Here is a 115,343-nt window from a genome sequence, read left to right as displayed (position 1 = left end):
ATATAATCATCTATTGCTTTGACTAATTGTTCGTATGTATCAAATTTCCTTAAATAGTACATTTCCACTTTTAAAATTCCCCAAAATCCTTCCATAGGAGCATTGTCAATACAATGACCAACTCTCGACATACTTTGTATCATGCCTTGTGTTAAAAGTTTTGATTTAAACACCCTGCTAGTATACTGATAGCCTCTATCACTATGAAAGATAGGTTTTGCATTTGGATATACTTCTATTGCTTTATTAAAAGTTTCGAATACTAAGTTATTGTTATTTGATTTTCCAATAACATATGAAACTATGCTTCTATCACCTAAATCCAGAATTGCACTTAAATAAGCCTTTGTCCCATTAGTTAATTTAAATTCAGTTACATCTGTTAACCATTTTTGAGAAGTTTTATCTGCACTAAATTTTCTATTTAATACATTTTCAGCAATTACTTCTGGTGTACATTTAACATAACTAAATTTCTTTTTTCTACAAATAGACCTTAAGCCTACGGCTCTCATTAGCCTGTACACTCTCTTGTGATTGACATTAAGTTTATACTCTCTGTTTAACTGCAAGGTCATCCTTAAAGAGCCAAAAACTCCATTCTTTTCTTCATATATCTTGGTTATCAAAGTTGCTAATTTAATGTTTTCAAGTTCTAAATTACTTTTATCTCGATTGAGCCATTTATAGTATCCAGAACGATTTACTTTAGCGATTTCACATAATTGCATAAGCGAAGCTTTTTTTTCATTGAATAAGGATTGAATAGCTTTATATTTATTTTCATTCTTGGATAGTGTAATTACCACCCTTTTTCTATGTTTTTTAACTTTTTTAAGAATGCATTCTCCAGTTGTAATTTGTGTTTTTCTGCTTTTACAATTTTCAATTCCAACTTTATTTCATCTAATTGAGTTAACTCATCTTCTTTTTTTGCTTTACCTCTTCGGTCTTCTAAACCAACTATACCATTTTCTTTATATTTAAGAGTCCATCTTCTAACTTGGCTGTATGAAACAAAGTATTTTTTTGCTATTAAATTGTAATTAAAATCATGCTCAATACAATCTTTAACAATTTCAGCCCTTTCATCTAATGTTGTTTTTCTAGTCTCCATAAAGAGTCCTCCCTTCGGGGTTTCTTTTATCTCCTTATGAAGATTATACTCCTTAACCCAAGCTTTTAGTGGATTAACAGACCTCATTTTATATTTTTTTGCTATTGTGTCATAAGAACCTTCGTCATTTAGATAATCTTCTATAGCACTTAACTTAAGCTCTTTAGAATAGTATGATTTATGATTTTGTTTAATTAAGCCATCATTTCCGAAAGTTTCATAACTTCGCATCCACTCTCTGAAAGTACGCTTCCCAATATTTAATTCTTCCATTATTTTTATTACTGACTTTTCACCTTTTAAATATGATTCAATCGCTTTAATTTTTTGTTCTGATGATACTTTAGTTTTGGACATAACAAAACCCTCCTAGTTTTAGACAGTTTTACATATTTCAACTGTCTCCTAAGAGGGGTATAGTTCACAAGAGAGTGACTTAGAGCTTGATGCAAAAATCAAGTTCAATAAAAAACGACATTAATATTTAGTTAATGAAACTTCACTCTAGGCTAATAGATTGTAGTTTCTTTTTTTGTTTTTGATACGATTTTACATCTTTATTATATATTAAATTGACAATATTGACAACACTGACAATAGAATATAGTTATAAATTATATGGAATAAATTGGAAAAATATAATTTAGATATTCTAATTTATTATAAAAAATATTTGTTATAATATTACATATGATTTAATATGCAAAAATTGATAAAAAAGGGGGTGCATATTATGTTAATTAAAAAACTTCCTGAATCAGAGTTGAAAGTCATGAAATTTATTTGGGGATTAGAAGAAGAAAAGATAGCTTCTGGAGAAGTTGTAGAAGCTATGAAACAAATATATGATTGGAATAAAAATACAACACTAACAGTTTTATCAAAACTAGTTAAAAAAAATTTTTTATATGCACAAAAAACAAATAAATGTACTTATTATATGATAGCTGTTAAAGAAAAAGATTATTTAAAATTTGAAACAAAAAAATTCTTTAGCTTTTTACATAATAATTCTTTAAAAAGTTTATTAACAGCATTACATGAAGAAGAAGATTTGCCAGAAGATAAAATAAAAGATTTAGACGATTGGATTAAATCTTGGGAAGATGATAAATAAAATTAATTTATGATACTAAAATGATACTATTTTTGTTGAAAAAATTAAAAATAAAATTGAGAATATAGAGAATATAAATAATACAAATAATATGAAACACTTGGAAACACTAGAGACAAAACTCACCCAATAGAATGGGAATAATTAATAATGAGCTAGAAAGCCTTTAAATAGGGTATTTCTAGCTCTTTTTCGGTCTATTTTTTACTTGTTTTAATACATATCGTGCTGTGTAACTATTCTTTTGGACTATATTTATGTTTTCAATGGAATGCATAAAATTCAAAGTCATAATACATATTAGTTGAGTTAAATTTTGTGCTATAAATAATTATTTTACTCATAGTATTTTTCTTCTCTTTCAACTCCTGTATATAGTTTTGTAATCATTTGATAAAACAGGCTGATTTCTTCATTTGAATAATCCTGAAATATATTGTTTAATTTCTCAGTATGGAGTTCCTGTACTTTTTGTGAATATTCATCTGCTTTTTTTGTTAGTACAATAGAAGTATTTCTTTTATTATTGGGTTCATGTTCAATAGTTATAAAACCTTTGTTTTCAAGAGAAACAGCTAGTTTTTTTATATTTTGACGTGAAGACCCTAAGAGTTTCCCAAGATAAGTAAAAGTAGTTTTTTCATCAGCATGCTTTACCATTGTAAGAAGCATAAATTGTTTTAAAGTAAGATGTTCATCTGCTTTATCAAAAATAGTTTGTAATCGGTTTTGTAAAATAAATATGCTTGCAAAAATACCACGAACTTCATTATTTCTTTCACCACTAAAATTTCTAATCATGTTTTTAATTTGCATAAGATACTCCTTTCATGTGAAATCTATTATTTATATTATAGTAATAAGTTGCTATAGTGTAAATAGTAACTTATTACTATGGATTTATACAAAAGATTTTTTAGTTATACTAACTGATAACATTTAGAGTCTTTAAACACTTTACCTTAGGGAGGAAATTAAATGATAAAGAAAAAACAAATGACCTGGCTAAATATTTCAGCAACCATTATATTTATATTATTGCTAATCATTACAGTTTGTGGAATATTTTCATTTTCTATAGATAATAAATATGAAGCAATAAACCTATATGGGCAGGTTATTGAGATGTATGGTACAGGTATTTATCAATATGACTCATATTTCAAGGCACCTATATTGATAGGTTCAGACTTAACAATGATTTTAATTATCGTTCCAGTCATTAGTTCATACATATTTCGTGATATAGATACAGTAGAACAAAAAACAAATTTTCTAACAATTCTAGGTATCATTTTGTATTATGCTTTTAGTATTTCATTTGGAGTTGCACATAATCAATTACAACTAGTATATATTTTGTTAACTTCAATTTCATTTTTCACCCTATTTACTTTACTGCTAGAGCTTTATGGAATATCATTTTGCTATAACTGTTCTTTCTATTTAAGAAAGATAGAATTAGTATTTTTGATATTAGCAGGTGCTTCAAATATTATTGCATGGTTACCAGATGTATTACATTCATTATTTAGGTAGTACACTTGCTATAATCTCTATTTATTTTGATAAGTTAAATAAAAAAAGAGTTACAGCGATTCTATCAAATAATGATTTTTAAATTCATATGATACAAATTCATATCAATTATTTAAAAATGACTAAATAAATAATATAATTATGAATTGTCATACAAATATGGTTTGTGTTATGCTTGGTGTATTGAAGATATAGTAACTACATACTTGTTAAAAAAAATCATTATAAAAAGAGACTGCATATGCTAACTGAAAGATGTAAAATCAGAAGATTTCAAGAAAGCTATATTGATTCTTTTATGTCTTACCGAAATAATGAACAAAAGTTTATACAAGTATTAGCAAGTGCTTTATCAGATAATCTGGCTTCAAATAATTTATTGAAAAAAGTAGATTTTAAATTTAGCATTTTTGATTCAATGAATAATGAAAATATCTATAGTCTAGGTTTAATTTAAGTAGAACCTATAATTATATACTAACTTTGTATTTGCAAGATGTAAGTAAATTAAATATTCAATAAGATAGTTTCATTGAGTATTTAATTTTTTATATTACAATATAAATATGGAACAATATTAATAACAAATATTATTTTTAGTTAATATACTAATATATTTTAGGAGGTTGGGATGACAGAACGTGAAAAGATGTTGGCAGGAGAATTGTATGACTGTGGAGATAAGGAATTATTATGTCAATGGCACAAAGCCAAGGATTTAACAAAAGAGTATAATAGTTTGAAATCAGATGATAGTATTAACAAGGAACGTATCTTAACAGAACTCTTAGGTGGAAAGGGAAAAAATATATGGATTACTGCACCTTTTTATGTTGATTATGGAAATAATATTTATTTTGGTAATAATTGCGAAGTAAATATGAATTGTACATTTTTAGATGATAATGAAATCATAATAGGTGACAATGCATTGATTGCTCCTAATGTACAAATATATACAGCATTTCATCCAACTAATGCTAAAGATAGATTTGAGGAAAGAACTGATGATGGATTTAGTTTTTGCAAAACTATAACTGCACCAGTGAAAATTGGTAATGATGTTTGGATTGGTGGAGGGAGTATTATTTTACCAGGAGTAACAATAGGAGACAATGTAACTATTGGTGCAGGTAGTGTTGTAACAAAGTCAATTCCATCTAATACTATAGCTTATGGGAATCCTTGTTGTGTTATTAAAGAAAATAAGTGAAGGTTTAATAATATATTTAGTTATGAGATATTAGAGATATTAAGTGTCTCATTAAAATAAAGAGCTATCTTAAAATATGGGATAGCTTTTTTGATATAAGTATATAGAATTTGTTAGTCTTGAATAAATAGAAACATAAACTTAGATTATGGAATTTGTTTTTAAACAATATTCTACAGCAGTTTAAGGAAAAATATTACATAAATAAAATCAATAAAATGCTTATTAATGAATTATTATTGAAATATAAAGGAGTTTTGTTGAATATTGATAAGTAGAATATTATAATATAGTGTGAATAGTTTTTTGGTAATGAAATTTGTAGAGTTAGTATTTATGCTAAAAATGGACTTATAGTTTGGAGGACAAAAAATGAAATTATCAAGGTACGAAAAAAACAATATGGTTTTGTCTGTGGTTTTATGTGCACTTATTATTTCAATTCTTGTAATTACTGTTTTTACTACTGTAAAACTGTACAACATATCTAATAAGCAAACTAAAAACTATCTAAATGATGTATCTACACAAGTTGTAACAAATGTTGATAATCAAATTAAGTTTATTTTATCTGATTTAAGGCTAATGGCAGATTTTATTAAACAATATGAAGGTGATAGTCGATATGATTACTTAGCAAAAAGAAAAACTAGTTATAAATATTCTGATATTGGAATAATAGATTTAAAAGGTAAAACAAAGTTTTTAAGTGGAAAAGAAGCGGATTTAAAGAATACTATTTCATATAAAAAGGGGATAGAAGGAAAGGAATACACAGAACTTATAGAGTCAATAGATGTTGTACTCTACAGTGTACCTATATTTGATTATAAACATGAGGTATCTAGTATTTTAGTAGGTGTTTCTCAAAAAGAAAGTGTGAATAATATTCTTAGTATTGACAGTTTTAATGGAGAAGGAACTATTGAAATTGTTAATACTAAGGGGAAACCTCTCTTTATAGGTAAAAATAGTGAGTTGATAAAGGATCTTAGTCATAAATATAAAGGTGCTACAAATGAGCATTGGGTTCCCAAAATAATGGATGACTTTAAGAATGAAGAATCAGGAGAAATTACAATAACTTCGTCAAAAAATGTAAAGTGTCTGCTAACGTATCATCCAGTAACAAAAGATTTAAATGATTGGTATTTCATTCTTATAGTGCCTGAAGAAGCTGTTTTAGGTGAATTGAATAAATTAAACATTTTTACAATAATAATGACCTTTATAATTATTTTTATTATTGGAATTATAACATGGATTTTATATACTATTAGAAGAAAATACATAAAACAAATTGAAGATATTGCTTATTTAGATAATATAACAAATGGTATTAATTCAACAAAATTTAGTATGTTAATAAAACCTTTAATTTCAAAATCTCCTGATAATACTTATATGATGATAGCAATAAATATAAAGGATTTTAAGCTAATAAATGACTGTTTTGGTAGTGAAAAAGGAAATAATACACTTAAATATATTTATAATGTTTTAGAAAAAAATATTGCTAATGATGAGGAGTTTGTATGTCGGCATGATGCAGACCTGTTCTATCTATTTATGAAGAATAGACCAGTATTAGAAGTTTTAGAATTACTGTATAAAATAGAAGATGAGATTAATTATTTTAACAAAGGAAAAGAAAACCCATACTTTTTAAGAATATCAGTAGGTATCTACGCAATTGAAAATCATGACGAAGATTTAATTACAATACAAGACCATGTGAATACAGCAAGAAAAAGTTTTAATAAAGCACATAAAAGTGATTTTAATTTTTATAGTGATATAGAAAAAAAACGATTGATATTTGAAAAGGAATTGTCAAATTTAATGGAAAAAGCTCTTGATGATAAAGAATTTTTTATATGCTTACAACCAAAGATTGATATAAAAACTGGAAAGGTTAGTGGTGCAGAATCTCTTGTTCGTTGGAATAGCCCAGAGAAGGGGATGATTTATCCTAGTGATTTTGTTCCCATTTTTGAAAAAAGTGGATTTATATGTGAGTTAGACCTATATGTTCTTGAAGAAACATGTAAATTGATTTCTAAATGGATAAAAGAATGTAAGGAGTTATTAATAATTTCTGTTAATGTATCAAGACAACATTTAAAGGATAAATCATTCTTAGAAAAATATGAGATGATATGTATTAAATATAATGTACCTACATCTTTAATAGACTTAGAACTTACAGAATCTATTTTTTTAGAAAATCCAGAAGCAATTTGTGTAATAGATGATATCCACAGTAAAGGCTTTAAATGTTCTATAGATGATTTTGGATTTGGATATTCATCATTAGGGATATTAAAGGAGTTTAAAGTCGATATAATTAAATTAGATCGTTCATTTTTTGTTAGTAAAAATAATATAGAACGTGGTAAAGTTGTTGTGGAATCTATTATTGAACTTAGCAGGAGACTTGGTATGAAAGTAATTGCTGAAGGTATTGAAGAAGTTGAACAAGTATATTTCTTAAAAAGTATTGGATGTGATTATATTCAAGGTTATGTTTTTTCTAAACCATTATCAATACATGAATTTGAAGAATTCGCATATAATGGTGATAAAGTAAAAAATTTAACAATACCTAATGATTAGGTTTATAAAATTAAATATTTAGGCAAGTTATATAATTTAAATATATAGCTTGCTTTTTTTATTTGTATTTTTAAATCTACAGATATAGTTTTACTTTTAAGTAAAACTTTTAACTATTTTGCTGTTACCCATATAGTTACAGATATGTAGCAGTTATTAGTAAAGCGTTGAAAATACTATGTAATGTTAAAATATATTGTAATTAGTAGGTGATATAAAGTTTTAAATATAAATATTATATTTTTTAATAAAAATATGTCTACAGATTTTGTAAAAACAATTTTCAAATATTGTAAGTTGTAGTTAAAGCTTTATTGTATTATTCTGAATATAGAAAGATAGTTACTATTTTTAGACATAAAAAAACTTAAATATACAGAATAACATAAAATTTGCAGTATTAATAACTCTAATTATTTTGAAAGGAGGGAAAATATGATAAGTGGAAGAATGTTACTCATTATGAATTTTCTAAAAGGAAAAGAGAAGACAAGTTATAAGGAAATTAGCCAACAATTAAGTATAGAAGAAAGAAAAGTTAGATATGACATAAATAATTTAAATATAGTTTTACAGTCATTAAATAAACCATTAATACAAAAAATAAATAAAGGTGTACTAATTATTCCTAAGAATTTCCAAGTAGTATATATAGATAATAATGAATATGTATTTTCTTTAACTGAGAGAGTATCTATTATGAAGATTATATCAATGTTTAAAATAGATAGGCTAAATTTAGAAAAGTTGAGCAAAGAATTCCAGGTTTCTAGAAGTTCAATTAAAAACGACCTTAATGTTCTATCAAGTGAATTAGAAAGAAACCAAATAACTATTACATATGATAAGACTTTCAAAATAAGTGGAGATGAAAACACTATATATAAACAAAGACTAAGTATATTAAAATTATATTCTTACCTATTTGGTAAAGAAAAGTCTGATTTAAGTGTGTTTGAGCAGTACTTAGTGAAAATTATTGAACAAATATTCAAGGGAATTTCCTTGAATAATATATATAATTGGTCAATAGATTTACTTTCCAAAATGGATTGGATTTTAAATGATGAATCTTTCACATGGTATGTTTCAAATATTTTTCTTTTTACATGGTACATACATTCAGATGAAAAACATCCTTTGGAATCTTCCTCATTAAGTGAACCATATTTTGAAAATAAATTTGACCAAGAATTTGAACAAATCATTCAAAAGAAATTGACTAAAGAACAAATTTTATTGTTAAAAAGTTTTGTGTTTTTTACAAATAAATATGCAAGTTTAAATGAAGATATGGATTTGATTAGTACAGAAATAATAGTTCAAGATTTAATTTACAATATGTCAGAAATATTGAGCGTTGATTTTAAAGAAGATATGATTCTTTATAAAGGATTGCTTAATCATATTGCCCCATTAATAGAAAGAATCAAGCAAAACATACAGATTTATGAAGAACTATTTCATGTAATACCAGATAAGTATCAATATGTACTTGAAGCTACTAAGGTTTCTGTACAAAAAAATAGGATGTTAAATCAAATAAAAAATGAAAATGAAATAATACTTTTAGCAATACACTTTTTAGGAAGTGTACAAAGAAATGAGAGAAACAATTATAAAAACATATTATTAGTTTGTGGATTTGGATATGGTGTAATTGCTATGTTAAAAGACACTATAATAAATGATTATCAAATAAATATAGTGGATAGTATTCCAGCATATAAATTACAAGATTATAAGGAATGGGAAAATATCGATTTTATTATAACAACATCAAAGATAGTTGTAACTTTGCCTAAAGTAGTTATTGAGATTAATCCATTTTTGCAGGAAAACGATTATTTAAAACTCGAAGAAAAAGGAATAAAAAGAAAGAATGTCTTGACTAACTATATATCAATCAAAAAAAGGCTGGATTTCTTAGAAGAAGATGCTCAAAAAAGAGTATTGAGTATCATATGGCAGGAGCTTGGATATAGTGATGAGAGAATATTATCTAGACAGCTTAAATTAAGTGATTTAATAGGTGCTGATACTATCAGTATAATTGATAGAGAAGTTAAGTGGGAAGATGCTGTTAAAATTAGTTCAAATATACTTGCTAATTGTGATTTTGTATCAACACAATATGCTGAGAATATTATAGATATTTTAAATGATGTAGGTTTCTATGCTGTAAAAGATGAAGAGTTTGCTTTATTGCATGGAAATGACAGTTCATTAGTTAAAGTAAGTTCAATAAGTTTACTAATATGTAAAGAGCCAATTAGTTTTGGTGATAAAAAGGTTAAAGTTATATTTTGTTTAGCAAGTAGAGATAAGAAAGAGCAAATTCCAGCAATAATTAATTTAACTAAAATGGTTTATAAGACTAATTTTATTAGTATGTTAGAAAGTGCAAGGACAAAAGAAGAAGCAGAAGGTTTAATTCATAAATATGAGGAGGAGGTCACTGTATGAGTAAATTAGTCAATGTAAAATGCTCATTCAAAATGAAAGCAGATTCAAAAGAAGAAGCTATTACATCATTAGTGGATGTAGTATCAAAAGAGGGGTATTTAAGAGATAAAAATCAATTTTTAGAAGATGTTTTAAAGAGAGAGGAAACATTATCAACATATATTGGGCATGGTATAGGTCTACCTCATAGTCAAAGTATAGGTGTCAAAGATTCTTGTATTACAATTGGAAAGTTTGATGTTCCTATTGAATGGACAGAAGAAGGTGAAAAAGTAGACTTGATATTTTTAATATCAGTAACAAAAGATAATGAAAATAATCTTCATTTAAAGATTTTATCAAAACTGGCACGTTTATTGATGCATGAGAGTTTTAGAAATCAAATTAGAGGGGCAGATGAACAAACAGTTTATAATCTTATAAAAGAAAAGATAGGGGAGGAAGATTAAAATGAGGATTTTAAAGTTTTTACAAAAACATCTTATGACAGCAACATCATATATGATTCCATTTGTAGTTGCTGGGGGAATATTATTTGCTTTATCAGTAACATTAAGTGGACAAGCTGCTGTTCCTGAAACTGGATGGTTAGCTAAACTAAATCAAATTGGTGCTGCAGGTCTAGCTTTATTCATTCCAATATTAGGCGGATATATAGCATTTAGTATGGCAGATAAGCCAGGGCTAGCACCAGGTATGATAGGTGCATATTTAGCAAAAGAAGTAAATGCTGGTTTTATAGGTGGTATTATAGCAGGGTTCATAGCAGGATTTGTTGTATTACAACTGAAGAAAATAAAATTAGCTCCTACAATGAGAACTCTAGGTTCCATATTTATTTATCCTTTGCTTGGTACATTGATTACAGGTGGTATAATTGTATTTTTAATTGGAGAACCTATAGCTTCTTTTATGGCATGGATGACGAACTGGTTAAATGGAATGTCTGGTGTTTCAAAGATTCCTTTAGGGGGTATTTTGGGAGGAATGATAGCTTCTGATATGGGTGGTCCTATAAATAAAGTTGCTGCGACTTTTGCTCAAACACAAGTTGATACACTTCCATACTTAATGGGAGGAGTTGGAGTTGCGATTTGTATACCTCCAATTGGATTAGGGTTAGCAACATTATTATTCCCAAAAAAATTTAGTAAAGAAGAAAGAGATTCAGGAAAAGCATCACTTCTAATGGGATGTGTTGGAATCACGGAAGGAGCTATTCCATTTGCAACAGCGGACCCTGTTAGAGTAATTCCTTGTATTATGGCTGGTTCAATTATTGGAAATATTATGGCTTTTTTACTGGGATGTTTAAATCATGCTCCTTGGGGAGGATTGATAGTACTTCCAGTTGTTGATAACAGGTTGGGGTATATAGCATCTGTACTAACTGGAGCAGTTGTTGTCGCAATATTGATGAAATTAGTAAAGAAAGATGTAAAAGAAGATGAAGAAATTGAAGAAGATATAGATGATTCTATTGAACTAATATTTGAAGAATTATAGATATATAAAATAATAAATTAATTTATATAAAATTGTAAGAAAATTATATAGAACTATAAATTTAAAGGAGATAAAGATATGAAAATTGTAGCAGTAACATCTTGTCCTAGTGGAGTAGCCCATACTTATATGTCAGCTGAATCACTTGAATTATCAGCAAAAAAATTTGGTATAGAAATAAAGGTTGAAACTCAAGGAAGCTCTGGAATAGATAATGAGTTGTCAATTAAAGAAATTGAAGAAGCAACTTGTGTAATATTAACTAATGATGTTGAGATTAGAAATATGGAGCGTTTTAAAGGCAAGAAAGTAGTAAGAATGAGTGTGTCTGATATTATTAAAAAATCTGATGCATTAATTAAGAAAATAAAAGATACTTTTCAATAAAGTTTGATTTATTTTACATATAACATAAAGATGTTTTTATTGAAGATTTTATTAAAAGCATCTTTGAAAACATCTTAAAAAATAGAATAAAAGGAGATATAGTAATGAAAAAATTACCAATAAAAACTGTCGTACAACGATTACTAGACTTACAAAAAGAGGGGAAAAGTGCAACACTTTTAGGGATTGGTCCTATGTCACCTAATTTGTTACAAGCGAGTTTTGAATTAGCAAAGGATGATGATTTTCCTTTAATGTTTATTGCAAGTAGAAATCAAGTAGATGCAGATGAGCTAGGAGGAGGTTATGTAAATGGTTGGAATCAAGAAACATTTACAAGAGATATTAAGAAAATAGCTGATGAAGTGGGATTTGATGGTTTATATTACTTATGCAGAGACCATGGAGGACCATGGCAAAGAGATAAAGAGAGAAATGACCATTTACCTGTTGACAAAGCTATGGAATTAGGAAAAAAATCTTATTTAGCTGATATTGAGGCAGGTTTTGATTTATTAATGATTGACCCTACAAAAGACCCATTTGAAATGGGAAAAGTGATTCCATTGGATATAGTGTTAGAACGAACTGTAGAATTAATTGAATATTGCGAAAAAGAAAGAAAAAGACTTAATTTGCCAGAGATAGGATATGAAGTTGGGACAGAGGAAACAAATGGAGGCTTAACTTCAACTGAGACATATGAAACATTTATAACTAGATTAAAAGTTGAACTTGAAAAGAGAGATTTGCCAATGCCGACATTTATAGTTGGTCAGACAGGTACTCTAACTAGAAAAACAGAACAGGTAGGCACTTTTAACTTTAAGAATGCTTATGATTTAGCTCAAATGGCTAAAAAGTATGGAGTTGGGTTAAAGGAACATAATGGAGATTATTTGGATGATGTGACTTTATTAGAACATATACCATCTAAAATTATTGCGACAAATGTTGCTCCTCAATATGGTACTGAAGAGACTAGAGCATACTTAAAGCTAGCAGAAGTTGAAAGAAAACTAAAGGAAGAAGGATTAATTGAAAAGACTTCAAATATTAGACATGTTCTTCTTGTAGATGCTATTGAATGTGGACGTTGGAGAAAATGGGTGATAGGAGAACAGAAAAATATAACTACTGAAGAAATCTTTAAGGATGAAGTTTTATCTAATGAAATATTAGATATTGCAGGTCACTATACATTCAATAATGATGATGTTAAAAGAGAGATAGAAATGCTTTATAGTAATTTAAGAAAAAATAACATCAATGGTCAAAGATTTGTTGTAGACCATATTAAGCGTCCTTTACGTGATTATGCAGAATGTTATAATCTAAAAGGTGTAACTACTAGAATTTTAAATAAATAATAGGACTTATAGTGGTAGGTATTGTTATACTAGGTATTTATAGTTATAATTATATTTACCACTATTAAATTTTGGAGGACTAATATTTTGATTAATTTAATTTTTGATGTAGATGATACTTTATACAATCAGTTAACACCTTTTTATATCGCATATGATAAAGTATTTTCTTCAATAAAGAATATTTCTGTTAAAGATTTATATATCAGTAGCAGAAAGTATAGTGATGAGGTATTTCATTTGACTGAGAGTGGAGAGATGCCAATTGAAAAAATGCATGTGTATAGAATAATGAAAGCTTTTGAAGAGTTAGGAAACCCCATTACAGAAAAAGATGCTCAAAATTTTCAAGATGAGTATATATATCAACAATCACAAATAACTCTAATACCAGAGATGGAGCAAGTTTTGAATTTTGCTAAAGAAAAAAATATTAATATTGGAATTATAACTAATGGACCATCTTCTCATCAAAGAATGAAATTAAAGCAATTAAATATTGAAAAGTGGGTTGATGAAGAGAATATTTTTATTTCTAGTGAAGTTGGCTTTTCTAAGCCAGACATTAATATTTTTAGATTAGCTGAGAAATTTATGGGTTTAGATAGGGCAAATACATATTATATAGGTGACTCTTATAAAAATGATGTAGTAGGTGCTAAAAAAGCTGGATGGAAGAGTATCTGGATGAATCATAGGGGGAATAGTTTAGAAGATTTGATTTATGAGCCTGATTTTGTAATTTTAGATTATCAAGAAATGAAATTGTTATATAAAAGATTATTTAAGGATGATTAACTATTGGCAAGATATGAATTTATTGATAAAATACAGAATTAAAAATGGCACTTTATATTTTTAAATTAACAACTATAAAATTATACACTAATGAAAAGGAAGATGATTTATGATAATTAACTTCCTTTTTTAGTATAGACTCTGATACAAGTATGTATAGAAATGAGTATTTTACTGAATTATAAATCTTATAATTTAAAAAATACTATGTAAGTTTACTTTAAAATTATATGAAATATATTTATTTATCAAAAAATAATAAATAAATGGAAAGTAATTTTATTAGGTATCAAAAAAAGCGAATAAAGTTCGGTATAGGGCGAATAAAAAAAATACAAGTAATATTTTTTTTAAAAAATTTCAAAAAAGAGTTGATAATATGTGTATATTAATATAAAATTTAAGGTGTATCATTCGTATAATGATACGAATGATTTAAAATGTAAAATAACTTATAAACGGAGAGGGGAAGTCTAATGAAAGTAGCAGTAGTTATGGGTTCAAAATCAGATTATCCAAAATTAGAAGAAGGGATAAAACTGCTTGAAAAATATGGAATAGAAGTTGTAGCAAGAGCATTATCTGCTCATAGAACACCAGAACAACTTTCAACATTCCTAAAAGAAATAGAAGATGATACAGATGTAATAATAGCAGCAGCAGGAAAAGCAGCACATCTACCAGGTGTAATAGCTTCACAAACTCTAATTCCAGTAATAGGATTGCCTATTAAATCATCAACTATGGATGGATTAGACTCACTTTTATCAATAGTTCAAATGCCAAAAGGAATACCAGTTGCAACAGTTACAATAGATTTAGGTTTAAATGCAGCTTTATTGGCATTACAAATAATGACTCTAAAATACCCAAAATTAAAAGAAGATTTGAAATCATATAGAGAAGAAATGGCACAAAAGGTGTTAGAAGACGACAAGAACTTAAGGGGGTAACAGAAATGTTATTATATGAAGGAAAAGCAAAACAAGTATATTCTACAGATAATGAAAACGAATATGTTGTTTATTATAAAGATGATGCAACAGCATTTAATGGAGAAAAAAAAGCAGAAATATCTTCAAAAGGTATACTAAATAATAAAATATCAACAATAATCTTTGAAATGTTAAAAGAAAATAATATAAATACACACTTTATAAAAAGTTTATCAGACAGAGAAATGCTAGTTAAGAAAGTAGAAATTTTACCATTAGAAGTGATAGTAAGAAATATTGCTGCTGGTTCTATCTGCAAAAGAGTTGGTCTTGAAGAAGGTGTAGTTTTCGATGAGCCAATCTTTGAAATAAGCTATAAAAACGATGATTATGGTGACCCAATGCTAAATGACGATTATGCAGTGGCAATGAAATTAGCAACTAGAGAAGAATTGAAATTCTTAAGAGAAGAAACTCTAAAAATAAATGAATTGCTAAAAACATTCTTCTTAAAATTAAACCTAAAGTTAGTTGACTTTAAAATAGAATTTGGTAAAGATTCAGAAGGAAACATAATATTGGCAGATGAAGTATCACCAGACACTTGTAGACTTTGGGATGTAAACACAAATGAAAAATTAGACAAAGACAGATTTAGAAGAGACCTTGGAGACCTTGTAGAAGGTTATATGGAAGTACTTTCGAGAATGAATAATAAATAGGAGGCAAATGTATGTGTGGAGTTTTAGGGATTTACTCTAATAAAGATGTAACTAAAGAACTATATTATTCTTTATATTCTATGCAACACAGAGGGCAGGAAAGCTGTGGTTTAGCTCTTTTAGATGATGGAGAAATTAAGTACAAAAAAGATATGGGATTAGTTGGAGATGTTTTTAAGGAAAGTGAATTATCTAAGTTAAAAGGAAATATAGGTATTGGACATGTTAGATATTCAACAGCTGGAGGAAGTCATGTTTCTAACTGTCAGCCTTTAGTTGGAAGTTGCAGAAAAAGACAATTAGCTATAGCTCATAATGGAAATCTAGTAAATGCAAATTATTTAAAAGATATGCTAGAAGAAGATGGATATATGTTCCAAACTAATTCAGATACAGAAGTAATTTTATATATACTTGCAAGATATTACAAAGGTGATATAGTAGAAAGTTTAAAAGTAACAATGGACTATATCAAAGGTGCATATGCCCTTGTAATAATGAGTCAAGATGAATTGGTTGCAGTTAGAGATCCACATGGATTCAGACCTCTTGTACTTGGTAAAAAGGGCGATGAATATATATTTGCATCAGAAAATTGTGCAATAGACATACTTGGCGGAGAAGTTATAAGAGATGTAGAGCCAGGAGAAATAATAGTAGTTAAAGATGGTGAATTAAAATCATATTTTTATTCAGAAAATTATAAACCAGTTAAGAAAAGTTGTATATTTGAACACATATACTTTGCAAGAAATGATGCAACTATAGATAATGTAAATGCATATGAGTTCAGAATTAAATGTGGGGAAAGATTAGCTCAAGATGAAAATGTAAAAGCAGATGTAGTAGTTCCAGTTCCTGATTCAGGTTGGCCAGGAGCTATTGGTTATGCAAATGCTAGTGGATTAAAAATAAGTGAAGGTCTAGTTAAAAATAGATATGTAGGAAGAACATTTATAAAACCTACACAAGAGGAAAGAGAAATAGCTGTAAAAATAAAATTAAATCCTCTTTCAACAGTAATAAAAGGAAAATCTATAATTTTAGTAGATGATTCAATAGTAAGAGGAACTACATCTAAACAGTTAGTAAAATCTTTAAGAGAAGCAGGAGCAAAAGAAATTCATCTTAGAATAACATCTCCTCCAGTAGCTTACTCTTGTTATTATGGAATAGATACTCCAAATCGCTCTAAGTTAATTGCATCAAGTAACAACGTAGAAGAAATGAGAGAATATATTGGATGTGATAGTTTAAAATTCCTAGATATAGAAGGAATGTTAGATGCAGCAGAACATAAGTCTACTTTCTGTAAAGCTTGTTTTGATGGAGAATACCCAGTTAAAAAAATTGATAAGGAGGAACTACTTTCATGTTAACATATAAAGAATCAGGTGTAGATATAGATGAAGGAAATAGAGCAGTAGACCTTATAAAAGGTAAAATTAAAGGAACTTATGATGGAAATGTAGTTGGAGATTTAGGAAACTTTAGTGGATTATACAGTTTAAAAGATTTTGTGGGAATGAAAGAACCAGTTTTGCTTGCATCTACAGATGGTGTTGGGACTAAGTTAAAAATAGCTCAAATGATGGACAAGCATGATACTGTTGGAATAGATTTAGTTGCAATGTGTGTAAATGATTTAATATGTCAAGGTGCTAAGCCATTATTCTTCCTTGATTATATAGCTCTTGGAAAATTAGTTCCTGAGCATATAGAAAAAGTAGTTGGTGGAATAGCAGATGGCTGTAAGATGTCTGGTTGTGCACTAATTGGTGGAGAAACTGCTGAAATGCCTGGAATGTATGGAGATGATGATTATGATTTAGCAGGATTCTCTGTAGGTATAGCTGACAAAGAAAAGATTGTTTCTGGAAATGATGTTAAATCAGGAGATGTATTAGTTGGTATATCTTCAAGTGGAGTACACAGTAATGGATTTTCTTTTATAAGAAAGATATTCTTAGAAACTTATGATTATAAGATGGAACAATATGTAGAAGAACTAGGAATGACAGTTGGGGAAGCACTTTTAACACCAACTAAAATATATGTTAAGTTAGCTTTAGATGTATTAGCTAAACATGATATAAAAGCTATAGCTCACATAACTGGTGGAGGGCTTATAGAAAATATAACAAGAGTTATACCTAAAGGATTAGGATTAGACATCAATAAAAAATCTTGGGAGAAGCCTCCTATATTTAAAATGATAGAAGGTTTTAATGCTGTAGATGAGAGAGAACTTCATAAGAGTTTTAACATGGGTATTGGACTAGTTTTAATAGTAGATAAAGAAAATGCCAACGATGTTGTAAACTTTATAAATAATAGAGAAAATGACAATGCTGCTTATGTAGATAAAAAGTATAGTGAATTATTAGAAGATAAAGCATATATAATTGGTGAAGTAGTAGATAGTCATGAAGGTGTAGAATTATGCTAAATATAGGAGTTTTGATATCTGGTGGAGGAACAAATTTACAAGCAGTTATAGATGGTACTGAGTCTGGAAAAATAAAAGGTCAGGTTAAAGTAGTTATCTCAAGTAAGCAAGATGCTTATGGTTTAGAGAGAGCTAAAAATCATAACATAAAGGCAATTTGTGAAACTAATGAAGACAAGATAATAGAAATTCTTAAAGAAAATAAAATAGATTTAGTAGTTTTGGCTGGTTATTTAAAAATAATCAGCCCAAAGCTGGTTAATGAGTTTAGAAACAAAATGATAAACATACATCCATCATTAATTCCTTCATTTTGTGGGGCTGGATTCTATGGAGAAAGAGTCCATCAGGGAGTAATAGATTATGGGGCTAAAGTAACTGGTGCTACAGTTCATTTTGTGGATGAAGGTGCTGATACTGGACCAATAATAATGCAAGATGTAGTTAAGGTAAATCAAGATGATGATGCAAAAACACTTGCAAAAAGAGTGTTAGAAGTTGAACATAGGATTTTGGAAGAGAGTTTAAGTCTTTTTTGTGAAAATAAATTAAAACTTCAAGGTAGGAGAGTGTTTATAAATGAGTAAGAGAGCTTTAATAAGTGTAACTGACAAAACAGGTGTAGTTGAATTTGCTAAAGAATTAAATAAGTTAGACTATGAAATTATATCTACAGGAAATACTTTTAAGACATTAAAAGAAAATGGAGTTAATGTAATGCAAGTTGAAGATGTTACAAACTTCCCAGAAATATTGGATGGAAGAGTAAAAACATTAAATCCATATATACATGGTGGAATACTTTATAAAAGAGACAAAGAATCTCATGTAGAAACTGTGAATGAACATAAAATACATTCAATAGATTTAGTAGCTGTAAATCTATACGATTTTGAAGGAACTTTAAAAGCTGGGAAAAGCCACGATGAAATGATAGAAAATATAGATATCGGTGGACCATCTATGATACGTTCTGCTGCTAAAAACTATAAAGATGTAATAGTAGTAGTAGATATAAAAGATTATGATTCTATAATAGAAAAATTAAAAACAGAGACAATGACATTAGAAGATAGAAAAAAATTATCATATAAAGCTTTCTCAACTACAGGAAGATATGATGCTTTAATATCTAGCTATTTTGCTGGAGAAGTAGGAGATACATATCCTGACATATTAAATTTAACTTTCCAAAAAGAACAAACTTTAAGATATGGAGAAAATCCACATCAAAATGGTTTCTTATATTCACAATCAAATGCAAAAAATCCAATCTTAAATTATGAACAACTAGGTGGTAAAGAACTTTCTTTCAACAACTTAAATGATTTACATGGTTGCTTAGAAGTTATGAGAGAATTTAAAGACAGTGAAGAAGTAGTTTCAGTAGCTATAAAACATGCTAATTCATGTGGTGTAGGATTAGGAAAAGATGCTTTTGAAGCATATACAAAATGTTATGAAGCAGATAAAGTATCAATCTTTGGTGGAATAGTAGGAATAACTTCCACTATAGACAAAGCTACAGCAGAGAAATTAAATGAAATATTCTTAGAAATAGTAGTAGCATACGATTTTGAACCAGAAGCATTAGAGATACTTAAACAAAAGAAAAATCTAAGAATCTTAAAATTAGCTAAGATAGAAAATAGTTTACAACCATATGAAATGAAATACTTAGATGGAAAATTATTGATACAAGATAGAAACAATACATTAGCAGAAAAAAGTGAAAATGTAACAAAAGCAAAACCAACAGATGAGCAACTTAAAGACATGGAATTTGGTATGAGAGTGGTAAAAAATATGAAGTCAAATGCAATTGCAATAGTAAAAAATGGTCAAACTCTAGCTCTAGGTTGTGGACAAACATCAAGAATTTGGGCATTAAAAAATGCTCTTGAAAATAATAAAGATAAAGATTTTACAGGAGCTGTTTTAGCATCAGATGCATTTTTCCCATTTGATGATTGTGTAACATTAGCTCATGAATATGGAATATCAGCAGTAGTTCAGCCAGGTGGTTCTATAAAAGATAAAGATTCAATAGAAGCTTGTGATAAGTATGATATGGTTATGGTATTTACAGGAATAAGACACTTCAAACACTAAGGAGGATATTATGAAGATATTGGTTGTAGGCGGTGGCGGAAGAGAACATGCTATATGCTGGAAATTAAGCAATGAAAAAAATGTAGAAAAAGTTTATTGTGCGCCAGGTAATGCAGGAATCGCAAATGTAGCAGAATGTGTAAATATAGGTGATACTGATGTAGAAGGGCTTTTAAAATTTGCCAAGGATAACAAAATAGGTCTAACAATAGTAGGTCCAGAAGTACCACTAGTTATGGGAATAGTAGATGAATTTGAAAAAGAAGGTTTAAGAGTATTTGGACCTAATAAAAAATGTGCTCAACTTGAAGGAAGTAAAGCTTTTTCAAAAGATTTTATGATAAAGCATAACATACCTACTGCAAAATATAAAGAATATACAAACTTAGAAGAAGCTATATCAGAAATAGATAGCTTTGGGTATCCAGTAGTAATAAAAGCGGACGGATTAGCTGCTGGAAAAGGTGTTGTAATACCTGAAAATAGAGAAGATGCTATAGCAACTTTAAAAGAAATGATGTCAGATAAGAAATTTGGAACTGCTGGAGATAAAATAGTAATTGAAGAATTTTTAAAAGGTATAGAAACTTCTATCTTGGCATTTGTAGACAATAATACAATAGTTCCTATGGCAAGTGCAAAAGACCATAAAAAGGTAAATAATTATGAACAAGGACCGAATACAGGTGGAATGGGAACTTTTTCACCTAGTGAAATCTATACAGAAGAATTAGCAAATAAAGTAAAAGAAACAGTACTAGAAAAAACATTAGAGGGATTCAAAAAAGATGGACTTAACTTTAAAGGTATTTTATTTGTTGGTCTTATGATAACTGATGATGGAGAGAAAGTACTTGAATATAATGTAAGATTTGGAGACCCTGAAACACAATCTGTTTTATTTAGATTAGAAACAGATTTACATGAAATAATGGAAGCTATACTTGACAATAAGTTAAAAGACATAGAAATAAATTATAGTGATGATGAAGCTGTATGTGTTATGCTTACATCAGGAGGGTATCCAGACAGTTATGAAAAAGGAAAAGTTATAACTGGTCTTGAAAATTTAGATGATGATATAGTAGTATTCCACAGTGGTACTAAGATGCTTGACGGCAATTTAGTTACTAATGGGGGAAGAGTAATTGGTATAACTACAAAATCAGCTACAGTTAAAGATGCAGCAGAAAAAGTTTATGAAAATATAAAAAAAATAAACTTTGAAGGAATGCATTATAGAACAGACATAGGTAGATAATTTTTCTAAAATGGAGGATAAGGTATGTTGAATACTGGAAATAAAGACTCAATGGTTAGAAGAGTACTAGTTGAAAAAAGAGAAGGTTTTGACCTTGAGGCTAAAGCTTTAAAAAAGGATTTAGTGGAAAGCTTGCACATAAGTAGTATAGAAGATTTAAGAATATTAAATAGATATGATGTAGAAGGAATATCAGAAGATGTTTATGAAAATGCAGCAAAGACAATCTTTTCTGAGCCAAATCTAGATGTAGTATACTATGAGGAAATACCAGAATTAAATGGAGAAAGAGTATTTGCAATAGAGTTCCTACCTGGTCAATATGACCAAAGGGGTGACTGGGCAGCTCAATGTGTCCAAATAGTAAATCAAGGTATAAGACCTGCCATTAATACAGCAAAGGTTTATATATTATCAGGTAAAATAACTGATGAAGAATTTAGCAAAATAAAGGATTACTGCATAAATCCAGTGGATAGTAGAGAAGCATCTTTAGAAAAACCAGAAACATTAAAAATGGAAACTGAGATACCAACAGCAGTTGAAATATTAGATGGATTTATAGATTTAAATGAAGACGGATTAAAATCATTTGTAAGTGACAAAGGATTAGCAATGACTTTAGGAGACTTACAACATGTTCAAAAATATTTCAAAGATACAGAAAAGAGAAACCCAACTATAACAGAAATAAAAGTTCTAGATACTTATTGGTCTGATCATTGTAGGCATACTACTTTTATGACTGAAATAGAAAATGTGAAAATAGAAGATGGTAAATTTAATGATATAGTAAAAGAAGCATATCAAATGTATCTTAACTCAAGAGACAATGTATATGTAAATAGACATAAAGATATATGCTTAATGGATATAGCTACAGTTGCAGTAAAAGAATTAAAGAAAAATGGTAAGTTAAATGATCTAGATGAAAGTGAAGAAATAAATGCATGTAGTATAAATGTGGATGTTGAAGTTGATGGAAAGATGGAAAAATATTTAGTAATGTTTAAAAATGAAACTCATAACCATCCAACTGAAATAGAGCCGTTTGGTGGAGCAGCTACTTGCCTAGGTGGAGCTATAAGAGACCCATTATCAGGAAGAAGTTATGTTTACCAAGCAATGCGTGTTACAGGAAGTGCTGACCCAAGAACAACTTTAGAGGACACTTTACCTGGAAAGCTTATGCAAAGAAAAATAACTACAGAAGCAGCTCATGGATATAGTTCATATGGGAACCAAATAGGTCTTACAACTGGACAAGTTGCAGAAGTATATGACGAAAACTTTGTTGCAAAAAGAATGGAAATAGGTGCAGTTATAGCAGCAGCACCAAAAGAAAATGTAGTAAGAGAAAGACCAGAAGCAGGAGATGTAATAGTTCTTCTTGGAGGAAAAACAGGAAGAGATGGTTGTGGAGGAGCAACTGGTTCATCTAAAGAGCATAGTGAAGAATCAATATTGACTTGTAGTGCAGAAGTTCAAAAAGGAGATGCTCCTAATGAAAGAAAAATACAAAGATTCTTTAGAAATAAAGAAGTTGCTCAAATGATAAAAAGATGTAATGACTTTGGAGCAGGTGGGGTTTGTGTTGCTATAGGTGAGATTGCTGATAGTTTGGACATAAACTTAGATTTAGTGCCTAAAAAATACGATGGGCTTGATGGAACTGAACTTTCAATTTCAGAATCACAAGAGCGTATGGCAGTAGCTATAAAAAAAGAAAATAAAGATAAATTTATACAATTAGCAGTAGAAGAAAACTTAGAAGCTACACATGTAGCTACAGTAACTGATACAGGATATTTAAGAATGTTCTGGAATGGAAAAGCAATTGTTGATATAAATAGAGAGTTTTTAGATACAAATGGAGTGAAACAAACTACTGATGTCCATGTTACTAAAGTAGATGAAGAAAACACATTCTTTAGCTCTAATGAAATAGTAAAAGATGTTAAGTGTGCAAGTATGAAAGATAAATTTACAAAAGTATTATCTGACCTTAATGTTTGTTCTCAAAAAGGATTAGTAGAGATGTTTGATAATACAATTGGTGGAAATACAGTACTTATGCCATTTGGTGGAAAGTATCAAGCTACTCCAACTCAAGGTATGGTTGCTAAGATACCAGTTCTTGGTGGAGAAACTAATACTTCTACAATAATGACTTATGGATATAATCCAAAAGTAGGGAAATGGAGTCCATTCCATGGAGCTTTATATGCAGTAGTAGAATCTGTATGTAAATTAGTTGCTATTGGAGGAAATTACAGTACAACAAGACTTACATTCCAAGAGTACTTTGAAAAACTTGGTAACAATCCAGAAAAATGGGGCAAACCATTCTCAGCACTTTTAGGAGCATTTTATGCACAAAGTAAGTTTGAAATACCTGCTATAGGTGGAAAAGACAGTATGTCTGGTACATTTAAAGATATTGAAGTTCCACCAACATTAGTTTCATTTGCTGTTGATACAGTAGATGCTAGAAAAGTAGTATCTCCAGAATTTAAAAAAGCAGATTCAAAAGTAGTAATGTTATGTGTAAATAAAGCAGAAAATAATGTTATAGACTTTGAAGAACTAAAGAAAAACTTAGATAAAGTAAGAGAACTTATACATGAAAATAAAGTTTTATCAACATATGCATTGGGATTTGCAGGTGTAGGTGAAGCAATAAGTAAAATGGCTTTTGGTAACAAAATAGGATTTAAGTTTAATGAAGAAGCTGAAAAAGTATATACAGATGATAAATTATTTGAAGCTAGTTATGGAGATATAGTACTTGAATTAGCAAATGATGATTTAAGCATGTTAGATGGATATAATTACATAGTGCTTGGAAGTACAGTTAAAGATGCTAGTATATTCATTAAAGGTGAAGAACTTTCATTAGATGAATTATATAAAGCACATTGTAGTACTTTAGAGCCTATATTCCCAACTAAAACAGAAGAAGTAAAATCAAAAATAGAGACTATAAGCTATATATCACAAGGAGAGGCTAAAAAATCATCATTAAGTATAGCTACTCCAAGAGTATTTATACCAGCATTCCCTGGAACAAACTGTGAATATGACTCTGCAAGAGCATTTGAAAGAGCAGGGGCTAATGCAAATATAAGAGTATTTAAGAATTTAACTTATAAAGACATAGAAGATTCTATAGATACAATAGTGAATGAAATAAAATCTTCTCAAATAATAATGTTACCAGGAGGATTTAGTGCTGGTGATGAGCCAGATGGTTCTGGTAAATTTATAGCTACTGTATTTAGAAACCCTAGAGTTCAAGAAGCTATAAATGAGTTTTTAACTCAAAAAGATGGTTTGATGTTAGGTATCTGTAATGGATTCCAAGTATTAATTAAGTTAGGTTTAGTTCCATATGGAGAAATAAGAGTTCCAAGTGAAAGTGCACCAACACTTACTTACAATAATATTGGACGTCATCAAGCTAAGATTGCTAGAACTAGAATTTCATCTAATAAATCTCCTTGGCTAGCTCAAACTAATGTTGGAGATATTCACAATATAGCTATTTCTCATGGAGAAGGTAAATTTGTTGCTAGTGAAGATGTTATGAGAGAATTAATTGCTAATGGACAAGTAGCAACTCAATATGTTAATTTTAATAATGAAGCTACTTATGATATTGAATTTAATCCAAATGGTTCATTCTATGCTGTTGAAGGTATAACTAGTGCTGATGGTAGAGTGTTTGGTAAAATGGGACATTCTGAGAGAATTGGTGAGGAAGTATTTAAGAATATCATAGGTGAGAAAGACCAAAAGATATTTGAATCTGGAGTTAAGTATTTTAGATAGGATTCTGGTAATTAATTGGTAATTAAAACATATGTTTTAAATATTTAGATTTAGAGAGATGTAATAATGTGATGATAATCATTTAATGTTACATCTCTTTTTCTATTTATATAAAAATAATATATATTCTACCTAAGTCAAAATATAAGCTATGTTATAATTAAGTATTAGGTAGATTTGAATATTTATTGAGGGGGTAAAAACAGTCAATGAAAATATTAATAACAGGGTCTAATGGTCAATTAGGGAGAGAATTGGTCAATCAATTAGAATCAATTAATCAAAGTATAAAACAAGTAAAATATGATATATTACCTACAACAAGAGATGATTTAGATATATCTAATCAAACTAATGTAGATAGTTTTATAACATATAATAAACCTGATGTAATTATAAACTGTGCAGCATATACAAAGGTCGATGCATGTGAAGACAATATAGAAACTTCATATAAAATAAATTCTTTAGGAGCTAGGAATTTAGCAATAGCATCAAAAAAAGTGAATGCTAAACTTGTCCACATATCAACTGATTATGTATTTAATGGTATTTCTAAATATCCATATAAAGAAGATAATAAAACTGAACCTAATTCTGTTTATGGAAAAAGTAAACTTATGGGAGAAAAATTTGTGGAACAATTCTCACATAAGTACTTTATACTGAGAACAGCATGGCTATATGGTGATGGAAATAATTTTGTAAAGACTATGATAAAATTTTCTAAAGAAAATAAAGAAGTTAATGTCGTTGATGACCAGTTTGGGAGTCCAACAAGTACAGTAGACTTAGCAAAGGTTATAATAAATATTATGGAAACAGAGAATTATGGAGTTTATCATGCCACATGTGAAGGTGAGTGTAGTTGGTATGATTTTGCTAAAAAGATATTTGAGTTAAAAAATATAGATATAAAAGTAAATCCAATTAAAAGTAAAGATTTTAAGAGTAAAACTCAAAGACCACAATATTCTGTACTTGATAATTTTATGCTGAAATTAATTGGATTAAATTCATTTAGAAAATGGGAAGAGTCTATAGAAGAGTATTTAAAAGAATATGATATCATTAGAAGGTAAATATTCTATTTATAAAAAATAAAATAAGATATTACGTAAAATATAAATATTTCTTTTATTTATCCGATAATCATTATATGACAAAGTAAATTTAAGGATGGAATAAATATGAAAGGAATTATTTTAGCAGGAGGGTCTGGAACAAGACTATATCCTATAACAAAATGTATATCAAAACAAACACTTCCAATATATGATAAGCCAATGATATATTATCCAATGTCAGTTCTTATGTTGGCAGGGATACAAGAAATACTTATAATATCTACACCAAGAGATATAATAGCTTTTGAGGAACTATTTGGAGATGGAAGTTCATTGGGACTTAAAATAGCATATGCAATTCAGGAAAAACCAAATGGGATTGCAGAAGCATTTATAATAGGAGAAGAATTTATAGGAAGTGATAGTGTTTCTCTTGTATTAGGTGATAACATATTTTATGGGTATGGATTTAGCGAAAGATTAGAGAATGCAGTTAAAAGAACTGGAGCAACCATATTCGGATATCATGTTAGTAATCCAAATGCGTTTGGTGTTGTGGAATTTGATGAAGAGTTTAATGTTTTATCAATAGAAGAAAAACCTAAAATACCTAAATCTAATTATGCTATACCAGGGTTATACTTTTATGACAATGATGTTGTAGAAATAGCAAAGATTGTTGAACCATCAGATAGAGGGGAACTAGAAATAACTTCAATAAATAATGAATATCTAAAACGAGGAAAACTAAAAGTAGAACTTTTAGGAAGAGGTATGGCTTGGTTGGATACTGGTACACATAAGGGGCTATTAGATGCTTCTAATTATGTTGAAGTAGTTCAGACAAGACAGGGATTGTATATAGCATGTTTAGAAGAGATTGCATATACAAAGGGATATATAAGTAGAGAGAAGTTAATTGAACTAGCTAGACCACTGATAAAAACTGAGTATGGCCAGTATCTATTAAAACTAGCCAATGAAGATATGTAATATGAAATAAAATTTATCATAAATTTTATTTCAATAAAGGAGTTTATTGTAATGGTAAAATTCAATTTTATAAAGACAAAAATAGAAGGGCTATATATAGTCGAACCAAATGTGTTTTATGATAATAGAGGATATTTTTTTGAGAGTTATAATAAAAAAGATTTTATGGAGTTTGGACTTGATATGTGTTTTGTTCAAGATAATGAATCTAGCTCAAGGAAAGGCGTATTAAGGGGAATGCATTTTCAAAATAGATATCCTCAAGGAAAATTAGTTAGAGTTACAGAGGGAGAAGTTTTCGATGTTGCAGTTGACTTAAGGAAAGATTCACAAACATTTGGAGAGTGGGAAGGAGTAATACTGTCTGATAAAAATAAAAAGCAATTTTATATTCCAGAAGGATTTGCACATGGATTTTTAGTTTTATCAGAAAAAGCTGTATTTAGTTATAAGTGTACAAATTATTATTATCCAGAATTTGATAGTGGTTTTATGTGGAATGATAAGCAAGTATCGATTGATTGGCCTTTAGAAGGAATTGAAGAAATATTCTTATCAGTAAAGGACAAAAAACAAAAAAGTTTTAAAGATATCTGTATAGAACGTTAATAAAATTTATTAGAATTAATATTTAGGAGAAAAATATGAAAAAAATACTGATAACAGGAGGAGCAGGATTTATTGGGAGTAATTTTGTACATTATATGCTTAATAAGTATCTAAATTATTCTATTGTTAATCTAGATTTATTGACTTATGCTGGTAATTTGGAAACATTAAAAGAAGTACAAGATAAGCCCAATTATAAATTTGTTAGAGGAGATATTTCAGATAGAGAGCATGTCTATAAATTATTTGAAGAGGAAAAGTTTGATATAGTTGTTAACTTTGCGGCAGAATCTCATGTAGATAGGTCAGTTGAAAATCCACAATTATTTATACAAACAAATATTATAGGAACACAAGTACTTTTAGATGCATGTAGAACATATGGGATAAAAAGATATCATCAGGTTTCTACAGATGAAGTCTATGGTGATTTACCAATTGATAGAAGGGATTTATTCTTTACAGAGAAATCAGCTATTAATCCAAGTTCCCCTTATTCAGCGTCTAAAACAGCAGCAGATTTATTGGTTAACTCTTACTATAGGACATATGGACTTCCAACAACTATATCTAGATGTTCAAATAATTATGGGCCATATCATTTTCCTGAAAAATTGATACCGCTTATGATTTTAAATGCTTTTGAAGACAAACAATTGCCAGTGTATGGAAATGGAGAAAATATAAGAGACTGGTTACATGTATACGACCATTGTACTGCTGTAGATTTAATAATACATAAAGGAAAAATTGGTGAGGTTTATAATATAGGTGGTCATAATGAAAGAAGTAATATAGAAGTAGTAAAAATTATATTAAATATTTTAGGTAAATCTGAGGATTTAATATCCTATGTAAATGATAGACCTGGTCATGACTTAAGATATGCTATCGACCCATCTAAAATAGAGAATGAGTTAGGTTGGAAGGCAAAATATGATTTTGATTCAGGTATAAAAGAAACAGTTAAATGGTATATAGAGCATGAATATTGGTGGAAATCTGTTCTATCAGTTTAATTTTGAAGTTTATAAAATTTAGAAAGGGGAGTTTTATATTGAATGAGATAAGTTCATTAATTAATATATTGGCATTAACTCAATTATCTGGTAGCAACACTACAAATCAGTGTAACTGTACATATAATAATTCATCTGGATTTGACATGGTTATGATGACATTGTTAAAAGCATTGTCACAAAATAATCAACAGACTTCTAATGGATATAATTTATTGTCTAATTCTGAAAATTTATTTAACGAGCTTGATAATGCAGTAAATAATACATCTAGTAGGTTTATAGATGTTGATACAAAAGATAAAAATTTAAAGTCAAGAATTGAAAGTGCTGTAGAGCAAGCATCAAAAAAATATAATGTGGATGCGAACCTTATAAAAGCAATAATTAAAGTTGAATCAGATTTTAATCCAAATACTGTATCTTCTGCTGGTGCGAAGGGTCTTATGCAACTTATGCCGGAAAATTGCAAAGATTTGGGTGTTACAGACCCTTTTAATATAGAACAGAATATAGATGCTGGAACTAGACACATTAAGGAATACATTGATATGTTTGGAGGGAGCATAGAAATGGGATTGATGGCATATAATGGTGGTCCTGGAAGGATGAAAAGCAGAGGGGTAGAATCAATTTCTGACCTGTATAAAATGCCAAAAGAAACACAAAATTATATTCCTAAGGTTATGAAATATTATAGAGGGTAGGCTTTATTATGGGTATAAATATAGATAAGCTAAACATAAGTCCAAGTAGAAATATAGAGGTTAAAAAACTAAAAGAGAATAATAAATTTTCTGATAACTTAAACTCTGTAAAACAATCTTCTTCAATGGAAGATATAAAACGAAATCTGGAAAGTGTAAAAAAGGCGGGGGAAAGGCTTGTACTTACTCAAAACTATGGTGATATTAGTATATACAAAAATGCAGTAAAAGAATACCTAAAATCTGTTGTAGATAATATGTATTCACTTGATAAAAATAGCAGTTTTTGGGAGCATCAATACTATAAGAATGTAAAGATTGTTGATGATAAACTTGAGGATATGACTAGTAAATTACTTAGTGAAGAAAAAGAAAACATAGATATTGTTTCTACTGTTGATATGATACAAGGCTTGTTGATAGATATGTATAGATAAGGTTATACAAGGAGAAAAGTTTTATGAATAGCAAAAAAGAGGATATATATGAATTGAATTTTGGGCAACTAATAGAAGAAAAGACTGGCGTTATAGAAGAAAATCAAAATGTTTTTAATGCAAAAGTAAATGTAGCTGTTTCTATAGGAAATACAACAGAAACAATAAAAAACATATTAGAATTAAAAGAAGGTTCTATAATAAAACTAAATAAGAATGTGGATGAAAAATTAGATATATATGCAAATGATAGATTGTTTGCTTATGGAGAAAGCATTATTACAAATGAGAAATTATCTGTAAGATTATCTAAAATAGAAGATTCAGATATAAATTAGCATTTTAAATAGTATCCCTTTAAGCTGTTCTGTATGAATTTAGCTAAGGGGATATTTTTATAAAAAATTTAAAATATGTTTGAATCATATAAATGTTTTTATTTTTTGAGCGATAACTAAATTATAAGTATGTAATTTTGGAGGTGAAAATATGGATATTAAAAATGTAAGTTCAAATATTGTAATAAATAATTATTTAAAGAATACATCAGGTGTAAAAAAAGTGGAAGAAGTTCAAAAAACTAGTAAAACAGACAAGATAGAGCTATCTAAAGTTGCAAAGGAAATGGCAAGTGTATCAAATATGAGTGATGAGACTATTAGAAATAAAAAAATCGATGAAATAAAAAATGCATTGGAAAATGGAACTTACAAAATAAAACCAGAAGAAATTGCGAAAAAAATGATAGAGGATATGCGAGGATAAAGTCATGATTACAGACTTAAAAGTTATAATATATGAAGAAAAAAAGATACTTAGTAATATGATGGAATTATTAAAAGAGCAATTTGACTATATAGTTGCAAAAGATATAGAAAATTTAAATAGGTTAAATCCTAAATTAGAAGATATTAGTAGGGAACTTGCATCTATAGAGATAAAGAGAAGACAACTTTTTAATGAAGATATTTCAATGAGTGAAGTTGTTGAAAATAGTAATGATGAATATCTAAAAGAAATATATACAGATTTAAAGCATATTATTGTTTTAGCTAAAAATCAACAAGAATCAAATGATTCTCTCATAAAGAAAGAACTGATTTTTACGAAAAAAATGATTAATTTTATAAAACCAGTTGATAAACAAACTACAACTTATAATTCTTATGGAGATATTAGAAAATAAATGTTGGGAGGAGAAATATGGCAGGATTATTTTCCATTTTAAATACAGCTAATTCAGGAATGAATGCGCATCAAAAAGCAATACAGACAATTTCTCATAATATAAGTAATCTAGATACAGAAGGTTATTCTAGGCAAAGGACAGAATTTGCAACAAATAGTCCAATGTATATGCCTAGCTTGAACAATGCAATTGGAAGAGGTCAATTAGGTACAGGTGTACATGTAACAAATGTAACAAGGGCTAGAAATAGTTTTTATGATTATCAATTTAGAGCAGAAGCACATAAATATGGTAATACAGTTTCAAAGTATGACTATTATAATACTATAGAAACTATAATAAATGAACCATCAGACTATGGAATATCTGCAGGTATAGACGACCTTTTTAAAGGATGGGAATCATTAGCAAAGGATATAAATAGTGATAGTAAAAAAAGTCTAGTGGTAGAAAATGCATCAAATCTGGCAACTTTAATAAGTGAAAGTTATAAGAAGCTTAATAAGTTAAAGGGAGATATAGATGATAATATAAACTCTGAAATAAAACAAATAAATGACATGTTAAAAAGTCTTGAAGATTTGAATAAATCTATTGATGTTATATCTGGTTCTGGCTCTACTCCAAATGATTTGCTTGATGAAAGAGATAGAATATTAGATTCCTTAAGTTTTAAACTAGACCTTGAAAATGGTGATGTTAAAAATATGCTTGCAGATGGTAAATTAGAACTTAATGAATTAAAAAATGTAGATGGAACTTGGAAAACAGGTGTATCAGGAACTTTACAAGGCTTGTTTGAAATACATGGTAAAATTGATACATATAAAAGCGATTTAAAAGATGTATCTGATGGATTAGCTAAACAGATAAATGATGTTTATAATACATCTGCTGGAATAACAGTAACAGATTTTTTTATAACTTCAAATGTAGATGGTGAAGATATCATAAAGGTAAATCCAGCTATAAAGAGTAATCCAAATGAATTAAAGCTTACTGCTGATGAGGCTTCAAAGATTGCTAAGCTAAAGGATGAAAAAATAGATATTGGGGTAGTTGGTGGAAAAGTAAGTACGATAAGTGACCACTATAAAGCTTTTGCAGAATCAATAGGTTTAGATTCTAAAAAAGTGAATCAAGATGAAGTGAATCAACGTAAAATTATAAATAATATTGATAGTTCACGAATGAGTGTTTCAGGTGTATCTTTAGATGAAGAAATGACAGAGCTTATAAAAGTACAACGTTCCTATCAAGCTAGTGCAAAAGTTATGTCAACAGCTGTGCAACTGTTGGATGTTGTAATAAATGGAATAATTTAATAGAAGGGGGAACTTATAATGAGAGTTAGTACAGGTATGATGTCTAGCAGTTATCTAAACTCGCTACAAGATAATCTACAAAGATTAGATAAGGTTAATAGACAAGTTAATACAACAAAAGAAATAAACAAACTATCCGATAATCCATATAAAGCAATAAAAATATTGAACTCAAAAAGTGAAATAAAAACTATGGAGACTTATGTTGAGAATTGTAAAGATACAGGAGATTGGTTAGAAACTACTGATACTGCATTAGATCAGCTTGGAAAATTATTATCAGATATAAAGAAAACTTTGGTGGCAAGTGGTGATGGTGCATATTCAGATGATGAACTAAAGACTCTTAGTAATGAAACTAATGAAAAAATGAAAGAAATTGCAAATGCTTTAAATGCAACACATGAAGGAAAGTACATATTTTCAGGTTCAAATACAGGTGTACCACCTGTTGAATGTATAGATAATGCTGACGGTTCAGTGAGTTTAAAGTTTAATTCTAGTCTAAATCTTAATAAATTAAATGACTCTTTGAGTATGGATATAGCTCAAGGGATAAGTGTAGATTATAACGTTAAATTGAGTAGTCTTGGATTTGACCCAACACAGGCTGACCCCTTTAAAGAGTTAAATAATATATCAAAAAAATTAGCAAATCCAGATGCGGATGCTATAAAAGAGCTGACAACAACTTGTTTAGGTGACATGGAACAACTAATAGAAAATACAGTGAATGTTAGGTCTATATATGGTACAAAAGCAAATACAGTAGAGGCTATGAAGGAAAAAAATAATGATAGTTTGATACAGTTAAAGGATATTCTGTCACAAAATGAAGAAATAGATTATGGAGAAAAACTTGTTCAATTAAAGGCAGCAGAATTAACTTATCAAGCTTCACTACAAACAGGAGGAAAGTTATTTAATGTATCTATATTAGATTACATATAGTAAAATAACGCAGATATGATGAAGGTTACATTAAAAAAAGGGATACTAGGATTTGAAAATTTAAGAGAATACAAGCTTTTAGATATAGAAGATAATGATATTTTAAAAGAGTTTAATTCTACTGAGGAAGATTGTATCGGATTTATTGTTGTATCCCCATTTGAAATTATTAAAGAATATGAGATAGTCCTAAATCAGGATACAATTGAAAAACTAGAAGTGAAATCTCCAAATGATATTATGTTATTGAACATAATCACTCTTGGACAGACGCTTGAAGAATCAACTGTGAACATGAAAGCTCCTATAGTAATAAATGTAAGAAATAATTTTGGAATGCAAATAATTTTACAGGATGAGAAATATTCAATAAGGCATCCATTACTGAGAGGTGATGGTGGATGCTAGTCATTTCAAGGAAAAAAGATGAAGCAGTACTTATAGGAGAGAACATAGAGGTCAAAGTTGTAGGAGTAGATGGAAATAATGTCAAACTAGCCATATCAGCTCCTAACAATATAAATATACTAAGAAAAGAAATATATGAGAAAGTAAAGAGTGAAAATATAAAGGCTACAAATAAAAATATAAAAATTTTAAAATCATTAAAATAAAATTCTTGGAGGAAGTAATATATGTATGGAGAAAACCCTTATAGTTCTTATAAGCAAAATGCTGTTTTTATGGCATCAAAGGAACAATTGTTGCTTATGCTTGTTGATGGGGCAGTAAAATATACAAAAATAGCCAGAGGAGCTATTGTAGATAAAAATACACAAAGAGCACATAGAGAGCTTATAAGAGTACAGGATATATTTACAGAATTAATGGTTACATTGGACCAAAATGCAGGACAATGGGCAAAAGATATGTACAAAGTTTATGATTTTGTAAGATATGAACTTTCAAGAGCCAATATTAGAAAAGACATTCAGATAATAGATAATGTGTTACCTGTAATAGAGCAAATTAAAGATACATGGCATGAAGCTGATAAAAAAAGCAAAGAAGAAAGAAGTAGGTATAAATAATGAATTTAAATTTAGATAAACTAAATGAGTTATCAAAAGAAGAACTACTATTAATGCTTGTAGATGCTACAGTAGAATATACTAATATATCAAGAGTAGCACTTTTAAATAAGGATTATTTGAAAGCACATAGTGAACTTGTGAGAGTTCAAAATATATTTACAGAATTAATGACTACATTAGACCAAAATGCAGGACAATGGGCAGAAGATATGTATAAGGTTTATGAGTTTATAAAAGCTGAATTAATAAGAGCTGATGTAAATAAGGAGATTAAAATAATTGATGAGATATTGCCAATAGTAGAACAGATTAGAGATACATGGCATGAAGTTTATAGTAAATTAGAAGTATAATTATGGATGGGGGGATAAATATATGTCAAGTATAAGTCCTATAAGAGTTACAGGCCTTTCAGGAAATTTTGATATGGAAGGTATAATAGAAGCTAGTATGACAAGAGATAAGGAAAAAGTTGATAAAGCGAAACAGGATCAACAAATAGTTAAATGGAAACAAGAAATATATAGAAATATTATACAGGAATCAAAGGATCTTTATGATAAGTATTTAAGTATAGAATCTCCTAACAGTATAGTAAGTAAAAATGCATACTCTGCTACAAGAATAACTAGCTCTGATGAAAGTATTATAGTAGCAAAAGGGTCAGCTGGTGCAGAGAAAATAAATTATCAATTTGCAGTTTCTCAAATGGCTGAACCAGCAAAAGTGACTATTAAATTAAACTCAAGTGACCCTATTGTTCAACAATTCCCACCAAATGCTAGTGGAGCTAGTTCTTTAACTATAGGTGGTGTAAATGTACCAATATCTGAACAAGATACTACAAGTACTATTGTAAGTAAGATAAATTCACTTTGTGCAGATAGCGATATAAAGGCTTCTTATAGCGAGATGACAGGTGAATTGATTATTTCGAGAAAACAGACTGGTTCGTCATCAGAGCTTGATTTAAAAGTAACTGGAAATGATAATTTAGCTCAGCAAATTGCTACTGATAATGGTATTACATTTGGAACTGATACTAGTGGAAGTAAATTTGCAGTGGTACATGGAAAAAATCTAGAAGCTGATGTAACTGATGAACAAGGAAGAGTAACACATATAAGTAAAGAACAGAACTCATTTAAAATAGATAATATTGATTACAATGTAAATTCAAAAGGAAATGCTAAACTAGTTTCTGTTACTGATACTGAAGAAGCTACTAAAAATATGAAGGCATTTGTAGATGACTATAATAAGTTGATGGATAAGGTTTATGGACTAGTTACTACTAAAAAGCCAAAAGATTATCCACCTCTTACAGATGACCAAAAAGAAGATATGACAACTGAAGAAATAGAAAAATGGGAAAAAAAGGCTAAAGAAGGTATACTTAGAAACGATGATGAATTAAGAGCTTTTGTTGAAGAGATTCAATCTGCATTTTTTGGAGATGGGAAAAATATTTCTGTATTAAGTAAATTAGGTATCAATGAACATGAGAATTATAATAAAAAAGGTCAAATATCATTTAATGCAGATGCTTTTTCAAAAGCGCTTATAGATGATAGTGACAAGGTGTACAAAACTTTAGCTGGATATTCTTCAAATTATGATGATAAGGGAATGTTTGAAAAACTGAAAGATATCGTATATGATTATTCAGGAAGTTCATTTTCTAAATTTGTTAAAAAATCAGGTATAGAAAAGACTTCTTCTGCCAGTGAAAATGTGTATTCAAAACAAATTGCAGAGCAAGAAAAAAATATAAACAGACTAGTTGAAAAAATGAATGATAAAGAGAAAAGACTTTATGCTAAATATTCAGCTTTGGAGTCTTTATTAAATCAATATTCTTCCCAAATGAACTATTTCTCACAAGCACAAGGTAATTAGTTATGGATAAATTAGAAGAAAAAATAAACTTATATAAAGATATATCTTTACAAATTATAACCTTGATTGAAAAAGAGGAGTATAAAAATATAAGTAATAGATTAAATGAGAGACAAAATATTATAAATAGTATAAGTGAAGTGGATAAAAATGACTTTATACAGTTTTATAATGATATGGAATTAATTGAAATTGATGATAGAATAAGAAATTCTTTACAAGAACAATTGTCAGAAGTAAAAAAAGAGTTACATGAGTACAAGCTTACTAAACAAGTAAACACAATGTATTATAGCTTAAATAGAGAAAAAGTAAATATTTTTAATAAAAAAGTATAAAGTTATAGGTTAACTTGTCCGATGATATAATTGAAGAATTAATATAAAGGTTAAAAGTAGAAATGACAAGGATGTCAACTATACTAAGGAGGGTAAAATAATGAGAGTTAATACAAATGTAAGTGCTTTGGTAGCAAATAATCAAATGGGAAGAAACGTAAATGCGCAAAGTAAGTCTATGGAGAAGTTATCTTCTGGGGTTAGAATAAAGAGAGCTGCTGATGATGCTGCTGGACTTGCAATATCTGAGAAAATGAGAGCTCAAATAAAAGGTTTAGACCAAGCAGGAAGAAACGTTCAAGATGGTATATCTGTTGTACAAACAGCAGAGGGTGCATTAGAAGAGACTGGAAACATACTACAAAGAATGAGAACTTTATCAGTACAATCTTCAAATGAAACTAATAATGCTGAAGAAAGAGAAAAAATAGCTAATGAGTTATCACAACTAAAAGATGAAGTTGAAAGAATATCAAGTTCAACAGAGTTTAATGGTAAGAAACTACTTGATGGAAGTTCTACAGAGGTAAGATTACAAGTTGGAGCTAACTATGGAACAAATGTTGCAGGTACATCTTATAATAACAATGAAATAAAAGTTGCACTAGTAAACACTGCAAGTATAATGAGTTCAGCTGGAATAACTAGTTCTACAATAGCAAGTATGAATGTAGATGGAACTTCAGGAACTGAGGCAGCTAAACAAATGGTATCTAGCTTAGATGCAGCTCTTAAAGAATTAAATACATCAAGAGCAAAATTAGGGGCACAACAAAATAGACTAGAGTCAACTCAAACTAACTTGAGTAATACTTTAGAAAATGTTACAGCTGCTGAATCAAGAATAAGAGATACAGATGTAGCTTCAGAAATGGTTAACTTATCTAAAATGAATATATTAGTTCAAGCATCACAATCAATGCTTGCTCAAGCTAATCAACAGCCACAAGGAGTTTTACAATTATTAGGATAAAATAATTTTGTATATTGGATAGAGAAGAAGAGTAGGGCTTTGCTTTACTCTTTTCTTTTTTAGAAAATATAGCTTTGAAAGGAAAATATATATGTTACTTAGTATAGTCATGATTGTCAAAAATGAAGAGAAGATACTTGAAAAAACTTTAAAATCATTAACCACATTAAGAAAATCTATAGACAGTGAACTTATAATAGTCGATACAGGTTCTACAGATGACACTATAAAAATATCTAGAAAATACACAGAGAAGGTATATGTTCATAATTGGAATAATGATTTTTCTAGTATGAGAAACATATCAATATCATATGCCAAGGGTGAATGGCTACTTATATTAGATGCAGATGAAATACTAATTGATTCTTCAACTATTGTAAGATTTTTTAAAGATGGACTTGATAAAAAATTTAATTCTGCATCTATACAATTAAAAAATCTTTATTCATATGATAAAAAATCATATGGATATTGTTCAGTACTTAGACTTTTCAAGAATGTTGATTTTAAATACCATGGGAAAGTTCATGAACAACCAATGTACAAAAATCCTATATTTAATAATATTGCTGACTTTGAACATTATGGATATTTGTTTGAAGATGAAGAAATAAGGTTAAATAAAGTAAAAAGAAATGAAAAATTATTGTTTGAAGAGTTAAAAGAGGATGAGAGATCTCCATATATAAATTACCAATTAGGGAAAAATTTTATTATATTAGGAAAATATCAAGAGGCTTTAGATTATCTTGAGAAGTCTTATGAATTATACTCTAAACTAGAATCGGCACCTGGTTACTTGATAACAAGCCTTGTAAAAACATATTTATACTTAGGAAAACATAAGAAGTGTGAAAAATTATGTTTAAAGTATATCAAGAAAGATATGAATAATATTGATATATATTATTATGTTGCACGAGCACAAGTTGATTTAGGTAAATACGAGAATAGTATAGATTCGTATAAAAGATATCTTTATTTATTGGATAATTATGAAATAAGTACACAAGCAAATAGCTTATTTTCAGATACTGATACTGTAGGGCTTAGAGATGAGGCTATTATTACATTGATAAAGGTCTATTATAAGCTTGAAAAATATGATTTAGTGATTTCAGAATATGATAATATTGAAGATATAGAAAAAAAGAAAAATGTGTATTTTAGCTTATTTATGTCCTTATATAAATTGAATAGATTTGAAGATATAAAAAACTATTATAAGGAAATTCCAAATTCTAAAGTTGAAAGAAATAGTTTTTATAGAAATATAGAAGAATTTATAAATAATATAAAAGATGATGAAAAAGAGGCTGTATATAAAAGCTTTTGTGATATTGAAGGTAATTATGGACTTTTAAATCAGATAAGAACAAATAAACATGTATCTGTAGATACATGCAAAGAAATACTAAATGAAGAGAAAGAAATAATTTATGCATGTATTATAAAAATAGCTTTTGAAGAAAAAATTGATTTACTAGATATTTTTTATGATATGGAATATGTTTGGATAGAGAAATATCTAAAATATCTTTTAGCATTGGAAAGAAGTTTTAATTTAGAATTATATAAGTACATAATTAGTCGTCCAAACACATCAGAAATAGAAAAGATAAGAGTATATAAAGTTATATCGAAAGTAGTTTTAGAAAATATTAGTTTAAGTGATGAAAAGTATAAGGATATTTTTTATCTTTATATAATGTACTCTTATAAATACATAAAATACATATATAGTAATCTAAGTGATTTTGAATTAATAAAGTTTGTGTGTAATGATTTAGATAAATTTACTATAGAATTTAAGAATCTACTTGATACTAAGAACAAAATAAATGATGCTAATGAAAAATTAGAATATATAAATACTATGAGGAAATTATTAAATGAATATCCTTTTTATAACAAAATAATAAAAATACTTATAAATGAATTAGAAGAAAATACAAAAGAAAGTCAAGAATTTAAAGAATTAAAAGATAGATTTATTATTAGTATAGAAAATATGATTGAAAATGGCAAAATAAATGATGCAAAATTATTGGTAGAAGACTATTCAAAAACATTTGTAGATGATGTCAAAATTTTAAATATAAAAGGGATTTTATATATGTTTGAAAATAAACTTGAGAAAGCTGATTTTATGTTAAAAAAGGCGTTATCATTAGATGTAGAAAATGAGGATACTATATATAATATAGAATACCTAAAAAGTTTAAAATAAATTTAAAAATAGGAGACTTAGAGAATGAGCATACCAATAACCGTTAATGAAGAATCTAAAAATATAATAAAAGATTGGCAATATACGTTTGCAAATGAAGATATAAAATTTACCAGTATAATAATATTGACATATAATCAAATAGAATATACCAAATTATGCATTGAAAGTATTAGAAAATTTACGCCAAAAAATAAATATGAAATAATAATAATTGATAATAACTCTTCAGATGAAACAGTGGATTGGCTAAAGGAACAATCAGATATAAAATTTGTATATAATAATAAAAACTTAGGGTTTCCAAAAGGGTGCAACCAAGGTATTGAGTTAGCTAAGGGTGAAAACATATTATTATTAAATAATGATGTAATAGTTACTCCTAATTGGCTTTATAATTTGAATAAAGCTTTATGGTCACAAGATAATATAGGAGCTGTGGGTCCAATAACAAATGCATGCTCATATTATCAACAAATTGATGTGGATTACAAATCAATTGAGGATATGTTTATATTTGCACAAAAAATAAATAAATCTAACATCAATTCATGGAAATATAGAGTTAAATTAGTTGGTTTCTGTATGTTAATAAAGAAATCTGTAGTAGATAATGTAGGTGTTTTAGATGAGCTATTTACACCTGGAAATTTTGAAGATGATGATTTATCTTTTAGAATGTTAGAAGAAGGATACAAATTATTATTATGCCAGGATACTTTTATACACCATTTTGGAAGTGTATCTTTTAAAGAAAATCGTAATAAATACACAGATATAATGGATATTAATAGAAGAAAATTTGAGACTAAATGGGGCTTTAATCCAGAATACAGTGGAATGATACGAACTGACTTAATTTCTGAAATAGATTGTAATGTAGAGAAAAATATCAATGTTTTAGAAATAGGTTGTGGTGTAGGAGCTACTCTTTTAGAAATAAAAAATATATATAAAAATTCATCCATATATGGAATAGAAATAAGTGAATCAGCAGGTAAATTAGCAAAAAACACTGGAGAGGTACTGATAGCAGACATAGAAAAAGTACAATTAGATTATAATAAAAATTTCTTCGATTATATAATATTGGGAGATGTACTTGAACATTTAGTTAATCCATGGAAGATAGTCAATGACCTAAAGAGATATCTAAAGAAGGATGGTCATTTGATATCAAGTATACCAAATATTATGCATGTGTCCGTTTTAAGAAACCTTGTGCAAGGTAATTTTACATATACTGATTCAGGAATTTTGGATAGGACTCACTTAAGATTTTTTACATTAAATGAGATAATAAGAATGTTTAATGATAGTAATTACATAATAGATAGTATTAGTGCTACTAGAATGAGGCTTTCAGAGGATGACAATAGATTCATCGATACAATGTGTAAAGAAAGCCATAAAGATATGAGAGAACAATATGAGTGTTATCAATATATAGTAAAAGCTTCTAACTGTGTAGATACTAGAAGATATTCTAGCGTTAGTATGGTTAATTTAAAATATGCTTTAATGAGAATTGATAATGAGTTAGATGTGGATGATAATTTAAGTTATATATTTGATAATTATAATATAACTGAACAATGTTTTATTGATGATATTGAATATTTAGTTGATATGTTTTCAATAAATAAGACAACTATACTAAATAGATTGGGTGCTGAGGCATTTAATAGAGGTCTGGGTGATTTTAGCATAAGTATGTTTATGATGGCTTTAAATATAGATAGAGATAACATTGACACAATATACAATATAACTACTGTATTGTGTGATTTAAAAGAATTTGAAATTGCTTATGACTTAATTAAGAATAGTAGTGAGAAAGTACAGAGTGAAAGTGATATACAAGATATACTTTATTTTATTGAAGGAAGAAAGAAATATGAATAATGAAAAGATATGTTTTATAACCTGTGTAAATGATGAAAGACTTTATGAGGAATGTCTTGTATATATAAATAGTCTAGATATTCCAAAAGATTTTAGTATAGAAACAATTGCTTTGAGAGGAGCTAATTCAATTTCATCTGCTTATAATAAAGCTATGAGAGAAGTAGATGCTAAATATAAGGTATATTTACATCAAGATACATTTATAATTAATAAAAACTTTATATATGATATTTTAGATATATTTAATAAAAATATTGATGTAGGAATGATTGGTGTAGCTGGAGTGAAAGACATACCTGTAAGTGGAGTTTGGTGGGATTCTAATAATAAAGTGGGGAAAGTATATGATAGTCATACAGGTAGAATAGATATTTATGAATTTAATAGCTTTGAAGGAGATTTTGATACAGTCATGGCTATAGATGGATTAATTATGATTACTCAGTATGATATATTATGGAGAGAAGATAAATTTGATGGATGGCATTTTTATGATTTGTCACAAAGTATGGAATTCAATCAAAATAACTACAAGGTTATTATACCAAAACAAGATAAACCTTGGTGCATGCATGACTCTGGGATAGCAAATATAAGTAATGGCTATGATGAATATAGGATAGAATTTGTAAAAGAGTACATAGAAATTGATTTGCATAGAGAAAATTTTTATGAATTTGATAAGAATAAAGCAAGTACCATACTTAAGAATAATAAGTATGTAGTGGATTGTATGAAAGATGAACTTGAGAGAGAATTAAAATTAAAGAATTATAGAACTGTTTTAGACATTGTTTCTAAAGTTGCTCGTTTTTCTGTTTTTAATCATACTGGTTTGTATTCTTGTGAAAAATGTGAAAAGGCATTATTAGAATGTGCCAATAATTTACCAAAAGTAAATAATATAAAATTATTTAAGAAAAAAGATTTCAAAAGAAAGAGAGTATTACATGTTTTAAGTGAAGTATACTCAACAGGTGGTCATACAAAAGTAGTTAAAAATTGGATCAATAGTGATAAAGATTCTGTTCATTCAATTGTAACTACATGGCAATCAAAGACATTGCCAGATTGGTTATTAAAATCAGTAAATGATAGTGGTGGTGAAATTATATCTTTGGATTCAATTTCAGATGACTATTTAGAAAGGGCTGTGGCTTTAAGAACAATAGCTTACGATTGGGCTGATATAGTTATTTTATATATTCATATGTGGGACACAATACCTGTTCTAGCTTTTGGAATTGATGGGAAAATACCTATTTTATATGTTAACCATTATGATAGTGCTTTTTGGCTAGGTGCAAGTATTGCGGATGTTGTTATTGATTTTAGTGAAGTTAGTCAATTAGTTACATTGAATAAAAGAGGCATAGAGAAGTCTGAAATATTACCAATTCCACTAAAAGAAAAAGAATTGTTTTCAAAATCTGAAATTAGAAAGCAGTATGATTTGGATGATGATGTAACAATAATTTTAACTATTGCTAGTGAAAGAAAGTATAATAGTGTAAATGATATTAATTATTTTAAAATTGCTAAAATGATAATCGAAAATACGGATGACACGATTATTATTGTTGTAGGAGTTGATACAAACAATATCTATTGGAAAACATTAAATAGTGTTACAAATCATAGAGTTTTATGCTTTGGAACTATGAAAGAGATAGATGATTTTTATAAAATCTCAGATATATATCTAGAATCTTTTATGGTGGGAAGTCATATTTCAAAATTAGATGCAATTTTATATGATTTAATTCCTGTTAAATTCAAAAACGAAGTTTCACCAATTTTTACAAATATGTGGGATTTTATAGATAAGTTTGATTATAATAATATCAAAGAGGTTATAGATATGATAAAAAGATATAACACTAATGAATTTGATAGGAATGAGCTAAAAGAAAAACAATCAGAAATAAAACATTTTGTTGTAGATAAACACTGTGTTGAAATAAAAAGTTATATAGACAAAATATATAATGAAGCTAATTATCATAAGGTTAAGTATAATTTACATAAAAATTATGAAATTGAAAACTATCAATTATTTGTAGCCTTATATGGTCATATAGTAGAAAATAAAACGAGTTATAGGTGATAAAATGTACAATATCTGTATCAAACAATTTGAAAATTTTTTTCAGGAGGATTGGGATTATTTTGTAGAAAATAAATCTATAAATGGGACATTCCTTCAAACTCGAAATTTCATTAATTATCATAAAGAAGACAAATTTTCTGACCATTCACTAATGATATATAAAGGTAAAGAGATAATAGCAGTTGTACCTGCATGTGAAGTTTATGAAAATGATGAAAAAATATTTTTTTCTCATTTAGGTAGCACCTTTGGTGGTATTTTAATAGGTCATGATTTCAATGATATAAAGCATGTAAAAGCTATTACAAGTACAGTAGAATTATATTTAGAAGAAGAAAATTTTAATAAAGTATTTCTAAAAAATGCATCGAGAATATTTTGGAAAGAGGATGCTTCATTGTTAGAGTATTTTCTATTTAAGAATGGTTATATGTTTTATGATGAATTAAGTATGTTTTTAGAAGTAAATAAGTATAAAGAAGATATATTAAGTAACTTTAGTTATAGTAAAAGAAGAGATTTTAAATATTCTTTAAAGAACAATCTTATTTTTAAGAGAGTGTATGATGATAAAGATGTAATCTCTTTTTTTGAATTATTATCTAACTGTTTAGATAGAAAAGGGGCTAAATTGATACATTCAATAGAAGAACTATTGGACTTTAAAAATAATAGATTAAAAGACATTGTAGAATTTTATGCAGTATATATTGGTGATATTATGATTTGTGGGAGTATGGTATTTAACTTTCAAGGAAGAGTTTACCATACTCAATACTTAGCATCAAATTCAGCATATAATAAATATTATCCAATGATATTTTTAAACTATAATCTGATTAAAAATGCCTCAGATAGAAACTTTAAATATTTTTCATTTGGAATTAGTACTCTAAATAGAGGAAAATATTTAGATGAAGGTTTGGCTATATTTAAAGAAGGTTTTGGTTCAAGTGCTGTTTGCAATAGGACATATTATAAAAATATAAATAAGTAATACTTATACTTTATAGAATTTCTTGATTGTAGTAAATCTATAGTATTTTAACTTTTACAGAAAAATAATTAACTTATAAAGAAGGTTTGTATATGAAAAGATTAATGATTTTAGGCTCAATTAAGTATTTTGAGAATATTGTTATGTCAGCTAAAAAAGAAGGAATATACACAATTGTTTGTGATAATAGAATTGATACTCCTGCAAAAAAAGTTTGTGATGAAGCAATAGATGTTGATGTATTTGATTTTGATAAAATAAAAAATATAGCCATAGATAAAAAGATAGATGGAATTTTGACTGGATTTACAGATTCTTTAATGAAGCCATATGTTTATATTGCAAATGAATTAAATTTACCATGTGTGATTTCTTGCAATCAACTTGAGTCTGTAACTAATAAGGCTGTTATGAAAAAATATTTTAAAAACAATGGAATACCTACAACTGATTATTGTATTCTTGAAAGTTTAAAAGATTTAGAAAAAATACAAGGGTTAAATTTTCCGCTTGTAATAAAACCTGTTGATGGTTATGGTTCAAGAGGTGTATATTTTGTATCAAATATAGAGGAATTAATAGAAAAATTTAAATATTCTAGGAAAATTTCACAATATGGAAAAGTAATAATTGAGGAATTTTATGAAAGTGAGGAAATACAAGGACTAGCTTGGATCCATAATGGAGAGTCACATGTATTTTATATCGGAGATAGAGAACTTGTAAATATACATGTAGGGAGAGCTGGAAAGCCAGACAGATTACTATATCCATCAAAGTATTGTTTTCAGTATGAAGAAGAAATAAAATCGATATATCAAAAGATAACAGAGGCTTTTAATATAAAGAATGGACCTCTTTATGTTCAGATGTTAGTGGGGGAAGATGGAATAAAGGTATCTGAAGTTATGCCAAGATTACCTGGAGGATGTGATTATTTAGCAATTTCACAGATAACAGATTTAGATATAGGAAGGCTATTTGCAAATTTTAGTGTGAATAATGACATCGATTTTAATGAAATAAAAAAATATAATATGCATTTATCAAAGTGTGCATACGCATTACCAATATACATAAGGCCTGGAACAATAAAGACGATAAATAATATAGATAAAATAGAAAAATTAGATTATGTAACTCAATTTCTATTACTAGTAAAAGACGGAGATACAATAGGATTATATGAGGATGAGAGACAGGATTGTGGAAGGATTTATGGAATAGCAAATAATATATTTGATGCAAATATAAAGAAGAAATATATTCATGAAATGATAGAAATACTTGATGAGAATAATGAGAATATGATAGAAAATTTTTAAATAAGGGAGCATGGTAGATATGAAGTTAATAACTCATGAACAAATTATGTCATTGAATATATCTCAGAAGCAAGGATATGAGTGGATAAAAGAATCATTTTTAACAAAAAAAGATTGTCAGTTACCACCAAAAATAAGTATGGTAGAACAAGGGCATGTATTTTACAATGTAATGCCATCTTTAAATCATAATCATATGATTGGTGGAATAAAAATGGTTACAAGATTGCCAGGAAGAAATCCAAGTTTAAATTCAGATATATTTCTATATGATATGAAGAATGCGAAACTAAAGGCTATTTTAGATGGTAATTATATTACAGCATTTAGAACTGCTGCCGTGGCTGCTCTAGCGATTGATACTTTTGCTAAAAAAGACTTTAATACTATTGCTATTATGGGGTTAGGAGTAACTGCTTCTTCTATAATGAATATGCTTTTGTATACCCTTAAAAATAGAAATATAAATATAAAGTTGCTTAGATATAAAGACCAAGCACAGTCGTTTGTACAAAAATATAAGGATAATGACCAGTTTAGTTTTAAGATATGTGATACACATAAAGAACTCATTATGGATTCAGATGTGGTAATTTCAACTGTTACGTATACAGATGAATACCTTTCAGAATTTGAATGGTTTAAAAAAGGTGCTTTACTATTACCTGTACATGTTATGGGCTTTGGAAATGTAGATTATTTATTTGATAAAGTATATTTAGACGATTATAATCATTTGAAACATCTGGAAAATATAGATAAATACAAGTATTCATGTGAATTTCATGATGTTCTAAGTAAACAAGCACAAGGAAGAGAACTTGATGACGAGAGAATAGTGTCTTACAATATAGGCCTATCAATACATGATATATTATTTGCAAGTAAAATCTATGAATTATGTGAAACTCTAAATTGTGAGGAGATAGACTTAAAAGAGCCAAAGGACAAATATTGGATGTAGTATATTTTTTATTAACGAGAATTTATTGTAAATTAAAATATGAAGTAATATCTTATTAAAAAGTTATTATAAACAGGGTAGGGACATTTATGGAAAAGTACAATTTAATTAAGTTTGAATCTATTGGAAGTGAGGACGTAGGAAGTTTAATTGCATTAGAATCAAATAAGGCTATACCTTTTGATATAAAGAGAGTGTATTACATATATGATGTACCACATCGTGTAAGGAGAGGTTTTCATGCTCATAAAACCTTAGAGCAAGTGTTAGTTTGCCTAAATGGAAGTGTTAAGATAAGATGTTTTGATGGTGTGAGAGATACAACCATTGTTCTAAATAGAAATGATGTGGGACTGTATATAGGACCAGGGGTATGGCGTGAAATGTTTGATTTTGATGAGAAAACTGTTTTAATTTCAATAGCTTCTGAATACTATAATGAAGATGATTATATCAGAGATTATGAAGAGTTTTTAAAATACATAGATATTATCTAGTTACTATGCATACAGATATCTTATTAATTAAATGAATTTAGCATAGCCACATAGATAATAGATAGATAAGGGTGTAACTTTATGTTAGTTAAGTTTAATAATTTATTAGAACAATTTAAAATCCATAAAGAAGAATATGAAAAGAAGGTTATGGATGTAATGGAAAGTGGATATTATATCCTTGGAAAAGAAGTAAAGTACTTTGAAGAAGAATTTGCTAGATATGTAGGTAGCAAATATTGTGTAGGTTTAGCTAGTGGTTTAGATTCACTGATAATTGCATTTAGAGCATTAGGGATAGGTAAAGGCGATGAAGTAATAGTGCAATCAAATACATATATTGCTAGTGTCATGGGAATAAGTATAAATGGAGCTAAACCAGTATTTGTAGAACCTAACGAGTATTATAATATAGACTCATCTAAGATAGAAAAAAAGATAAATAGTAAGACAAAAGCTATATTAGTAGTACATTTATATGGTCAGGCAAGTAAAATGAAAGAGATACAAGAATTATGTGAAAAATATAATTTGTATTTAATTGAAGATTGTGCTCAATCTCATGGAGCTAAATATGATGGAAAAATGACAGGGACATTTGGAGATGTAGGATGTTTTAGCTTTTATCCAAGTAAAAATTTAGGTGCATTTGGAGATGCAGGTGCTATTGTAACGAGCAATAAAGAAATAGCTGATAAAGTGAAAGTGTTTAGAAATTATGGTTCAGAAAAGAGATATCATAATAAATTTGTTGGATATAATTCAAGATTGGATGAAATTCAGGCAGGTTTGTTAAGAGTAAAACTTAAATATCTTAATGAAATTGAAAATGAAAAGTCAAAAATCGTACATAGATATCTTAATGAAATTAACAATTCAAAAGTTATACTTCCAAAAATAGAAAAGAACTGTACACATGTATGGCATTTATTTGTTTTACAAGTTGAAAAACGAGAGACATTTATGAAATACTTAAAGAAAAATGGTATAGAGTCTATAATACATTATCCTATACCACCTCATTTATCTGAAGCATATTCTTATTTGGGATATAAAAAGGGAAGTTTTAATATAGCTGAGAATTATTCGAATAAAGTTGTTAGTATACCTTTATTTGTTGGTATGAAAGATGAAGAAGTTAGCTATGTAATTAAAATTATAAATGAATATTAAATGAATTGTAATAATACCATAAATAAATTTTTTGTGTATAGTTTATTTAAGATTCGTTAATTAATATTTTTAGATATTGATATATTATATAAATAAAATTGAAATATATGGAAAAATATACAATAAAGATGAGATTTGTCTTATATTTTTCTAAAATAAAAATATTTTCAGATAATTTATTATAAAATTGTAGAATATAGTATTTATAATCTGTATAATTAATAATAACTAAGTTTTTAAAATAAAATGTTTAAGTATACATAAAAAAAATATTTAAAAAAATTGTTATTTATTGTATACTTAAATTAAAACTAAATAGGCAAAACTAGATAAATCTAGTGACGCAAAGCTATAGGGGCTAAGGTTTGTATATACGAACTATGTCAGCCAGTTGCCAAAAAGAATCCTAAGTATACTGTATATGTAGAATTAGTCGAAAATGACTGCCTTTTTGGCAGTCATTTTGTTGCTAAAGTTCACTTTATTACAGTAGAAAATATAAATTCTAACATATTTTACCAAGTATAAGTAAAAATAAAAATGCACTATCTAGAAAAGTTGCTATTTTACAAAAAAGAGCAACTTTACGTAGAAATATTTAAATACATATTAAAATTTTTTTTTATTTTCATTGAGGTTAATTAAAAAAAGATTTGTTTTATTACTAAAAAATAAATCGTTATATTGAATATAATAGAAATGTAATAAATTTAGATGGGTAAAGAAGTCATTTTTTGTAATATAGCAACTTCAACTTTAATCACTAAATATAGTAGATAAATATATTTTGAGGAGGAGTGAGTATGAATACATATGACATTATAAAAATGGGATTAGATGCAACTAATCTAAGAAGTCAGGCAATAGCGAATAATATAGCAAATATAAATACTGAAGGCTACAAAAAACATTACGTAACTTTTGAAGAAACATTAAATGATGCCATACCTAAAATAGAAGAAAAAACAGACAATTCCAAGGGATTAAGAGTGGATGGAAATAATGTGGATATAGAAGAAGAAAAAGTAAATCAAGCAATGACAACGTTACAATACAATGCTTTGATAGGTTTTGCAAATGGTAAAATAGCAATGACCAAATCAATAATAAGTGGGAGGTAATTAGAAGATGAGTGTGTTCAGTGGAATGGAGATCTCTGCTAGTGGTTTAACAGCAGAAAGCTTGAAAATGGATATCATATCATCTAATGTAGCTAACATAAACGCTACAAGAGGTCCAAATGGAGAAGCATACAGAAGAAAAATTGTTTCCTTTGAAGAAAACTATGATAACAAATTAGGTATGCTAGGAGTAAAAGTCACATCTGTTGAAGATGATAAATCACCTCTTAAAGAAGTATATGACCCATCTCATCCAGATGCAAAGCTAAATGGGTACGTAGAATATCCAAATGTAAATATATTGGTTGAAATGACAGATTTAATAACAGCTTCACGAGCATATGAGTCTAATATAGATACATTAAATGCTCAGAAGTCTATGATAGCAAAAGCACTGGAAATAGGAAAGTAGGGATAAATTATGCCAATTACACAAATTAACAATTTAATGCAAGGTGCAAAGTTAGATAATTTAATTGGAGAAACAAAACCATTAAATTTTAATAATAAAGAAGAAAAAAAGAATTTCGAAGATGTAATAATGGATACTATAGATAAAGTCAATTTTCAGCAAGTTACAGCAGATAATATGAAAGAAAAATTTATAAAAGGCGAAGATGTTTCTATGCATGAAGTTATGTTAAAAGGTCAAGAAGCACAACTATCTATGCAATATTTAATAGAAGTTAGAAATAAGATTCATGATGCATATCAAGAAATGAATAAAGTACAAATTTAGCCTTTTGAACAGGAGTAATAATCAATGATAGCCAGTTTTAAAAATAAGATTAAGGAGCAAGTTGCTAAATCTAGGACAAAAATAAGTTCTCTAAAAAAGGGAACTAAGATAGCATTAGGTATAGGGATTGTTGCTATATGTTTAGCGCTAGTATTTACAGCAATATCTGCAAGCAAAAATAAGTATGCAGTCTTATTTTCAGAACTAGATGTTCAAGATGCTGCAGATATATCAGCAGAATTAGAGTCTAGAAAGATAGATACCAAGGTAAAAGGAAGTACAATTTATGTTCCTAGAACAGAAGTTGATAAGTTGAGATTAGAGTTAGCTCCAAGTTTGACAAGTGGTTCTAAAGGATTTGCACTTATGGATGATAGTTCATCAATAGGTCTTACTGATGAAGAGTTTCAAATTAAGAAGCAACGAATGATACAAGGAGAAATAGAAAAAACAATTAAGAGTTTTCCTCAGGTGGAAGATACTAGAGTACATATAACATTTGGTGAGTCTTCTGTATTTGAGAAGGAAGCTGTTCCAGGAAGTGCAGCAGTTTATTTGATGCTAAAGCCAGGAACTACTTTAGAGAAAAATCAAATAAAATCTGTTATGGCACTTGTATCAGGAAGTGTTACAAATATACCAGAGAAAAATGTTCAAGTTATTGATAATAAAATGAACTTATTATCTGAAGGCATCTTAGATGATGAAGAAGTTGATGAAAACAATCAATCGATAAATGGTGCTATTAGTATTGATAAAAATAAGGCATCTGAGCAGGCACTAAATAAACAATTAGAAAAATCTATTTTAGACATGTTAGAACCAATATTTGGTACCGGAAAAGTAAAAGCTACAGTAAATGCTGATTTGAGTTTTGATACAGCTGAAAAAACTGAAATAAAAATTGACCCTGATAAAGTTGCTATAAAGGAAACCAGGTCAAAAAATTCATCTAAATCTGCGACAAATAATGTCCAAGGTGTAGATGCTAATATGAATAACCAAGGAAATAAAAATGGTACTAATACAGAAGATAGTTTGGATGAGAGTTTTGAATATGAAACAGGTAAGATTGAAACTCATACTATAGTTGCGCCTGGAGAACTTAAAAGATTGACAGCTTCTGTTGCTATAGATGGAAAAATAGCTAAAGGTGTTCAAGCTGATGTGGAAGATATTGTTAATAATGCTATAGGCATGGATGGAGTTAGGGGAGATACTCTTAGCGTTGTTTCAATGGTATTTGACCCTAAAGGTAAGGCAGAAGCTAAACAAGAAATGGAAGATATTAAAAAAGAAGGATTCAAAAACAATATAATAAAAGCAGTTGTTGGAGTAATAGCAGTTGTTGCAGTAGGTGTTATTGGATACTTGATATATAAAAAGAGAAGCGAACAAGAAGATATGGATTATGAAGATGAAGTTTATAGTACTAATTCTAATTCTATTGATAAGAAAGATAATCCTCTATTAGGGGATGACCCAGAATTGACATTAGAGGAAGCTGTTAAAATGTATGCAGAAGAAAAACCAGACCAAGTCACAGAGATAATAAAAACTTGGTTAAATGAGTAAGGGGGATAGAAAGTGTCCGCGGAAATTACAAATGTTAGTGCGTTTGATTTAAGTGATATAAGTGAAAATGATAAGAAAGAGAAGGTAGAAGGTGAAGGTTTAAAAAAAGCCGCTGTACTGTTAATGACATTAGGTCCAACTGTGGCTAGTGATATAATAAAAAGTCTACCAGATAAACAAGTTCAAAAAATAGGTTTGGAAATTGCAAATATTTCTTCAATAGCTTCAAAAGAAAGAAGAGAAATATTAAAAGAGTTTGTAGAAATAAATAAAGCGAAAGATTATGTTATAGAAGGCGGGCTTGAATATGCCAAAGAATTGTTAAGTAATGCTCTGGGAAATGCCAAAGCAAGTAAATTACTTGAAGGTATATCAATAGATACAAGTACAAAACCTTTTAAACATATTATAAAACTAGATGTAAGGAAGATATTAGAAATACTTAGAAATGAAAGTGCACAGACTATAGCTATTTTACTTGCACATATGGAATCTGAAAATGGTGCAGAAGTTTTAGCTTATTTAGATTTTGATTTACAAAATGAAGTAGCTATGAGAATAAGTTCAATGGGTTCAATATCTCCAGATGTTATAAGTGTAATTGAAAGCTCATTAGAGGATAAATTACATTCAATAAGTGGTGAAGATTTTAAAGACTATGGAGGAATATCTACATTAGTTCAAATATTACTTAATTCTGATAGAAAAACAGAAAAGAATATTTTAAATACTATTGAAGAAAAAGACCCAGCCTTAGCAGCTCAAATTAAATCTAATATATTTGTATTTGAAGATATTGTCAAGTTAGATGATATAAGCATACAGAAAGTACTGAAAGAAGTAACTATGAAGGATTTAGTATATGCTTTAAAAGGTGTGGATGATGAAATATCAGATGCTATATATAGAAACCAATCTTCTAGAGCAGCAGAAGCACTTAAAGAAGAAATGGAAATGGTTGGTGTCATAAAGGTTACTCAGGTTGAAGGTGCTCAACAAAAAATAGTAAGTATTGTAAGGAAACTTGAAAGAGAAGGTGCCATAACTATTGTAAGGAATTTTGGTGATGACTTTGTCGAATAATAAAATTATTAAAAGTAAAAAAGCATCATATAAAGGAGTGCTGGACTTATCTATAATAGATAAAGCTAGATTGGGAGAATCAAATATAAACGAGGATAATGATTGTAGATTTAGAGATGAAGTAATAAAAGAAGCTATAGAATCTGCTGAGATAAAAAAGAATGAGATATTGGAAGAAGCAAAAATAAACGCACAAAATATAGAAAAGCAAGCATATGAAAAAGGATATAGTCAAGGTCAGAAAAATGGATATGAGGATGGATATAAAGAGTCGTATAATGAGTATACCCAAAAAGCTAAAGATGAAGCAGATTCTATAAGAAATCAGGCAAATTTAATCTTATTACAAGCTAATGAGAAAATGACTGAGTACATAAAAGAAAAAAATAAAGAGATTATAAGACTTGCTATCAATATGGCTAGTTCTGTTCTAAAAAAGCACTTTGAAGATGAAAAATCTATGAGTGATTTGTTAAAGCAAATTATTCAAGATTATGAAGGAAGTAGTTCATTCATAGTAAGATGTAATTCTTTCTATAAAGATAATATAGAGAAAGAGTTTGAATTATTCAAAGAAGAAACATCATTAAAGTCGAGTGTATTTGTTATTGCAGATGATAGTATAGATAAAGGAAATGCTATTATACAAAAGGAAAATGGAAGAATAATAGTTGGTATTGATTGTGCTATGGAAAAACTAAAAGAAGAATTGCTTGGTGAATAAATTATGTATAAAACTGATATATCTATAGATTTTGACAAAATAAATAAGAAAATAGAAAATTTAGAACTCACTATATCAGAAGGTAGAGTTAAGAAGATAATAGGACTTACTGTAGAAGTTGAAGGAATAAAAGCTTTTGTTGGAGAGTTATGTGTTATATATAATCAAGTCAATAAGCCAGTGAATTGTGAGGTAGTAGGATTTAAAGATAAAGAAGTAATATTAATGGCATTAGGAGAGTTAACATTAATATCACCTGGTTGTAAAGTTATTTCTAAGGGGATACCTCTAAGTGTTATGTGTAGTGATAATTTACTAGGTAAAGTACTTGATGGTCTTGGAAATCCTATAGATAACTCAGAAGTTGTTTTAGGAGATAGATACAACTTGAATAATGAACCTCCTGACCCAATGAAGAGAAAAAAGATACGAAATATAATGGAAACAGGTGTAAGAGCAATAGACGCATTTACTACTTGTGGTGAAGGACAGAGAATAGGAATATTTGCAGGAAGTGGAGTAGGTAAGAGTACAACGCTAGGTATGATTGCTAGAAATGCAAAAGCTGATGTGAATGTAATTGCCCTTGTTGGAGAAAGAGGAAGAGAAGTATTAGACTTTATTGATAAAGACTTAGGTGAAGAGGGAATGAAAAAATCTGTTGTTGTATGCGCAACATCAGATAAAGCACCATTAGTTAGACTTAAAGGTGCCCTTACAGCCACTGCAATAGCCGAATACTTTAGAGACCAAGGGAAAAAGGTAATACTTATGATGGATTCTGTGACTAGATTTGCTATGGCGCAAAGAGAAGTAGGAATAGCCATAGGAGAGCCACCAGCACAAAAAGGATATACACCATCTGTATTTGCAATTTTACCAAAACTCATGGAGAGAACAGGGACATCAGATAAAGGCTCTATAACCGCTTTTTATACAGTATTAGTTGATGGAGATGATTTTAATGAGCCAATAGCAGATACTACAAGAGGAATACTTGATGGTCATATAGTTCTATCTAGAGATTTAGCTAACAAGAATCATTATCCTTCTATAGATGTTTTAAATAGTTTAAGTAGACTTATGAATGAAATTGCTTCAAAAGAAGATATAAAAGTAGCATCATTTGCAAGAGATATGCTCTCTGAATATAGAGAAGCAGAAGATTTGATAAATATAGGTGCATATGCTTCAGGTACCAATAAAAAAATAGATGAAGCAATCTATTATCATGAGCATATTATCAATTTTTTAAAACAAGGGATAAATGAAAAGAGTTCTTTTAACGAAACTATAAGTAGTTTGAAAAGAATATTTGAATAAATAACTTAAAAAAATATTTGAATAGGTTGTGATAGAGTTGGATAAGAACTTTAAGTTTAGATTACAGAAGGTTTTAGACTTAAAAATGAAAGATGAAGAGAAGATAAAAATGGAATTTGCTAAGATTCAACAAAAAAAAATAGATATAGAAAATAATTTAGAAAACCTGGAAAGTAATTATATCAAGTATTCAATAAGTAAAAATAATGATAGTATTCAAAATCAAAAAATAACTATTAACTATTTGTTAGCATTAAATAACTCTATAAAAGATTTATCAGAGGAATTGGACAAGTCAACAAATGAACTTGAAAAGGCTAGAAAACAACTTATAGATAAGCAGATAGAAAGAAAATCATTAGAAAAACTAAAAGAAAAAAAATATGGTCAATATTATAAAGAAGAAAATTTAAAAGAACAAAAAACTAATGATGAGTTTGCAAGCATGAGTTATTTGAGAAAGAGACAAGTTCTATAAGAAGAGTAGGAAGTGAGGATATTATTGTATGAAGATACAAGCAGATTCTTATAATGTTATCAAAGATATTGGGAGTAAAAAGAGTTCATCCAAGAATAAAGATGTGAAAAATGATAAATTTGAAGATAATCTATATAAGGCAACAGACAATAGGAAAGTTGAAGACAAAAAAGAAACAAGTAATCAAAATATCAGCTCAAATAAATCAGAAGATAGTGATAATGAGTGTCATTCAGATGTAGATAAAAGTAATCACTTAGAGGATGAAAGTACATATGAAAAAGATTGTAGTAAGAATAATGAGATTTTACAACAATTATTGACTCTTTTAAAAAATAATAATGAAAAAGATAAAGATATAAATTCTATATTGAATGGTATGGAAAAACTAAACATATTGGATGAATTGAAACAAGGGCTTAAACTTAATAAAAATATATTGAATAATATTGTAAAGCAAAATGCAGAGTTAAATAAGGCTGACATGAATAACTATAATGATATGCAAAATTTAGACATGATGAAGTTAAGAGAGTTTTTAGATAATAATGTTAATGAAAACTTTGAAGTAATTAGTAAAACTACAGAGGATGATAATAAAAGCATAGATTTATACAACTTTGATAGTAATAGAATGGATAACCTTAATTCAAATAAGAAAAGAGATGATAACTCTGATATTTTGGAAAAACTAGCAGGTATTAATGGAAATAAAAGTGGAAACTTTGGTCAAGTAATAAATAAAAGCATGGATATAAACAAAGTTAAAAATGATAATGTTGACTTAAAACATATAGAATCAAATGTTATGGATGATTCTATCAAAGCTATTAAACATATGAAAACAAATGACATCCAAGAATTAACAATTAGATTAAGGCCAAAAGAATTGGGAGATATGAACATACAATTATTGAAAGATAACGAAAGTATGAAAGCTGTTGTGACTGTTTTTAATAAAGATGTTTTTGACTCTATAAATAAAAATATAACAGATTTAAAGCAACATCTTGAACTTACGAATGTAAATATAAAAGATGTATCTGTGCAAATGCATAGTGATAATAGAAGTACATCAGATACTTTTGATAAAGCATTTGAACAACAGAATAGACAAAATAACCAAGAAAATATGAATAAGCAAAATACAAATAATAAGCGTAACAATATGGTCATAGAAGATGAAATTAAAGAAAATATTGATGATGATAGAGTAGATTTATTAGCTTAATAAGGGGGAAATACTGTATGTATGGAGTGGCAACAGCTTTAGCAGGGGTTCAAGGAAACTATAGGTCAAATAACTTGAGCCAACTTGAAAGAAATATTAATGATATTGCTAATAAACAAGTTCGAAGTAAAGGAAATCAGACAGTAACAGATAATGGAACTCCAATTATAGGACAGGGTGATGATGCTGATAAAGACTTGTTTATGAAAATACTTGTAGCACAAATGGGTAATCAAGACCCAATGAATCCACAAGACCCAACAGAGTATGTATCACAATTAGCTCAGTTTGCAACTTTAGAAAAGATGTCAGCTATGAACGACAAGCTAGATATACTCTTAGCTTTAAGTAACTCTACTCTAATAAACTCTGCTTTGAGTATGGCAACGTCATTAATTGGTAAAGAAGTAGAAGTATCCGGAGAAGAGAAGGAAGATGAAAACATTGTAGGTGTAGTAAAGTCTACATATATAAAAGATGGAGAGGTACACTTAGAACTGAAAGTAGATGGTAGTGATAAAACTGTAGATGTTAAATATGAAAAATTACTTAAAATAGGAGAAGTAGATACAACTTCAGGAGAAGAAAATAACCCACCAGAGCAAGAATCTCCTGAACAAGAATAATATTAAATTAGAAAAGAGGTAAATTCATGATAAAAGCGATGTATTCAGGTGTAAGTGGAATGAAAGCAAATCAAACTAAACTAGATGTAATAGGTAACAATGTAGCAAATGCTGGGACTACTGCTTTTAAGAAAAGTTCAGCTAGAATAACAGATTCATTTTATCAAACTGTACTATATGCAAGTGCTCCAACAGCTGCATTAGGGGGAACAAACTTAGGACAAGTAGGTGTAGGTAGTAAGATATCAAGTATAAATAAAGATATGACACAAGGAAATGTACAGCCAACTAATAGACCATCAGATTTAATGATAGATGGAGATGGGTATCTTCCAGTAGTAAGGCAAGGTACAGTTATGTATACAAGAGATGGTTCTTTTAACTTAGATACAGGATTTAAAGCAACAGCTGGACCTCTGAACGGTGTCAAAGGTGGAAGACTTGTAAATGGAGATGGGTATATGTTACAAGGTGAGGTTTATAAGGGTACATATAATGCTACTACTGGTGAATTTACTAAAAATGCTACTGCAGAAGGAAAAGAACCCATTGTAATTCCTCTTCAAAGTATAAGTCCTAAAGATGGTACAGTACAAAATGTACTGGAGTACAATATATCAAAAGATGGAACAGTAGAATTTTTATTGAGTGATGGTCAAAGAACTCAGTTTGTGTATGATATTCCTGACAATTCTGAAGTAGGAAAAGTACCAAATCCTGCAATAGCAACTAATGATGGAAAACTTCAAAAAGTACAAACATATGTATTCCAAAATCCAGCAGGATTAGATGCAGAAGGAGGAAACTTATACAAGCCATCAGCAAACTCAGGAGACCCACAAATAGCAGGAGCTACAGGAACAATAATACAAGGAGCAATAGAAGCTTCCAATGTAGACATAGCAGAAGAATTTACAGAAATGATAATAGCAAGTAGGTCTTTCCAAGCAAACAGTAAAATAATATCTACATCAGATGAGATACTTCAAGAAATAATAAGTCTTAAGAGATAGTAGGTACATAGTATGATAAGAGTAACAGACTTAAACGGAAGAAGCTACATATTAAACTCAGACCTTATAGTAAGAATTGACTCCGTTCCAGAAAGTAGAATATTACTTACAACAGGAGAAAAAAATCTTGTAAAAGAGTCTGTAGATGAGATAGTAGATAAAGTGATAAAGTATAAAAGGAAAATAAATGTAGGTTATATTAGGAGCGAAAAGTAATGAAAAAAACAGATTCACTGACATTCATTGGACTAATATTATCTACAGTATTAGTTTTATTTGGAGCAGTAAAAGGAAGTAGTTCAGGATTAAAAAGTTTCTTTGATTTTTCATCAATATTAATAACAGTATTTGGGTCATTTGGAGCGTTGATGATTACATTTACTATTGATGACATGAAACTTATAAAAAATGCATTACAATACTCATTTAAAACAACGAGTATATCAAGATTAGACTTATTGAATCAATTTAAAGCACTTTCAAAAAAAGCAAGAAGAGAAGGTCTTTTGTCAATAGAAAGTGATGTAATGAAAATACAAGACCCATTTATGAAAAAAGGATTAGAGTTATGTATTGATGGTCTGGAAGTCAATGAAATAAGGTCTATATTAGAATTAGAGATAGATTCTGTTGAAGATACAAATAACAGATATTCAAAGATATTTAAAACTTGGGGAACATTTGCACCTGCATTTGGAATGTTAGGGACTCTAATCGGTCTTATACAAATGCTATCTGACCTTACGTCACCAGATTTGATTGCTTCTGGTATGGGAAAGGCGTTAATTACAACATTTTATGGTTCTCTACTTGCAAATATTGCTTTAAATCCAATTGCATATAACATAGATGAAAAAACGGAAAAAGAAGTTTACATAAAAGAGATGATGCTGGAAGGTATAATAAGCATACAATCTGGTGAAAGCAGTATAGTAGTTGAGGAACGTTTAGCGACATACCTTTCAAAAACTGAAAAATTACAGTTTATGAAATCCAATAAAAATACAGAAAGAGCAATGAGTAATGGCGCGTAGAAAAAATAAAAAAAAAGATGAGATAAATCCAGATGCATGGTTGGCCACTTATGCAGACACAATAACTCTAATTCTTACATTTTTTGTACTTCTATATGCAACATCAGTTGTAGATATGGAAAAATTTAAAAATATATCAGATGCATTAAAAGGTCAGTTTTCTGGAGTAAGTATGTTTAACACAGGTTCAAGTACAAGTGCAAAGTCTCCAATAGATAGTGGTTTAGTGGATAAAAATGATAAGTCAGATTTAGAACAAGATTTAAAAGATAAGGTTAATAATTCTAACTTGCAAAATAGTGTAACAGTTAAGGATGATAGTAGAGGGATTTTATTAGAGTTAGATGACTCAATATTATTTGACTCTGGGAGTTCGGAGTTAAAAGTTGATAGTAAAGCTACTCTAAATAAAGTATATGACATGATAAAAATGATGAAAAATAAGATAGTTATAGAAGGTCATACTGATAATGTACCTGTAAAATCAAGTACACATGAGTCCAATTGGGATTTATCTTCTAGTAGAGCAGTAAGTGTTGTAAGATACTTTGTAGAAGAAAAGGGCATGGACCCTAAATTGTTTTCAGCAACAGGATGTGGAGAGTATCAACCTTTAGTTTCAAATGATACAGCAAAGGGAAGAGCTGAAAATAGAAGAGTTAATATACTTATAACTATCGACTAGGAGGAAGAGTTTTGTTCAAAAATAAAAAAATTATTCTAATTATTTTGATACTGATTGTTTTCTCAGCAGGAGCAGGGTTTTTTATATTAGGTAAAGGTGGAAGTGGACAAATTGATAAGATTATAGGTTTGTTTATTCCAACAGGAAAAGCTAAAGATGAAATAAAGACAGAAAATCTTGATTTAGAAGAAATGGTATTGAAGCTAGCTGATGAAGGTGTAAGATATTTAAAGGTGTCAATAACTGTATCTTATGATGCTTCATATAAAGATATAGAAAAAAATACACCTTTAATTAGAGATAATATTATAAATTGCCTTATGGCAAAAAGAGCAGATGATTTTGCTGCTGAAAACCTAAATAATATAAAAGATGAAATAAAAAATACTTTAAATACAAATTTAGGTGGAAATGTAATACAAAACATATATTTCACAAATATATTAGTACAATAAAAGGATGGTAAGACATGATACTTTATTTATTAAAGATATTAATATGTATTCCAATAATTTTAATATTGATAGTCTTATCTTTAAAAATTAGCCAGGGAACTTTATTAAAAAAATACAATGACAAATATGTAAAAATACTAGACATTGTAAGTATAAATAAAAACAATAGCATAATAATTTTAAAAGTAGGTGAAGAAGGATGTATTATTGCATCTTCTTCAGCTAGTATGAATAAGATAAAAGATTTGACCAAAGAAGAAATATCAAAAATAGAAGATGACATTAAAGAGAGAAATTTTAAAATCCAAGATTTTAAAATGGAAAAAATCAAAGCAAAATATGATTTCAGTAGATATATTGGAAAATTTACAAAAAAGGAAGATAAGTAAATGGAACTATTATCAAAATTACCTTTGTCTGACGTACCATATACAAGTTCAATGCAATTGTTTTTATTTCTAACGGCATTAATGTTTTTACCATTTGTAATGTTCATGATGACAAGCTTTGTTAGAATAGTCATAAGTTTATCATTTTTGAAATCAGCATTAGGAGCACAACAAGCAATTCCAAGTCAAGTTTTGGTAGGGCTTGCGATAGTATTGACAATATTTATAATGAGACCAGTATTAAATGAAATAAACGAAAAGGCATTACAACCATATATGAAAGAAGATATTACTATGGAAAAAGCCATGAAAGAAGCAGAAGTACCTATTAAAGAGTTTTTACTAAAGCAAACTAGACAAACTGACTTAGATTTATTTGTAGAACAAGCAGGGTTAAAAGAAAAAAAATTAACTCGTGAAAATATACCCTTATCTGTTGTAGTTCCAGCTTTTGCAATAAGTGAACTAAAAACTGCTTTTCAAATAGGTTTTTTAATATACATACCATTTTTGATAATAGACCTTGTTGTAGCAAGTGTTTTAATGTCTATGGGGATGTTTATGTTGCCTCCAGTTATGATATCATTACCATTTAAGTTGTTATTATTTGTAATGGTGGATGGATGGAACTTGATAGTAAAAACATTGATATTGGGATTTGGATAGGAGAAAAATAATATGAGTGAATTTATGATAATGAGTGTTCTTAAAAATGGTATGTTTACAGGAGCTATGATTGCAGCTCCAGTACTCATTGTTTCTCTTGTAGTTGGACTTTTAATAAGTGTATTTCAAGCTACAACTCAAATTCAAGAGCAAACTTTGACATTTGTACCAAAACTAATAGCAATTCTTTTGGTAGTAGCTATTGGTGGAAGCTGGATGTTACATACTCTTATTAGTTTTACTTCTGAGATATTCAATATGATGTCTCTTATAACTAAGTAAGTAGGATACATATGATTTTTGTATTTATTAGAATAGTAGCCTTCTTTGGAACATTGAGAATGCTATTTCCAGCTGGTACGCCTGCTTTATTTAAGTCACTCTTTGCAATCATTATATCAATATTGATTTCAAGTACTATGCAAATTGAATATGTAACAAATATAGACAATATTGTAATGTTTACTTTATATGGTATAAATGAGACTATAACAGGGATTATTCTTGGATATATAACGAATCTATGTTTTTACAGTATCAGAATGGCAGGTTCTATGATGGACCAACAGATGGGATTATCAATGATTAATATGTTTGACCCAAACTCAATGACTCAAACAACTCTAATTGATAATCTTATGAACTGGACAGCAATTATGATATTTTTTAGCATGGATGGTCACCATATTTTAATTCGAGGTATAAGGTATAGTTTTGAGTTAATTCCAATAGGAAAATCATTTGTAGATAATAATATAGATTATATAATAAACATATTTGTGCAGTGCTTTATAACTGGGTTTAAAATAGCAATACCTATTGTACTTTGTCTGCTTATGGCAGATTTTATATTAGGTCTTATATCAAGAAGTGTACCTCAACTAAACGTAATGATAGTTGGTATGCCATTAAAAATATTGGTTGGTATAGCATTATTTATCATATCAATACCTTTAATTGTCAACCAAATAAGTCATTTATTGAGTCAAATACCAAAGATGTATGAGGGAACTTTTGCACTAGCCCCTATGTTTTTTATGGGTTCAACAGACAAAACAGAAGACGCTACTCCAAAGAAAAGGGGAGAACAAAGAAAAAAAGGTAATATAGCAAAAAGTAGAGAATTACCTGTTGCAATGACCTTATTTGCATTCACTTTGTTAGTCCCTACATTATTTTCATATGTAGTGGACACACTTAAATCTTCACTCAATCATTTTTTAAGCGTGAATTTTTATATGAACATAAATTATTCAAACCTAGAAAACTTAATTATAGTAGGATTAATGGATTTTTTCAAGATATTTTTGCCGATAGCTATTCCATTTTTGGTCTTAGGTGTAGTAGCTAACCTATTTCAAGTGGGAATATTATTTACTGGGGAAACTTTGAAACCAAATTTATCAAAATTAAATCCAATTAGTGGATTCAAAAACATGTTTTCTATGAGAAGTTTATCAACTTTAATAAAGGATACAGCAATTATATCTGTCTTAGCTTACATAGGATATAAATTTTTTCAAGATAATTATTTAGATATCTTAAAACTAGGGAATATATACTTACCAACTTTAATGTATACAGTTAAAGACTTAGTATATTCCATATTAAGTAAAATTTGTATAGCTATGATAGTTATAGCAGTTGCAGATTATTTTTGTCAAAGGTATAGTCATAAAAAACAACTGAGAATGACAAAACAAGAAGTTAAAGATGAATATAAAAACTCAGAAGGAGACCCAGAAATAAAAGCTAAGATAAAACAAAAACAAAGACAAATCTCATCTCAAAGGACTATGCAAGCAGTACCAAGCGCTACTGTAATAGTAACTAATCCAACTCACTTATCTATAGCAGTGAGATATGAAAAAGGGAAGGACCAAGCTCCAGTAGTAGTGGCAAAAGGTGCAGACTATTTAGCTTTTAAAATAAGGGAAATCGCAAAGGGAAATGACATCCCAATAATAGAAAATAAACCCATCGCTAGGTTGTTATATAAGCAAGTAGAAATAGACCAAGAAATTCCAGAGGACATGTATCAAGCTTTTGCAGAGATATTAGTAGCAGTATATAAAATCAAAAATAGATACAAAGTCCCAAAAAGGTAGGATAAGTAATGAATAAGTTTAATCTAAAAGAACATATGGACGTAATAGTGGCTTTTGGTGTTGTAGGAATTGTTCTTATGATGATAGTGCCATTACCTACATTTATATTAGATATTTTACTGGCAATTAACATAAGTTTATCTGTGCTAATTTTATTAATGACATTATTTACAACAAATGTACTTGATTTATCTATATTTCCAACAGTGTTACTTGTTACAACACTATTTAGATTGGGATTAAATCTTTCATCAACTAGATTAATTTTAACTCAAGGATACGCAGGTGAAGTTATAGAGGCATTTGGAAGTTTTGTTGTAGGTGGAAATTACGTAGTAGGGATAATTATATTCCTAATTATATTAATTGTTCAATTTGTCGTTATAACTAATGGTTCTGGAAGAGTATCTGAAGTAACAGCTAGATTTACGTTAGATGCCATGCCAGGGAAGCAGATGAGTATAGATGCAGATTTAAATGCAGGAGTTATAGATGACAAAACTGCTAGAAAAAGAAGAAAAGAACTCCAACAAGAAGCTGATTTTTATGGTTCTATGGATGGTGCAAATAAGTTTGTAAAAGGAGATGCTATAGCAGGTCTTATAGTAACAGCAATAAATATAATAGGAGGAATTGTAATAGGAGCTGTAATGCTAAACATGACTCTTATGGGTGCAGCTCAGACTTATGTAAGACTTACTATAGGTGATGGACTTGTAAGCCAGATACCAGCTCTACTAATATCCACATCAGCTGGTATAATCGTAACAAGAGCTTCGACTGATGAAAACTTTGGTGACTTAGTAGGTAAGCAATTAACAGCAATACCAAAAGCAGTAATGATGACTGGTTGTGTTTTAATTATACTTGGTATGATGCCTGGATTACCCAAGCCAGCGTTTTTTTCACTGGGAATAGGTGCAATAGCAGCAGGTTACTTCTTAGGAAGAGAAAAGAAGGATACCTTAGAAGATTTAGATTTTGAAAAACCTGATATGGTAAATCCAGACAAAAACGAAGTAGAAGATGTAACAAACTTAATAAATGTAGAAGCTATAGAAGTAGAAATTGGATATGGCTTAATATCTTTAGCTGATGAATCAGCAGGAGGAGATTTACTTCAGAGAATAGCATCAATAAGAAGACAATGTGCCATAGACATGGGTATAGTTGTACAACCTATAAGAATAAGAGATAATTTACAACTAAATCCAAACCAATATAACATAAAGATAAAAGGTAATGTAGTTGGTGGATATGAGATAATGCCTAATATGGTTTTATGTATGGACCCTATGAATCAAGGTTTTAATATATTTGGAATAAAGACAATTGAGCCTACTTTTGGAATAGAGGCACTTTGGATAGAAAGTGATAAGGTAGAAGATGCAGAGTTAAAAGGTTATACAGTTGTAGATTCATCCACAATACTTATAACCCATTTACTAGATATAATAAAATCCAATGCACATGAGTTACTGGGAAGACAAGAAGTTAAGACTATTATAGATGCAGCAAGAGAAAATTATAGTGCTGTAGTTGATGAGTTGATACCAGACTTAATGACACTTGGTGAAGTTCAAAAAGTACTTAAAAATCTGTTGAGAGAAAAAGTAAATATAAAGGATAGGGTTACAATCCTTGAAACACTTGCAGACCAGTCCAGAAACACAAAAGACATAGAGCTTCTTACTGAATATGTGAGAATAGCTTTAGCTAGAAGTATTTGTACGAATTTGGTGGATGAAGATAAGTCAATTGTAGTGGCTACATTATCTCCAGAAACAGAGGAATTGGTATCTAATAATTTACAAAGGTCTGTAAATGGAACTTATCCAGCTGTTGACCCAGAAAACACAAACAAAATATTTGAGAGTATACAAGATGTAATAGGTAATGTATATTTCAATCATAATATACCAGTAATAGTAGTATCACCAAAGATAAGAGCACCATTTAGAAAACTAGTTGAGATTGTATATCCTAATTTGACTGTACTATCATTAAATGAAATACCTAATGATGTTAAAATCAAAGCAGAAGGTGTGGTGAGCATATATGATGACGAAAAAGTATACAGCTAATACAATTCAGGATGCTATGAATCTAGCCAAAATGGAATTGGGTGACAATATTACATTAATAGATAAAAAAGAAGTAAGAAAATCTGGAATACGAGGTATTTTTTCAAAGAGAGATATCGAATTAACTGTTGGATGGGAAAAGAGAGATAATGTAGAACAAAATGACTTGAAACGAGAAGTAGAACAATTAAAGTCAATTATAAGTAATATGGGGTTTGATAATAAGAATGACAATGATATAGATAAAATATGTAAGAACCTACTAAATCTAGAGTTAAATGAAGAAATTGTAGAGTCCATAAGAACTGACTTACAAGAAATGAAGTTCAATGGAATTGATACAAGTAAAAATTTAGTAGAAAGTCTAAAGAAAAAGATTAAAATAGAAAATCCAACGATAAATGGGAAAATCGCTCTAGTTGGACCACCAGGAGTAGGTAAGACAACTACAATAGCAAAGTTAGCCGCAAAATTAGTATTTGAGGAAAATAAAAAAGTAGGTGTAATAACTATAGATACCTATAGAATTGGCGCTGTGGAGCAGTTAAAGATATATACTGACATAATGAATATTCCTTTTAAAGGAGTAATAAGCCCTGATGAGATGGAGTTGGCACTTGATGAGATGAAAGATTGTGATGTTGTATTAATAGATACTACAGGTAGAGGATATAAAAATTCTATGCAAATATTAGAAATCAAAAATCTCATAGATAAAGCTGAAACTGATAATATACACTTAGTTTTGAATTGCACAACAAGAGAAAATGATACAAAAGCAATTATAGATTCATATAGAAATGTGAACTTTAAAAGCTTAATAATTACAAAGCTGGATGAAACAATCACATATGGTTCCATCTTTAACATAGTGAATTATGCACAAAAACCAATATCGTATATTACAATAGGGCAAAGTGTTCCTGATGACATTATAAAACCTAATGAAGATAAGATTATAAGATTACTATTAGGAGTTGAAAGTATATGATTGACCAAGCTCAAATCTTGAGAAAGATGGCAATAGAAAAAAGAGGACTTGATGAATTTATAGTGGAGAATGGGAATGCACCTAAGATAATTACAATAGCTTCTGGGAAAGGTGGTGTTGGAAAGAGTAATCTCGCTACAAATTTGTCTATCTGTTTGACTAGGCTTAATAAAAAAGTTCTTATATTAGATGCAGATATAGGAATGTCAAATATAGATATAATAATGGGTGTAAATGTAAAAGGTACGATAATTGATGTAATTAATGGAGAAAAAAATATAGAAGATATAATTTCACGTACTAAATATGGTGTGAATATAATTTCTGGAGGTTCTGCACTTAATCATATAGAAGATTTTACAGAAGCTCAAAGAAATAAGTTTATACATAGCATAGAACAGATTCATGATGTCGATTTTATAATAATTGACACAGGTGCTGGTATGAGTAAAAGTCTATTGTCATTTATATATTGTAGTACTGAATTTTTCTTAATAACAACTCCAGAACCAACATCATTAACTGATGCATATAGCTTACTAAAGGCCATAAGTAATTTTGGGATAAAGAGAAGTGCAAACATAATAATCAACAGGGTAATAAATTTAGAAGAAGCAAAATCTACATACAACAGAATAAAGATGGTTGTAGACAAATTTTTAAATCTTAATTTAGAGTTATATGGATATATAATAGATGATAAAAAAGTAGGAATATGTGTAAAAAAGCAGATACCATTTATTCTGGAATATCCTACAAGTAGCGCTTCAAAGTGTATTATATCTATAGCAAAGAGAATGGTAAGTCAGTCAAGAGAAGATATTGATGAGAATAAGGGTCTACTAAGAAAAATGTTTAGTATATTTAAAAGCTAAGGAGGCGTAGTTAATGAATAGAGAAGAATTAATAAAAGAGAATATGCCTCTTGTAAAGAGTATAGCAAGAAAATTTTTTATACCTGGGAAAGGCTTTGAATATCAAGATTTAGTAAATAGTGGAGTTATTGGATTGATTGATGCAATAAATAAGTTTGATGTTGAAAAAGGAGCAAAATTTTCTAGTTACTCTTATATAAAAATAAAATCAGCTATATTAGATGAAATTAGAAATCAAAGTCCAATCTCTAAGCATAATTTAACTAAAGTAAATAAATATAATAGAGTAGTAGAAAAATTGCAGGCTGAGTTATTAAGAGAGCCAACTTCATATGAAATTGCGAATGAATTAAATATTTCAGAAAAGGAACTTTATGATATCGAAAATAATATAGACATGCTAAATATTGTATCATTAAACCATGTAATCTTTGAAGATACAAATGAAACTGTACAAGATACAATAAGTGACAGAGATGAAGATATTCCAGCAAATGTAATAGAGGAAGAAGAAAAACTAGAAATTTTATCTCAAGCAATTTGTAATTTAAAGGAAAAGGAAAAATTAATACTTTCACTGTACTATTATGAAGATTTAAATCTAAAGGAAATAGGAAAAGTGCTAGGTGTTTCAGAATCAAGAGTTTCACAACTCCACAGAAAATCAATAAGAAACTTGAGAAGCAAAATAAAAGAACTTAAATATTCTATATAGATGGTGATTGATGTGATGATACAAATTATATTAATAGTAGTGTCTATTTTGATAATAGTAACTATAATAGCAAATTTACATAAGGAATCGAAAAACAAAGATAACAGGTACTTTGACAAAATATTTGAACAGGAATATGAGGCAAATGATAGATTGATAGTTGCAGAAAAAAGAAGATTCTTTTTAGATAAAGTACTTGCTGAAATAAGAAGTAATAATCATATAAAAGTTTATGAAAATTATAACTTAATAAAAACTAATGAAGAAAAAAAAGACAGTATCTTTATAGAATCAAGACAGGAAATAAAACAAGAAAATGAGCTATCTCTTAAAGTGAAACATCTTATAAATTCTGGTTATGATGATGTGGAAATATGCAAGATGCTACATATTGGAAAGGGTGAGCTGTCATTAATAAAGAGTTGTTACAAAATATAAGAATATTATTATTTGATAAAAAAGTACTTTTAGGAATAGGAATTGGTATATTAATATCGACTTTATGTATAATGCTTTTTAGTAATAATGATATGAGCAAAGCAGAGATAGAAAAAAAGGCCAGAGCATTAGGGATGAAATATTCAAGTGAGATGAAAGTTTTAGAATAAATAATCTTGTTAAACAATTTACGAAAAAGGAGGTCATAATGTGATAAGAGGATTATATACAGCAGTTTCGGCTATGATAACAAATCAACAAAAGCAAAATGTTGTTGTCAATAACCTAGCCAATATGGACACTAATGGATATAAAAGTAAACAGCTTTTAACCAAGAGTTTTGATTCATTGAAATTAGAAGCTTACAATAACTACGCAAATGGAACTAAACAAAAGCAAGAGATAGGTGAAATAAGTCCAGGTATTTCCATGGATGAAACTATTACAAATTTTAACCAAGGTCCTATAAAGCAGACTGATAATAAAATGGATGTAGCTATTCAAGGTAAGGGGTTCTTTTTGGTTAGTGATGCAGCTGGGAATCAGTTTTATACTAGAAATGGTAATTTTAGGACAGATAATCAAGGAGACCTTATAACTAGTGAAGGATACTATGTTCTTGGAACAAATACTGTAACTGGTGCTGTGGGTCATATAAATGTAGGAAATAAGAAATTTGAAGTAGCAAATGATAATACAATATCACTGGACGGAAATGCTATGTACAAATTTAATATGGTAGATTTTAATGACTATAATAAGCTAAAAAAAGAAGGCAATAACCTGTATTCTGGAGAAGGAGCTATAAAAGCAAATAATGCATATACAATACAAAATGCTATAGAGTCATCTAATGTAGATATGGTATCTGAAATCAATAATATGATGACAATTTCAAGAGAATATGAAGCAAATCAAAAGATAATTCAAGCTATGGATTCTAAATTAGCAAAAATAGCAAGCGAGATTGGTTCAGTAAGATAGATAATAGGAGGTGAATTTTTATGTACACAATGTTTTATACTAGTAAAACAGCTTTATCAGCAAATCAAAGTAAACTAGATATAATATCTAATAATATAGCAAATACTGATTCCACAGGATATAAAAAGCTAAATATGGAATATTCTGATTTAGTAGATGAAGTACTAAATAGACCATCTTACCCGACAAATGGTAAAGATATATCAACTGGAACTGGCTCTAAAGCCTCAGCTCCTATGAGAAATTATGAACAAGGAGCATTAGCTCCAACAAATAGTAAAAGTGATTTGGCAATAGATGGAGAAGGATTCTTTAGAGTCATAAGAAATGATGGGACATATGCATATACAAGAAATGGTGGATTTAATGTAGATGCTTTAGGTAAGATTGTAGATGATAGTGGAAATATACTAGATGTCCAATTTGATGCAGGTTATAACTACAATAATACAAATATAACTGATACAAACTTAACCGTTTCAAGAAATGGAGATTTATTTGTAGATAATAAAAAAATAGGAACGATAAATTTGTATGAGCCTACAGGAACTCAAAATTTTATATCTGAAGGAGATAGCCTATTTGTTGCAACTGATGCAGGAGAAGTCAAACAAGTTGGAAAAGTTGATATAGTTCAAGGCTACAGAGAAAGGTCAAATGTTTCTTTACAAGAAGAATTTGTTGATTTAATAGCTACTCAAAGAGCATTTCAAATGAATTCAAAAGGAATAAAGACAGCTGATGAAATGTGGCAAATAGCTAATAATTTAAGAGCTAAATAATTATGTAAGGTGAGGAATATTCATGTATGATATGAAAGATTATGATTTCGGCAAACCTCAGAGTTATTCAAGAGAAAATTTAACTTGCTTAAATTTTTTATTAGCTGAATTCTGTAAAAAATATAAAAACTATATAGTTTATGAACTTAAGTGTAATTCTAGTATGGTGGTTGAGAATATAGACCAAGTAAATTATCAAACTTTTTTAGATAAAGTGACATCTTCATGTTTAGTAGTACAAAATTCGATGGAACCTATTATGAAAAACTTTTCTTTTAGAATAGATAGAAGTGTAGCTGATATGTGGATTGATATAACATCTGGAGGAAATGGAGTTACAATAGATACTAACAGAGAACTTACAGAACTTGATAAGAAATTACTTTTACATCTTATGGAGGATTTAGTAAGAAATATGCATTTATTTGAAGGCTTTGAAAACATACAAGTGTTAGATACACATACACATATTAATTTACCACAATTGTGTTCACCAACTGCACCTGTATGTGTTGTAGATTTAAAAGTGCTAAATGATAATAAGCATATTGGTAATGTTTCACTTTGTTTCCCATACAATGCTTTAGAGGCCGTTTTGGAAAATATTTCTGTAGTAGAATTTTTAGATATGGATGCAGGGGATAATTCAGAGGAATTCACTAAGAAAATCTATGATAGTGTATCTAATATAGAATTATCAGTTATTGCAGAGATAGGTAAAGTATCAATTAATGTTGAGGATTTACTTAAACTAGAAGTTGGAGATGTAATAGTAACAAATAAAAAGATAAATGATTATATAGATGTATATGTAGAAAATTCAAAATCATACACAGCAACACCAGGATTTATATCAAGTAAAAAGGGTGTGAAAATAAGTGATGCTGTCAAAAAAGAGGTGTAGTTATGGATAATAGTAATCTTATTTCAGATGAAGAAGCAAAAATGTTACTGAATGATAAAATTGAAAAAGAAATTAGTGGAGATGATGAATTAGCTTTAGAAATTTCTGAAACTAATAGAAATAATATAGATAGAATACTTGACCTTAAGTTAGAGTTATCTGTAGTTATAGGAAGAACTAAGATGAGTTTGAGAGATATTTTAAATCTAAATAAAGGTTCTCTTATTGAACTTGATACTTTAGCAGACCAAGATGTAGAAATACTAATAGACAATAAAGTACTGGCTTATGGAAAAGTGGTAGTGGTAGACTTAAACTTTGGTGTAAAAGTAACAAGTATAGTAAGTGAAGAGGACATGGTAAAATCTCTTGTTTAGAAACAAAATCAATTAATACTTATGGCATGAGGTGGTATTTATTTTAAACTTAAATGATGTAAAGAAAGATATATTAAAACTCAATAAAAAAGACTCATGTGTTCTATATAATGAATCTATCGATAATATAAATAATAATTGTATATCAAGTGGATTAAACTTTTTAAAAGAAGCAAGAGATTTAAGCCCAAATGATGTAGATATTTTAAATCTTATAGGTCTTGTAAACCTACTAAAATGTAATTTTGATGAGGCTGTAGAAAGTTTCTATAAGAGTTCCCTTTGCGAAAAAACTGCTCTGTGTGAAAAGTATATAAATATGCTTACATCTGAGGAGTTTTTAATTTTCTTTGAAAAATATAATCAGCTTATAAGATTCATAAATAAAGGAATGTACAAAGAAGCTATACAAGGTTTTAAATTTATAACTGAGCAATATAGTGACTTAATAGAGCCTTATGAGTTACTTGCTTTGATTTATGATAAAGAAGAAGATTACATAAAATTTGATGAATGTTTAGAAGTTTTAAAAAGAATTGATAAAGAAAATCATTTATTAAACCAAGAGAATAATATATTAGATACATATAATAAAAAAATTAAAAGTAATGCAGACGTAGATATTTATGAAAGTGAATTTTCACATAAAAATATTAAACACTCTAAATTTGATGGAACTAAAGATGTTGTTAAGAAAGATAATATAACTGAAAAACAGAAAAATTTAACTTCTAATGAGAAAAAAAGTATTAAAAAAAATAAATATCTACATTTAGCAATAATATTAGGTATATTATTAATAGGACAAAATATATATAGCTCTTATAAGATGAATAATTTAAAAAATCAGATGTCTGAAAACACTAGTGTTAAAAATGAAGAAAAACTAAATTCTATCTTAAATGATAAAGAAAATAAGGATAAGACTTCTAATGCAAATAATAATGATAGAAGTGATGACAAAGAAGATGTAAATTCTGAAAAAAATACTGTAGACAATGAAAGTGATAAAAATACTGATTTATTTACAGAAGATGAATTGATGTCTAAAGCGAATAATTTAAAGAAGGAAAAGAAAACCAAGTCCTCTATACAATTATATAAAAAGGTAGTAGATACTGGTGAAAATAAAGGCAATACATCAGAGGCAACTTATCAAGTAGCTATTCTTAGTGAAAAATTAAAAGACTATAATACTGCTGAAGAATATTATAAAATGTATGTAGAAAATTACTCAGAAGAAGATGCCTATTTTGATGAATCGTATTATAATTTAGGTATGATGTATTATAATAAAGGTGATTTAAAAAACTCTAAATTGACATTAAAAAAACTAGTTAATAAGGTTCCTAATAGTATGTATAATAACTCAAAGGTAAAGGAAATTTTAAAAGAGGAATAAAAAAATAACTAAGAAAAATAAATTATTTTATTTTAAAATAATTTGTTTATAATATATTGACATACTATTTTAAAAAATTTAAAATAGTAATTATAAAATGAGGAGGGATAAAAATGGAGTTTGAAAAAGGAAGTATTTCAATTCATACAGAAAATATTTTTCCTATAATTAAAAAATGGTTATATTCTGATAAGGACATATTTATAAGGGAGCTTATCAGTAATGCATGTGATGCAGTAAGTAAACACAAAAGACTTATATCATTAGGAGAAATATCAGAAAATAATCCATCAGATTATAAAATTACTGTATCTGTAAATAAAGGTGAGGGTACACTTAAATTTATTGATAATGGAATAGGTATGACTGAGGAAGAAATAAAAAAATACATAAACCAAGTTGCCTTTTCAGGTGCAGAAGATTTCTTTAATAAATATAAGGATAAAATGGAAGAGTCAAATGACATAATAGGTCATTTTGGGTTAGGATTTTATTCTGCATTTATGGTGTCTAAAAAAGTACAAATAGATACACTTTCATATATGGAAGGAGCAACTCCTGTAAGATGGATATCTGAAGGTGGTACAGAATATGAAATATCTGAATCAGATAGTAGACATGACAGAGGAACTACGATAACACTATTTATTGATGATGATAGTAAGGAATTTTTAGATGAATTTACTGTAAGAGGAATAATAAACAAATACTGTTCTTTCCTACCAGTAGAGATATATTTAGAAGATGTTGAAAGGTTAGAAAGAGAAGCTAAGGAAGCTGAAGAAAAAGCTAAAAAGCAAAAAGAAGATGGAAAAGAAGAAGAAGTTATAGATGCAAAGGTAATTGAACCATTAAATGATACTAATCCTTTATGGCTTAAATCTCCAAAGGATTGTACTGATGATGAGTATAAAGAGTTTTATAGAAAAGTATTCAATGTATTTGATGAACCTTTGTTTTGGATACATCTAAATGTTGATTATCCTTTCAATTTAAAGGGTATACTTTATTTCCCTAAATTAAAAAATGAATTTGAATTGACAGAAGGAAAAGTAAAATTATATAACAATCAGGTCTTTGTAGCTGACAACATAAAAGAAGTTATACCAGAGTTTTTACTTTTATTAAAAGGTGTAATAGATTGCCCAGATTTACCACTAAATGTATCAAGAAGCTTCTTACAAAATGATAGAGATGTAAGTAAAATTTCTAAACATATAATTAAAAAAGTAGCAGATAAGTTAAAATCTCTTTGTAAAAATCAAAGGGAAGAATACAACAAGTTCTGGGATGATATACAAATATTCATTAAATATGGTTGTTTAAAAGATGAGAGCTTCTATGAAAAAGTGAAAGAATGTATATTATTTAAAACTATTGATGATGAGTATATAACACTTCAAGATTATTTAGAAAAATGTAAAGAAAAACATGAAAATAAAGTATTCTATGTAAGTGATAAAGAGCAACAATCACAATATATAAAATTATTTAAGGAATATGACCTAAATGCTGTGGTATTAAATTCATCAATAGATACTCATTTTATTTCATTTATGGAATACAAAGAAAATGGTGTTAAATTCAACAGAATAGATGCAGACCTTTCTGATGTATTAAAAGACAAAAATGAAAATAAAGATAGTGAAGAAAATAAAGAAGAGATAGCTAAGATAGAAGGGTTATTTAAAGAAGCTGTCGGAGAAAGAGTGAAAAATTATTCTGTAGAGGGATTAAAAAACGAAGAAACTCCAGCTATGATTTTAGTATCTGAACAATCTATTAGAATGGCAGAAATGCAGTCAAGATTTGCTGGAATGGATTTAGGAATGAGCTTTGAGGAAGAAAAGACTCTTGTAATAAATGAAAACAGCCCGATTATCAAAAAATTAGTTTCTCTTAAAGATGATGAAGAAAAGAAAGATAAAGTAGCACTTATATGTAATCAAATAGCTGATTTAGCTTTACTTTCTAATAAAGAATTAAAGCCAGGAGAATTAGATTCATTTGTACAAAGAAGTAATAAACTTATGAATATGTTAATAGAGTTATAGACTTAAAATATAGGAAAATAAAGTTTAAAAAATTTGTATGATACAAAAATGAAAAGAGTTGTCTTAAGATGATTGAAATTATCTTTAGATAACTCTTTTTTATTTTTATAATTTTTAGTTAAGTTTTAATCATTTAACGGTACTTCAGCAAGAAATATATTTGATTAAATAGAGTTAACTTGATATGAAATAAAATAATACATATAATTAAGTAAAAGATTATTTTATAAATTATGTTTCAATACATAATTATACTTTTATTAAAAAATAAAGTTATTACTAAAGTAGAAAAATAGGAGGTTTTAGCATGAATTTTAATTATAGTTTGCCAGTAAATATTTTATTTGGAAGAGGAAGAATTAATGATGTAGGAATAGAAGTATCTAAATATGGTAAAAAAGTATTAATTGTAACTGGGAAAAACAGTACAAAGAAAACAGGGTTACTTGATAAGACAATAGATTTGCTAAAAGGTGCTAAAGTAGAATATGAAGTTTTTGATAGAGTAGAGCAAAATCCTCTTATAACTACTATATATGCAGGCGTAGAAGCTATAAAAGAAACTGGTTGTGATTGTGTTTTAGGTCTTGGTGGTGGAAGTATAATGGATGCAGCTAAAAGTATAGCTTTTTCTTATAAAAATCCAGGTGATTTAAATGATTACATATTTGGAATTAAACAAGGTGAAGAGGCCCTACCTATAGTTTTAGTTCCAACAACATCAGGCACAGGTAGTGAAGGGAATTGTTTTGCAGTGCTTACAAATTCAGATACTAAAGATAAAAAATCTATAAAAAAGAATAGCATGTATGCAAAAGCCTCAATAATTGACCCAGAGCTTATGGTAACAATGCCAAAACATATAATTGCATCAGTTGGATTTGATGCACTTGCTCACAACATAGAAGCATATCTTTCTAATGGAAGAAATCCTCTTGCAGATGTACAGGCTATCTATGGGATTGAACTTATATCAGAAAGCTTAGTAAATGTATACAATAATTCTGATGATTTAGAAGCTTGGGAGAAAATAACACTTGCAAGCACTATTGGTGGGATGACAATTGGTACAGCTGGAACAACTCTTCAACATGGAATGGAGCATCCTGTAAGTGGTCTTAGAGATGTAATGCATGGAAAAGGGCTTGCAGCTTTAACACCAACTATTGTAGAAAGTTCATGGGATAGTGATATTGAAAGGTTTGGAAATATATCAAAACTATTGGGTGGAACTTGTGCAGAAGATTGTTCAGGTGCAGTTAAAAATTTCCTTAAAAAGATAGATTTAGATATAAAGCTAAGTGACTTAGGTATTGTAAAATCAGATATTGATTGGTTAACTGATAACTGTATGAAAATATCTGCTGCAAATATTAAGAGACATCCAAAGACTTTTAATAAGGAACAAATAAGAGAAATATACTATAAATCTTTGTAAATTAAATTTATAAATTAAATTTTAGATAAAAATTGGTTGTGTTAGTTGTTATAAGTAAATAAACTTGTAATTAGTTAATGCAAAAAAATAAATTTATCTCAAATGTTTATTTTACTTTCTGATAAATAAAGAAACTTAAAAAGGGGAAGATTAACTAAGTAATATTTTATAAAAATCTTCATTTTAAAAACTTTAAGTAGAGGTGAAATAAATGTTTAATCCTAAAAGAATAATATTTGAAAAGGGTAGCTTAGATACTAATATTGGGAAAAACATATATGATAAATTTAAGGATAAAAAAGATGTAGAAATAATTAAGATATCATCAAATAGGGTTAAGGAACATATCCCAGGAGAAAATCTATATGAACAATATAGAAATGGAAAACAAACAATGGTAGTTGGCACTAGGAAAAGCTTAAAATTTCAAACATGTAAACCTTCTGCTAATTATCAACTACCACTTGTCAGTGGATGTATGGGAAGATGTGAATATTGTTATTTAAACACACAACTAGGTGATAAACCCTTTATAAGGGTGTTTGTAAATATAGATGAGATACTTGAACAAACAAAGAAGTATATTGAAGATAGAAAACCACAAGTAACCATATTTGAAGGAGCAGCTACATCAGACCCTGTTCCAGTAGAGCCATATACTAATTCATTGAAAAAGACAATAGAGTTTTTTGGAAAAGAAGAAAAGGGAAGATTTAGATTTGTTACTAAATACAGTGATGTAGATAGCTTGTTGGATGCTGAGCATAATAACCATACAGAGATAAGATTTAGCATAAATACACCTAGAATTATAGATGGACATGAGCATTATACAGCTTCTGCAAAGAAAAGAATAGAATCAGCTGTAAAGCTTGCAAAAGTTGGATATCAGATTGGATTTATAATAGCTCCTGTGTTTTTATATGAAGGTTGGGAAGAGGAGTATAGAAGTCTGATTAGAAGTATAAAAGAAGCTCTTCCAAAAGATTTTGACAGAAAAATTATATTTGAAGTTATATCTCATAGATATACAACTAAAGCTAAAAATAGAATATTAGAAATTTATCCAGACACATTATTGCCAATGGAAAATGATGATAGAAAGTTTAAATATGGTCAATTTGGATATGGAAAATATGTATATACTAAAGAGCAGTTGGATGATATGAAGGAATTTTTTAGTAAAGAAATAAATACAGTGTTTAAAAACAATTTAATAAAATATATAATATAGCAAATCTTCAAATAAGATTTGCTATATTTTATTTTTACTGCAATACTTTATGTTTACAATAAAATATTGTAATTGTCATATAGCCTATTATTAATATTACAATATTTAACATAGAGTAGAGAACTAATAACCACTTATGATATTACTTAGAAGTGGGAGAATACTTGTCTAAAGACAAGTTAAATAAGTTTAAATAATCTTGTTGGTAAGTATTGTAAAGATTAAAAAAGGCACTGTATATCAAGAAGAATTTTTATGATTTTGATAATATAAATATAGAAGCTTAAGATAACTATAAGGAGGAATTATAATATGCATGCATGGGAATCCATTCAAACTACACTAGAATTGATAGAAGAAAGGTTATCAGAAGAAATATCTATTGATGATTTAGCAAATGCAGCTAATTTATCACCATTTTATTATCAACGATTATTTAAAAGGTTAGTTAATAAGACCGTAATGGAATATATAAAGCTTCGTCGCCTTGCAAAAGCTTCTGAACATTTAGCAGAACATAAGAATCGTATACTTGATGTAGCCTTAAATTTTGGATTTGAAAGTCATGAGACATTTACACGTGCTTTTAAAAAAGCATATGGATTAACTCCAGAGGAATATAGAGCAAATCCAGTAAAACTTAATCAATTTGTTAAGCCAGAATTAATTTTAAATTATATTATGGTTGATGAAGGTGTGCCACTGATTGCTGATGATATAGTAATTGAAGTAACTCGCAGAAGATTGAGTAACCCAAGGACTTTTATTGGAATAGAAAAAGAAATACCTATTTGCCAGTTGATGGGTGGTGAGACAACTGGCATAGCGATAGCAAAGGAATTATGGATGAAACTTGGAAGTCAAAAACACAATATACCAAATAAAATCCCAGGTGGAAATGAATTTGCTGCTCTTTATATGGGAAGTGCAAAAGAAGGTAATTGTATGTATATGGCAGGTATAGAAGTGGAGCCAGGTACATTGGTGGAAGGATATAGTATTTTTGAGTTACCTGCTAAAGAATATTTAGTGTGTGGATTTGAAGCAGAAAATTTTAATGAGTTAGTTGATTCAGCTGTTTTTAAAGCGGATAAGTTTATGGAAAGATGGATGAAGAATCATAATTTAATAGCCACTGATTTTGCGATTGAAATGTATTATCCTACTACACCTGAAGTGGCATATATGGAACATTGGACTATTCCAGTGTCTATTGAACAATAGAAAGGGTGATGAATATGGATTGGCAAGATACATTTTTCCAAGATAATAAACCAACCTTTGAACAAATCAAAGAATTTATTAATAGTCCATTGTGGGACAAGCTAAATAGTATATTAAGTTCAACATATAGTGTGGAACCAAAACTCGAGTATAGCAAATGTTCAATGCAAAGAGGTTGGAATGTAAAATACAAAAAAAGAGGAAAGTCATTATGTACCTTATATCCTCAAGAAGGTTCCTTCAAAGCTTTAGTCATTGTAAATGAAAGTAATAGAGTTGAGGTTGACTTATTTATTAACACTTGTTGTGATTATATAAAGCAATTGTATAATGAGATAAAATTCTTTAATGGAAGTAAGTGGTTAATGATTCAAATAGATAGTATGTCAGCATTAAATGACACACTTGAGCTTATTAAATTTAGAGTTTAATATATAAAACAGGGTGACTTATATACTCATCCTGTTTTTATATATTAACTTTTAAAAAATATTTAAAATATAATATGGTAGATACACCATTTCAAATTCTTAATTATTTTTCTAAGCAATATAGTTTTAATTTTATCATCTATTAATTGTAATATTGAAATTATTTAGTTTTTTATAAAATTATAATTTAAACTAAAAATTTTTGTAAACGTACTATAAATGGCTCAATCAATATAAAAGTAATTTAGAACTTGAAAACATTAAATTAGCAGCTTTGATAACTAAGATATATGAAGAAAAGAATGGGTTTTTTTTGCTCTTTAAGGATGACTCTGCAGTTAAACTGAGAGTATAAACTTAATGTCAATCACAAGAGAGTGTACAGACTAATGAGAGGCGTAGGTTTAAGGTCTGTTTGTAGAAAAAAGAAATTCAGTTATGTTAAATGTAAACCAGAAGTAATCGCTGGAAATGTATTAAGTAGAAAATTTAGTGCAGATAAAACCTATCAAAAATGGTTAACAGTTAAATTAACCAATGGGACGAAGGCCTATTTAAGTGCAATTCTAGATTTAGGCGATAGAAGTATAATTTCATATGTTATTGGAAAATCAAATAACAATAACTTGGTGTTCGAAACTTTTGATAAAGCAATAGAACTATATCCAAATGCAAAACCTATTTTTACATGTTTTAACTGTATAAAACAGTGGGTACAGTTCACGAAAGAGTAGCTTTAGTTTTGAACTAAAAGTTAAGTTCAAAAAGAATAATCAATAATTTCTGGACTCTACTCTACAACAATAAAGTATAGTCCTTCTTGATTTTTATTATACCACAAAATGTAAAATAACGATTAGATTTTGAAGAGCTACTTCTATATCCATATTTAAATTTATGAAGTCCTTTATTAGATTGATTTTTGCCGATTTAACTGTTCTATATAAATTAAACTAAGAAATTATTTTACTTAAAATAAAGTAAGGTATGTATTATTTTTATTATACCATAAAACATAAAATGGCTATTTTTAGATTGATATAAATATATAATAATCTGTTTTAGATAAGAATGAGCTAAAAATTAAATGTAGAAATATTATTTTAAAAACCACTTTTTTACATCTAATGAAAAGTGGTTTTTAAAATGAGCAAATTATTAAAATTTACATAAAAAGTAATTTTATTTTACTTATATACCATAAGGACTACTCTTATATATATTAAAACAGGTATTTTATCAATATTATGGACAAATATAAAAAGCCTCTATGTCTAGAGATTTACGTATTTATAGACTAGTTAGAACTTTCATCATAGTTATTAGTTTTGTACTCTCTAGTAAATAAGAATGGTAAAAACAATATAGCATCAACTAGAATACTCCATAATAGTGATTCTAATGTAAATATAGATTCGGTACCTCCTTTAAGTATAATATAAACATTGTTATTTACTAAGTGGATTAATATTGGTGCCCAAAGGTTTTTGGTCTTCATATAGGTATATCCTAAAAATATTCCTATAAAGGTACAATATGATATATGGGAAATAACACAATAAAATGGGGTTTCGGGACTGTACAAAGTGACACAAAGAGGAAAATGCCAAATTCCCCATATAAAACCTAAAATTAATACACCAAATTTTTTGCCATAAATCTTTTGTAGTCTAGGTTGAAGAAAGTATCTCCATCCAAATTCTTCTCCAAAAAATAAATTAAAACCAAAACATAAATTTATAATTATATTTATAAATACTGTGAAAAATTTATTTACAATATTAATTGATAAACCTTCTTTATCAATAATACTTCTAACTATAATTAATATCAAGAATATTAATAGAATACCTAAAACTTTTTTGAAATTTTTACTTAAAGATAAATTTAAAACTTCAAATTGAAATTCATTGTAAAGAACAACCGCTAAAAGATAAAAAGATGTTAATGTATCTATTGTTGAAGAAATAATACTACTATGGATTAAAAATGTTTCAGCTATAGATATTACTATTCTCACAATTGTAGTTATAGCAAAAAACTTTAAAAATTTATCCACTGTTGAATCAAACTTGTAATTAGAAACTTTTTTTAGAACAACAATTGCTGAAAATGCAGGAATATACATAAATAATACAGAGAAGCTTGATATAAGTTCACTATTATTTGGTTTTGATATTGACCAAAATAAAAATATTGATGTAAAAGCAATCAGTAAAAAATTTATTAATAAGAAATAGTTTATTTCTTTTTTTATAATTTTGATATTATTTGACATATTAATTCCCCTTATCTTAAATTTTAAAATTATATATAATAACAAATTTTATATAGAAATAAATATATATAGCAAATATTGAAAACTAACAAAAATATTTTTATATATTATTAAAGAACTAAAAAAAAGTTTGTAATGATTGTATATTATATGATTAAGTTATTTTTCGACATTCCTTACAATTAAGTCCGCATGTGTTTTTCTCCTGCATATTAATAGCGCCCCAATTAGCAAACTGTCGCAAAATAGGTACAATACTTTTACCTTTATCCGTTAATGTATATTCAACTTTTGGAGGAATTTCATTGTATTGTTTACGATGAACAATACCATCAGACTCTAAATCTTTTAATGATTGAGCTAGCATAGTATTTGTAATTCCATCTAATTTTCTTTTTATACTACTATACCTAATTGGATTATCAACTGCTAACATACATATAATAGGCAATTTCCACTTTCCACCAACAATATCTAATGCGTAACGTATAGGGCAAGTTAATTCTTCAGCATTTTCAGTTATATTATTTTTATTATACAAACTCATTTTAATTCACTCCTCAATTCCAATAGTATCTTTTTTATACTTTATCAGAAAAAACTGCATACTTGTTTTTTTCTTATTTTATATTAAAATTATATCAAAGGATAATCCTTAATACAAGTATTTAAAAGGGGTGTAGTAATTATGAAAGTATTAGAATTTTTGAACAAAGCAGGAGTTTATTATTTAGCAACAGTTGATGAGAACAATCAAGCACATGTGCGTCCTCTAGGATTTGTTATGGAATATGATGGCAAACTTACATTTTGCACATCTAATCAAAAAGATATGTTTAAGCAACTTATTTTTAATCCAAAGGTTGAGCTTTGCTGTATAGACCAAAAACTTAATACTCTACGTATTTTGGGTGAAGCAGTATTCGTTACATCAAAAGAAACACAAGCTAAGGCACTTGAAATAATGCCAAGTTTAGGTCAGATGTACTCTGTAGGAGACGGTAAGTTTGAAATATTCTCTATTGATAAGGCAAAAGTTAGTTGTTGTTCAATGAGTGGTAAAAAGATTGATGTAGAGCTTTAATTATAATAGAATCGACATTCATATTGAAAATGAAGAAAACGCTATTACTGAAATGTCGATAAATTTAACTTAAATTCAATAAAAAAGATTTTTAAATAGTGAATGTATAAAAATATTTAGTTATTAGAGTTGTATTTCAACAATGACATATTGTCTTGAATAATTACATAATAAAAATAAGAACAATTAAAATTTGTTTTCTGATGAAGTAAACTTTCTTTAAAAAAATATTTTAACTACGAGTGACTTTTCTTAAATATGAAGAAAATATGATAATTATAAAAAATTGCTACTTATTATTTGTATATTTTTTCATATAAATAATAAGTAGCATAACTTTATAAATTAATAGTGATAGAATATAAACTAATAGATAAGATATAATTTTAAAAGGAGTGATATAAAATGAGCAAATATAGTTCTTTATGGGAATATGTCAAGAAAAATAGTAATCAATCATTTAAATTAACTTTTGAAGAAATAAAAGATATTGCAGGAATAGAGATAGACCATTCGTTTTTAAAATATAAAAAAGAATTAAATGAATATGGATATCAAGTAGGAAAAATCTCTTTAAAAGAGAAGACTGTTATTTTTAATAAAATTGATTAATATATTAATAATTACATATAATAAAATAATTTGTATTGACTAACATTAAAATTAAAAATAAAGTAAATCTTATATAAGACTTACTTTATTTTTAGTTGATGCCTTTTTAAGTTTTATACTATAAGGTATATATAAAACTGCACCTATTAAAAATGTTATAATTTCTGTTACTGTCATAGACCATATTAGCCCATCAAGTCCATAAAAATAATTAAGCAATATTACTATAGGTATATACAATCCACCTTGGCTTATAGACATTATACCTGTTTCAATGCCTTTTCCTGATGCTTGATATATTGTCATAAATAAAGATGTAACTCCATTGAATAAGGCAGATACTAACATAGCTACCAATACATACGTTCCTATTTCAATAACTGACGTATCAACTGAGAATGTTTGTATTACTTGAGTTCTAAATATATAAACAACTCCTGAAAATACAACTGCGATTACAAATATGAATAAAGCAGAATACTTTATACTTTCTTTTAAACGAGGTATATTCTTATTAGAAAAATTATATGCTATAAGTGGCATTACACCTAAAACAATACCCATAACAAAGAATTCTGGAATTTGAGCAATTCTAAGTGCTATACCAAAACTAGCAACTATGTTATTTCCATATTGCATAGAGTAGTTATTGGATAATAATGTAGTCACAATTAAGAAAGAGCATTGGATTAATTGGGATACACCAACTTTATATATTTCAACTTGACTGTTTATGCTGATTTTTATGTAATGTAAAAACCCTCTAAGGTTCTCGCTTTTAACATTTAAATACCAAACATAATAAGCACTAGATGCAATGTTAGAAAGTATCATTGATAATGCAGCACCATACACATGCATATTAAGAACTAGTATAAATAAAACATCTAATATGATACTAACTATTACACTTATAAACATACCATACATAGATTCTTTTGATGCACCTTCAGACCTTACAATTTGTTCAAGAGAGAAGTTCAATATAATAGAAAATCCGCCAACAAATAGTGTAATTGCATATTGTTTTGTATATTCAAATGTAGTCATATCGGAACCTAATAATCTAATAATAGGATTCATTAGTAAGTAGCCAATTAGACCTATCAATAGACCTGTTATAATACTTGCATAAAAAGTATATCCAGCAATTTTCTTGGCTTCATCACTATTATTTTGTGCAATTAGCCTAGTTATGAATGTACTACCACCAACGCCAAACATATTTCCAAAAGCCATTAGAATTGTAAATATAGGGAGTCCCAATGTTATTGAACTAAGCATAGCTGTGTCATGAACTAAACCTATAAAGTAGGCATTAATTACATTATAGATAGTTCCAGCTGACATTCCTATCATCATAGGAATAGATAAATAAAGAATAGTTTTTTTTATTGGTTCTTCTTTTAAATATTTAATGTTTGATTTTTCATTTTCCATGTTATCCTCCTAAATAATATGATTTATAATGATAAGGCACCTTATGAAATATATTATACAGGTACCTTAATAATTTTGCAACATGTTTATTAAGGTACCTGTATATTTATTTTATATTTAGACAACATATGGATTTAAAAATGAGGTTTTTGAAAATAGGAGTTATTTTAATGAATATGGAATGTAGGGTATTAAAGAGATGTATAAGACTTTAAAATAAATAAAAGAGTAAAGTGATAAGATAATAAATATCTAACCATTTACTCTTTTTGTTTTATTTATTTAACTCTTTTTATTTTGAGTTTTAGAAGTGAATAAAATATACAATAACTATGGTTTCTTTTATATTTTATGACTACAATACATTTTATTCAAAGTAAAATAAATCTTCAAATTTTTTATCTAGAGCTATACATAAAATAAGTGCTAATTTTGCTGTTGGATTAAACTGACCTGTTTCTATTGAACTAATAGTGTTTCTTGACACGCCGACCATTTCAGCTAGCTGACTTTGAGATAATTTTTTCTCTGTTCTTGCTATTTTTAAGTGATTTTTTAATATTAATTCTTCATTCATATTGCTTACCTTAATGATGATAAAACAAAATTAGTTAATGAGAATATAGTTGTAATTAAGAAACCAATAGCCAGAATTAAATTCTTTTTTTCATGTGTGAATTGGTATTTTGCTATATTTTCAGCAAGGCCAAATGTCCAAAATAAAGCAGATACTGCATCACTCTTTTGTCCAATAAAGGCGTTAAATATTACAATGAAAGCGAAGACACATATGAAAATTGAATATCCTATTTTTCTGCCTTTATTTTCAATATACTCTAATCCTTCGTCTTTAGTAGATTGACGACTCTTACTTAAAATTTCTTCTTTATTCATGTAAGATACCTCCTATTTGGATGCCAAGTTTACTTGGTACTTTTATTATACTTATGACAAGTTTACTTGTCAAGAACTTTGACAATAAAACTTGAAATGAGTATAATAAAAATCAATAAAAAAAGACAAACTTAATTAAATTAAGAATGTCTTTTTTATTGAAATACTATAATAATATTCTATTGAACTAATAACAAAACTTCAATTTAGAATCTAACATACAGTCTTTATTATCTTATCAGGGACACCTGCAACCACAGTATTTGGAGGTACATCCTTTGTGACTACTGCTCCTGCAGAAACAACAGTATTTTCACCTACTGTAATACCTGGCATAATCATTGCTCCTGCACTTAACCAAGCATTCCTCTTTATAACTATGGGTGTAGACACAGTGGAATGTCTTTCTGAGGGCTCTAAAGGAGGGTTTATTGTTATAAGATTTACCTTAAGGTCCAATCAGTACATCATCTGCAATCGTAATTCCACTTCTATCCATGAATGTACAAGCATGGTTAATAAATACATCCTTTCCAACTCTTATATTTTCTCCAAAATCTGTATAAAATGGTGGTATTAAATATAGGCTTTCATCAACATTAACACCTGTAAGTTTAGAAAACAATTCCCTTATTTCCTTTTTAGTATGATATGATTTATAAACTGTACAATATCTCTACATAAAACTCATTATGTTTTACTCAATTCTTAAATAGAGTATACTACTTGGAGTTGACTACAACACAAGCCTTTTTTATTATTTAAGAATAAATAATTAATTTTTATTAAAAAATCTATAATTAAATATTAATATTAGTATTGTTCATATAGAATGATTCATCATGTATGTAAATTAAAGTTTACATATTTCAAACTTTGCTTTGTAGAATCATTGAGTTTAATACTTTATAATTGAAATATAATTATTTTTACCTTGAAAGGAGTTTAATATATGAATTTAGGAGACAAGATTACAAAACTAAGAAAGAAATATAATTATTCTCAAAAATTGTTGGCTGAAAGACTAAATGTATCTAGACAAACTATTAGCAAGTGGGAATTAGGGCAAGCTAAGCCAGACTTAGAAAATATAAAAAATATATCAAAGCTATTTAATATTACTTATGATTACTTAATCGATGAAAGTAATTTATGTTCTAAAGATGTAACTGATAATATTAGTAAGGATGTTGACTGGACAAAAGCATGGAGCTCTAAGTATCCTATTTTAGAAACATATGTTAACATAGAAGGGATAGAAAAGTATCAAATAGCTATTGAAGAATTATATTCAAGATTTGAAAAGGAATACAGGATGAGCAATGAGAATAATGTACTCATATTAAAAGATATTTTATACAAGACGTTTAAAAAACATGATAAATAAAAAATATATTTGGATATATTCATATGTGGTTTTGTATAAAAATGTGGAAATGATTGGAATAAATAAAAAATTATATAAATTGAATTTAAAAATATATTTAAGCAGGTATCTAAGATACCTGCTTATTTGTTTCTCTATGGTTGATTTTTTCATCAAAAGTCAACTTCAAATCGCTTGTTAGGTTTATGTATTTAAGGATATAATTATACAAAGGAGGCGTTGATATGAATGAATTAAACATTGCAAAAACACTAATTTTAAAGCGTAAAGAAAAAGGAATTACACAAGATGAACTTGCAAATTATATAGGTATCTCTAAAGCTTCTGTGTCTAAATGGGAAACTGGGCAAAGTTATCCTGATATCACTTTTTTACCACAACTCGCGACATATTTCAACATTACAGTTGATGAATTAATTTGCTACGAACCACAAATGATTAAGGAAGATATTAATAAACTATATCAGCGATTGTGTAAAGATTTTACTGTTAAACCATTTGATGAAGTTATGGATGAAATAAGAGAAACCATAAAAAAATATTATTCATGCTTTCCTTTGATTTATCAGATGGGTATTTTGATAATTAATCATTATGACCTTGTAGATGAAAAAAAACGTGAACTATTAATTAGTGAAGCATTAGAAATTTTTATTCGAATACGAGAAACAAGTGATGATATAGAAATTTGTCGTCAGTCAAAAGGTATGGAGGCAACTTGTTATATCTTGTTAAATCAACCTATAGAAGTTATTGATTTATTTCAAGATAGCAATTTTCCCATGGTAAATGAAAGCATACTTCTTGCACAGGGACAAATGATGAATGGTCAAACTAATGAAGCTAATGAAACGTTACAGATTGGAGCATATCAGAATCTTACATTATTAGTTCAAGATTTAGTGGGACTTCTGCAAAACTCAGATAAATCACAAATTGAAGAAATAGAAAGACGTATTTTAATAATTTCAGATACATTTGACCTTAATGAATTATCTCCTGGTGTTATGTTTTCTGTATATTTGACTCAGATACAAATGAATTTAATACATGGAAATACTAAAGAAGCTATTAAGTCGTTACAAAGATATGTAGATTTGGCAATAAGTGATATATATCCAATTATGCTACATAGTGATGACTTTTTTAATCATATTGATTGCTGGATTTCTGAGATTGGAACAGGTATTACACGTGATGATACAATTGTAAAGGCAGGTATTGTTGCTGCTATTAAGAATAATCCTATGTTCTCTGTATTAAATGAGAACAAAGAATACAGATTTCTTATAGAAAAATTATCTTTATTGGAGGAATAAGATTATGGAAAATTTAATGGAATATCTACCACTTTTACTTCCTGTTATTATTTTAAATTTAATACTTGTAATTACTGCACTTATTCATATAATAAAACATCCAAATTATAAAATTGGTAATAAGGCAATATGGATTATTTTAGTGCTATTTATAAGTATAATAGGTCCAATTTTGTATTTCACTATAGGAAGAGGTGATGAATGATGAATATTGTTTCAATAAATGGGTTATCAAAAAGTTTTGGTAATCGAAAGATAATAGATAAGCTAAATCTTACTGTACCAGAAGGGTCAGTATTTGGATTTGTAGGTAAGAATGGTGCAGGCAAGACTACAACAATGAAAATGGTGCTTGGGTTACTTGAAGCAGATAGTGGAACTATAAATGTTTTTGGTGAGAAGGTGACTTATGGAAGAACAAGTTCTAATCGCCATGTAGGTTATCTACCTGATGTTCCAGAGTTTTATAACTATATGAGACCACTTGAATATCTTTCTCTTTGTGGAGAAATCACAGGGCTTTCAAAACAAGAAATAAAGTTAAGAAGTGAAGAGTTGTTGACACTTGTGGGACTTGGAAATGAAAAGAAACGAATAGGTGGATTTTCTCGTGGAATGAAGCAACGTCTTGGGATAGCTCAAGCATTACTTTCACGCCCTAAATTACTTATTTGTGATGAACCAACAAGCGCACTTGACCCTGTTGGGAGAAAAGAAATATTAGATATTATGTTTAAAATCAAAGACTCAACAACTGTAATATTTTCAACACATATACTGTCTGATGTTGAAAGAATTTGTGACCATGTAGCTATATTAAATAACGGAAGCATTGCTCTTAGTGGTACACTTTCAGAAATAAAAAGTATGCACGGAAAAGATAGACTTTTATTGGAGTTTTCAAGTAATGATGAAATCCAAGCATTTAAGTCTAGTAGTAGCATTAAATCCTTACTTAAAGATTCAGAAGAGACTAATATGGAAATTATTTTCCATGGTAAAGATATAAAATCAATACAACAAACAGTCATATCTACACTTGCAGAAATGAATCTTTGTCCAATAAAGATGGAATTAATAGAATTGTCACTTGAAAATTTATTTTTGGAGGTAGTAAAGTGAGAGAATACATAGCATTTACAAAAAAAGAATTTGTAGAGAACGTAAGAAATTATAAATTATTTAGTTTGATTATTTTATTTTTGATATTTGGAATAATGAGTCCTCTTTCTGCTAAATTTATGCCAGACTTGATTGCTCATTTTGCCCCAACTTTAAAAGTTACTGCTCTACCAACTGCTTTAGATTCTTGGACACAGTTTTCTGGCAATATTTCTGGTCTTGGAATGAGTTTAACTCTAATTATTTTTTGTAATATTTTATCAAACGAATATTCTAAAGGGACACTTGTCATTATGTTGACTAAAGGATTGTCACGTTCGTCTGTAGTATTGTCTAAATTTTCTATTGCAGTAATTATTATGACCATTGGTTTCTGGTTGAGCTTTTTATGTACTTATGGTTATACAATGTATTTTTGGCCAACTGCAAATCTTAATCATGTTGTATTTTCAGCATTTAACTTATGGATAATTGGTATTATGTATATTACTATATTAATTCTTGGATGTGTACTATTTAGACCAGCATTTGCAAGTGTATTACTTGTATTAGTAGTAACTCTTGTTTTGAGTTTAATTTCTATTCCTAAACAGGTTGCACCTTATACGCCTAATTTCATATTATCAAAAAATATAGATTTGATTTCAGGGAAAGTGACGGCTCCAGAATTTATTATTCCAATCATTGTAACAATCATTATTTCAATAGTGTGTCTGTTATCAGCTGTTATTTTATTTAATAAAAAACCAGTTTAATTATATCTTTATTATAAATGTAAATAGCACTATATTGTGTAAAAATATACTTAGTAATATATAAGAATATATCTAAGTAAAAAAGACTTGAACTTAAGTTTCAAGTCTTTTTTTGTTTTAGTCGTACTCATTATATTTTATAATAATTAAATTATTAGCTTAAGGAATTGTTTAAAAATAAAAAAGGAGATAGATTATAATCTAGTGATTATCAGTTATTTAAGATATGCTATAGTATATAGAGCCTAAACTAATAAAGAATTAAAAAATGTAGTAAGGAGATAAAATAATATTGTTTTTATTAAATAAAGATAAGAATCTTTAATTGTGGTAAAATATACTAAAAAATTACTTTAAAAGTGATAAAATTAATTCAAGTAAATATTTTAAAGGGGTGTAGATATGGAAAAGTCAAAAGTATATTTTTGTGACTTATACTCAAATTCGCAAAATAAAAATGTGCCAAACAATGTAAAAAAATTATTTGATACAGCAGGATTCAAAGATTTAATAGAAAAGAATGACCAAGTAGCAATCAAACTTCACTTTGGAGAAAAAGGAAATACTACATATATGAGTCCTGTAGCAGTTAGACAAGTGGTTGATAAGATTAAAGATTGTGAAGGAAAGCCATTTTTAACAGATACAAATACATTATATACAGGGAGTAGAACAAATTCTGTAGACCATCTTACAACAGCTATAGAAAATGGTTTTGCCTATGCAGTGGTAAATGCGCCAGTAATAATTGCAGATGGATTGTACAGTAGAAATTATGAAAATGTACAAATAGATAAAAAACATTTTGAAAGTGTGAAAATAGGTGGCGAAATTTATAATTCTTCTGCAATGATAGTAATGAGTCATTTTAAAGGTCATGAAGCAGCAGGTTTTGGAGGAGCATTAAAAAATTTAGCTATGGGGTGTGCAAGTGCAGCAGGAAAGCAAATGCAACATTCTGATGTTACGCCAGTAGTAAAAGAGAAGAAGTGTGTAGGATGTGGAAAATGTGTTAATTCTTGTCCTACAAAAGCTATAAGTATAGTAGATAAGAAGGCAATTATAGATTCTGATGTGTGTTATGGATGTGGAGAATGTCCAACTGTCTGTCCAACTAGAGCAGTAACTATACAATGGGAAAGTGACTCAGATGTATTTGTTGAAAAGATGGCAGAATACGCTTATGGAGCAGTATCAAACAAAAAAGATAAGGTAGGATATATAACTTTTGTTATGAATGTGACTCCACTTTGTGATTGTGTGCCTTGGTCAGGTAGACCGATTGCACATGATATAGGAATATTAGCATCAACAGACCCAGTAGCGATTGAACAAGCATGCTATGATTTGGTTTGTAAGGAAATGGGTCATGATGTGTTTAAACATGAGCATCCTCATGTAAATGGAACTAGAATAATAGACTATGCATGTGAAATGGGAATGGGAAATAAAGAATATGAATTAATAAAATTATAAGAATAGTAGGACTTAAATGCATATAATTATTGTAAGAGAAATTTAAAAGTATCAAAGGAGTATGCATTTATGAAAATTTACTATGAGAAAGAAAATAGCAAGAAAGCTAATGTAAACAATATTCCAAGTGTATTTGCATTTAATTTTCTAAGAAACTTTTTAACTAGCAAAGAGTATGAGGAAACTAGAAAAGAATATTTTATAAATAATCTAACAAAAAGTCAGGTTAATCAAGCTATGAAGGATTTAAAATGGCTATTTAGAGAGTATGAAGGCTTAGAGGTTGTTACAATGGAAAGCTTGGATGGAGTTAAGACAAGAATAGTTTTATAAATTAATAAGAATGATTCTTTAATAAAAAATACTGTTTTAATAATGATATGTATAAGATATTATACAAATACTATTTTAGAACAGTATTTTTTTTCGTAATAGTAAACCTACATATAAAATAAAGTTGACCAATAAATGTTGTCTATGTAATACTATATATAATAAGTAAACTATATAAAAAATATAAGTTGACAAATAGGAGGATATATGGAAAAATACATAGTCAAATTAAAAAATAAAATATTGAGTGGAAAAGAAATAAATTATGAAGAAGCTCTTAATTTAATAAGTATTGACACTAATAACAAAAACAATTTTGATATCTTATTAAAATCTGCAAATGAAATAAGAGAATATTTTATGGGAAGAAAAGTAGATTTATGTACAATAATGAATGCTAAGTCTGGCAAATGTAGTGAAGACTGCAAATTTTGTGCACAATCATCCCATTATAAAACTGGGGTAGATGAATATTCATTGCTCGAGTACAATGAGATTTTAAAGAGAGCCAAAGAAATGGAAAGTAAAGGAGTACATAGATTCTCTTTAGTTGCAAGTGGTAAAGGTATGACAGGAAAAGAGTTTAATGATATTTTAAATATCTATGAAGGATTAAGAGAAAATACTAATTTAAAATTATGTGCATCTCTAGGAATTATAGATTATGAGCAAGCTAAAAAGCTAAAATTAGTAGGTGTGACTACATATCATCATAATGTCGAGACATCTAAAGATAATTTTGATAATATATGTACAACACATACTTATCAAGACAGAATAAGAACAATTAAAGAAGCTAAAAGGGCTGGATTAGATGTATGTGTAGGTGGAATAATTGGGATGAATGAAAGTAAAGAACAAAGACTACAAATGGCTTTTGAAATACGAGAATTAAATACCAAATCAATTCCAATAAATATTTTAAACCCTATTAAGAATACTCCTATGGAAAATTATGATGTATTAGAGCCTATGGAAATATTAAAAACAACAGCAGTATTTAGATTTATAATTCCTAATGTATACATAAGATATGCTGGTGGAAGGCTATCTTTAAAAGGGTATGACAAAATTGGATTTAATGGTGGTGTAAATTCTGCAATTGTAGGTGATTATTTAACAACTGTAGGAAATGGAATTGAAAATGATAAAAAAATGATTATAGAACAAGGACTTGAACTTTAATAAAGATTACTTAAATTAATTAATGTACTTTTAAATAATTATAAAAGTATATTAATTTTTTTTTGTATATTAATATAAATATTAAATTTGAATTTATAAATTGCAATATTATGAAAAATAAGAAAAATATCAAAATTTGTATAAAGTAGTTGCAAAGCGAAAAAAGATATGATAGTATCTAGGTAACCGGTTAAGTAAAACGGTTTCCTAAATTGTGGGGGTGAACTTCTTGAGTATAACTATAAAAGAGATTGGCGAATTGGCTGGTGTTTCCAAAACAACTGTATCAAAAGTCGTTAATAATAAAGATGAAAATATAAGTCAAGCAACAAGAGAAAAGATTTTAAAAATAATGAAGGAAAAAAATTATGTTCCAAATAAATTAGCACAAAGTTTAGTAACTAAAAGAACAAATACAATAGGACTTCTTATACCAGATATACGAAATCCATTTTTCACAGATGTATCAAGAGGTGTGGAAGATAAAGCTAATGAGGAAGGTTATAATATAATTTTATGTAATACAGATGAAGATGCCAAAAAGGAATATGAAGGGATAAGAACATTATCAGAAAGAATGATAGATGGAATTATATTTGCAGCATCATCAAATACAAACTGGAAAGAGGCAAATTACAAAGATATAAAAATACCAACAGTATTAATTGATAAGAAAATAAGTATGAATAAAGAAACCTTAAAAGGCATAGTTAAAATAAATAACTTTGAGGGTGCATATATAGCTACAAAACATTTATTAGATATTGGAAATAAGAAAATAATATACTTGAGTGGTCCACTTCAAAATGAAATAGCAATAGATAGATTAGAAGGATATAAAAAAGCTTTAACTGAGTGTAATTTAGATTACAATTCTAATTATGTATTTGAAGGAAAATATAAGATTGAATGGGGGCAAGAATTTATAAAAAATTTAGAAGTGATAGATTTTAATGCGATATTTTGTGCAAATGATTTAATTGCAATAGGTGTTATCAGAGGTCTTCAAGAAAGAGGATTAAATATACCAAACGATGTAAGTGTTGTGGGATTTGATGATATTCAAACTTCTAGTTTAATAAGTCCTCCACTTACAACAGTACGACAACCATCTTATGATATAGGATATAAAGCCAGTGAAATATTAATAAATTGTTTAAGAGGAGATAAGAAAGAATCCTTTGATGAATTAATTTTTAAGGCAGAACTAGTGATAAGAGCTTCAACTAAAGAAAGTAATTAACAGCATGAAAAGCATAAATAGATATGTAAAGGAGTAATGTAATGGGAAACATAGTTGTCATAGGAAGTGTAAATATGGACATGGTATGTTCTGTAGATAAAAGACCAGAAAAAGGAGAAACAATACTAGGTAATAGCTTTTTTACATCACCTGGGGGAAAAGGTGCTAACCAAGCAGTTTCAGCATCTAAGTTAGGTGCAAATGTAAAAATGATATCTTGTGTAGGGGAAGATAGCTTAGGCGAAGAATTGATACGAAATTTTAAAGAGAATAAAGTTGATTATAATTTGATAGCTAGAAATAATCAAAAAAGTTCTGGTGTTGCTGTCATAACACTATGTGAAAATGATAATAGTATTGTTGTTGTGCCAGGAACAAATGAACTAGTAGATATAAACTTAATTAAAAAGAATGAAGAAGAGATAAAGAATGCAGATATAGTATTACTACAGTTAGAGATTCCACTAGAAACAATAAAATATGTAGTAAATTTCTGTTTTGAAAATAATATAAAGGTTTTATTAAATCCAGCACCAGCAATAAGATTAGATGAAGATATAATAGAAAAAGTAACCTATTTAACACCAAATGAACATGAATATAAGATAGTTTTTGACACAGAGGAAAGTATAGAAGAAGTATTAAAAAAACATCCAAATAAACTTGTAGTAACAGAAGGAAAAAATGGAGCTAGATTTTATGATGGTAAAGAAGTAAAACATGTGTCTTGTATAAATGTTGATGTTCAAGATACTACAGGGGCAGGTGATACTTTTAATGGAGCATTGTCAGTAGCTATAACAGAAGGCAAAGACTTATATACAGCAGTAGGGTATGCTGTAGTAGTGTCAGGACTATCTGTAACAAAATTAGGTGCTCAATCTGGAATGCCTTATAGGGAAGATGTTGAAAAATATTTAGATATTAATAAATAAAAATTAAAATTGTTCAAATCTAAAACTATTAAAAATGGAGGGTAATTATGAGAAAAATTTTATCTTTAGGAATTGTTGCAACACTAGCAGTAGGAATGTTAACAGGATGTTCAATGGATGGACCAGGTAAATCAGAAAAGAAGGATAATTCAGCTAAGAAAGATTTAACTATAGGGGTATCTACAATAACTCTTCAACATCAATTTTTTATAGACATTGATGAAGGGATAAAAGAAAAAGCTAAAGAACTAGGTGTAAAAGTCATAGTAAATGACCCAGACCAAGATGTAGCTAAGCAAACATCAGCTATAGAAGATTTTATACAACAGGATGTAGATGGAATGATAGTACTTGGAACAGATAATTCAGCTATAGTACCAGCTGTAGAGGGAGCATTTGAAAAAATGCCTGTAGTTACAGTAGATGCTGTATTAAATACTGAAAATATTACAAGTTATGTTGGAACAGTTAGTTACGATGCTGGTAAAAAATTAGGCGAATACACTAAAAAGTATATAGATGAAAACTTAGGTGGAAAATCAGAAATTGCAATAGTAACAGATTTAAAATCTCAAATACAAATGCAAAGAATAGATGGGTTTAAAGAAGCATTAAAAGGTTCAGCTAATGTTAAAATATTAAACTCACAACCAGGATATGATAGAGAAGAATCTCTTAATACTGTAGAAAACTTAATTCAATCTAATCCAAATGTAGATATAATATATGCAACAGCTGAAAATAGTGTATTAGGAGCTAAAGCTGCACTTGAATCTGCAAAAAATAAGGATGTTAAGATTGTAGGATTTGATTTAACTGATGAAGCAGCAACTGGAATAACAGATGGAACTGTTCTTGCTATGATTCAGCAACAACCTAAAGAAATGGGACGTTTGGCAGTAGAAGCAGTAGTAAAGGCTATAAAAGGTGAAAAGGTAGAGAAAAATATACCAGTACCAGCCTTACTTTATGATAAAGAAAATATAAAAGACTTTAAGAATTAATAAAAAATAAGATTATTTAAAAGAAATCCTATCTAAAAAGGAGTGTCATTATGAGTAATATAATTCTAAAGTTAAGTAATATTGCTAAGGAATTTCCTGGAGTTAGGGCGTTGGATAATGTTAATTTTGAGTTATTTCATGGCGAAGTTCATGCACTACTGGGTGAAAATGGTGCTGGTAAATCAACAATGATAAAGATTTTAACTGGTGCACATGCAAAGACTGCTGGTAAATTTATTTTTGAAGGAAAAGAGATAGAAAATATATCACCAGATATTTCTAAAAAAATAGGTATAAATGCCATATATCAAGAATTAACAGTATTTGATGAATTGACAGTAGCACAAAATATTTTTATGGGAAAAGAAATAAATGGCAAGGTCTTAACTAATGATAAAAAAATGAATGAAGAATCTAAAAAGATTTTTGACAATATGGGAATAGATATAAATCCAAGTAGCTTAGTCAAAGAACTTAGTATAGCTCAAAAGCAAATGGTTGAAATAGCAAGAGTTTTATCATCAGAAACTAAGGTATTGATAATGGATGAGCCAACATCTTCAATAAGTAAAAAAGAAACTGAGATACTTTTTAGACTTATAAATGATTTAAAGAGTAGTGGAGTTAGTATAATATATATTTCTCATAGAATGGAAGAACTTTTTGAGATTTGTGACAGAATAACTATAATGCGAGATGGGAAAACGATTTCGACTTTGAATACCAAAGAAGTATCATCTGAGGAAGAATTAGTTAATTTAATGATAGATAGAAAATTAGACCAATTTTTCCCTAAAAGAAAGGTAGAAATCAAAGAAGAAATTATGAGGGTAGAAAATCTAACTAAAAACAATGTTTTTAATAATGTCAGCTTTAATATAAGAAAAGGAGAAATTTTAGGAATAGGTGGATTAGTTGGAAGCAAGAGAAGTGAAATCGTAGAGGCTATATTTGGACTTAGAACATATAGTTCTGGGAAAATATATTTAAATAATAAAGAAATTAAATTTAAAACACCATCGGATGCAATTGAAAATGGTTTAGGTTTGATAACAGAAGATAGAAAGGGCACTGGATTATTTTTACAGATGAGTGTCAAAGAAAATACAACTATGGCAGGATTAAAGAAAGTATCTAAATTTAAATCAGTTATAGATAGAAAAAAAGAAAAAGAAGTTTTAGAAAAATACATAGAAGCTTTAAAAATAAAGACTCCACATATGAATCAGGTTATACAGAGCTTAAGTGGTGGTAACCAACAAAAAGCTATAATAGCCAGATGGCTTTTATTACAACCAGACATATTAATTATGGATGAACCGACTAGAGGTATAGATGTAAATGCTAAAGCAGAGATATACAATCTAATGGGTGACTTGGTAGAGGATGGCGTAAGTATCATAATGATATCTTCAGAGATACCAGAGTTGATATCAATGAGTGACAGGATAATGGTTATGAGAGAGGGTCATATAAGTGGCTTTTTAGAAGGTGAAGAAATGGTTGAAAATAATGTATTAAAATTGGCTTTTGGAGGTAAAATTAATGAGTTCAATAACTAAGCATAAAGAAAATGCTTCATCTCCATTATTATCAAAATTAACAAGTGTATTTAAAGACCAGGGGAGTGCAGCTATAGGACTTGTAATAATTTTTATAATAATGAGTGTAGCTTCATCTAATTTTTTAACTTTAGATAATTTAATTAATGTTGGAAGACAAATATCAATAAATGCAATTCTTGCAGTAGGGATGACTTTTGTAATAATTACAGGAGGAATAGACTTAAGTGTAGGAGCAGTAATTGCTTTAGTAGGTACATTTTGGGCTACAACAGTAGTGAATTACAATGCACCTGTATGGGTGGGTATGTTACTGGCATTAGCAATTGGAACAATACTAGGTATCATAAAAGGTGCAATTATTTCAACACAAAAATTACCACCATTTATCGTAACTTTAGCTATGTTGACAATAATAAGTGGAGCAAGCTTTGTGTTTACAGGAGGGAGACCTATATCAGTAAACACAGATGCATTTAAGATGCTTGGTAGAGGATATGTTGGACCAATACCAATACCAGTTATAATTATGATTATAGTCGTAATAGCAGGACATTTTCTCTTAAAAAGAACTGATTTTGGACGCCATGTACATGCTGTAGGTGGGAATGAAGAAGCAGCTAGACTATGTGGAGTAAAAGTAAATAAAGTCATAGTTAAAGTATATGCCTTAGCTGGATTATTAACAGCTTTAGCTGGAATAATATTATCTTCACGTTTAGCATCAGGTTCACCAACTGTTGGAGATGGAGCCGAATTGGATGCTATAGCAGCAGTTGTGCTTGGAGGTACTAATATGATGGGTGGTTCTGGTTCTATAGTAGGTACATGTATAGGTGTTGGAATAATAGGAATATTAGGAAATGGATTAAACCTATTGAGTGTATCTTCATATAATCAGATGATTATAAAAGGTTTGGTAATGTTATTTGCTATATGGATAAATAACATAAAATTAAAAAAATCAGCTAAAGTAAAATAATAAATATTACTTAACTAGTAAGCTATAAGAATTATTAGTTTTGCATAGGTGCTAAATAAAAAGGATAGGTATTAAATAAAAAGAAAGATTGTAATTTAAGCAGAGGATATTAACTTTGAAATCTTAAATGTGAAAATAAATCTTGGGAGGAAATATGAAAAAAATTCTCTTAGATACATTAAATAGCAATAAAAAAGAATATATAGACTATTTAAAAGAGCTTGTAAGTATCAAAACCGAAGATGTAGGTCATGGAATACTAGGTGGATTTGAAAAGGAAGGTCAAGAATATATTGAAAAACTTGCAAATTCCATAGGTTTTAGTGTAAATAGACAAGAAATGAGCGAAGATTTAATTAAAAAGGCAAAAGACATATATAAAGAAGGTAATCTAGGTCACAATTATGATGATAGATATAATTTAATATGTGAGTACAGTGATAATTTGCCTGGAAAGACAATAGTTTTTAATGGTCATGTAGATACTATGCCACCTGGTGATATAAAAAAATGGAGATATAATCCATATTGTGCTACAGAAGATAAAGGGAAGCTTTATGGACTTGGAACTGCAGATATGAAATCTGGTCTAATGGCTTCAATATTAGCTGTAAAACTTATAAAAGATAGTGGCTTAAATATACCTGGCAATATAAAGGTAATGTCAGTGGTAGATGAAGAAGGCGGAGGAAATGGAACTATAAATGCAGTTATGAATGGAATTGATGGAGATTACTGTGTAATTTGTGAACCATCAGAGAAAGACATAATAATTGCACATATGGGATTTGTATTCTTTGAGGTTGAAGTTAAAGGTGTATCTCTCCACTGTGGAAGTAAGTGGGAAGGTGTAAATGCTATAGAAAAGGCAATGTTATTACTCCAAGATATAAAAGAGTTAGAACATAATTGGCTTATGAGATATAAACATGCTTTATTACCTCCACCTACAATAAATCTAGGCGTAATAAATGGTGGAACAGCAGGCTCTACTGTACCAGATAAATGTGTATTTAATTTATGTGTACATTTCTTGCCAAATACAATGAGTTATGAGCAAGTTGTGGAAGATATAACTAAGGTTATAATGACAAGAGCTGATGGAGATTTGTGGCTTAAAGATAATAAACCAGAGATAAATATATATCAATCAGGATTAGGTTTTGAGATGGACAAGCAATCTGAATTTATAGTTAATACTCAAAAGATATTAGAAGAAACCTTAGAAAGAAAGCTAAATATAAAGGGGTCAACGGCTGGAAATGATGCAAGACTGATGAAAAACTTAGCTAAAATCCCAACACTAATATTAGGGCCAGGTTCAATAGAACAATGTCATTCAATAAATGAGTATGTTGAAATTCAAGAGTATTTAGACAGTATACTTATGTATGCCAGTCTAATATTAAACTTATAAAAGTAGGAGGAATATATAGATGAAAAAAGTATTAATAGTAGGGGAATCGTGGGTAAAAAATATAACTCATATAAAGGGATTTGACACATTTGTTACAACACATTATGAAGAAGCAGTAAAATGGTTAAAAGAAGCAGTAGAGTCTGGAGGATATGAAGCAGTTCATATGCCTGCACATGTAGCAGCAGACAGTTTTCCATATAAATTGGAAGAGTTAAATGAGTATGATTGTATAATATTATCTGATATAGGTTCTAATACATTCTTATTATCTAATAGTACATTTATAGATTGTAATAGTAATCCAGATAGACTTGAGTTAGTTAAAGAGTATGTAAATAGCGGTGGAGCATTAATCATGGTAGGTGGATATATGTCATTTACAGGTATAGATGCAAAAGCTAGATTTGGAGAAACTGCTATCAAAGATGTATTGCCAATAACAATGATAGATAAAGATGATAGGGTTGAAAAACCAGCAGGAATAACTCCAGTCGTTGTTGATTCTGAACATCCAGTTTTAAAAGATATACCAAAGGAATGGCCACAGTTTTTAGGATATAATAAGACAATAGCTAAAGATAATTGTCCTGTGCTAGCGACTATTGGAGGAGACCCATTTGTAGCTGTTGGCGAATTTGGAAAAGGAAAATCTGCTATCTTTAGTTCTGATTGTGCACCTCATTGGGGTCCAAGAGAATTTACTGATTGGAAATATTATAATAAATTATGGGTTAATATGCTTGATTGGTTAACATGCTAAAAATTTTATAAATTTAAAAGACCTCTTACTTGATAAAGTGTAATTTACAAGTCAAGAGGTTTTCTTATATAAAATGATTATAATATAGAAGCTATTTAAAAAATAATTATTTTATATAATCAAATAATATAATTATTAGTCTTATGGAGGAGAATATGGTTAATATAAATGATTCAAATAAAAAATTTATAATGGATTATATAGATAAAATACAAGGAGAGTTAAGAGATATATCAGATAAAATATGGAAAAATCCAGAACTTCAATATAAAGAATATTATGCTTCAAACTTACAAAAAGAATATTTAAAAAAACATGATTTTAGTGTAGATGAATTAGAGGATATGGATACAGCATTTGTAGCTAGCTATGGAGAAAGTAAGCCAGTTATAGCAGTTTTAGGTGAATATGATGCATTAGATGGTTTGTCTCAAAAAGTATCCATTACAAAAGAATCTATTTCAGATGGTGGTGCAGGTCATGGTTGTGGACATAATTTACTTGGTACGGGTTCAATAGGAGTTGTAATTGCAATAAAGGAACTAATCAAACTAAAAAAATTGAAAGGAACTATAAAATATTATGGATGTCCAGCAGAAGAAGATTTGTCAGGAAAAGTATTAATGATAAAAAAAGGTTTCTTTAATGGAATTGATTGTGCATTTAGTTGGCATCCATTTGATATAAACACTCCAATAAGAATTCCAACTCTTGCTAATTATTCTGTAAAGTTTAGATACAAGGGTGTTAGCGCACATGCAGCACAAGCTCCTTATAACGGAAGAAGTGCACTTGATGCAGTGGAACTTATGAACATAGGCTGTAACTATTTAAGAGAGCATATATTTGATAGCTGTAGAGTTCATTATGTAACTACTAATGGTGGAAAAATGCCAAACATAGTTCCAGACTTTGCAGAAGTATGGTATTACATAAGAGGAGTTAAAATGGAGCATGTAAGAGATGTGTTTGACAGAATTGTTGATATAGCAAAAGGAGCAGCATTGATGACTGGTACTAGTATGGAATATAATATTGTAAGTGGAGTATATGACTATATTCCAAATACAATATTAACAGATGTTTTATCAAAAAACATGAAATTGATAGGAGTACAAAAGTATGATGAAGATGACTACTATTTTGCAAAAAAATTAGTTGAAACAGTTTCTATAGATAAAAGAATTAGTGTGTCTAGTGTATTAAGTGGAAACAAGGAAATTACTAAGATGAATCTACATGATGAAGTTACAGATGATACCTTTACTCATAATAACTGTATATCACTATCATTAGATATTGGAGATGTTAGTTACATAACTCCCACAGCACAATGTTCTTGTTCAGTTTGGCCTATTGGTATTTCTGCTCATACATGGCAATCTTGCGCTAGTGCAGGTTCTGACATGGGATTTAAAGCGATGTTGTTAGCATCAAAATCTATAGCATGTTCAATAAATGATGTAATGCTTGATGAATCTATTGTAGATAAAGCAAAAAAGGAATTAAAAGATACTTTAGGCAGTTTTGAATATACTCCAATTATTTAAAAATTAACTTAATGTAAGTAAGATTGAATTGTATGAATTAGTATAAATATATATTGAGAGCCATAGGAACGATTAATTCTAAGACACAAACAAAAGTAAAAATAATTGATTATGATGGTATACATATACTTTAAAAGAAATACAGGAAAGTTATTTACCAGGGTTGAAGGAAAAGAATTTAATTTCAGGCTGAATAAAAGGACTTATAATTTATAAGTCCTTTTATTATATTTATTCTTTGTTTGTAATTAATTTGATTATCTTAGGCTCAGTTAAATTATAGATTCCTCTGAGAAACAGCATGTAATCTATTATTAAAAATATGTAAGAATAGTTTATAAATATTTGGTTTTCAATATTATTTATTATATCCATTTTATTGATGGATGAGGAATGGCTCTGCCTTCCTTAATTACAGATGTTGTAGGGAAACCGATTGTACAGGCATCAAAGCCATATTCATCTGTTGGTACTCCTAAAATATCGCAAAAATCTTTATTATTACTTAATCTTCCTATTACACTAACAAGTTCAAAACCTAATCCTAAAGCAGTTGCTTTAAGCCACATATTCTGCATAACATGAGATAATGACTTTTGTTCTATGGCTGGTATTCCACGACGTTCTGCCACAATAATAAGATAAGGTGCTGACCCTACACCAAGAACCCCTTTTTTAACTTGCATCTTTAAAGAAGTAATGAAGGATTGTAGAGCGATGTCGTTCTTGGCCTTCTTCTCATGGGTTGATATTTGAGTTTTAATAACATCAACAAGAATAGTTTTTATTTTATCCATTTGTAAACTGTTATTAGAGATAACAAAGAAATGTCTGAAATCTGTTTGTTTTGCTACTGCAAGTATTGCATAAGGTGCAAGTCTTCCAGTTTCAATTATTTTTTCAACCAGTTCTTTTGAAGGTACTTCTTTTGTAAAACTTCTTATGGATCTTCGAGTTCTTAATAGCATATCCAAAACTTCATTAACATTGTTTTTATCTAAATTGTTCATTTTTATCCTCCATTAATACTATTCTTAAGATATCCCATAATGCATCCATATAAAGGCGAAATTTTAGGTCATATTAAACATTTACTTCAAATCAATTTGCTATTTTTTATGAACACATTGTTGATTAATAATCTATATGTATATTATAATATGTATATTGATTTATGCAATGAACAATAATATTTAAATTGTTAAGTAATAAACATTTAATATAAAATTGTCAATTAAAATTAAAAAAATTTATATAGAGCGAGGAAATAATTCATGAAAAAAGTATCTGTTGATAGAAGAACAATACGTACTAAAAAAATGATTAGGTCTGCATTAGCAGAGTTAATAGATGAGAAAGGATTTAACAATATATCAGTTACTGACTTAACTCAAAGGGCAGATATAAATAGAGGAACCTTCTACCTGCATTATGTTGATAAGTATGACTTGTTAGAGAAAATTGAAAATGAAATAATACAGGAAATTGAAGAAGAGACTAAGCACCTTGATTCGGTCAACATGATGAACATGGATGCCTCAAATGAACCTCTTCCATTTATGGTAAAGCTTTTTGAATATTTTACAAAAAATTCAGTAATTATTAAATCTATTTTAGGTCCAAAAGGTGACCCTACCTTTGAAAGAAAAATAAAAAAATTTATTGAAATCAATTTGTTTGAGAAACAAAAGTTAAAAAATTTTAACATAGATGAGGCAATAATTTCGGAAGAATATTTTATACAATATATACTTTCAGCAGACTTAGGTGTAATTCAATATTGGCTTGAAAAAAACATGAAAGAATCTCCTGATGAAATGGCACTGATACTTGCTAGAATGTCATTACTTGGTCCATTAAGAGCATTAGGTATTCGTAAAGACTCATAAAAACCCTCAGAAAAATAATTCTAAACAATGAATTATAATTTTATTAATGATATAATAATAATTAATAAAAAATGGAGAAATAATGACTTGTTCAAATGCAAAGGATATACTACTGTTAAATGATATAAGTAACTTAGAGATAACACATAGCAAGTCAAAAGGATTATAACATTAGTAAGTAAAAAAAAAGTAAAAACTTACATAATGTACTATATAATAAATGATTTAGAAAATAAATATAATGAGTTTATAGATAACAAAGTAAATATTTATGTAAGTCACAATACTTTTTATAAACCATAAAGAAGTATTGAGAATATAAAAGAGTTAAATGCGATATTTATAGATATAGATTGTTACAATACAAATTATAATTTATTATATAAAAAGTAGTACAAGAAGGAGTATTTATGTTTGGATATGTTAAAATAAACAAAATGGATTTAACATTTAGAGAATATGACCATTACAAAGCTTATTATTGTGGGTTATGTAAATATCTAAAAAGAAATCATGGAGAAATCTCAAGGTTTTCTTTAAACTACGATATAACATTTCTAATTATCTTATTAACTTCAGTATATAAGCCAGAGTCTATAAGTACAGAAGAAGTGTGTGTAGTCAGTCCATTTAAGAAGAAAAAGATAATAACAAATGATATTACCGAATATGCAGCAAGTATGAATGTTCTTTTAACGTATTATAAATTGGAAGATAATTTAATGGATGATAAACGCATAAAAGATAAATTAGCATATTATATATATAAAAACAAATTAAACTTAGCCTATGAGAAATATCCTGAAAAAGCTGAGTATATAAAGCAACAATTAAATGAATTAAATAAGTTGGAAAAGGACAAAAATATAAATATAGATGAAGTGTCTAATGTCTTTGGAAATATAATGGGAGAAGTATTTGCATATAAAAAAGATGAAAATGAGAGAAATCTAAGAATGATAGGCTTTAATATAGGTAAATATATATATTTACTAGATGCATATGAAGATTTAGATGAAGATTTTAAGAAAGGAAGATATAATCCTTTTATAGAATATATAGATAAAAATGATGAGTTAAAAGAAAAAGTAAAAAAAATAATTGTAACATCATTAGGTTTTTTAGCTAGGGGAATTGATAATTTAAATCTAAATAAAAACGTTGGAATAATAGAAAATATAATTTATTCTGGAGTTTATTTAAGATACATGAATATATTAGAAAGTAGAGGTGGAAAGAATGTACAGTAATACTTATAATAATGAAAATTTTATGAGAGCAAGAGCTTTTATGGAAAATAGTGAATTTAAAAAAGCCTATGATTTTTTAAAAACATTAACTGACAAATGTGCAGAGTGGTATTATCTAACTGGTTTTTCTGCGATGAATATTGGATATTATGAAGAAGGAGAAGACTTCTTAAAGAGAGCAAAATTCATGGAGCCTGAAAATCAAGAATACAATGATGCACTTAGAAGTTATACACAATATAGAAATGAATATAACAATAGAGCTGATAATTATAATAGAAGAAGACGTAATGATTTAGATGGATGTTGTTGCTGTTGTTGTGATGACTGTTGTTGCTGTCTAGGTGATGATTGTTGTGAAAACTGCGCTAAACTGTGGTGTCTAGATTCCTGTTGTGAATGTTTTGGTGGAGATTTAATATCTTGTTGTTAGGATGATAAATATGAGTATAAAAGTTGCTTATGGAGGAGTTTTATTAGCATTAAATGTGATACTGTTAACTCTTACAAATATTATTCCTGTAAATACATTGTTTATTATGGGGTTAGCATCGCTTTTAGTATCAATTGTAATAATGGAATGGGGATTTAAAAGTGGAATTGCTTTTTATATAGGTTCTGTAGCATTAGGATTTATAGTAATGGCAAGTAAATCTCAATGGATTGTATATTCTCTTACTTTTGGGATATATGGTATTGTTAAATATTTTATAGAAAAAGATAGGTCAATATATATTGAGTATCTTATGAAAGTAGTATTTGCAAATATAATGATAGTTATATTGTACTTTATATTAAGGACAATAGTTTATATTCCAATAAATATTATTATAGTAGCTTCATTTGAGGTAGCCTTTATAATATACGATTATGTATATAGTTCTTTTATAGATTATTACAATAATAGACTAAGAAAGATGTTATTTAAAAATAACAACTGACTTAATGTTTTACTTTAGAATGGTTTTAATTTTTATATGAATAATACATTTGCAAAGGTACATTGAAATATAAAAATAAAATTAACATATGTATGAGTTTATTTAATAAAAAAGGCTTTGATTTTTATATCAGAGTCTTTTTATGTTGTTATACAAACTTTTAATGTTTTAGCAATAACAATTTTTATATTTGAAATAGATACTTACCATCTATGAACTAAAATATATAATATGAATAAAAATAAAGGATATCACTTCAATGATGACATCCTTTATTATAATAAGACTTTTGTTGTATAAGTCTTTAAAAGAGCTAATATAAATTAAATATCTACCATATTCACATCTGTAGATAAAGAATAGATAATGTCTTTTCTTTCTACTATTATTTCAACATTTTTAGAAATTTCCTTATTAAGTGATATTTGAGCCAAAAGTTCTTTTGTAGGATTTATTGCGATTGGATTTCCAACTCTTTTTAGCATATTTATATCGCCATTAGTATCTCCATAAGCGTACGAATTTGATAGGTCTAAATCATATTTTACAACAAAATCATTTATAGCGTTATTTTTACTTATAGAATCCCACATTGGTATGACTGTTCCTGTAAATATATCATCTTCAAATACATAATCACTTCCTAAGAAGTCAGTTACATTGTATTTTTTAGCCATTTTTTCAACCAAAAACCCAGGGCTGCCAGAAATAAAGATAACTATGTGACCTTGATTTAAATGCCAATCTATTCTTGAACGTGTGTATTTATAAACTCTATCTGCTTTTAATTTAATTACTTGGTCACTTGTAAAATTAATGCAAGTTTTGTCTAAGCCTTTTAAGGAGTCAACATAAAGATTACATATTTCTAGTAAGTAATCATCATAGTTGCCTTGTCTTTTATCCCAATCCATAAATGTATCTCTGGCGTGTTTATACCAATTTTTTTGGTCAATTATATCATATTTAATTAATTTCTTAAAATGTTCAACCATAAGAGAGTCCCTATAAAGAGTACCATCTATATCAAAAAAAGCTGCTATATTTTTCATAAAAACCACCTCAATTAATCATTTCCTTATATTATATTATAAATTATACCTAAGTTGTTAAAATATATGTATAATAATTTATATATTAAAAAACAAAGATTTTAAATTTTAAAGGACGTGATTGTATGAATTTTAATTTTGCAAAGGTTACAAATTCTAGACTTATGGGGAGCTTGGGTCTTATAATAAATTGGATAGACAATAAAAACAATCACTTTTGTCAATATTTTTTATTGGATGCAGAAGGATTAGGTCTGGCGGATTATGTGAGTTTAAAAAATCCAACACAAGAAGAAGCTTATAGGGAAGAAGAAAGATTAATGGGTGGATTTGGCTCAGATAGAATTGGATTAACAGAGGAGGAATCTCTGTTTTTAGTATCTTATTTTGGAAATAAGAATATTTGTTATAACAAGATATTGCCAGGAGATAAATGTGAATACATTGACATTATAAAAAATTATAAAACAGATTTAACTATAGAAAAATTATATAATAAAATATGTAAAAGAGTTGATGAGGAAGTTGAATTCATAAACTATATGACTATGAGGTTTATAGCATGGGATAGAGAAAGCTTAAGATACTTTTCAGGAAGTGAAGAGATTGCAAATATGCATATTACAAATATCAATGGTACATTACTTAAAAATACAGTAAGCAATAAAGGACAAGGTAGGTATATTAGTGAGGCTTTATATGAAGATAATGATGGGTATTATACATGTAAAATAGCCTTTTGTATAAGTAAATGTAATGATACTGGTTTTAAAATCAATTCTATGCTAGTAACAGATAAAGAGCCTATGTACGATTTTGAAGTTTTTGATGAAATTTCTAAGAGTGAATTTGTAAGTGTATATAGCGTAAGTTCACCTGAGGAATTTGCAAAAGTATTTTATGAAGAAAATCCGTTCTTATTAAAAAGTAATATGAATGAAGGTATATTTTTTACTAGATTTAATTTTAATAATGACCATGTTAAAGAAAATGTATATATAATAAATAATGATATGAAAGCTATATATTACTTAATGGGAAACAAGTTTTTTATAGGGACTTATAGTGATAATGATTGTAATTGTATTAATGAAATAAGTCAGTCTAATTATAGCAAATATATTAAATTTGAAGAGAAATTTTTCTTTGAGCAAAATGCTTTATACGATTTTGCAGAGTCAGATTCAATAGACTTTGATGATTTTTTGGAATAGTATATGATTTTTGACATTATTTAAGCGAGATTAACTGAATTTAATCTCGCTTAAATTTATTTCTATAATATTGGGGGAATATTATGAGGAATACATTTATTATTGTGGTCAATTATTAAAATTTTATACAATTTATATAAAAATATTTTATTTCTTTTTTTTATAATATTTGCCAATATTGGTTTTTAGCATACCGTATCTAAACATATTACTAGATATATAGGGAGTAAGATATATTTTATGATTGTTATATGATGAAGCAATGAAGTTTTATAATGAAAATAAAATAATCTTAAAGAGTTATGAATGATAGTTATAATAAAATTACTAGCTTTTATTTATTTGTAAATATATTAGAATCATACCAGTTCCAGAAAAGTAAAATACACATATTTTATTCAAAATAATGCCTACTATAAACAAGATAATGACTTGTTAGAGTCATTATAACATAGAGTTAGTAAACTTAAGTTGAGAACTGCCAAATAAATCCAAAAACTATGAGAAAGAGTGTAGACCATGTATCCTTGACAATCTAAAAGAGAAGAAAATGCCAGCATGTTTTTTGGTATAGTTAATGAAGATATAAGTGATGTAATTGATTACTCCATTCAAGGATTTGTGGGTTACTTCCATAAACATCAAACAAATAGTGATATGCAGGGACATTTTTTAAGTATTAAGTTAAATGTAAATAAAAAATCAGATAAAATTTTATTTTATCTGATTTTTTATTTACATTTATTTTATTAGATTATGTTAATATTTTTTGACTAAATAAAAGGATATTCAATCAAAATTTTATACCTATAATAATATTGGGGGAATATTATGAGGAATACATTTACTATTATGTTCAATTATTAAGGTCTTATACAATTTATTTAAAAAATAAAAATATTTTACATTTCTTCCTCATCAAACTCCTCAATATTAGTTTGTGGCATGCCTTGTATAGACATATTACTAGAACCATAAGGAGTCGGATACATGTTAGAAGGCATATTACTAGGCATAACTACAGGCATACCATTCATTGTATTATGACATATAACACCTGGTATCATCATAAGTACATTAGGAGGCATATTTTGATTACATGATAAGTTAGGAATACCCATGTTATTCATATTATATCCCATATTATTCATGTTGCCAGACATGTTATTCATATTATACCCCATATTATTCATGTTGCCAGACATATTGTTAGGCATACCCATATTGTTATTCATGTTACCAGACATGTTATTAGGCATACCCATATTATTATTCATATTACCAGACATGTTATTAGGCATACCCATATTATTATTCATGTTACTAGACATGCTGTTAGGCATACCCATATTATTATTCATGTTACCAGACATGTTGTTAGGCATACCCATATTGTTATTCATGTTACCAGACATATTAGTGGGTACACCCATATTGTTCATATTATTAGATGTATTATAGTTCATGTTGTTAGGCATATTGTTTGGAGTAGATGTGTTGTAGTTCATATTTCCAGATGTATTATTTGTGTTAGGCAAGTTGTTTGGAGAATTACTACTTTTAGGATAATTATTTACGCTATTAGGATAAATGTTACTTATATTCTGATTATTAGGTATTTTTGTATAACCACTAGGGATTTGTGGGTCATTTCTCAACTCATCTTGAGGAATTTCTTCATTAGTAATATAATCTGCATAATTAGCAGGGTCTAAGTAAGGCATGTAGCTAGTATCTAAGTTCTTTTTTTTCTTATTACTCATATTAAACTTGCACCTCCTAGAAAAACTATAAAAAAGTTTACAAAAACTTATTCTAATAATATATATATTAAAAAACTCCATAATATGTGCATTCTAATTATTATTAAATAAATAAAAAAATATTGTTGCGAAATTAGATATAATAGCATATAATGAACATATGAACAGTTATTCATATATTAAAATAATGGAGGATTATATAATGAGAGAAGAGATAAATGATTGTAGTTGTAATATAATACATGAGGAAATAGTAACAGAAGCTAAGTCAACTATGCCAGATGAAGAAATGTTATATGATTTAGCAGAATTATTTAAAGTATTTGGAGATACTACTAGAGTAAAGATATTATATGCATTATTTGCAAATGAAATGTGTGTATGTGATATAGCAAGTTTATTAAATATGACTCACTCTGCAATATCTCACCAACTTAGAGTATTAAAACAGGCTAGGTTAGTAAAATTTAGAAGAGAAGGAAAGACGGTATATTACTCATTAGATGATAGCCATATAAGTCAAATATTTGACTGTGGATTAAATCATATTAGAGAGACTTATAAATGATAAATGAGAGGAGTGAATATATATGGAAGCAAATAATATAATTAAAAAGGAATTTGTATTAGGAGGATTGAATTGTGCGCATTGTGCAGAAGAGATTAACAACAAAGTTTCTAAGCTACAAGAGGTTAAGTCTTCTAATCTAAATTTTATAAATAAAAAACTTACAGTAAATATAGAAAATAGTTTTGATGAAGAAAATACTATAGAAAAGATAATAGAGATAATAGATTCAACAGAACCAGGACTTAATATACAAATAAGCTCTAAAGACAATACAATAGCCAACAAAACATCAGCTAAAAAGGAGCTTATATTAGGAGGGTTAAATTGTGCACATTGTGCAGAAGAGATTAACAACAAAGTTTCTAAACTAAAAGAGGTTGAATCTTCTAATTTGAATTTTGTAAATAAAAAACTTACAGTAAACATAATAAGTACTTTTGAAGAAGATGCTGTTATAAATAAAATAAAAGAAATAATAGACTCAACAGAACCAGGACTTGATATACAAGTAGAGTCTTCTGACAAAACAAAATCTAGAACGGTTGAAAAGTCAGAAACTGTGAGCGATACAAATAAAAAAGAATTAATTCCACTTATAATAGGAGCTCTTGTATATATTTTTGGTATATATCAAACAGCAACAGGATTCGAAAGTCAATTTAGCAATATAGTATTTATAGTTGCTTATGTGATAGTAGGTGGAGATGTACTTTTAAGAGCAATAAGAAATATATCAAAAGGAAGAGTATTTGATGAAAACTTCTTAATGGCTCTAGCAACAGTAGGGGCATTATTAATAGGAGAACTATCAGAAGCAGTAGGAGTTATGCTTTTCTATAAGGTAGGAGAGTATTTACAAGGTGTTGCGGTTGGAAAGTCTAGAAAGTCTATAACTTCACTTATGCAAATAAGACCAGATTATGCAAACCTAAAAGTTAACTCTGAAGTGAAAGTAGTATCTCCAGAAGAAGTAAATATAGGTGATATAATAGTAGTAAAACCTGGTGAAAAAGTGCCATTGGATGGTGTAGTAGTAGATGGAGTATCTATGTTAGACACTTCTGCACTTACAGGTGAGTCTGTATTAAGAGAAGTTGAAAAAGGAGACGAAATTTTATCAGGTGTTATAAATAAGAATGCTTTACTTACTATTGAGGTTACAAAAAGCTTTGGAGAGTCAACAGTTTCAAAGATACTTGACCTTGTTGAAAATTCTAGCATTAAAAAATCAAAAACAGAAAATTTTATATCTAAATTTTCAAGATACTATACTCCAGTAGTAGTTATAGCTGCTTTATTGATAGCATTTGTACCACCACTTGTTATTTCAGGTGAAGTATTTAGTGATTGGCTATACAGAGGGTTGATATTCTTAGTTGTTTCTTGTCCTTGTGCATTAGTTTTATCAATACCACTTAGTTTCTTTAGTGGGATTGGATTTGCATCTAAAAATGGAATACTTATAAAGGGAAGTAATTACTTAGAGGCTTTAAGAAGTGTAGATACAGTAGTGTTTGACAAAACAGGAACTCTTACTAAAGGTGTGTTTAATGTAACTAAGTTAAATCCTGTGGGAATATCAGAAGAAGAATTATTGCAATATGCAGCTCTTGCAGAAGTAAATTCAAATCACCCAATAGCAAAGTCTATATTAAGCTACTATAATAAAAAAATTGATTTAAATACAATAGATAGTTATGAGGAAATAGCAGCCTATGGAATCAGAGTAAAATACAATGGTCAACTTATATTGGCAGGTAATGAGAAACTTATGAAAAAGGAAAATATATTCTATTCACCAGCTAAAGAAGTAGGAACAGTAGTGTATATTGCTGTTGATAAAATGTATAGAGGTTATATAGTTATATCTGATGAGATAAAAGAAGATAGTAAAAATGCCATAAGAAGTTTAAAATCAATAGGAGTAAAAAAAGTTGTAATGTTAACTGGAGATAATGAAAAAGTAGCAAAAAACATTGCTAAAGAGTTGGAGTTAGATACAGTTTACTCTAATTTACTTCCTAATGAAAAGGTAGATAGACTAGAAGAGTTGTATGAAGGTAGAACAGAAAAAGAAAAAATAGCTTTTGTTGGTGATGGAATAAATGATGCACCAGTTTTAGCCAGAGCGGATGTTGGTATAGCAATGGGAGGTTTAGGTTCAGATGCAGCTATTGAAGCAGCAGATGTGGTACTTATGACAGATGAACCAAGTAAAATATCTAAAGCCATTGAAATAGCAAATAAGACTAATAAGATAGTATGGCAAAATATAATATTTGCTCTAGGTGTAAAAGTTATAGTTATGGCATTAGGAGCTGGAGGAATAGCTACTATGTGGGAGGCTATATTTGCTGATGTAGGGGTAGCACTTATTGCAGTACTAAATGCTATGAGAGCTATGAGATAATATGTAAGTTAAAAATGAATAGATTATAATATTAAAAGATAGATAATAAAAGAAGAAGTATTGATAAGTTTATTCTAACTGTATTAATACTTCTTCTTTTATTATTATATTTATTTACATTTATTTCTATATTCTTATTTATTGTCTGTATTTTCTACTGTATTTTTTCAATCTATATAGGGATAATTCTATTATAACTGTTGAATTTGTATATAGAAATATTTAAAATATTAATAGTTAAGATAAGCAAATGTGATTTTTTATAAAAAATTATAAATATATTAAAATTGATTGAGACTATGGTATTACTACATTATGATGGAATATATGACAATGGAAATTAAAAAAACTTAAAAAAATAATTTAAAAAGTGTTGACGAATTATTTTTAAGGTGATATAGTATTACTTGTCCTTAAGAAAAGGGCAAACATGAAAAATGAACTTTGAAAATTAAACAGTAGGTTAATTTATAAAAACAAGAAACAAACCATAAAGCCAGATATTTAGATAACAATAGTATCTGAGCCTGATAAACTTTTAT

Annotated in this window: 119 protein-coding genes, 1 pseudogene and 1 riboswitch (1 of these 121 running past the window's edge); of the genes and pseudogenes, 107 read left to right on the top strand and 13 right to left on the bottom strand. The window is 28.2% G+C overall.

Annotated features, from left to right (window positions below; translation table 11 throughout):
- Both IC174_RS16715 and IC174_RS16710 read right to left on the bottom strand, forming a co-directional pair.
- Positions 1–809 carry the 5' portion of an IS3 family transposase gene (locus tag IC174_RS16715; RefSeq protein ID WP_413927202.1) on the bottom strand. 91 nt of this gene lie to the left of the window's left edge, so the window shows 809 of its 900 coding nt (coding positions 1–809); its start codon is at positions 807–809; the stop codon falls past the left edge of the window.
- Positions 803–1,474: a helix-turn-helix domain-containing protein gene (locus IC174_RS16710; protein ID WP_227483472.1), complete on the bottom strand. Its 672-nt coding sequence runs from the start codon at positions 1,472–1,474 to the stop codon at positions 803–805. Before IC174_RS16710 ends, IC174_RS16715 begins: the two co-directional genes overlap by 7 nt.
- Positions 1,475–1,850: 376 nt before the next feature.
- On the opposite strand from IC174_RS16710, the gene IC174_RS16705 reads away from it, so the two are divergent.
- Positions 1,851–2,234: a BlaI/MecI/CopY family transcriptional regulator gene (locus tag IC174_RS16705; RefSeq protein ID WP_227483471.1), complete on the top strand. Its 384-nt coding sequence runs from the start codon at positions 1,851–1,853 to the stop codon at positions 2,232–2,234.
- A gap of 336 nt (positions 2,235–2,570) precedes the next feature.
- On the opposite strand, the gene IC174_RS16700 is transcribed toward IC174_RS16705, so the two are convergent.
- Positions 2,571–3,050 (bottom strand): MarR family winged helix-turn-helix transcriptional regulator, encoded by a 480-nt coding sequence (locus IC174_RS16700; RefSeq protein WP_227434622.1) that lies wholly within the window; start codon positions 3,048–3,050, stop codon positions 2,571–2,573.
- Between the two features lie 162 nt (positions 3,051–3,212).
- On the opposite strand from IC174_RS16700, the gene IC174_RS16695 reads away from it, so the two are divergent.
- The 80 genes and pseudogenes from IC174_RS16695 to IC174_RS16300 form a co-directional block, all read left to right on the top strand.
- Entirely contained in the window at positions 3,213–3,773 is a 561-nt protein-coding gene (locus tag IC174_RS16695) for a hypothetical protein (RefSeq protein WP_227483470.1), read from the top strand.
- 241 nt (positions 3,774–4,014) lie between these two features.
- Positions 4,015–4,230: a hypothetical protein gene (locus tag IC174_RS16690; RefSeq protein WP_227483469.1), complete on the top strand. Its 216-nt coding sequence runs from the start codon at positions 4,015–4,017 to the stop codon at positions 4,228–4,230.
- A gap of 174 nt (positions 4,231–4,404) precedes the next feature.
- Positions 4,405–4,986 (top strand): sugar O-acetyltransferase, encoded by a 582-nt coding sequence (locus IC174_RS16685; RefSeq protein WP_227434625.1) that lies wholly within the window; start codon positions 4,405–4,407, stop codon positions 4,984–4,986.
- 372 nt (positions 4,987–5,358) lie between these two features.
- On the top strand, positions 5,359–7,602 hold the full coding sequence (locus IC174_RS16680) for an EAL domain-containing protein (protein WP_227483468.1): 2,244 nt from the start codon (positions 5,359–5,361) through the stop codon (positions 7,600–7,602).
- Positions 7,603–8,037: 435 nt separating this feature from the next.
- Entirely contained in the window at positions 8,038–10,068 is a 2,031-nt protein-coding gene (locus IC174_RS16675; RefSeq protein ID WP_227483467.1) for a PTS sugar transporter subunit IIA, read from the top strand.
- Entirely contained in the window at positions 10,065–10,517 is a 453-nt protein-coding gene (locus IC174_RS16670) for a PTS sugar transporter subunit IIA (protein ID WP_227434628.1), read from the top strand. Before IC174_RS16675 ends, IC174_RS16670 begins: the two co-directional genes overlap by 4 nt.
- A 1-nt stretch (position 10,518) precedes the next feature.
- Positions 10,519–11,574, top strand: a complete 1,056-nt coding sequence (locus IC174_RS16665; RefSeq protein ID WP_227434629.1) for a PTS fructose transporter subunit EIIC — start codon at positions 10,519–10,521, stop codon at positions 11,572–11,574.
- 78 nt (positions 11,575–11,652) lie between these two features.
- Positions 11,653–11,961: a PTS fructose-like transporter subunit IIB gene (locus IC174_RS16660; protein ID WP_227434630.1), complete on the top strand. Its 309-nt coding sequence runs from the start codon at positions 11,653–11,655 to the stop codon at positions 11,959–11,961.
- Between the two features lie 104 nt (positions 11,962–12,065).
- Entirely contained in the window at positions 12,066–13,331 is a 1,266-nt protein-coding gene (locus tag IC174_RS16655; RefSeq protein WP_227483466.1) for a class II D-tagatose-bisphosphate aldolase non-catalytic subunit, read from the top strand.
- An 87-nt stretch (positions 13,332–13,418) separates the two neighbouring features.
- Positions 13,419–14,129: an HAD family hydrolase gene (locus tag IC174_RS16650; protein WP_227434632.1), complete on the top strand. Its 711-nt coding sequence runs from the start codon at positions 13,419–13,421 to the stop codon at positions 14,127–14,129.
- Positions 14,130–14,605: 476 nt separating this feature from the next.
- Positions 14,606–15,082 (top strand): 5-(carboxyamino)imidazole ribonucleotide mutase, encoded by a 477-nt coding sequence (purE, locus tag IC174_RS16645; RefSeq protein WP_003420964.1) that lies wholly within the window; start codon positions 14,606–14,608, stop codon positions 15,080–15,082.
- Positions 15,083–15,087: 5 nt separating this feature from the next.
- The gene (gene purC / locus IC174_RS16640; RefSeq protein WP_227483465.1) at positions 15,088–15,786 is read left to right on the top strand and encodes a phosphoribosylaminoimidazolesuccinocarboxamide synthase; all 699 of its coding nucleotides are present in this window, start codon (positions 15,088–15,090) and stop codon (positions 15,784–15,786) included.
- Between the two features lie 11 nt (positions 15,787–15,797).
- Positions 15,798–17,165 carry an amidophosphoribosyltransferase gene (gene purF / locus IC174_RS16635; protein ID WP_227434634.1) on the top strand — a complete coding sequence of 456 codons (1,368 nt, stop codon included), beginning with the start codon at positions 15,798–15,800 and terminating at the stop codon, positions 17,163–17,165.
- Positions 17,159–18,235 (top strand): phosphoribosylformylglycinamidine cyclo-ligase, encoded by a 1,077-nt coding sequence (gene purM / locus IC174_RS16630; RefSeq protein WP_227434635.1) that lies wholly within the window; start codon positions 17,159–17,161, stop codon positions 18,233–18,235. The genes purF and purM overlap by 7 nt, the downstream gene beginning before the upstream one ends.
- Entirely contained in the window at positions 18,229–18,822 is a 594-nt protein-coding gene (gene purN, locus IC174_RS16625) for a phosphoribosylglycinamide formyltransferase (protein WP_227434636.1), read from the top strand. Before purM ends, purN begins: the two co-directional genes overlap by 7 nt.
- The gene (purH, locus tag IC174_RS16620) at positions 18,815–20,347 is read left to right on the top strand and encodes a bifunctional phosphoribosylaminoimidazolecarboxamide formyltransferase/IMP cyclohydrolase (RefSeq protein ID WP_227434637.1); all 1,533 of its coding nucleotides are present in this window, start codon (positions 18,815–18,817) and stop codon (positions 20,345–20,347) included. Before purN ends, purH begins: the two co-directional genes overlap by 8 nt.
- A gap of 10 nt (positions 20,348–20,357) precedes the next feature.
- Positions 20,358–21,608, top strand: a complete 1,251-nt coding sequence (purD, locus tag IC174_RS16615; RefSeq protein WP_227483464.1) for a phosphoribosylamine--glycine ligase — start codon at positions 20,358–20,360, stop codon at positions 21,606–21,608.
- Positions 21,609–21,632: 24 nt separating this feature from the next.
- Complete coding sequence (locus IC174_RS16610; protein ID WP_227483463.1) at positions 21,633–25,439, top strand: phosphoribosylformylglycinamidine synthase; 3,807 nt, start codon at positions 21,633–21,635, stop codon at positions 25,437–25,439.
- Positions 25,440–25,648: 209 nt separating this feature from the next.
- Entirely contained in the window at positions 25,649–26,521 is an 873-nt protein-coding gene (rfbD, locus tag IC174_RS16605) for a dTDP-4-dehydrorhamnose reductase (RefSeq protein WP_227483462.1), read from the top strand.
- A gap of 108 nt (positions 26,522–26,629) precedes the next feature.
- Positions 26,630–27,499, top strand: a complete 870-nt coding sequence (gene rfbA, locus IC174_RS16600; protein WP_227434641.1) for a glucose-1-phosphate thymidylyltransferase RfbA — start codon at positions 26,630–26,632, stop codon at positions 27,497–27,499.
- Positions 27,500–27,550: 51 nt separating this feature from the next.
- Positions 27,551–28,108 carry a dTDP-4-dehydrorhamnose 3,5-epimerase gene (rfbC, locus tag IC174_RS16595; protein ID WP_227483461.1) on the top strand — a complete coding sequence of 186 codons (558 nt, stop codon included), beginning with the start codon at positions 27,551–27,553 and terminating at the stop codon, positions 28,106–28,108.
- A 35-nt stretch (positions 28,109–28,143) separates the two neighbouring features.
- Complete coding sequence (rfbB, locus tag IC174_RS16590) at positions 28,144–29,127, top strand: dTDP-glucose 4,6-dehydratase (protein WP_227483460.1); 984 nt, start codon at positions 28,144–28,146, stop codon at positions 29,125–29,127.
- 38 nt (positions 29,128–29,165) lie between these two features.
- Positions 29,166–29,834, top strand: a complete 669-nt coding sequence (locus tag IC174_RS16585) for a lytic transglycosylase domain-containing protein (protein WP_227434644.1) — start codon at positions 29,166–29,168, stop codon at positions 29,832–29,834.
- A gap of 8 nt (positions 29,835–29,842) precedes the next feature.
- Positions 29,843–30,271 (top strand): YaaR family protein, encoded by a 429-nt coding sequence (locus tag IC174_RS16580; RefSeq protein ID WP_227434645.1) that lies wholly within the window; start codon positions 29,843–29,845, stop codon positions 30,269–30,271.
- 23 nt (positions 30,272–30,294) lie between these two features.
- Complete coding sequence (locus tag IC174_RS16575; RefSeq protein WP_227434646.1) at positions 30,295–30,609, top strand: FliM/FliN family flagellar motor switch protein; 315 nt, start codon at positions 30,295–30,297, stop codon at positions 30,607–30,609.
- Positions 30,610–30,760: 151 nt separating this feature from the next.
- Positions 30,761–31,036, top strand: a complete 276-nt coding sequence (flgM, locus tag IC174_RS16570; RefSeq protein WP_227483459.1) for a flagellar biosynthesis anti-sigma factor FlgM — start codon at positions 30,761–30,763, stop codon at positions 31,034–31,036.
- 4 nt (positions 31,037–31,040) lie between these two features.
- A complete protein-coding gene (locus IC174_RS16565) occupies positions 31,041–31,457 on the top strand; it encodes a flagellar protein FlgN (protein ID WP_227483458.1) in 417 nt (138 codons plus the stop codon).
- Between the two features lie 17 nt (positions 31,458–31,474).
- A complete protein-coding gene (gene flgK / locus IC174_RS16560) occupies positions 31,475–32,785 on the top strand; it encodes a flagellar hook-associated protein FlgK (RefSeq protein WP_227483457.1) in 1,311 nt (436 codons plus the stop codon).
- An 18-nt stretch (positions 32,786–32,803) separates the two neighbouring features.
- Entirely contained in the window at positions 32,804–33,736 is a 933-nt protein-coding gene (gene flgL / locus IC174_RS16555; protein WP_227434650.1) for a flagellar hook-associated protein FlgL, read from the top strand.
- 15 nt (positions 33,737–33,751) lie between these two features.
- Positions 33,752–34,144, top strand: coding sequence for a flagellar assembly protein FliW (gene fliW, locus IC174_RS16550; RefSeq protein WP_227483456.1), 393 nt, complete (start codon positions 33,752–33,754; stop codon positions 34,142–34,144).
- Positions 34,138–34,350 (top strand): carbon storage regulator CsrA, encoded by a 213-nt coding sequence (gene csrA / locus IC174_RS16545; protein ID WP_095892764.1) that lies wholly within the window; start codon positions 34,138–34,140, stop codon positions 34,348–34,350. Before fliW ends, csrA begins: the two co-directional genes overlap by 7 nt.
- A gap of 21 nt (positions 34,351–34,371) precedes the next feature.
- A complete protein-coding gene (gene fliS, locus IC174_RS16540) occupies positions 34,372–34,767 on the top strand; it encodes a flagellar export chaperone FliS (RefSeq protein WP_227434652.1) in 396 nt (131 codons plus the stop codon).
- A complete protein-coding gene (fliS, locus tag IC174_RS16535; RefSeq protein ID WP_227483455.1) occupies positions 34,767–35,123 on the top strand; it encodes a flagellar export chaperone FliS in 357 nt (118 codons plus the stop codon). Before fliS (IC174_RS16540) ends, fliS (IC174_RS16535) begins: the two co-directional genes overlap by 1 nt.
- A 22-nt stretch (positions 35,124–35,145) precedes the next feature.
- Positions 35,146–36,669, top strand: coding sequence for a flagellar filament capping protein FliD (gene fliD / locus IC174_RS16530; protein ID WP_227483454.1), 1,524 nt, complete (start codon positions 35,146–35,148; stop codon positions 36,667–36,669).
- A 2-nt stretch (positions 36,670–36,671) separates the two neighbouring features.
- Positions 36,672–37,007 (top strand): flagellar protein FliT, encoded by a 336-nt coding sequence (locus tag IC174_RS16525; RefSeq protein WP_227434655.1) that lies wholly within the window; start codon positions 36,672–36,674, stop codon positions 37,005–37,007.
- Positions 37,008–37,107: 100 nt separating this feature from the next.
- Complete coding sequence (locus tag IC174_RS16520; RefSeq protein ID WP_227434656.1) at positions 37,108–37,980, top strand: flagellin; 873 nt, start codon at positions 37,108–37,110, stop codon at positions 37,978–37,980.
- 91 nt (positions 37,981–38,071) lie between these two features.
- Positions 38,072–40,213 carry a glycosyltransferase gene (locus IC174_RS16515; RefSeq protein ID WP_227483453.1) on the top strand — a complete coding sequence of 714 codons (2,142 nt, stop codon included), beginning with the start codon at positions 38,072–38,074 and terminating at the stop codon, positions 40,211–40,213.
- A gap of 24 nt (positions 40,214–40,237) precedes the next feature.
- On the top strand, positions 40,238–42,118 hold the full coding sequence (locus tag IC174_RS16510) for a bifunctional glycosyltransferase family 2 protein/class I SAM-dependent methyltransferase (protein WP_227483452.1): 1,881 nt from the start codon (positions 40,238–40,240) through the stop codon (positions 42,116–42,118).
- Entirely contained in the window at positions 42,111–44,228 is a 2,118-nt protein-coding gene (locus IC174_RS16505; RefSeq protein ID WP_227483451.1) for a glycosyltransferase family protein, read from the top strand. Before IC174_RS16510 ends, IC174_RS16505 begins: the two co-directional genes overlap by 8 nt.
- A 4-nt stretch (positions 44,229–44,232) precedes the next feature.
- Positions 44,233–45,228 (top strand): peptidoglycan bridge formation glycyltransferase FemA/FemB family protein, encoded by a 996-nt coding sequence (locus IC174_RS16500; protein ID WP_227483450.1) that lies wholly within the window; start codon positions 44,233–44,235, stop codon positions 45,226–45,228.
- A 92-nt stretch (positions 45,229–45,320) separates the two neighbouring features.
- Positions 45,321–46,553, top strand: a complete 1,233-nt coding sequence (locus IC174_RS16495) for an ATP-grasp domain-containing protein (RefSeq protein ID WP_227483449.1) — start codon at positions 45,321–45,323, stop codon at positions 46,551–46,553.
- 19 nt (positions 46,554–46,572) lie between these two features.
- Complete coding sequence (locus IC174_RS16490; protein ID WP_227483448.1) at positions 46,573–47,517, top strand: ornithine cyclodeaminase; 945 nt, start codon at positions 46,573–46,575, stop codon at positions 47,515–47,517.
- 89 nt (positions 47,518–47,606) lie between these two features.
- On the top strand, positions 47,607–48,014 hold the full coding sequence (locus IC174_RS16485; RefSeq protein WP_227483447.1) for a sugar 3,4-ketoisomerase: 408 nt from the start codon (positions 47,607–47,609) through the stop codon (positions 48,012–48,014).
- A gap of 81 nt (positions 48,015–48,095) precedes the next feature.
- Positions 48,096–49,187, top strand: coding sequence for a DegT/DnrJ/EryC1/StrS family aminotransferase (locus IC174_RS16480; RefSeq protein ID WP_227483446.1), 1,092 nt, complete (start codon positions 48,096–48,098; stop codon positions 49,185–49,187).
- Between the two features lie 308 nt (positions 49,188–49,495).
- Positions 49,496–49,586, top strand: a riboswitch (cyclic di-GMP riboswitch).
- A 404-nt stretch (positions 49,587–49,990) separates the two neighbouring features.
- Positions 49,991–50,308: a flagellar basal body rod protein FlgB gene (gene flgB / locus IC174_RS16475; RefSeq protein ID WP_227483445.1), complete on the top strand. Its 318-nt coding sequence runs from the start codon at positions 49,991–49,993 to the stop codon at positions 50,306–50,308.
- 7 nt (positions 50,309–50,315) lie between these two features.
- On the top strand, positions 50,316–50,720 hold the full coding sequence (gene flgC / locus IC174_RS16470) for a flagellar basal body rod protein FlgC (protein WP_227483444.1): 405 nt from the start codon (positions 50,316–50,318) through the stop codon (positions 50,718–50,720).
- Positions 50,721–50,729: 9 nt separating this feature from the next.
- Positions 50,730–51,047, top strand: a complete 318-nt coding sequence (fliE, locus tag IC174_RS16465) for a flagellar hook-basal body complex protein FliE (RefSeq protein ID WP_227434668.1) — start codon at positions 50,730–50,732, stop codon at positions 51,045–51,047.
- A 24-nt stretch (positions 51,048–51,071) separates the two neighbouring features.
- Positions 51,072–52,622, top strand: a complete 1,551-nt coding sequence (gene fliF, locus IC174_RS16460) for a flagellar basal-body MS-ring/collar protein FliF (RefSeq protein ID WP_227483443.1) — start codon at positions 51,072–51,074, stop codon at positions 52,620–52,622.
- A gap of 12 nt (positions 52,623–52,634) precedes the next feature.
- Positions 52,635–53,705 (top strand): flagellar motor switch protein FliG, encoded by a 1,071-nt coding sequence (gene fliG / locus IC174_RS16455; RefSeq protein ID WP_227483442.1) that lies wholly within the window; start codon positions 52,635–52,637, stop codon positions 53,703–53,705.
- Positions 53,689–54,429: a FliH/SctL family protein gene (locus IC174_RS16450; protein ID WP_227483441.1), complete on the top strand. Its 741-nt coding sequence runs from the start codon at positions 53,689–53,691 to the stop codon at positions 54,427–54,429. The genes fliG and IC174_RS16450 overlap by 17 nt, the downstream gene beginning before the upstream one ends.
- A 3-nt stretch (positions 54,430–54,432) precedes the next feature.
- The gene (fliI, locus tag IC174_RS16445) at positions 54,433–55,752 is read left to right on the top strand and encodes a flagellar protein export ATPase FliI (RefSeq protein ID WP_227434672.1); all 1,320 of its coding nucleotides are present in this window, start codon (positions 54,433–54,435) and stop codon (positions 55,750–55,752) included.
- A 28-nt stretch (positions 55,753–55,780) separates the two neighbouring features.
- Positions 55,781–56,230 carry a flagellar export protein FliJ gene (gene fliJ / locus IC174_RS16440; RefSeq protein ID WP_227483440.1) on the top strand — a complete coding sequence of 150 codons (450 nt, stop codon included), beginning with the start codon at positions 55,781–55,783 and terminating at the stop codon, positions 56,228–56,230.
- Between the two features lie 28 nt (positions 56,231–56,258).
- Positions 56,259–57,461 carry a flagellar hook-length control protein FliK gene (locus IC174_RS16435; RefSeq protein ID WP_227483439.1) on the top strand — a complete coding sequence of 401 codons (1,203 nt, stop codon included), beginning with the start codon at positions 56,259–56,261 and terminating at the stop codon, positions 57,459–57,461.
- Between the two features lie 17 nt (positions 57,462–57,478).
- A complete protein-coding gene (locus tag IC174_RS16430) occupies positions 57,479–58,087 on the top strand; it encodes a flagellar hook capping FlgD N-terminal domain-containing protein (protein WP_227434675.1) in 609 nt (202 codons plus the stop codon).
- A 26-nt stretch (positions 58,088–58,113) separates the two neighbouring features.
- On the top strand, positions 58,114–59,100 hold the full coding sequence (locus tag IC174_RS16425; RefSeq protein ID WP_227483438.1) for a flagellar hook-basal body complex protein: 987 nt from the start codon (positions 58,114–58,116) through the stop codon (positions 59,098–59,100).
- 12 nt (positions 59,101–59,112) lie between these two features.
- Positions 59,113–59,316: a flagellar FlbD family protein gene (locus tag IC174_RS16420; RefSeq protein WP_054268815.1), complete on the top strand. Its 204-nt coding sequence runs from the start codon at positions 59,113–59,115 to the stop codon at positions 59,314–59,316.
- Positions 59,316–60,134 carry a motility protein A gene (locus tag IC174_RS16415; RefSeq protein ID WP_227434677.1) on the top strand — a complete coding sequence of 273 codons (819 nt, stop codon included), beginning with the start codon at positions 59,316–59,318 and terminating at the stop codon, positions 60,132–60,134. Before IC174_RS16420 ends, IC174_RS16415 begins: the two co-directional genes overlap by 1 nt.
- The gene (locus IC174_RS16410; RefSeq protein ID WP_227483437.1) at positions 60,124–60,819 is read left to right on the top strand and encodes an OmpA family protein; all 696 of its coding nucleotides are present in this window, start codon (positions 60,124–60,126) and stop codon (positions 60,817–60,819) included. Before IC174_RS16415 ends, IC174_RS16410 begins: the two co-directional genes overlap by 11 nt.
- 11 nt (positions 60,820–60,830) lie before the next feature.
- Positions 60,831–61,274, top strand: a complete 444-nt coding sequence (fliL, locus tag IC174_RS16405) for a flagellar basal body-associated FliL family protein (RefSeq protein ID WP_227483436.1) — start codon at positions 60,831–60,833, stop codon at positions 61,272–61,274.
- Between the two features lie 14 nt (positions 61,275–61,288).
- Entirely contained in the window at positions 61,289–61,663 is a 375-nt protein-coding gene (locus tag IC174_RS16400) for a flagellar biosynthetic protein FliO (RefSeq protein WP_227434680.1), read from the top strand.
- Positions 61,664–62,329: a flagellar type III secretion system pore protein FliP gene (fliP, locus tag IC174_RS16395; RefSeq protein WP_227483435.1), complete on the top strand. Its 666-nt coding sequence runs from the start codon at positions 61,664–61,666 to the stop codon at positions 62,327–62,329.
- Between the two features lie 12 nt (positions 62,330–62,341).
- Positions 62,342–62,611, top strand: a complete 270-nt coding sequence (fliQ, locus tag IC174_RS16390) for a flagellar biosynthesis protein FliQ (RefSeq protein WP_009888090.1) — start codon at positions 62,342–62,344, stop codon at positions 62,609–62,611.
- Between the two features lie 11 nt (positions 62,612–62,622).
- Complete coding sequence (locus tag IC174_RS16385) at positions 62,623–64,437, top strand: fused FliR family export protein/FlhB family type III secretion system protein (protein WP_227483434.1); 1,815 nt, start codon at positions 62,623–62,625, stop codon at positions 64,435–64,437.
- Between the two features lie 8 nt (positions 64,438–64,445).
- Positions 64,446–66,521 carry a flagellar biosynthesis protein FlhA gene (flhA, locus tag IC174_RS16380; protein ID WP_227434683.1) on the top strand — a complete coding sequence of 692 codons (2,076 nt, stop codon included), beginning with the start codon at positions 64,446–64,448 and terminating at the stop codon, positions 66,519–66,521.
- The gene (flhF, locus tag IC174_RS16375; protein WP_227434684.1) at positions 66,499–67,512 is read left to right on the top strand and encodes a flagellar biosynthesis protein FlhF; all 1,014 of its coding nucleotides are present in this window, start codon (positions 66,499–66,501) and stop codon (positions 67,510–67,512) included. The genes flhA and flhF overlap by 23 nt, the downstream gene beginning before the upstream one ends.
- Entirely contained in the window at positions 67,509–68,387 is an 879-nt protein-coding gene (locus IC174_RS16370) for a MinD/ParA family protein (RefSeq protein WP_227483433.1), read from the top strand. Before flhF ends, IC174_RS16370 begins: the two co-directional genes overlap by 4 nt.
- A 13-nt stretch (positions 68,388–68,400) precedes the next feature.
- The gene (locus IC174_RS16365) at positions 68,401–69,102 is read left to right on the top strand and encodes a sigma-70 family RNA polymerase sigma factor (RefSeq protein WP_227434686.1); all 702 of its coding nucleotides are present in this window, start codon (positions 68,401–68,403) and stop codon (positions 69,100–69,102) included.
- Between the two features lie 15 nt (positions 69,103–69,117).
- Positions 69,118–69,540: a flagellar protein gene (locus IC174_RS16360; RefSeq protein ID WP_227483432.1), complete on the top strand. Its 423-nt coding sequence runs from the start codon at positions 69,118–69,120 to the stop codon at positions 69,538–69,540.
- Entirely contained in the window at positions 69,525–69,710 is a 186-nt protein-coding gene (locus IC174_RS16355; protein ID WP_227434688.1) for a flagellar protein, read from the top strand. Before IC174_RS16360 ends, IC174_RS16355 begins: the two co-directional genes overlap by 16 nt.
- A gap of 40 nt (positions 69,711–69,750) precedes the next feature.
- Positions 69,751–70,524: a flagellar hook-basal body complex protein gene (locus IC174_RS21465; protein ID WP_227483431.1), complete on the top strand. Its 774-nt coding sequence runs from the start codon at positions 69,751–69,753 to the stop codon at positions 70,522–70,524.
- A 20-nt stretch (positions 70,525–70,544) separates the two neighbouring features.
- Positions 70,545–71,306, top strand: coding sequence for a flagellar hook-basal body complex protein (locus tag IC174_RS16345; RefSeq protein WP_227434690.1), 762 nt, complete (start codon positions 70,545–70,547; stop codon positions 71,304–71,306).
- A gap of 22 nt (positions 71,307–71,328) precedes the next feature.
- Positions 71,329–72,210 (top strand): FliM/FliN family flagellar motor switch protein, encoded by an 882-nt coding sequence (locus tag IC174_RS16340; RefSeq protein ID WP_227483430.1) that lies wholly within the window; start codon positions 71,329–71,331, stop codon positions 72,208–72,210.
- Positions 72,211–72,212: 2 nt separating this feature from the next.
- Positions 72,213–72,587 (top strand): FliM/FliN family flagellar motor switch protein, encoded by a 375-nt coding sequence (locus tag IC174_RS16335; protein WP_413926673.1) that lies wholly within the window; start codon positions 72,213–72,215, stop codon positions 72,585–72,587.
- Between the two features lie 31 nt (positions 72,588–72,618).
- Positions 72,619–73,989, top strand: coding sequence for a tetratricopeptide repeat protein (locus IC174_RS21460; protein ID WP_227483429.1), 1,371 nt, complete (start codon positions 72,619–72,621; stop codon positions 73,987–73,989).
- 113 nt (positions 73,990–74,102) lie between these two features.
- The gene (gene htpG, locus IC174_RS16325) at positions 74,103–76,043 is read left to right on the top strand and encodes a molecular chaperone HtpG (protein ID WP_227483428.1); all 1,941 of its coding nucleotides are present in this window, start codon (positions 74,103–74,105) and stop codon (positions 76,041–76,043) included.
- A 307-nt stretch (positions 76,044–76,350) separates the two neighbouring features.
- Positions 76,351–77,481: an iron-containing alcohol dehydrogenase gene (locus IC174_RS16320; protein WP_227483427.1), complete on the top strand. Its 1,131-nt coding sequence runs from the start codon at positions 76,351–76,353 to the stop codon at positions 77,479–77,481.
- Positions 77,482–77,692: 211 nt separating this feature from the next.
- The gene (gene splB, locus IC174_RS16315; protein WP_227483426.1) at positions 77,693–78,715 is read left to right on the top strand and encodes a spore photoproduct lyase; all 1,023 of its coding nucleotides are present in this window, start codon (positions 77,693–77,695) and stop codon (positions 78,713–78,715) included.
- A gap of 312 nt (positions 78,716–79,027) precedes the next feature.
- Positions 79,028–79,939 carry a helix-turn-helix domain-containing protein gene (locus IC174_RS16310; protein WP_227483425.1) on the top strand — a complete coding sequence of 304 codons (912 nt, stop codon included), beginning with the start codon at positions 79,028–79,030 and terminating at the stop codon, positions 79,937–79,939.
- Between the two features lie 14 nt (positions 79,940–79,953).
- Complete coding sequence (locus IC174_RS16305; protein WP_227483424.1) at positions 79,954–80,370, top strand: DUF3788 domain-containing protein; 417 nt, start codon at positions 79,954–79,956, stop codon at positions 80,368–80,370.
- A gap of 362 nt (positions 80,371–80,732) precedes the next feature.
- Positions 80,733–81,104 (top strand): annotated as a pseudogene (locus tag IC174_RS16300) (hypothetical protein); the annotation flags it as partial.
- Positions 81,105–81,667: 563 nt separating this feature from the next.
- Here the strand turns inward: IC174_RS16300 and IC174_RS16295 are convergent.
- Positions 81,668–82,648: a CPBP family intramembrane glutamic endopeptidase gene (locus tag IC174_RS16295; protein ID WP_227483422.1), complete on the bottom strand. Its 981-nt coding sequence runs from the start codon at positions 82,646–82,648 to the stop codon at positions 81,668–81,670.
- A 154-nt stretch (positions 82,649–82,802) separates the two neighbouring features.
- A complete protein-coding gene (locus IC174_RS16290) occupies positions 82,803–83,195 on the bottom strand; it encodes a winged helix-turn-helix transcriptional regulator (RefSeq protein WP_227434699.1) in 393 nt (130 codons plus the stop codon).
- A gap of 141 nt (positions 83,196–83,336) precedes the next feature.
- On the opposite strand from IC174_RS16290, the gene IC174_RS16285 reads away from it, so the two are divergent.
- Both IC174_RS16285 and IC174_RS16280 read left to right on the top strand, forming a co-directional pair.
- On the top strand, positions 83,337–83,732 hold the full coding sequence (locus IC174_RS16285) for a pyridoxamine 5'-phosphate oxidase family protein (protein WP_227483421.1): 396 nt from the start codon (positions 83,337–83,339) through the stop codon (positions 83,730–83,732).
- A gap of 405 nt (positions 83,733–84,137) precedes the next feature.
- A complete protein-coding gene (locus IC174_RS16280; protein ID WP_227483420.1) occupies positions 84,138–84,344 on the top strand; it encodes a hypothetical protein in 207 nt (68 codons plus the stop codon).
- A 69-nt stretch (positions 84,345–84,413) separates the two neighbouring features.
- Here IC174_RS16280 and IC174_RS16275 read toward each other — a convergent pair whose 3' ends face one another.
- The 5 genes from IC174_RS16275 to IC174_RS16255 form a co-directional block, all read right to left on the bottom strand.
- A complete protein-coding gene (locus IC174_RS16275) occupies positions 84,414–85,784 on the bottom strand; it encodes an MATE family efflux transporter (RefSeq protein WP_227483419.1) in 1,371 nt (456 codons plus the stop codon).
- 367 nt (positions 85,785–86,151) lie between these two features.
- Entirely contained in the window at positions 86,152–86,361 is a 210-nt protein-coding gene (locus IC174_RS16270) for a helix-turn-helix transcriptional regulator (RefSeq protein ID WP_021382875.1), read from the bottom strand.
- A gap of 5 nt (positions 86,362–86,366) precedes the next feature.
- The gene (locus tag IC174_RS16265; protein ID WP_227434703.1) at positions 86,367–86,678 is read right to left on the bottom strand and encodes a DUF6442 family protein; all 312 of its coding nucleotides are present in this window, start codon (positions 86,676–86,678) and stop codon (positions 86,367–86,369) included.
- Positions 86,679–86,891: 213 nt separating this feature from the next.
- Positions 86,892–87,137 carry a hypothetical protein gene (locus tag IC174_RS16260; RefSeq protein ID WP_227483418.1) on the bottom strand — a complete coding sequence of 82 codons (246 nt, stop codon included), beginning with the start codon at positions 87,135–87,137 and terminating at the stop codon, positions 86,892–86,894.
- On the bottom strand, positions 87,127–87,303 hold the full coding sequence (locus tag IC174_RS16255; protein WP_227434704.1) for a hypothetical protein: 177 nt from the start codon (positions 87,301–87,303) through the stop codon (positions 87,127–87,129). The genes IC174_RS16260 and IC174_RS16255 overlap by 11 nt, the downstream gene beginning before the upstream one ends.
- Before the next feature lie 327 nt (positions 87,304–87,630).
- Between IC174_RS16255 and IC174_RS16250 the strand changes: the two genes are divergently transcribed.
- The 16 genes from IC174_RS16250 to IC174_RS16175 all read left to right on the top strand — a co-directional run bounded on the left by IC174_RS16250 (position 87,631) and on the right by IC174_RS16175 (position 103,711).
- Positions 87,631–88,065, top strand: a complete 435-nt coding sequence (locus IC174_RS16250) for a helix-turn-helix domain-containing protein (protein ID WP_227483417.1) — start codon at positions 87,631–87,633, stop codon at positions 88,063–88,065.
- Between the two features lie 224 nt (positions 88,066–88,289).
- Complete coding sequence (locus IC174_RS16245; protein WP_227483416.1) at positions 88,290–89,384, top strand: helix-turn-helix domain-containing protein; 1,095 nt, start codon at positions 88,290–88,292, stop codon at positions 89,382–89,384.
- A gap of 4 nt (positions 89,385–89,388) precedes the next feature.
- The gene (locus IC174_RS16240) at positions 89,389–89,589 is read left to right on the top strand and encodes a PLD nuclease N-terminal domain-containing protein (protein ID WP_227434707.1); all 201 of its coding nucleotides are present in this window, start codon (positions 89,389–89,391) and stop codon (positions 89,587–89,589) included.
- Positions 89,586–90,506 carry an ABC transporter ATP-binding protein gene (locus IC174_RS16235; protein ID WP_413927201.1) on the top strand — a complete coding sequence of 307 codons (921 nt, stop codon included), beginning with the start codon at positions 89,586–89,588 and terminating at the stop codon, positions 90,504–90,506. The genes IC174_RS16240 and IC174_RS16235 overlap by 4 nt, the downstream gene beginning before the upstream one ends.
- Positions 90,503–91,261 carry an ABC transporter permease gene (locus IC174_RS16230; RefSeq protein WP_227483414.1) on the top strand — a complete coding sequence of 253 codons (759 nt, stop codon included), beginning with the start codon at positions 90,503–90,505 and terminating at the stop codon, positions 91,259–91,261. The genes IC174_RS16235 and IC174_RS16230 overlap by 4 nt, the downstream gene beginning before the upstream one ends.
- A gap of 402 nt (positions 91,262–91,663) precedes the next feature.
- Entirely contained in the window at positions 91,664–92,737 is a 1,074-nt protein-coding gene (locus IC174_RS16225; protein ID WP_227483413.1) for a DUF362 domain-containing protein, read from the top strand.
- Positions 92,738–92,806: 69 nt separating this feature from the next.
- Complete coding sequence (locus IC174_RS16220) at positions 92,807–93,070, top strand: hypothetical protein (protein ID WP_021382847.1); 264 nt, start codon at positions 92,807–92,809, stop codon at positions 93,068–93,070.
- A 207-nt stretch (positions 93,071–93,277) separates the two neighbouring features.
- Positions 93,278–94,255 (top strand): biotin synthase BioB, encoded by a 978-nt coding sequence (gene bioB / locus IC174_RS16215; RefSeq protein WP_227483412.1) that lies wholly within the window; start codon positions 93,278–93,280, stop codon positions 94,253–94,255.
- Positions 94,256–94,475: 220 nt separating this feature from the next.
- On the top strand, positions 94,476–95,498 hold the full coding sequence (locus IC174_RS16210; RefSeq protein WP_227483411.1) for a LacI family DNA-binding transcriptional regulator: 1,023 nt from the start codon (positions 94,476–94,478) through the stop codon (positions 95,496–95,498).
- 41 nt (positions 95,499–95,539) lie between these two features.
- Positions 95,540–96,433: a ribokinase gene (gene rbsK / locus IC174_RS16205; RefSeq protein ID WP_227434713.1), complete on the top strand. Its 894-nt coding sequence runs from the start codon at positions 95,540–95,542 to the stop codon at positions 96,431–96,433.
- Positions 96,434–96,480: 47 nt separating this feature from the next.
- Complete coding sequence (locus IC174_RS16200; RefSeq protein ID WP_227434714.1) at positions 96,481–97,437, top strand: substrate-binding domain-containing protein; 957 nt, start codon at positions 96,481–96,483, stop codon at positions 97,435–97,437.
- Between the two features lie 50 nt (positions 97,438–97,487).
- Positions 97,488–98,999 carry a sugar ABC transporter ATP-binding protein gene (locus IC174_RS16195; protein ID WP_227434715.1) on the top strand — a complete coding sequence of 504 codons (1,512 nt, stop codon included), beginning with the start codon at positions 97,488–97,490 and terminating at the stop codon, positions 98,997–98,999.
- Complete coding sequence (locus IC174_RS16190) at positions 98,983–99,981, top strand: ABC transporter permease (RefSeq protein ID WP_227434716.1); 999 nt, start codon at positions 98,983–98,985, stop codon at positions 99,979–99,981. The genes IC174_RS16195 and IC174_RS16190 overlap by 17 nt, the downstream gene beginning before the upstream one ends.
- Before the next feature lie 154 nt (positions 99,982–100,135).
- The gene (locus IC174_RS16185; protein ID WP_227483410.1) at positions 100,136–101,398 is read left to right on the top strand and encodes a M20 family metallopeptidase; all 1,263 of its coding nucleotides are present in this window, start codon (positions 100,136–100,138) and stop codon (positions 101,396–101,398) included.
- 19 nt (positions 101,399–101,417) lie between these two features.
- Positions 101,418–102,161 carry a glutamine amidotransferase gene (locus IC174_RS16180; protein WP_227483409.1) on the top strand — a complete coding sequence of 248 codons (744 nt, stop codon included), beginning with the start codon at positions 101,418–101,420 and terminating at the stop codon, positions 102,159–102,161.
- A gap of 164 nt (positions 102,162–102,325) precedes the next feature.
- Positions 102,326–103,711, top strand: coding sequence for a M20 family metallopeptidase (locus IC174_RS16175; RefSeq protein WP_413927203.1), 1,386 nt, complete (start codon positions 102,326–102,328; stop codon positions 103,709–103,711).
- Positions 103,712–104,076: 365 nt separating this feature from the next.
- Here the strand turns inward: IC174_RS16175 and IC174_RS16170 are convergent, their stop codons facing one another.
- The gene (locus IC174_RS16170; protein WP_227483407.1) at positions 104,077–104,721 is read right to left on the bottom strand and encodes a nitroreductase family protein; all 645 of its coding nucleotides are present in this window, start codon (positions 104,719–104,721) and stop codon (positions 104,077–104,079) included.
- 264 nt (positions 104,722–104,985) lie between these two features.
- Between IC174_RS16170 and IC174_RS16165 the strand changes: the two genes are divergently transcribed.
- The 4 genes from IC174_RS16165 (at position 104,986) to IC174_RS16150 (ending at position 107,791) form a co-directional block, all read left to right on the top strand.
- The gene (locus IC174_RS16165) at positions 104,986–105,600 is read left to right on the top strand and encodes a TetR/AcrR family transcriptional regulator C-terminal domain-containing protein (protein WP_227483406.1); all 615 of its coding nucleotides are present in this window, start codon (positions 104,986–104,988) and stop codon (positions 105,598–105,600) included.
- Between the two features lie 410 nt (positions 105,601–106,010).
- Positions 106,011–106,850 carry a DUF5685 family protein gene (locus IC174_RS16160; protein WP_227434722.1) on the top strand — a complete coding sequence of 280 codons (840 nt, stop codon included), beginning with the start codon at positions 106,011–106,013 and terminating at the stop codon, positions 106,848–106,850.
- Positions 106,840–107,283 (top strand): hypothetical protein, encoded by a 444-nt coding sequence (locus IC174_RS16155; RefSeq protein ID WP_227434723.1) that lies wholly within the window; start codon positions 106,840–106,842, stop codon positions 107,281–107,283. Before IC174_RS16160 ends, IC174_RS16155 begins: the two co-directional genes overlap by 11 nt.
- Before the next feature lie 10 nt (positions 107,284–107,293).
- Positions 107,294–107,791, top strand: coding sequence for a hypothetical protein (locus IC174_RS16150; protein WP_227434724.1), 498 nt, complete (start codon positions 107,294–107,296; stop codon positions 107,789–107,791).
- Positions 107,792–108,114: 323 nt separating this feature from the next.
- Here IC174_RS16150 and IC174_RS16145 read toward each other — a convergent pair whose 3' ends face one another.
- On the bottom strand, positions 108,115–108,843 hold the full coding sequence (locus IC174_RS16145; RefSeq protein WP_227434725.1) for an HAD family hydrolase: 729 nt from the start codon (positions 108,841–108,843) through the stop codon (positions 108,115–108,117).
- Between the two features lie 125 nt (positions 108,844–108,968).
- Here IC174_RS16145 and IC174_RS16140 point away from each other — a divergent pair, with 125 nt between their 5' ends.
- Both IC174_RS16140 and IC174_RS21455 read left to right on the top strand, forming a co-directional pair.
- Positions 108,969–110,057 carry a hypothetical protein gene (locus tag IC174_RS16140; RefSeq protein WP_227434726.1) on the top strand — a complete coding sequence of 363 codons (1,089 nt, stop codon included), beginning with the start codon at positions 108,969–108,971 and terminating at the stop codon, positions 110,055–110,057.
- 478 nt (positions 110,058–110,535) lie between these two features.
- Positions 110,536–110,631 carry a DUF6485 family protein gene (locus tag IC174_RS21455; protein ID WP_227483497.1) on the top strand — a complete coding sequence of 32 codons (96 nt, stop codon included), beginning with the start codon at positions 110,536–110,538 and terminating at the stop codon, positions 110,629–110,631.
- 328 nt (positions 110,632–110,959) lie between these two features.
- Here IC174_RS21455 and IC174_RS16130 read toward each other — a convergent pair whose 3' ends face one another.
- Positions 110,960–111,820, bottom strand: coding sequence for a hypothetical protein (locus tag IC174_RS16130; RefSeq protein ID WP_227434728.1), 861 nt, complete (start codon positions 111,818–111,820; stop codon positions 110,960–110,962).
- 202 nt (positions 111,821–112,022) lie between these two features.
- Here IC174_RS16130 and IC174_RS16125 point away from each other — a divergent pair, with 202 nt between their 5' ends.
- Together IC174_RS16125 and IC174_RS16120 are read left to right on the top strand one after the other, a co-directional pair.
- The gene (locus IC174_RS16125) at positions 112,023–112,388 is read left to right on the top strand and encodes an ArsR/SmtB family transcription factor (RefSeq protein WP_227434729.1); all 366 of its coding nucleotides are present in this window, start codon (positions 112,023–112,025) and stop codon (positions 112,386–112,388) included.
- A 22-nt stretch (positions 112,389–112,410) separates the two neighbouring features.
- Entirely contained in the window at positions 112,411–114,801 is a 2,391-nt protein-coding gene (locus IC174_RS16120; RefSeq protein ID WP_227483405.1) for a heavy metal translocating P-type ATPase, read from the top strand.
- The last annotated feature ends 542 nt before the right edge of the window (positions 114,802–115,343 follow it).

It is taken from the genome of Clostridioides sp. ES-S-0001-03 (assembly GCF_020676075.1).
Lineage (GTDB): Bacteria > Bacillota > Clostridia > Peptostreptococcales > Peptostreptococcaceae > Clostridioides.
This window is presented reverse-complemented; position numbering and strand designations above follow the sequence as displayed.

What these genes read in the sequence shown, in the direction of transcription:
- rfbA (WP_227434641.1), top strand. Translation starts at nt 26,630, where the DNA reads ATGAAAGGAATTATTTTAGCAGGAGGGTCTGGAACAAGACTATATCCT.
- IC174_RS16430 (WP_227434675.1), top strand. Translation starts at nt 57,479, where the DNA reads ATGTATGGAGTGGCAACAGCTTTAGCAGGGGTTCAAGGAAACTATAGG.
- IC174_RS16130 (WP_227434728.1), bottom strand. Translation starts at nt 111,820, where the DNA reads ATGAGTAATAAGAAAAAAAAGAACTTAGATACTAGCTACATGCCTTAC.
- purF (WP_227434634.1), top strand. Translation starts at nt 15,798, where the DNA reads ATGTGTGGAGTTTTAGGGATTTACTCTAATAAAGATGTAACTAAAGAA.
- IC174_RS16710 (WP_227483472.1), bottom strand. Translation starts at nt 1,474, where the DNA reads ATGTCCAAAACTAAAGTATCATCAGAACAAAAAATTAAAGCGATTGAA.
- IC174_RS16225 (WP_227483413.1), top strand. Translation starts at nt 91,664, where the DNA reads ATGGAAAAGTCAAAAGTATATTTTTGTGACTTATACTCAAATTCGCAA.
- IC174_RS16145 (WP_227434725.1), bottom strand. Translation starts at nt 108,843, where the DNA reads ATGAAAAATATAGCAGCTTTTTTTGATATAGATGGTACTCTTTATAGG.
- IC174_RS16235 (WP_413927201.1), top strand. Translation starts at nt 89,586, where the DNA reads ATGATGAATATTGTTTCAATAAATGGGTTATCAAAAAGTTTTGGTAAT.
- IC174_RS16435 (WP_227483439.1), top strand. Translation starts at nt 56,259, where the DNA reads ATGAAGATACAAGCAGATTCTTATAATGTTATCAAAGATATTGGGAGT.
- IC174_RS16220 (WP_021382847.1), top strand. Translation starts at nt 92,807, where the DNA reads ATGAAAATTTACTATGAGAAAGAAAATAGCAAGAAAGCTAATGTAAAC.
- IC174_RS16685 (WP_227434625.1), top strand. Translation starts at nt 4,405, where the DNA reads ATGACAGAACGTGAAAAGATGTTGGCAGGAGAATTGTATGACTGTGGA.
- IC174_RS16500 (WP_227483450.1), top strand. Translation starts at nt 44,233, where the DNA reads ATGTACAATATCTGTATCAAACAATTTGAAAATTTTTTTCAGGAGGAT.
- purD (WP_227483464.1), top strand. Translation starts at nt 20,358, where the DNA reads ATGAAGATATTGGTTGTAGGCGGTGGCGGAAGAGAACATGCTATATGC.
- IC174_RS16165 (WP_227483406.1), top strand. Translation starts at nt 104,986, where the DNA reads ATGAAAAAAGTATCTGTTGATAGAAGAACAATACGTACTAAAAAAATG.
- flgL (WP_227434650.1), top strand. Translation starts at nt 32,804, where the DNA reads ATGAGAGTTAGTACAGGTATGATGTCTAGCAGTTATCTAAACTCGCTA.
- IC174_RS16705 (WP_227483471.1), top strand. Translation starts at nt 1,851, where the DNA reads ATGTTAATTAAAAAACTTCCTGAATCAGAGTTGAAAGTCATGAAATTT.
- IC174_RS16270 (WP_021382875.1), bottom strand. Translation starts at nt 86,361, where the DNA reads ATGAATGAAGAATTAATATTAAAAAATCACTTAAAAATAGCAAGAACA.
- IC174_RS16425 (WP_227483438.1), top strand. Translation starts at nt 58,114, where the DNA reads ATGATAAAAGCGATGTATTCAGGTGTAAGTGGAATGAAAGCAAATCAA.
- IC174_RS16295 (WP_227483422.1), bottom strand. Translation starts at nt 82,648, where the DNA reads ATGTCAAATAATATCAAAATTATAAAAAAAGAAATAAACTATTTCTTA.
- purE (WP_003420964.1), top strand. Translation starts at nt 14,606, where the DNA reads ATGAAAGTAGCAGTAGTTATGGGTTCAAAATCAGATTATCCAAAATTA.
- fliQ (WP_009888090.1), top strand. Translation starts at nt 62,342, where the DNA reads ATGAGTGAATTTATGATAATGAGTGTTCTTAAAAATGGTATGTTTACA.
- IC174_RS16180 (WP_227483409.1), top strand. Translation starts at nt 101,418, where the DNA reads ATGAAAAAAGTATTAATAGTAGGGGAATCGTGGGTAAAAAATATAACT.
- flhF (WP_227434684.1), top strand. Translation starts at nt 66,499, where the DNA reads ATGACGAAAAAGTATACAGCTAATACAATTCAGGATGCTATGAATCTA.
- IC174_RS16320 (WP_227483427.1), top strand. Translation starts at nt 76,351, where the DNA reads ATGAATTTTAATTATAGTTTGCCAGTAAATATTTTATTTGGAAGAGGA.
- fliE (WP_227434668.1), top strand. Translation starts at nt 50,730, where the DNA reads ATGCCAATTACACAAATTAACAATTTAATGCAAGGTGCAAAGTTAGAT.
- flgK (WP_227483457.1), top strand. Translation starts at nt 31,475, where the DNA reads ATGGCAGGATTATTTTCCATTTTAAATACAGCTAATTCAGGAATGAAT.
- fliP (WP_227483435.1), top strand. Translation starts at nt 61,664, where the DNA reads ATGGAACTATTATCAAAATTACCTTTGTCTGACGTACCATATACAAGT.
- IC174_RS16360 (WP_227483432.1), top strand. Translation starts at nt 69,118, where the DNA reads ATGATACAAATTATATTAATAGTAGTGTCTATTTTGATAATAGTAACT.
- fliS (WP_227434652.1), top strand. Translation starts at nt 34,372, where the DNA reads ATGTATGGAGAAAACCCTTATAGTTCTTATAAGCAAAATGCTGTTTTT.
- IC174_RS16520 (WP_227434656.1), top strand. Translation starts at nt 37,108, where the DNA reads ATGAGAGTTAATACAAATGTAAGTGCTTTGGTAGCAAATAATCAAATG.
- IC174_RS16370 (WP_227483433.1), top strand. Translation starts at nt 67,509, where the DNA reads ATGATTGACCAAGCTCAAATCTTGAGAAAGATGGCAATAGAAAAAAGA.
- IC174_RS16420 (WP_054268815.1), top strand. Translation starts at nt 59,113, where the DNA reads ATGATAAGAGTAACAGACTTAAACGGAAGAAGCTACATATTAAACTCA.
- IC174_RS16340 (WP_227483430.1), top strand. Translation starts at nt 71,329, where the DNA reads ATGTATGATATGAAAGATTATGATTTCGGCAAACCTCAGAGTTATTCA.
- fliF (WP_227483443.1), top strand. Translation starts at nt 51,072, where the DNA reads ATGATAGCCAGTTTTAAAAATAAGATTAAGGAGCAAGTTGCTAAATCT.
- IC174_RS16400 (WP_227434680.1), top strand. Translation starts at nt 61,289, where the DNA reads ATGATACTTTATTTATTAAAGATATTAATATGTATTCCAATAATTTTA.
- flgM (WP_227483459.1), top strand. Translation starts at nt 30,761, where the DNA reads ATGGATATTAAAAATGTAAGTTCAAATATTGTAATAAATAATTATTTA.
- IC174_RS16485 (WP_227483447.1), top strand. Translation starts at nt 47,607, where the DNA reads ATGGAAAAGTACAATTTAATTAAGTTTGAATCTATTGGAAGTGAGGAC.
- splB (WP_227483426.1), top strand. Translation starts at nt 77,693, where the DNA reads ATGTTTAATCCTAAAAGAATAATATTTGAAAAGGGTAGCTTAGATACT.
- IC174_RS16450 (WP_227483441.1), top strand. Translation starts at nt 53,689, where the DNA reads ATGACTTTGTCGAATAATAAAATTATTAAAAGTAAAAAAGCATCATAT.
- IC174_RS16200 (WP_227434714.1), top strand. Translation starts at nt 96,481, where the DNA reads ATGAGAAAAATTTTATCTTTAGGAATTGTTGCAACACTAGCAGTAGGA.
- IC174_RS16670 (WP_227434628.1), top strand. Translation starts at nt 10,065, where the DNA reads ATGAGTAAATTAGTCAATGTAAAATGCTCATTCAAAATGAAAGCAGAT.
- fliS (WP_227483455.1), top strand. Translation starts at nt 34,767, where the DNA reads ATGAATTTAAATTTAGATAAACTAAATGAGTTATCAAAAGAAGAACTA.
- IC174_RS16385 (WP_227483434.1), top strand. Translation starts at nt 62,623, where the DNA reads ATGATTTTTGTATTTATTAGAATAGTAGCCTTCTTTGGAACATTGAGA.
- flgB (WP_227483445.1), top strand. Translation starts at nt 49,991, where the DNA reads ATGAATACATATGACATTATAAAAATGGGATTAGATGCAACTAATCTA.
- IC174_RS16675 (WP_227483467.1), top strand. Translation starts at nt 8,038, where the DNA reads ATGATAAGTGGAAGAATGTTACTCATTATGAATTTTCTAAAAGGAAAA.
- IC174_RS16290 (WP_227434699.1), bottom strand. Translation starts at nt 83,195, where the DNA reads ATGAGTTTGTATAATAAAAATAATATAACTGAAAATGCTGAAGAATTA.
- flhA (WP_227434683.1), top strand. Translation starts at nt 64,446, where the DNA reads ATGAATAAGTTTAATCTAAAAGAACATATGGACGTAATAGTGGCTTTT.
- IC174_RS16335 (WP_413926673.1), top strand. Translation starts at nt 72,213, where the DNA reads ATGGATAATAGTAATCTTATTTCAGATGAAGAAGCAAAAATGTTACTG.
- IC174_RS16665 (WP_227434629.1), top strand. Translation starts at nt 10,519, where the DNA reads ATGAGGATTTTAAAGTTTTTACAAAAACATCTTATGACAGCAACATCA.
- fliW (WP_227483456.1), top strand. Translation starts at nt 33,752, where the DNA reads ATGATGAAGGTTACATTAAAAAAAGGGATACTAGGATTTGAAAATTTA.
- IC174_RS16690 (WP_227483469.1), top strand. Translation starts at nt 4,015, where the DNA reads ATGCTAACTGAAAGATGTAAAATCAGAAGATTTCAAGAAAGCTATATT.
- htpG (WP_227483428.1), top strand. Translation starts at nt 74,103, where the DNA reads ATGGAGTTTGAAAAAGGAAGTATTTCAATTCATACAGAAAATATTTTT.
- bioB (WP_227483412.1), top strand. Translation starts at nt 93,278, where the DNA reads ATGGAAAAATACATAGTCAAATTAAAAAATAAAATATTGAGTGGAAAA.
- IC174_RS16310 (WP_227483425.1), top strand. Translation starts at nt 79,028, where the DNA reads ATGCATGCATGGGAATCCATTCAAACTACACTAGAATTGATAGAAGAA.
- IC174_RS16285 (WP_227483421.1), top strand. Translation starts at nt 83,337, where the DNA reads ATGAAAGTATTAGAATTTTTGAACAAAGCAGGAGTTTATTATTTAGCA.
- IC174_RS16250 (WP_227483417.1), top strand. Translation starts at nt 87,631, where the DNA reads ATGAATTTAGGAGACAAGATTACAAAACTAAGAAAGAAATATAATTAT.
- purN (WP_227434636.1), top strand. Translation starts at nt 18,229, where the DNA reads ATGCTAAATATAGGAGTTTTGATATCTGGTGGAGGAACAAATTTACAA.
- csrA (WP_095892764.1), top strand. Translation starts at nt 34,138, where the DNA reads ATGCTAGTCATTTCAAGGAAAAAAGATGAAGCAGTACTTATAGGAGAG.
- purH (WP_227434637.1), top strand. Translation starts at nt 18,815, where the DNA reads ATGAGTAAGAGAGCTTTAATAAGTGTAACTGACAAAACAGGTGTAGTT.
- IC174_RS16660 (WP_227434630.1), top strand. Translation starts at nt 11,653, where the DNA reads ATGAAAATTGTAGCAGTAACATCTTGTCCTAGTGGAGTAGCCCATACT.
- fliI (WP_227434672.1), top strand. Translation starts at nt 54,433, where the DNA reads ATGTATAAAACTGATATATCTATAGATTTTGACAAAATAAATAAGAAA.
- IC174_RS16125 (WP_227434729.1), top strand. Translation starts at nt 112,023, where the DNA reads ATGAGAGAAGAGATAAATGATTGTAGTTGTAATATAATACATGAGGAA.
- IC174_RS16610 (WP_227483463.1), top strand. Translation starts at nt 21,633, where the DNA reads ATGTTGAATACTGGAAATAAAGACTCAATGGTTAGAAGAGTACTAGTT.
- IC174_RS16245 (WP_227483416.1), top strand. Translation starts at nt 88,290, where the DNA reads ATGAATGAATTAAACATTGCAAAAACACTAATTTTAAAGCGTAAAGAA.
- IC174_RS16190 (WP_227434716.1), top strand. Translation starts at nt 98,983, where the DNA reads ATGAGTTCAATAACTAAGCATAAAGAAAATGCTTCATCTCCATTATTA.
- IC174_RS16305 (WP_227483424.1), top strand. Translation starts at nt 79,954, where the DNA reads ATGGATTGGCAAGATACATTTTTCCAAGATAATAAACCAACCTTTGAA.
- fliD (WP_227483454.1), top strand. Translation starts at nt 35,146, where the DNA reads ATGTCAAGTATAAGTCCTATAAGAGTTACAGGCCTTTCAGGAAATTTT.
- rfbC (WP_227483461.1), top strand. Translation starts at nt 27,551, where the DNA reads ATGGTAAAATTCAATTTTATAAAGACAAAAATAGAAGGGCTATATATA.
- IC174_RS16680 (WP_227483468.1), top strand. Translation starts at nt 5,359, where the DNA reads ATGAAATTATCAAGGTACGAAAAAAACAATATGGTTTTGTCTGTGGTT.
- IC174_RS16480 (WP_227483446.1), top strand. Translation starts at nt 48,096, where the DNA reads ATGTTAGTTAAGTTTAATAATTTATTAGAACAATTTAAAATCCATAAA.
- IC174_RS16410 (WP_227483437.1), top strand. Translation starts at nt 60,124, where the DNA reads ATGGCGCGTAGAAAAAATAAAAAAAAAGATGAGATAAATCCAGATGCA.
- IC174_RS16505 (WP_227483451.1), top strand. Translation starts at nt 42,111, where the DNA reads ATGAATAATGAAAAGATATGTTTTATAACCTGTGTAAATGATGAAAGA.
- IC174_RS16170 (WP_227483407.1), bottom strand. Translation starts at nt 104,721, where the DNA reads ATGAACAATTTAGATAAAAACAATGTTAATGAAGTTTTGGATATGCTA.
- IC174_RS16575 (WP_227434646.1), top strand. Translation starts at nt 30,295, where the DNA reads ATGAATAGCAAAAAAGAGGATATATATGAATTGAATTTTGGGCAACTA.
- IC174_RS16150 (WP_227434724.1), top strand. Translation starts at nt 107,294, where the DNA reads ATGAGTATAAAAGTTGCTTATGGAGGAGTTTTATTAGCATTAAATGTG.
- IC174_RS16185 (WP_227483410.1), top strand. Translation starts at nt 100,136, where the DNA reads ATGAAAAAAATTCTCTTAGATACATTAAATAGCAATAAAAAAGAATAT.
- IC174_RS16275 (WP_227483419.1), bottom strand. Translation starts at nt 85,784, where the DNA reads ATGGAAAATGAAAAATCAAACATTAAATATTTAAAAGAAGAACCAATA.
- rfbD (WP_227483462.1), top strand. Translation starts at nt 25,649, where the DNA reads ATGAAAATATTAATAACAGGGTCTAATGGTCAATTAGGGAGAGAATTG.
- IC174_RS16490 (WP_227483448.1), top strand. Translation starts at nt 46,573, where the DNA reads ATGAAGTTAATAACTCATGAACAAATTATGTCATTGAATATATCTCAG.
- IC174_RS16240 (WP_227434707.1), top strand. Translation starts at nt 89,389, where the DNA reads ATGGAAAATTTAATGGAATATCTACCACTTTTACTTCCTGTTATTATT.
- IC174_RS16160 (WP_227434722.1), top strand. Translation starts at nt 106,011, where the DNA reads ATGTTTGGATATGTTAAAATAAACAAAATGGATTTAACATTTAGAGAA.
- rbsK (WP_227434713.1), top strand. Translation starts at nt 95,540, where the DNA reads ATGGGAAACATAGTTGTCATAGGAAGTGTAAATATGGACATGGTATGT.
- IC174_RS16140 (WP_227434726.1), top strand. Translation starts at nt 108,969, where the DNA reads ATGAATTTTAATTTTGCAAAGGTTACAAATTCTAGACTTATGGGGAGC.
- rfbB (WP_227483460.1), top strand. Translation starts at nt 28,144, where the DNA reads ATGAAAAAAATACTGATAACAGGAGGAGCAGGATTTATTGGGAGTAAT.
- flgC (WP_227483444.1), top strand. Translation starts at nt 50,316, where the DNA reads ATGAGTGTGTTCAGTGGAATGGAGATCTCTGCTAGTGGTTTAACAGCA.
- purC (WP_227483465.1), top strand. Translation starts at nt 15,088, where the DNA reads ATGTTATTATATGAAGGAAAAGCAAAACAAGTATATTCTACAGATAAT.
- IC174_RS16415 (WP_227434677.1), top strand. Translation starts at nt 59,316, where the DNA reads ATGAAAAAAACAGATTCACTGACATTCATTGGACTAATATTATCTACA.
- IC174_RS16265 (WP_227434703.1), bottom strand. Translation starts at nt 86,678, where the DNA reads ATGAATAAAGAAGAAATTTTAAGTAAGAGTCGTCAATCTACTAAAGAC.
- IC174_RS16155 (WP_227434723.1), top strand. Translation starts at nt 106,840, where the DNA reads ATGTACAGTAATACTTATAATAATGAAAATTTTATGAGAGCAAGAGCT.
- IC174_RS16655 (WP_227483466.1), top strand. Translation starts at nt 12,066, where the DNA reads ATGAAAAAATTACCAATAAAAACTGTCGTACAACGATTACTAGACTTA.
- IC174_RS16195 (WP_227434715.1), top strand. Translation starts at nt 97,488, where the DNA reads ATGAGTAATATAATTCTAAAGTTAAGTAATATTGCTAAGGAATTTCCT.
- IC174_RS16120 (WP_227483405.1), top strand. Translation starts at nt 112,411, where the DNA reads ATGGAAGCAAATAATATAATTAAAAAGGAATTTGTATTAGGAGGATTG.
- purM (WP_227434635.1), top strand. Translation starts at nt 17,159, where the DNA reads ATGTTAACATATAAAGAATCAGGTGTAGATATAGATGAAGGAAATAGA.
- IC174_RS16510 (WP_227483452.1), top strand. Translation starts at nt 40,238, where the DNA reads ATGAGCATACCAATAACCGTTAATGAAGAATCTAAAAATATAATAAAA.
- IC174_RS16525 (WP_227434655.1), top strand. Translation starts at nt 36,672, where the DNA reads ATGGATAAATTAGAAGAAAAAATAAACTTATATAAAGATATATCTTTA.
- IC174_RS16280 (WP_227483420.1), top strand. Translation starts at nt 84,138, where the DNA reads ATGAGCAAATATAGTTCTTTATGGGAATATGTCAAGAAAAATAGTAAT.
- IC174_RS16700 (WP_227434622.1), bottom strand. Translation starts at nt 3,050, where the DNA reads ATGCAAATTAAAAACATGATTAGAAATTTTAGTGGTGAAAGAAATAAT.
- IC174_RS16495 (WP_227483449.1), top strand. Translation starts at nt 45,321, where the DNA reads ATGAAAAGATTAATGATTTTAGGCTCAATTAAGTATTTTGAGAATATT.
- IC174_RS16695 (WP_227483470.1), top strand. Translation starts at nt 3,213, where the DNA reads ATGATAAAGAAAAAACAAATGACCTGGCTAAATATTTCAGCAACCATT.
- IC174_RS16565 (WP_227483458.1), top strand. Translation starts at nt 31,041, where the DNA reads ATGATTACAGACTTAAAAGTTATAATATATGAAGAAAAAAAGATACTT.
- IC174_RS16515 (WP_227483453.1), top strand. Translation starts at nt 38,072, where the DNA reads ATGTTACTTAGTATAGTCATGATTGTCAAAAATGAAGAGAAGATACTT.
- IC174_RS16580 (WP_227434645.1), top strand. Translation starts at nt 29,843, where the DNA reads ATGGGTATAAATATAGATAAGCTAAACATAAGTCCAAGTAGAAATATA.
- IC174_RS16365 (WP_227434686.1), top strand. Translation starts at nt 68,401, where the DNA reads ATGAATAGAGAAGAATTAATAAAAGAGAATATGCCTCTTGTAAAGAGT.
- IC174_RS16345 (WP_227434690.1), top strand. Translation starts at nt 70,545, where the DNA reads ATGTACACAATGTTTTATACTAGTAAAACAGCTTTATCAGCAAATCAA.